Origin of the sequence: Bradyrhizobium sp. 141, from assembly GCF_023074055.1 — a bacterium.
In the GTDB taxonomy this organism is placed as follows: Bacteria; Pseudomonadota; Alphaproteobacteria; order Rhizobiales; family Xanthobacteraceae; genus Bradyrhizobium.
The window spans coordinates 514,416-627,629 of sequence record NZ_JADPKR010000013.1 but is presented as its reverse complement, the minus strand read 5'-3'; the positions used below and the strand labels follow the sequence as shown (position 1 = coordinate 627,629).

General features: G+C 64.0%; 101 protein-coding genes and 2 pseudogenes (2 of these 103 running past the window's edge). 39 read left to right on the top strand and 64 right to left on the bottom strand.

All coding sequences use genetic code 11. From position 1 onward, the window contains the following. Positions 1-1,062, bottom strand: partial view of an MFS transporter gene (locus IVA81_RS05180; protein WP_247313194.1) — the 5' portion only. The gene continues 159 nt to the left of window position 1, outside the view; the window shows 1,062 of its 1,221 coding nt (coding positions 1-1,062); the start codon lies at positions 1,060-1,062; the stop codon falls past the left edge of the window. Between the two features lie 386 nt (positions 1,063-1,448). On the opposite strand from IVA81_RS05180, the gene IVA81_RS05175 reads away from it, so the two are divergent. Further along, positions 1,449-1,910 carry a cupin domain-containing protein gene (locus tag IVA81_RS05175; protein ID WP_247313340.1) on the top strand — a complete coding sequence of 154 codons (462 nt, stop codon included), beginning with the start codon at positions 1,449-1,451 and terminating at the stop codon, positions 1,908-1,910. 16 nt (positions 1,911-1,926) lie between these two features. Here IVA81_RS05175 and IVA81_RS05170 read toward each other — a convergent pair whose 3' ends face one another. Beyond that, a complete protein-coding gene (locus IVA81_RS05170; protein ID WP_247313191.1) occupies positions 1,927-2,505 on the bottom strand; it encodes a DUF308 domain-containing protein in 579 nt (192 codons plus the stop codon). A gap of 71 nt (positions 2,506-2,576) precedes the next feature. Further along, the gene (locus tag IVA81_RS05165) at positions 2,577-3,161 is read right to left on the bottom strand and encodes a TetR/AcrR family transcriptional regulator (RefSeq protein ID WP_247313188.1); all 585 of its coding nucleotides are present in this window, start codon (positions 3,159-3,161) and stop codon (positions 2,577-2,579) included. A 77-nt stretch (positions 3,162-3,238) separates the two neighbouring features. Here IVA81_RS05165 and IVA81_RS05160 point away from each other — a divergent pair, with 77 nt between their 5' ends. After that, on the top strand, positions 3,239-3,736 hold the full coding sequence (locus IVA81_RS05160) for a peptide deformylase (RefSeq protein ID WP_247313185.1): 498 nt from the start codon (positions 3,239-3,241) through the stop codon (positions 3,734-3,736). 183 nt (positions 3,737-3,919) lie between these two features. Here the strand turns inward: IVA81_RS05160 and IVA81_RS05155 are convergent, their stop codons facing one another. Further along, positions 3,920-4,573 (bottom strand): hydrolase, encoded by a 654-nt coding sequence (locus tag IVA81_RS05155; protein ID WP_247313182.1) that lies wholly within the window; start codon positions 4,571-4,573, stop codon positions 3,920-3,922. 152 nt (positions 4,574-4,725) lie between these two features. Here IVA81_RS05155 and IVA81_RS05150 point away from each other — a divergent pair, with 152 nt between their 5' ends. Beyond that, positions 4,726-5,607, top strand: a complete 882-nt coding sequence (locus IVA81_RS05150) for a LysR family transcriptional regulator (protein ID WP_247313179.1) — start codon at positions 4,726-4,728, stop codon at positions 5,605-5,607. Between the two features lie 33 nt (positions 5,608-5,640). On the opposite strand, the gene IVA81_RS05145 is transcribed toward IVA81_RS05150, so the two are convergent. Both IVA81_RS05145 and IVA81_RS05140 read right to left on the bottom strand, forming a co-directional pair. Beyond that, on the bottom strand, positions 5,641-6,003 hold the full coding sequence (locus IVA81_RS05145; protein WP_247313177.1) for a metalloregulator ArsR/SmtB family transcription factor: 363 nt from the start codon (positions 6,001-6,003) through the stop codon (positions 5,641-5,643). Then, entirely contained in the window at positions 6,003-6,665 is a 663-nt protein-coding gene (locus IVA81_RS05140; RefSeq protein WP_247313175.1) for an SRPBCC family protein, read from the bottom strand. The genes IVA81_RS05145 and IVA81_RS05140 overlap by 1 nt, the downstream gene beginning before the upstream one ends. 179 nt (positions 6,666-6,844) lie before the next feature. Between IVA81_RS05140 and IVA81_RS05135 the strand changes: the two genes are divergently transcribed. Continuing rightward, a complete protein-coding gene (locus tag IVA81_RS05135) occupies positions 6,845-7,192 on the top strand; it encodes a cupin domain-containing protein (protein ID WP_247313172.1) in 348 nt (115 codons plus the stop codon). A 181-nt stretch (positions 7,193-7,373) separates the two neighbouring features. Here the strand turns inward: IVA81_RS05135 and IVA81_RS05130 are convergent. Both IVA81_RS05130 and IVA81_RS05125 read right to left on the bottom strand, forming a co-directional pair. Beyond that, positions 7,374-8,633 (bottom strand): annotated as a pseudogene (locus IVA81_RS05130) (serine hydrolase). A gap of 93 nt (positions 8,634-8,726) precedes the next feature. Next, the gene (locus IVA81_RS05125; RefSeq protein ID WP_247313169.1) at positions 8,727-10,793 is read right to left on the bottom strand and encodes a TonB-dependent siderophore receptor; all 2,067 of its coding nucleotides are present in this window, start codon (positions 10,791-10,793) and stop codon (positions 8,727-8,729) included. Between the two features lie 620 nt (positions 10,794-11,413). Between IVA81_RS05125 and IVA81_RS05120 the strand changes: the two genes are divergently transcribed. Continuing rightward, the gene (locus IVA81_RS05120) at positions 11,414-11,761 is read left to right on the top strand and encodes a hypothetical protein (protein ID WP_247313166.1); all 348 of its coding nucleotides are present in this window, start codon (positions 11,414-11,416) and stop codon (positions 11,759-11,761) included. Positions 11,762-12,012: 251 nt separating this feature from the next. On the opposite strand, the gene IVA81_RS05115 is transcribed toward IVA81_RS05120, so the two are convergent. Continuing rightward, positions 12,013-12,912 carry an HNH endonuclease gene (locus IVA81_RS05115; RefSeq protein WP_247313163.1) on the bottom strand — a complete coding sequence of 300 codons (900 nt, stop codon included), beginning with the start codon at positions 12,910-12,912 and terminating at the stop codon, positions 12,013-12,015. A 53-nt stretch (positions 12,913-12,965) separates the two neighbouring features. After that, positions 12,966-14,564, bottom strand: coding sequence for a glutamine-hydrolyzing GMP synthase (guaA, locus tag IVA81_RS05110; protein WP_247313337.1), 1,599 nt, complete (start codon positions 14,562-14,564; stop codon positions 12,966-12,968). A 150-nt stretch (positions 14,565-14,714) separates the two neighbouring features. On the opposite strand from guaA, the gene IVA81_RS05105 reads away from it, so the two are divergent. From IVA81_RS05105 to IVA81_RS05095, 3 genes are all read left to right on the top strand, one after another. After that, on the top strand, positions 14,715-15,086 hold the full coding sequence (locus IVA81_RS05105; protein ID WP_247313160.1) for a nuclear transport factor 2 family protein: 372 nt from the start codon (positions 14,715-14,717) through the stop codon (positions 15,084-15,086). Between the two features lie 190 nt (positions 15,087-15,276). Then, entirely contained in the window at positions 15,277-15,609 is a 333-nt protein-coding gene (locus tag IVA81_RS05100; protein ID WP_247313157.1) for a DHCW motif cupin fold protein, read from the top strand. A gap of 265 nt (positions 15,610-15,874) precedes the next feature. Then, complete coding sequence (locus tag IVA81_RS05095) at positions 15,875-16,084, top strand: cold-shock protein (RefSeq protein ID WP_008141931.1); 210 nt, start codon at positions 15,875-15,877, stop codon at positions 16,082-16,084. Between the two features lie 219 nt (positions 16,085-16,303). Here the strand turns inward: IVA81_RS05095 and IVA81_RS05090 are convergent, their stop codons facing one another. Both IVA81_RS05090 and IVA81_RS05085 read right to left on the bottom strand, forming a co-directional pair. After that, on the bottom strand, positions 16,304-17,602 hold the full coding sequence (locus IVA81_RS05090) for an RsmB/NOP family class I SAM-dependent RNA methyltransferase (RefSeq protein WP_247313154.1): 1,299 nt from the start codon (positions 17,600-17,602) through the stop codon (positions 16,304-16,306). A gap of 36 nt (positions 17,603-17,638) precedes the next feature. Beyond that, positions 17,639-18,061 (bottom strand): MAPEG family protein, encoded by a 423-nt coding sequence (locus IVA81_RS05085; protein ID WP_247313151.1) that lies wholly within the window; start codon positions 18,059-18,061, stop codon positions 17,639-17,641. A 161-nt stretch (positions 18,062-18,222) separates the two neighbouring features. Between IVA81_RS05085 and IVA81_RS05080 the strand changes: the two genes are divergently transcribed. Continuing rightward, positions 18,223-18,837 carry an acriflavin resistance protein gene (locus tag IVA81_RS05080; RefSeq protein WP_247313145.1) on the top strand — a complete coding sequence of 205 codons (615 nt, stop codon included), beginning with the start codon at positions 18,223-18,225 and terminating at the stop codon, positions 18,835-18,837. A 69-nt stretch (positions 18,838-18,906) separates the two neighbouring features. After that, positions 18,907-19,749 (top strand): metallophosphoesterase, encoded by an 843-nt coding sequence (locus IVA81_RS05075; RefSeq protein WP_247313141.1) that lies wholly within the window; start codon positions 18,907-18,909, stop codon positions 19,747-19,749. A gap of 13 nt (positions 19,750-19,762) precedes the next feature. Here IVA81_RS05075 and IVA81_RS05070 read toward each other — a convergent pair whose 3' ends face one another. The 3 genes from IVA81_RS05070 to guaB form a co-directional block, all read right to left on the bottom strand. Continuing rightward, positions 19,763-20,062: a hypothetical protein gene (locus IVA81_RS05070; RefSeq protein ID WP_247313138.1), complete on the bottom strand. Its 300-nt coding sequence runs from the start codon at positions 20,060-20,062 to the stop codon at positions 19,763-19,765. Positions 20,063-20,215: 153 nt separating this feature from the next. Beyond that, the gene (locus tag IVA81_RS05065; protein ID WP_247313136.1) at positions 20,216-21,238 is read right to left on the bottom strand and encodes an NADP-dependent oxidoreductase; all 1,023 of its coding nucleotides are present in this window, start codon (positions 21,236-21,238) and stop codon (positions 20,216-20,218) included. 273 nt (positions 21,239-21,511) lie between these two features. Next, a complete protein-coding gene (guaB, locus tag IVA81_RS05060; protein WP_247313133.1) occupies positions 21,512-23,005 on the bottom strand; it encodes an IMP dehydrogenase in 1,494 nt (497 codons plus the stop codon). A gap of 426 nt (positions 23,006-23,431) precedes the next feature. Between guaB and IVA81_RS05055 the strand changes: the two genes are divergently transcribed. Beyond that, the gene (locus IVA81_RS05055; protein ID WP_247313129.1) at positions 23,432-24,922 is read left to right on the top strand and encodes an MFS transporter; all 1,491 of its coding nucleotides are present in this window, start codon (positions 23,432-23,434) and stop codon (positions 24,920-24,922) included. 94 nt (positions 24,923-25,016) lie between these two features. On the opposite strand, the gene IVA81_RS05050 is transcribed toward IVA81_RS05055, so the two are convergent. Together IVA81_RS05050 and IVA81_RS05045 are read right to left on the bottom strand one after the other, a co-directional pair. Beyond that, positions 25,017-25,703: an RlmE family RNA methyltransferase gene (locus IVA81_RS05050; protein WP_247313126.1), complete on the bottom strand. Its 687-nt coding sequence runs from the start codon at positions 25,701-25,703 to the stop codon at positions 25,017-25,019. Between the two features lies 1 nt (position 25,704). Then, positions 25,705-26,775: a Ppx/GppA phosphatase family protein gene (locus tag IVA81_RS05045; protein ID WP_247313125.1), complete on the bottom strand. Its 1,071-nt coding sequence runs from the start codon at positions 26,773-26,775 to the stop codon at positions 25,705-25,707. Between the two features lie 209 nt (positions 26,776-26,984). Between IVA81_RS05045 and IVA81_RS05040 the strand changes: the two genes are divergently transcribed. After that, positions 26,985-29,357 (top strand): xanthine dehydrogenase family protein molybdopterin-binding subunit, encoded by a 2,373-nt coding sequence (locus IVA81_RS05040; protein ID WP_247313122.1) that lies wholly within the window; start codon positions 26,985-26,987, stop codon positions 29,355-29,357. Positions 29,358-29,479: 122 nt separating this feature from the next. Here IVA81_RS05040 and IVA81_RS05035 read toward each other — a convergent pair whose 3' ends face one another. Next, on the bottom strand, positions 29,480-30,280 hold the full coding sequence (locus IVA81_RS05035; protein ID WP_247313119.1) for a hypothetical protein: 801 nt from the start codon (positions 30,278-30,280) through the stop codon (positions 29,480-29,482). Positions 30,281-30,385: 105 nt separating this feature from the next. Between IVA81_RS05035 and IVA81_RS05030 the strand changes: the two genes are divergently transcribed. From IVA81_RS05030 to IVA81_RS05020, 3 genes are all read left to right on the top strand, one after another. Then, entirely contained in the window at positions 30,386-30,877 is a 492-nt protein-coding gene (locus IVA81_RS05030; protein ID WP_247313116.1) for a YaiI/YqxD family protein, read from the top strand. A gap of 2 nt (positions 30,878-30,879) precedes the next feature. Next, a complete protein-coding gene (locus tag IVA81_RS05025) occupies positions 30,880-32,691 on the top strand; it encodes an ATP-binding cassette domain-containing protein (RefSeq protein ID WP_247313113.1) in 1,812 nt (603 codons plus the stop codon). A 64-nt stretch (positions 32,692-32,755) separates the two neighbouring features. Next, positions 32,756-33,835 carry a D-TA family PLP-dependent enzyme gene (locus IVA81_RS05020; protein WP_247313110.1) on the top strand — a complete coding sequence of 360 codons (1,080 nt, stop codon included), beginning with the start codon at positions 32,756-32,758 and terminating at the stop codon, positions 33,833-33,835. Between the two features lie 96 nt (positions 33,836-33,931). Here IVA81_RS05020 and IVA81_RS05015 read toward each other — a convergent pair whose 3' ends face one another. Next, positions 33,932-34,834 carry a LysR family transcriptional regulator gene (locus tag IVA81_RS05015; protein WP_247313107.1) on the bottom strand — a complete coding sequence of 301 codons (903 nt, stop codon included), beginning with the start codon at positions 34,832-34,834 and terminating at the stop codon, positions 33,932-33,934. A gap of 93 nt (positions 34,835-34,927) precedes the next feature. Here IVA81_RS05015 and IVA81_RS05010 point away from each other — a divergent pair, with 93 nt between their 5' ends. Further along, positions 34,928-36,145 (top strand): MFS transporter, encoded by a 1,218-nt coding sequence (locus tag IVA81_RS05010; protein ID WP_247313104.1) that lies wholly within the window; start codon positions 34,928-34,930, stop codon positions 36,143-36,145. Here the strand turns inward: IVA81_RS05010 and IVA81_RS05005 are convergent, their stop codons facing one another. The 8 genes and pseudogenes from IVA81_RS05005 to IVA81_RS04970 all read right to left on the bottom strand — a co-directional run bounded on the left by IVA81_RS05005 (position 36,146) and on the right by IVA81_RS04970 (position 45,570). Further along, positions 36,146-37,366, bottom strand: coding sequence for a TIGR03862 family flavoprotein (locus tag IVA81_RS05005; protein WP_256469309.1), 1,221 nt, complete (start codon positions 37,364-37,366; stop codon positions 36,146-36,148). It abuts the gene before it with no gap. After that, positions 37,363-38,280: an SDR family NAD(P)-dependent oxidoreductase gene (locus IVA81_RS05000; RefSeq protein ID WP_247313099.1), complete on the bottom strand. Its 918-nt coding sequence runs from the start codon at positions 38,278-38,280 to the stop codon at positions 37,363-37,365. Before IVA81_RS05000 ends, IVA81_RS05005 begins: the two co-directional genes overlap by 4 nt. 222 nt (positions 38,281-38,502) lie before the next feature. Next, complete coding sequence (locus IVA81_RS04995; RefSeq protein ID WP_247313096.1) at positions 38,503-38,982, bottom strand: MaoC family dehydratase; 480 nt, start codon at positions 38,980-38,982, stop codon at positions 38,503-38,505. Next, positions 38,983-40,701, bottom strand: a complete 1,719-nt coding sequence (locus tag IVA81_RS04990; RefSeq protein ID WP_247313093.1) for an AMP-binding protein — start codon at positions 40,699-40,701, stop codon at positions 38,983-38,985. Between the two features lie 128 nt (positions 40,702-40,829). Next, positions 40,830-41,729 (bottom strand): annotated as a pseudogene (gene mmsB, locus IVA81_RS04985) (3-hydroxyisobutyrate dehydrogenase); the annotation flags it as partial. A 13-nt stretch (positions 41,730-41,742) separates the two neighbouring features. Beyond that, a complete protein-coding gene (locus IVA81_RS04980; protein WP_247313088.1) occupies positions 41,743-42,810 on the bottom strand; it encodes an enoyl-CoA hydratase/isomerase family protein in 1,068 nt (355 codons plus the stop codon). Continuing rightward, positions 42,807-43,952: an isobutyryl-CoA dehydrogenase gene (locus IVA81_RS04975; RefSeq protein WP_247313085.1), complete on the bottom strand. Its 1,146-nt coding sequence runs from the start codon at positions 43,950-43,952 to the stop codon at positions 42,807-42,809. Before IVA81_RS04975 ends, IVA81_RS04980 begins: the two co-directional genes overlap by 4 nt. A gap of 121 nt (positions 43,953-44,073) precedes the next feature. Continuing rightward, entirely contained in the window at positions 44,074-45,570 is a 1,497-nt protein-coding gene (locus IVA81_RS04970) for a CoA-acylating methylmalonate-semialdehyde dehydrogenase (RefSeq protein ID WP_247313083.1), read from the bottom strand. Between the two features lie 102 nt (positions 45,571-45,672). On the opposite strand from IVA81_RS04970, the gene IVA81_RS04965 reads away from it, so the two are divergent. Further along, on the top strand, positions 45,673-46,581 hold the full coding sequence (locus IVA81_RS04965) for a LysR family transcriptional regulator (protein WP_247313080.1): 909 nt from the start codon (positions 45,673-45,675) through the stop codon (positions 46,579-46,581). A gap of 110 nt (positions 46,582-46,691) precedes the next feature. On the opposite strand, the gene IVA81_RS04960 is transcribed toward IVA81_RS04965, so the two are convergent. Together IVA81_RS04960 and IVA81_RS04955 are read right to left on the bottom strand one after the other, a co-directional pair. Beyond that, complete coding sequence (locus IVA81_RS04960; protein WP_247313077.1) at positions 46,692-47,312, bottom strand: TetR/AcrR family transcriptional regulator; 621 nt, start codon at positions 47,310-47,312, stop codon at positions 46,692-46,694. Between the two features lie 64 nt (positions 47,313-47,376). Next, complete coding sequence (locus IVA81_RS04955; RefSeq protein WP_247313074.1) at positions 47,377-47,910, bottom strand: PaaI family thioesterase; 534 nt, start codon at positions 47,908-47,910, stop codon at positions 47,377-47,379. 152 nt (positions 47,911-48,062) lie between these two features. Here IVA81_RS04955 and IVA81_RS04950 point away from each other — a divergent pair, with 152 nt between their 5' ends. The 3 genes from IVA81_RS04950 (at position 48,063) to IVA81_RS04940 (ending at position 51,765) form a co-directional block, all read left to right on the top strand. Then, complete coding sequence (locus tag IVA81_RS04950; protein WP_247313070.1) at positions 48,063-48,833, top strand: enoyl-CoA hydratase; 771 nt, start codon at positions 48,063-48,065, stop codon at positions 48,831-48,833. A gap of 326 nt (positions 48,834-49,159) precedes the next feature. Continuing rightward, positions 49,160-50,356: an acetyl-CoA C-acyltransferase gene (locus IVA81_RS04945; RefSeq protein ID WP_247313067.1), complete on the top strand. Its 1,197-nt coding sequence runs from the start codon at positions 49,160-49,162 to the stop codon at positions 50,354-50,356. Positions 50,357-50,469: 113 nt separating this feature from the next. After that, complete coding sequence (locus IVA81_RS04940) at positions 50,470-51,765, top strand: MFS transporter (RefSeq protein ID WP_247313064.1); 1,296 nt, start codon at positions 50,470-50,472, stop codon at positions 51,763-51,765. On the opposite strand, the gene IVA81_RS04935 is transcribed toward IVA81_RS04940, so the two are convergent. The 3 genes from IVA81_RS04935 to IVA81_RS04925 form a co-directional block, all read right to left on the bottom strand. Next, positions 51,762-53,138 carry a carbohydrate porin gene (locus IVA81_RS04935; RefSeq protein WP_247313061.1) on the bottom strand — a complete coding sequence of 459 codons (1,377 nt, stop codon included), beginning with the start codon at positions 53,136-53,138 and terminating at the stop codon, positions 51,762-51,764. The genes IVA81_RS04940 and IVA81_RS04935 overlap by 4 nt on opposite strands. A 37-nt stretch (positions 53,139-53,175) precedes the next feature. Beyond that, entirely contained in the window at positions 53,176-54,192 is a 1,017-nt protein-coding gene (locus IVA81_RS04930) for a transporter (RefSeq protein WP_247313057.1), read from the bottom strand. Between the two features lie 109 nt (positions 54,193-54,301). Continuing rightward, positions 54,302-55,081: an acetoacetate decarboxylase gene (locus IVA81_RS04925; protein WP_247313055.1), complete on the bottom strand. Its 780-nt coding sequence runs from the start codon at positions 55,079-55,081 to the stop codon at positions 54,302-54,304. Between the two features lie 231 nt (positions 55,082-55,312). On the opposite strand from IVA81_RS04925, the gene IVA81_RS04920 reads away from it, so the two are divergent. From IVA81_RS04920 to bcsS, 4 genes are all read left to right on the top strand, one after another. Continuing rightward, entirely contained in the window at positions 55,313-56,488 is a 1,176-nt protein-coding gene (locus tag IVA81_RS04920) for a patatin-like phospholipase family protein (protein WP_247313052.1), read from the top strand. Positions 56,489-57,900: 1,412 nt separating this feature from the next. Beyond that, positions 57,901-58,686 (top strand): transglycosylase SLT domain-containing protein, encoded by a 786-nt coding sequence (locus tag IVA81_RS04915; RefSeq protein WP_247313049.1) that lies wholly within the window; start codon positions 57,901-57,903, stop codon positions 58,684-58,686. 570 nt (positions 58,687-59,256) lie between these two features. Continuing rightward, positions 59,257-61,344 (top strand): glycosyltransferase family 2 protein, encoded by a 2,088-nt coding sequence (locus IVA81_RS04910; protein WP_247313046.1) that lies wholly within the window; start codon positions 59,257-59,259, stop codon positions 61,342-61,344. Positions 61,345-61,386: 42 nt separating this feature from the next. Then, positions 61,387-62,088 carry a cellulose biosynthesis protein BcsS gene (gene bcsS / locus IVA81_RS04905; protein ID WP_247313043.1) on the top strand — a complete coding sequence of 234 codons (702 nt, stop codon included), beginning with the start codon at positions 61,387-61,389 and terminating at the stop codon, positions 62,086-62,088. A 207-nt stretch (positions 62,089-62,295) separates the two neighbouring features. Here the strand turns inward: bcsS and IVA81_RS04900 are convergent, their stop codons facing one another. The 9 genes from IVA81_RS04900 to IVA81_RS04860 all read right to left on the bottom strand — a co-directional run bounded on the left by IVA81_RS04900 (position 62,296) and on the right by IVA81_RS04860 (position 70,532). Further along, positions 62,296-62,715, bottom strand: a complete 420-nt coding sequence (locus IVA81_RS04900; protein WP_247313040.1) for a Rid family hydrolase — start codon at positions 62,713-62,715, stop codon at positions 62,296-62,298. Between the two features lie 549 nt (positions 62,716-63,264). Further along, positions 63,265-64,011 carry a CoA-transferase gene (locus IVA81_RS04895; RefSeq protein ID WP_247313037.1) on the bottom strand — a complete coding sequence of 249 codons (747 nt, stop codon included), beginning with the start codon at positions 64,009-64,011 and terminating at the stop codon, positions 63,265-63,267. Continuing rightward, positions 64,008-64,814, bottom strand: coding sequence for a CoA-transferase (locus IVA81_RS04890; protein WP_247313035.1), 807 nt, complete (start codon positions 64,812-64,814; stop codon positions 64,008-64,010). Before IVA81_RS04890 ends, IVA81_RS04895 begins: the two co-directional genes overlap by 4 nt. Positions 64,815-64,871: 57 nt before the next feature. After that, positions 64,872-66,086: a 3-sulfinopropanoyl-CoA desulfinase gene (gene acdA, locus IVA81_RS04885; protein WP_247313032.1), complete on the bottom strand. Its 1,215-nt coding sequence runs from the start codon at positions 66,084-66,086 to the stop codon at positions 64,872-64,874. Between the two features lie 57 nt (positions 66,087-66,143). After that, a complete protein-coding gene (locus IVA81_RS04880) occupies positions 66,144-66,719 on the bottom strand; it encodes a peroxidase-related enzyme (RefSeq protein WP_247313029.1) in 576 nt (191 codons plus the stop codon). Positions 66,720-66,850: 131 nt separating this feature from the next. Further along, complete coding sequence (locus IVA81_RS04875) at positions 66,851-67,513, bottom strand: TetR/AcrR family transcriptional regulator (RefSeq protein WP_247313026.1); 663 nt, start codon at positions 67,511-67,513, stop codon at positions 66,851-66,853. A gap of 373 nt (positions 67,514-67,886) precedes the next feature. Further along, a complete protein-coding gene (locus tag IVA81_RS04870) occupies positions 67,887-68,543 on the bottom strand; it encodes a TadE/TadG family type IV pilus assembly protein (RefSeq protein ID WP_247313023.1) in 657 nt (218 codons plus the stop codon). Continuing rightward, positions 68,543-69,100 carry a TadE/TadG family type IV pilus assembly protein gene (locus IVA81_RS04865; RefSeq protein ID WP_247313020.1) on the bottom strand — a complete coding sequence of 186 codons (558 nt, stop codon included), beginning with the start codon at positions 69,098-69,100 and terminating at the stop codon, positions 68,543-68,545. The genes IVA81_RS04870 and IVA81_RS04865 overlap by 1 nt, the downstream gene beginning before the upstream one ends. 10 nt (positions 69,101-69,110) lie before the next feature. Then, the gene (locus tag IVA81_RS04860; protein WP_247313335.1) at positions 69,111-70,532 is read right to left on the bottom strand and encodes a pilus assembly protein TadG-related protein; all 1,422 of its coding nucleotides are present in this window, start codon (positions 70,530-70,532) and stop codon (positions 69,111-69,113) included. Positions 70,533-71,024: 492 nt separating this feature from the next. Between IVA81_RS04860 and IVA81_RS04855 the strand changes: the two genes are divergently transcribed. Beyond that, entirely contained in the window at positions 71,025-72,500 is a 1,476-nt protein-coding gene (locus IVA81_RS04855) for an FAD-binding oxidoreductase (protein WP_247313018.1), read from the top strand. A 41-nt stretch (positions 72,501-72,541) separates the two neighbouring features. Here IVA81_RS04855 and IVA81_RS04850 read toward each other — a convergent pair whose 3' ends face one another. From IVA81_RS04850 to IVA81_RS04840, 3 genes are all read right to left on the bottom strand, one after another. Next, positions 72,542-74,239, bottom strand: a complete 1,698-nt coding sequence (locus tag IVA81_RS04850; protein WP_247313015.1) for a GMC oxidoreductase — start codon at positions 74,237-74,239, stop codon at positions 72,542-72,544. Positions 74,240-74,493: 254 nt separating this feature from the next. After that, positions 74,494-76,053, bottom strand: coding sequence for a carboxyl transferase domain-containing protein (locus IVA81_RS04845; protein WP_247313013.1), 1,560 nt, complete (start codon positions 76,051-76,053; stop codon positions 74,494-74,496). Then, positions 75,983-76,957, bottom strand: coding sequence for a helix-turn-helix domain-containing protein (locus IVA81_RS04840; RefSeq protein WP_247005232.1), 975 nt, complete (start codon positions 76,955-76,957; stop codon positions 75,983-75,985). The genes IVA81_RS04845 and IVA81_RS04840 overlap by 71 nt, the downstream gene beginning before the upstream one ends. Positions 76,958-77,053: 96 nt before the next feature. Between IVA81_RS04840 and IVA81_RS04835 the strand changes: the two genes are divergently transcribed. The 4 genes from IVA81_RS04835 to glsA all read left to right on the top strand — a co-directional run bounded on the left by IVA81_RS04835 (position 77,054) and on the right by glsA (position 82,783). Next, positions 77,054-77,275: an acetyl-CoA carboxylase biotin carboxyl carrier protein subunit gene (locus IVA81_RS04835; protein WP_247313010.1), complete on the top strand. Its 222-nt coding sequence runs from the start codon at positions 77,054-77,056 to the stop codon at positions 77,273-77,275. Between the two features lie 166 nt (positions 77,276-77,441). After that, positions 77,442-78,608 (top strand): TAXI family TRAP transporter solute-binding subunit, encoded by a 1,167-nt coding sequence (locus IVA81_RS04830; RefSeq protein WP_247313007.1) that lies wholly within the window; start codon positions 77,442-77,444, stop codon positions 78,606-78,608. 233 nt (positions 78,609-78,841) lie between these two features. Then, a complete protein-coding gene (locus IVA81_RS04825; protein WP_247313004.1) occupies positions 78,842-80,914 on the top strand; it encodes a TRAP transporter permease in 2,073 nt (690 codons plus the stop codon). A 21-nt stretch (positions 80,915-80,935) separates the two neighbouring features. Further along, positions 80,936-82,783, top strand: coding sequence for a glutaminase A (glsA, locus tag IVA81_RS04820; protein WP_247313001.1), 1,848 nt, complete (start codon positions 80,936-80,938; stop codon positions 82,781-82,783). Positions 82,784-82,934: 151 nt separating this feature from the next. On the opposite strand, the gene IVA81_RS04815 is transcribed toward glsA, so the two are convergent. The 14 genes from IVA81_RS04815 to ugpC all read right to left on the bottom strand — a co-directional run bounded on the left by IVA81_RS04815 (position 82,935) and on the right by ugpC (position 95,876). Next, positions 82,935-83,237, bottom strand: coding sequence for a nucleoside triphosphate pyrophosphohydrolase family protein (locus IVA81_RS04815; protein ID WP_247312999.1), 303 nt, complete (start codon positions 83,235-83,237; stop codon positions 82,935-82,937). 26 nt (positions 83,238-83,263) lie between these two features. Continuing rightward, on the bottom strand, positions 83,264-83,791 hold the full coding sequence (locus IVA81_RS04810; protein ID WP_247312997.1) for a carboxymuconolactone decarboxylase family protein: 528 nt from the start codon (positions 83,789-83,791) through the stop codon (positions 83,264-83,266). A 591-nt stretch (positions 83,792-84,382) separates the two neighbouring features. After that, positions 84,383-84,742: an OB-fold domain-containing protein gene (locus tag IVA81_RS04805; RefSeq protein WP_247312994.1), complete on the bottom strand. Its 360-nt coding sequence runs from the start codon at positions 84,740-84,742 to the stop codon at positions 84,383-84,385. Then, entirely contained in the window at positions 84,739-85,875 is a 1,137-nt protein-coding gene (locus IVA81_RS04800) for a thiolase family protein (protein ID WP_247312992.1), read from the bottom strand. The genes IVA81_RS04805 and IVA81_RS04800 overlap by 4 nt, the downstream gene beginning before the upstream one ends. Then, complete coding sequence (locus IVA81_RS04795; protein WP_247312989.1) at positions 85,872-87,086, bottom strand: CoA transferase; 1,215 nt, start codon at positions 87,084-87,086, stop codon at positions 85,872-85,874. The genes IVA81_RS04800 and IVA81_RS04795 overlap by 4 nt, the downstream gene beginning before the upstream one ends. Before the next feature lie 129 nt (positions 87,087-87,215). Continuing rightward, a complete protein-coding gene (locus IVA81_RS04790; RefSeq protein ID WP_247312986.1) occupies positions 87,216-87,422 on the bottom strand; it encodes a hypothetical protein in 207 nt (68 codons plus the stop codon). Positions 87,423-87,549: 127 nt separating this feature from the next. After that, positions 87,550-88,719, bottom strand: a complete 1,170-nt coding sequence (locus tag IVA81_RS04785; protein WP_247312983.1) for an acetyl-CoA acetyltransferase — start codon at positions 88,717-88,719, stop codon at positions 87,550-87,552. 59 nt (positions 88,720-88,778) lie between these two features. Then, positions 88,779-89,429, bottom strand: a complete 651-nt coding sequence (gene eda, locus IVA81_RS04780) for a bifunctional 4-hydroxy-2-oxoglutarate aldolase/2-dehydro-3-deoxy-phosphogluconate aldolase (protein ID WP_247312980.1) — start codon at positions 89,427-89,429, stop codon at positions 88,779-88,781. Positions 89,430-89,447: 18 nt separating this feature from the next. Then, a complete protein-coding gene (locus IVA81_RS04775; RefSeq protein ID WP_247313334.1) occupies positions 89,448-90,428 on the bottom strand; it encodes a sugar kinase in 981 nt (326 codons plus the stop codon). A 23-nt stretch (positions 90,429-90,451) separates the two neighbouring features. Further along, a complete protein-coding gene (gene denD / locus IVA81_RS04770) occupies positions 90,452-91,438 on the bottom strand; it encodes a D-erythronate dehydrogenase (RefSeq protein ID WP_247312977.1) in 987 nt (328 codons plus the stop codon). Between the two features lie 69 nt (positions 91,439-91,507). Beyond that, positions 91,508-92,431 carry a carbohydrate ABC transporter permease gene (locus tag IVA81_RS04765; protein ID WP_246923204.1) on the bottom strand — a complete coding sequence of 308 codons (924 nt, stop codon included), beginning with the start codon at positions 92,429-92,431 and terminating at the stop codon, positions 91,508-91,510. Then, complete coding sequence (locus tag IVA81_RS04760; RefSeq protein WP_247312974.1) at positions 92,424-93,377, bottom strand: sugar ABC transporter permease; 954 nt, start codon at positions 93,375-93,377, stop codon at positions 92,424-92,426. The genes IVA81_RS04765 and IVA81_RS04760 overlap by 8 nt, the downstream gene beginning before the upstream one ends. Before the next feature lie 64 nt (positions 93,378-93,441). Continuing rightward, positions 93,442-94,761, bottom strand: a complete 1,320-nt coding sequence (locus tag IVA81_RS04755; RefSeq protein WP_247312971.1) for an ABC transporter substrate-binding protein — start codon at positions 94,759-94,761, stop codon at positions 93,442-93,444. A gap of 47 nt (positions 94,762-94,808) precedes the next feature. After that, a complete protein-coding gene (gene ugpC, locus IVA81_RS04750; RefSeq protein WP_246923191.1) occupies positions 94,809-95,876 on the bottom strand; it encodes a sn-glycerol-3-phosphate ABC transporter ATP-binding protein UgpC in 1,068 nt (355 codons plus the stop codon). 203 nt (positions 95,877-96,079) lie between these two features. On the opposite strand from ugpC, the gene IVA81_RS04745 reads away from it, so the two are divergent. From IVA81_RS04745 to IVA81_RS04715, 7 genes are all read left to right on the top strand, one after another. Continuing rightward, a complete protein-coding gene (locus IVA81_RS04745) occupies positions 96,080-97,180 on the top strand; it encodes a LacI family DNA-binding transcriptional regulator (RefSeq protein WP_247312968.1) in 1,101 nt (366 codons plus the stop codon). A 122-nt stretch (positions 97,181-97,302) separates the two neighbouring features. Further along, on the top strand, positions 97,303-99,132 hold the full coding sequence (locus IVA81_RS04740; protein ID WP_247312965.1) for an IlvD/Edd family dehydratase: 1,830 nt from the start codon (positions 97,303-97,305) through the stop codon (positions 99,130-99,132). Between the two features lie 125 nt (positions 99,133-99,257). Next, positions 99,258-99,989, top strand: coding sequence for an SDR family oxidoreductase (locus IVA81_RS04735; protein ID WP_247312962.1), 732 nt, complete (start codon positions 99,258-99,260; stop codon positions 99,987-99,989). Between the two features lie 19 nt (positions 99,990-100,008). Further along, complete coding sequence (locus tag IVA81_RS04730; protein WP_247312931.1) at positions 100,009-100,755, top strand: SDR family NAD(P)-dependent oxidoreductase; 747 nt, start codon at positions 100,009-100,011, stop codon at positions 100,753-100,755. Between the two features lie 7 nt (positions 100,756-100,762). Further along, the gene (locus tag IVA81_RS04725; RefSeq protein ID WP_247312928.1) at positions 100,763-101,155 is read left to right on the top strand and encodes a GFA family protein; all 393 of its coding nucleotides are present in this window, start codon (positions 100,763-100,765) and stop codon (positions 101,153-101,155) included. A 141-nt stretch (positions 101,156-101,296) separates the two neighbouring features. Continuing rightward, positions 101,297-101,977, top strand: coding sequence for a site-2 protease family protein (locus tag IVA81_RS04720; RefSeq protein ID WP_247312925.1), 681 nt, complete (start codon positions 101,297-101,299; stop codon positions 101,975-101,977). A 62-nt stretch (positions 101,978-102,039) separates the two neighbouring features. After that, positions 102,040-102,462: a hypothetical protein gene (locus tag IVA81_RS04715; protein ID WP_247313332.1), complete on the top strand. Its 423-nt coding sequence runs from the start codon at positions 102,040-102,042 to the stop codon at positions 102,460-102,462. On the opposite strand, the gene IVA81_RS04710 is transcribed toward IVA81_RS04715, so the two are convergent. From IVA81_RS04710 to IVA81_RS04685, 6 genes are all read right to left on the bottom strand, one after another. Next, entirely contained in the window at positions 102,450-103,268 is an 819-nt protein-coding gene (locus IVA81_RS04710) for a TonB family protein (protein WP_247312922.1), read from the bottom strand. The genes IVA81_RS04715 and IVA81_RS04710 overlap by 13 nt on opposite strands. Positions 103,269-103,279: 11 nt before the next feature. After that, the gene (exbD, locus tag IVA81_RS04705; protein WP_247312919.1) at positions 103,280-103,735 is read right to left on the bottom strand and encodes a TonB system transport protein ExbD; all 456 of its coding nucleotides are present in this window, start codon (positions 103,733-103,735) and stop codon (positions 103,280-103,282) included. A gap of 3 nt (positions 103,736-103,738) precedes the next feature. After that, complete coding sequence (exbB, locus tag IVA81_RS04700) at positions 103,739-104,707, bottom strand: tonB-system energizer ExbB (RefSeq protein WP_247312916.1); 969 nt, start codon at positions 104,705-104,707, stop codon at positions 103,739-103,741. Next, positions 104,704-105,393, bottom strand: a complete 690-nt coding sequence (locus tag IVA81_RS04695) for a Fe2+-dependent dioxygenase (RefSeq protein WP_247312913.1) — start codon at positions 105,391-105,393, stop codon at positions 104,704-104,706. The genes exbB and IVA81_RS04695 overlap by 4 nt, the downstream gene beginning before the upstream one ends. Before the next feature lie 2 nt (positions 105,394-105,395). Next, positions 105,396-107,795 carry a TonB-dependent receptor gene (locus IVA81_RS04690; RefSeq protein ID WP_247313331.1) on the bottom strand — a complete coding sequence of 800 codons (2,400 nt, stop codon included), beginning with the start codon at positions 107,793-107,795 and terminating at the stop codon, positions 105,396-105,398. Between the two features lie 222 nt (positions 107,796-108,017). Then, complete coding sequence (locus tag IVA81_RS04685; protein ID WP_025035676.1) at positions 108,018-108,257, bottom strand: hypothetical protein; 240 nt, start codon at positions 108,255-108,257, stop codon at positions 108,018-108,020. 376 nt (positions 108,258-108,633) lie between these two features. Here IVA81_RS04685 and IVA81_RS04680 point away from each other — a divergent pair, with 376 nt between their 5' ends. The 3 genes from IVA81_RS04680 to IVA81_RS04670 all read left to right on the top strand — a co-directional run. Beyond that, a complete protein-coding gene (locus IVA81_RS04680) occupies positions 108,634-109,803 on the top strand; it encodes an efflux RND transporter periplasmic adaptor subunit (protein WP_247312911.1) in 1,170 nt (389 codons plus the stop codon). Beyond that, positions 109,800-112,946, top strand: coding sequence for a multidrug efflux RND transporter permease subunit (locus IVA81_RS04675; RefSeq protein ID WP_247312908.1), 3,147 nt, complete (start codon positions 109,800-109,802; stop codon positions 112,944-112,946). The genes IVA81_RS04680 and IVA81_RS04675 overlap by 4 nt, the downstream gene beginning before the upstream one ends. Positions 112,947-113,010: 64 nt before the next feature. Beyond that, positions 113,011-113,214: the 5' portion of an invasion associated locus B family protein gene (locus tag IVA81_RS04670; protein WP_247312905.1), read on the top strand. Its footprint extends 369 nt past the window's final position; the window shows 204 of its 573 coding nt (coding positions 1-204); its start codon is at positions 113,011-113,013; the stop codon falls past the right edge of the window.

Below are 113,214 nucleotides of genomic sequence, written 5' to 3'. Positions count from 1 at the left end.
GGCCATGCCGAGGCTGCCGGCCATCGCGGTGCCGCCGATCACCGTGCCCATCATCTTGAGCGGGAAATTCTCGCGGATGAGAACGGCGTAGAGCGGCATGGTGCCTGCATAGATGAAGCCGAAGACGGCCCCGACCGCGTAGAAGGTCGTAAGCTGATGCGCGAAGACGTAGGCCAGCGCGCCGAACGCCTGCAAGAACAGGCCCGAGACCAGCACGCGCTTGGCGCCGAAGCGGTCGCCCATAAGGCCGAAGGCAATGCGACCGCCGAGGCCGGCAAACCCCTCGATGCTGTAGATCGTCACCGCCGCGACCAGCGGAATGCCGCAGCTGATCGCATAGCTGACGGTGTGGATGATCGGACCGGAATGGGTGGCGCAGCAGAAGAAATTGGTCGCGAGCAGGATCAGGAATTGCGGCGAGCGCAGCGCCTCGCTTGTCGACATCTCGCCCTGCCCGGCCCCCGCGCCCATCGGCGCGGCCGCGGCCTGCACCAGCGCCGGCGGACGGCGCACCAGGAACGAGACCGGGATCATGATGGCGCCGACCACCAGCGCCATGATCTGCATCGAGGTGCGCCAATCGTGGCCGGAGACGAGCCAGGCCGCGAGCGGCGCCATCGTCATCGGCGCCATGCCCATGCCGGCCGACACCAGCGACACGGCGAGGCTGCGCTGAGTCTCGAACCAGCCGGTGACGGCCGCCATCATCGGCGCGAAGATCGCCGCGCAGGACGCGCCGACCAGGAGGCCGAACACGACCTGGAACGCCAGAAGCGAGGTCGCATGGCTCGCGGCGAACAGGCTGAGCGCCAGCACGGTCGATCCCGTCAGCACCACCGGCAGCGGCCCGAACCGGTCCGACAGCGTACCCCAGGCCATGCTCGTGAACGCCATCGCCAGAAAGCCGATCGTCATCGCGCTGGAAATGCCGGTCACCGACCAGCCAGTGTCCTTGGCGATCGGCTGCAGGAACACCGGCAGCGAAAACATGCCGCCGATGGCGACGCAGCCGAGCAGGCCTCCGGCGGCGACGATCACCCAGCGATAAGGGGATTGAGTCATTTTGGTCTCCCGTTAGATCTGTCTGGGGAGAAGACGAATGGGAACTGCGCCGGCCGACAATGCAACGGCATTTTTGCCGCAGGCTTTTGTGACCTGCCAACAAAACTCGAAAAACAACCCCATGCACAGTAGCCGGCCCCTGCGGGATCAATGACTTACCGACCAAGGAACGGCCGGCTCAGCGGTTCACGCCTTGCCGATGGCCGACATCACCACAGACTGGTTTGACACGCCGGGCAAAAACACCTGCAGAATATCATCATCCTGCAGATTATGATCTCGTCCACATGTCCGATCGTGACGATCCGTCCCGTCGCCGCGATAAGGCCGTGACTGCGTCCAACGATGCGCCGCATGCGCTCCGCCAATTGCAGGGAAATCCCTTCATGCCGAAGATCGATGTCGCCACTGTGCCGGCTCGCAAGGGCTCCGGCTATCCGGCACCCTTCAACGCTCCCTGCGCCGACCGCATCCGCAAGCGGCTCGGCGATGCCGGCGGCCTCACGGATTTCGGCATCAACCTGATGCGCCTGCCGCCGGGCGGCTGGTCGAGCCAGCGGCACTGGCATTCGCACGAGGACGAGTTCGTCTACATCCTCGAAGGCGAGGTGATGCTGATCGAGGACGGCGGCGAAACCGTGCTGCGCGCGGGCGATTGCGCCGCCTTCCCGAAAGGCACCGGCGATGGCCATCACATGATCAATCGATCGGACGTGACGGCGGTCTATCTCGAAGTCGGCTCGCGCTCGCAAGACGACCTCATCACCTGCTCCGACATCGACATGATGAGCCCGGTGTCCGACGGCCGGTTCCTGCACAAGGACGGCACGCCCTATCCGGACGCGTGAACGCCCGCAGCAAGCCTCACATGGCTGCGCTGCGGCGCCACGTGCTGACCGTGAGCCAGAGCGCCGAGACCAGGAAGTAGAGCGCCCCGACCGCAGCATAGCCCGCGACGTTCGCGATCGACGGAGCCGCAGGCATCGTGGCCTGAAAGACGAAGAAGCCGCCTGCGAGCGCTGATTGGCCGCCGCTGAGCACCATGGCCCATTGTGCACCGAAAAGCTTCCAGCGCCGCACGGCCGTGCCGAGCTGGAGCACCCCGGACAGGATCGCCCAGACCCCGAAGATTCCGAGCACCCAGTTCATGCTCACCTGCAGGGCCAGGATGACCGCGATAGTGGTCGCAAGGCTGACCAGCACGTTCAGGCCCTGCGTGCGGCTCTGGTTCAATCCGCCGCTGCAGAGCGCGTCGAGATAATTGGCCGCGGCGTCCCATGCCGGATACGCGACCAGCAGCGTTGCCGCGACGACCGCCGACGACGGCGCGATCGCAAAGGCCGCAATGACCCAGGCGACGGAAAACGCGGCCCGCAGGAAATAATACTGCTTCAGCCATTGCGGATGGTCGGCGATGTCCGAAGTCATCTCACGATTTATCATTGTCTTCTCCTTACCTACTAGTTGGTAGATTATACAGGACGCTTTGCAGCCTGTGTCACGCCTTCTTCGTGTCAGTGCCTGGTGGACAGCCGATCGAGCAGCGGCCGGGTGATGGTCCCGAACATCCTGGGATCGCCATAAGCGCGCGCCGACAGCATCGCGCCGTGAACGGTCGCCATGAATCCTTCAGCCTCGACCTTCGCGGTGCTGGAAAGATGCAGCCGTCCCTTCCGCTTGCCGCGCTCCAGCACCGAGGTCAGCCACGACGACAGGAAACGGAAATGCGCGCGGACTTCCAGCGCCACCTCTTCGGGGAGGATCGGAAGCTCGCTGGCAAGCAGCGCGCAGACGCAGAAGGGAGCGGTCGCGTCGGTGATGCAGGCCTCCCAATAGGCCACATAATTTTCGAGCTGGTCGCGGGGGTCCGGGATGTTGCGCTCGAGTGCCGCCAATCCCGCCTGCGCCTCCTCGCGATAGCGCGACACCAGGGTGCGGACCAGGTCGACCTTGCTGGCGAAATGATGGTGGATGCTCGGCTTGCGAATGCCGACCACCTCGGCGATGTCGGCATAACTGAAGCCGTTGTAGCCGCCCGCAATGATCAGCGAGCGCGCGCAGGCCAGGATATCGTCGGCGGTCGTGGAAACGTTGCTCATAGCGGATTAGCTACCTTCCAGTTGGTAGGTCGTCAAGACGGGATGCTTCAACGATCCGTGAATGCTAGGAGCCTGACATGACCATTCGCCCCATCGTCCGCTATCCCGACCGCCGGCTCGCGATTCCGGCCCGCCCCGTCACCGCGTTCGACGACGACTTGCGCGAGCTTGCGGCGGACCTGCTGGAGACGATGCGCGCTGCGCCCGGGATCGGCATCACCGCGCCGCATATCGGCCTGCCCTTGCGTGTCGTCGTGCTCGAGCTCGACGCCAAGGAGGGCCCCCTCACCTACGTCAATCCGGTCATTGAATGGGCGTCCCCCGAGATGATCATGCACCGCGAAGGCAGCGTCTCGATGCCCGGGGTCAACGACGAGGTGCAGCGCCACGCGCGCGTGCGGATCAGCTACCATGATCTCGGCGGCAACACGCGAACCGAGGAGTCGGACGCCTTGCGCGCCGTGTGTCACCAGCACGAGATCGACCAGCTCGACGGCATGTTCTGGATCCAGCGGCTGTCGCGGCTCAAGCGCGAGCGGCTGGTGAAGAAGTACGAGAAGATGTCGCGACCTTAAGCGGATCAGCGAAGCGCATCCGCTATCCGCCCGCGCCGGAGCAAGACGGATGGACTACGCCAGCGGCCTGCGCTTTCGCGCGGCCGCTGGCAACCCATGCGTTTTCTTTGAGAGGGTGTGACGAGCTTTCCAGATGCAACTGCTCTTTCAGAGCGAGGCGATCGGACCCTTCACACGCTCAGATCATCGGGCCTTGCCGGGGACAGGCGTGTTGAGCAGCTGCTGCTCCCACAGATACGCGATGCCGCTCCCGCCGGCATGCTGGGTGATCACCTCCGTCAGCGCGGCAGCTTGATCGGTCCGAGCCCAGTCGCGCTGCCATTCGGCGGCCAGCGCCAGCCAGGTCATCATATTCGCGCCCGCCGCGATCATGCGCTGGATCGCGACCTCGTGGGCCTCCACCGAAACGGCGCCAGAGGCGTCGGTGATAACAGTTACATCCCAGCCTTCGCCGAGAGCCTGAATCGCCGGCATCGCAACGCAAATTTCGGTCCACAGGCCCGCAATGACGAGCTGCTTGCGGCCCGTTGCCTTGACCGCGTTCACCACCTTTCGATCCTCCCAGGTGTTGATGAACGTCCGGTCGATCACTTCCTGGCCGGGGAAAACGTCCGTGATCTGAGGGAAAAGGAGACCACCCCGCTCAGCGACCACGGTGGTCAGGATCGTGGGAACGCCGAAGGCCTTGGCGGCCTTGGCCAGACCGGTCGTATTGTTGATCACCATCTGAGGTTCGTGGCTGTTCACGTTCGCGAGCTGGTACGGCTGGTGGTCGATCAGAACGAGCACCGAGTCTTCGGGACGAAGAAGCGAAGCAAGGCCGTTACGAAAAGTCATCGTTGCATCCTTTACTGCCGTTGTGAGCGGCACTGGTTTTTCTGAGACGTACGCCAGCAGCGACGTAGCCCGGCACCGAGATTGGTGTTCCCGGATGCGATACGGTAGTGTCGTGCCGCGGCACGCTGTGTCGCGGGAAGAGGAACGCTGAGTTGGATATCGAAGACATACGGACGTTCGTCGAAATCGCCGACGCCGGGGGAATTTCGGCCGCCGCGCTCCGGCTGGGCGTCGCCAAATCGATCGTCAGTCGTCGGCTTCTCCGGCTTGAAGCGGAACTTGGCGTCCAACTTCTTGCGAGAACGACCCGCGGGGCCGCGCTCACGGAGGCCGGCGTCACGTTTCGAGACCATGCAGCCAGAGTCTGCGCCGAGATCGATGCCGCGAGGGAGGCAGTTCTACCCGCCGGAGAGTTGCGCGGACGTTTGCGAGTTGCGGTGCCCTTTACTTTCGGCCCGACCCACTTCGCTCCCATCCTTGCGGAAATGGCCCGGCGCCATCCCCATCTTCAGATCCATACCTGTTACAGCGATCGCTTCGTCGATCTCATCGCAGAAGGATATGATTGCGCGATACGGCTTGGCTATCTTCCGGACTCCAATCTGATCGCAAGACGCGTTGGACCCATACATGGGAAGCTTGTCGCGAGCCCGGACTACATCAAGACCCATGGGTCGCCCGAATCGCCGGAGGATCTCGTCGCCCATGAGGCCCTCATGCAGGGCAACGAAGTGTGGCAACTCATGGATGGCGACAAGATCCTCACGGTGCGTCCGCAGGGTCGCTTCAAGGCCGACAACGGCACAGCTCTGGTTTTCGCTGCAACGGCAGGACTCGGGATCGCCTATCTTCCCGACAGCCTCACCCATGAATACGTAGCCTCCGGCGCGCTTTTGCCGGTCATGACACGATATCCCCCGTCTCCGGCGGGTGCCTATGTGGTCCGCCCGCCGGGCCAGCATCCCGCGCGGAAGATACGGGTCCTCACCGAATTGCTGATTGAGTATTGCGAGCCGGCTCTGCAGCCCGCGTAACCTCGCTCCCTCACCGTCAAGTTCGCGATTTCATCAAGCCCTCTTCCCGCTCCGCTTGGTAATGGGGGCGTTGCGACGCTCGCGCTTGCCGCGCGCGATCTCGGTTGCCAGCGCGTCCAGCTTGGGCTCCCAGAAATTACGGAACTGACCGATCCACGCATCCACCGCGCGAAGGCCCGCGACGTCGACCGAATAGAGCCGCCTTTGTGCCTCCGCCCGAACGTTTGCAAAGCCGCTCTCGCGCAGCACCTTGAGGTGCTGCGAGACGGCCGCCTGGGTGATCCCGAACTCGGCCCCGATCATTTCGACGACCTCACCGGACGCCATTTCGTTCCGGCCGAGCAGCTCGAGGATGCGGCGGCGCACGGGATCGGCGAGGACCTCGAAGACGTGCATCAGCTTCCTGTGCCGGGATGAGCGATGTCGGGCAGCATCTCGCCGCGATAGAACGCGATGGTGCGGTCCGAGCGCTGCTTCGCCGTGTCAGGATCGACCCCGCTCGCGACGTGCGCCGCCCGCCAAGACTCGCCGCTGGTCGTCATGAATTCCTTGCCCTCAGGCGAGCCCATCCAAGCCTCGGCCGTCTCGTGATCGACCGACGCTCCCGTCGCAACATATCGCTCCAGTCCCGCAAGTGCGAGGTCCCAACCGATCCCCACCGCACCCGGGCCGAACTGATTCCAATGATCCTCGATGATCGCGGTGTGCTCAAGCGTCAAACGCGCCTGGCTTCGTTCGGCTGCCAGCTTGACGTCGATCCAGCTCACCGCCCCTGCAAACTCCCACGTTGCGGCAAAATGGGTCGGCGGCATACATGCGGTGATGGTGCCGCCCGCATTGCCCTTGAGCTGATACCTTCCGCCTAGCTGGAGGTCTCCCTCGACCGGCAAGAACCAGCGCGGAATGCGCTCGCTGCTGGTCACGGCGTCCCAGAGATCCTCGACGCTGGTGTCGTAGAGCCGCGTCAGTGTCACTGCGCTCGCAGGTTTGCCGTCTTTCTCGAAGGTCTTCACCGAGCGCGTCACAAGCCCCAGGACCCTGGCGACATCGATCTGCATTGCGTTCCTCCCTATCTTTTTGCGCGAAGGAGGAATATCGAGCAACACTAATATAAGTCAACACTTATATTAAGCGCTATCGCTGCGTCAAACCGCCTCGCAGGCGGCGTGAACAAAACACCCGCTCACGCGTCTATCCGTCCCCACCCCGCCATGGCTGGTCTCAACGGAAGGCTTTCATGAAAGTTCGCAGAATCGCCATCGCCGACGCATCGTTCGAACGCTCGCCGGGACAGGACGGCGAGATCTTCGCCGCCAATGTGATCGACCAGCGTCACGGCGGACCGATCACCATCGGCTTCGGCCGCTACGCGCCGAATCAAAGCCTGGACGAAAAGCTCACCGTCGACGACGTCATGCTCGTCCTGGAAGGAAAACTCTCGGTATCAAGCGACGGCACCACCGTCACCGCGGGTCCCGGCGAGATCGTCTACATGCCGAAGGGCGAAACAGTCACCATCCGCTCGCACGAGCAAGGCGCCGTCACCGCCTACGTCACCTGTCCGCATTGGCAGGAGGCGCATTGACGGCGCCGCTTAGCAGTGATGGCCATCGACCGATCTTGCGGTTTTGGCTGACCTTGTAGCCCGGATGGAGCGCAGCGCAATCCGGGGTTCGTTCTGCACGGGCCGTCGCGCGATGCGGTTGGTCTGTCCCGGATTACGCTTTCGCTCCATCCGGGCTACGACGACGCCGGCTTCCGCGCGCCTACCCGCCCGCCATCAGCGCCTTCGCCAGCGCCATATACGCCGGCAGCGTCACCGGATTCGTTGGCGGCGTTGCCCGCCATGGGATGCGAGGCGTAGCGCGCGATCACCATCTCGGCTTTGGGATCGATGTAGATGCCCTGGCCGTGAACGCCGCGCGCCATGTAGGCGCCGTGGGCGTTATGGCTGATCCACCATTGATTGCGATACGACGCGCCCGGCAGCGTGGTGTAGCCGGCCGGCTTGAATTTCGCAGGATCGCCGCCGCGCGCGATGTCCTCGATCACCCGGGACGGCACGATCTGGCGGCCGTTGAAGCGGCCGTGGTTGCGCATGGTCTCGCCGAAGCGGGCGAGATCGCGCAAGGTGGTGGAGAGCCCGCCGCCGCCGCTCTCGGTGCCGATGCGGTCGACGTGATAGTGCGCGTCCTCCTCCGCACCCATCGGCTGCCAGATGCGCTCGGACAGAAGATCGGACAGCGTCATGCCGCTGGCGCGCCTGATGATCCAGGCCAGCACGTCGGTGTTGACGGTCTTGTAGGCAAACGCCCTGCCGTGCTCGCCCTGCTTCTTCTGCGCCATCAGAAACTCGAAGATGGTGGTCGCGCCTTCATAACCCGGCGGGATCGGCGCCATGCCGTTCGCCCGCCGCAGGCCCCACACATCCGAATTCTTGTCGGTATAGACCTCGGTGTATGCGAGCCCCGTGGTCATATCCATGACCTCGTGCACGCGCGCGTCCCCGAACGCGCTCGCCTTCAGCTCCGGCACATAATCCGTCACCAGTGCATGCGGATCGATCCTGCCCTCGGCAACCAGAAGCCCTGCGAGCACGCCGGTGAACGACTTCGTCACCGACATCGCGATATGCGGCTTGTGCGGCTTCAACGCGCCGAAATAGCGCTCATAGATCAGCTTGCCCCGATGCAGCACCACGATGCCGTCGGCATAGGTCTCCTCCAGCATCTTTTCAAACGTCATGGGCCGGCCGTCCAAAGTGGTCGAGGCGACCGCGCCGATGTCATGATCCTCCCGCGGCAGCACCGAAGCCGGCCCGCCCCGCGCCAGACGTTCACCGTCGGCACCAGCTGACGGATGTTGCTCCAGGCCCAGCGGAGCTCCGGGAAGCTGCGGAACGAGCCGTCCTGGAAGGTGATGGTGCGGCCCGGCGCCGGCGGGAAGCCCTGCATCCAACCGAGGGTTTCGGGATCGGATTCGGCCGCCGTGGCAGGCGGCTGGCTTGGCGCGATTGCAGTGGACATGCGAGCTGGCTCCGGAGAGGACGACGCGGATGGCGTATCACGGCAGAGCGTGACGGACATCCGACGTTTGCGCTGGGTGCCTGCGCGCGCCGTTCACCACCGCGCTGTCGCACTCCCGAGCACGGTCCGTCCCTGCGTGAAAGAGCAGGTCCCGCCATTACAGATTGGAACGCGCTCATCCGACAGATTGCGCGCGTTCACGGCCAACCGCATGCCGCGATAGTCGTAATGCGCACCCGCATCAAACGCCATGACGGCGGGATTTCTGATCGTGTTGACCTCATCCGCCCAGGTCTGCCCGATCCAGCGCGCACCGGCACCGATGCCAAAGCCTGCAAGCGGGCCGCTTTGCCAGGTGTAGTCGAGGAAGATCGCGGCCTGCTGCAACGGCACGCCGATCGGGACCTTACCGAGATCGAGGCCGTTGCTGCGCGTGACGGTGGCATCGGTATAGCTGTAGGAGGCGATGCCTTTCAGACCCTCGGCCAATGACAGCACCGCTTCGAGCTCCGCGCCACGCGAACGGACCTGGCCGGTCTGCACCGAGAAGGCGGGAAACGCCGGATCGATGGTCAGCACGTTGTCCTTGGTGAGATTGAACCAGGTCGCGGTGAAGTAACTGTTCCAGCCAAGCGGCTGATATTTGATGCCGGCTTCGAACGATTCACCCGTTGTCGGCGCAAATGGCGTGCCGCCGCGCTGGGGGGCCGTCGTGCCGGTCAGCGGCAAAAACGACGTCGCATAGTTGACATAAGGGGCAAGGCCGGACTCGAACAGGTACAACAATCCGGCGCGGCCCGTGAACTTGCTGGGCGCGCTATCGCTCGTCAGACCCGACAGGTCGTTGCGGTTCGAGAGCTCGGCAAAATCCTGACGGCCGCCGATGGTCAGCCGCCAGCCGCCCCACGCCATCTGATCTTGTGCGTAAAGCCCGACTTGCCCGAGCGTTTGGCTGTTGGTGCTCATCAGCCCCAGAGGCGTCGTCGGCGCCGAGCTGCCGTAGACCGGATTCGTCAGATCGAGCGACGGCGCCAGGCCCGCATAATAGTCCAGCGTCGTGCCTTGCCGGAAATAGTCGACGCCGGCGAGCACCGTATGCTTGACCGGACCGGTGACCAGCTTGGCCTCGATTTGATTATCGACGTTGAAAGTGTTCAGCCATTCCCGGAACGTCGCGCCATAGCGGTTGAGCGTGCGTCCGTCGGGCGAGAGGCTGAGTGCATCGACCATGTTGCCCTCGAACGAGACGTGCCCGATCCGGACATGCTGCCGGAAGGCCAGCGCCTCATTGACGCGATGGTCGAGCCTGTACCCGATCGAGGCCTGCCATTGCGTGAGCGCGTCGAATGCGGGGTCGCCGAGACGAATATTGGTGACCACGCCCGTCACCGGGTTGCGCAGATAATACGGCCACATCGACGTCTTGCTGCGCTCATAGTCGGCCAGCACGGTGAGCGTCGTATCCTCGCCCAGCTTGGCGGTAAAGCTCGGAGCAAGGAACACGCGGTCATCCCAGGTCCCGGGGATTTGCGTGCCGCTGTCACGTACCAGGCCGGTGAAGCGGTAAAGCAGCTTGTCGTTGTCGAGGGTTGGCCCGCTGAAGTCGAACCTGCCCTGATAGCGATCGAAATTTCCGATATCGAGGCCGACCTCATTGAACCGCTTGTCGAGCGGCATCTTGCTCACATAGTTCACCATGCCGCCGGCTTCGTTGGCGCCGTACAGCACCGATGACGGACCGCGCATCACCTCGATTCGCTCGGCGCCATAAGGTTCGTTGCGGAAATAGGCGAACGAACCATTGCCCTGCCGCAAGCCGTCACGATAATTGCCGTACACGTTGGCCGCAAATCCCCGGATCAGAAACTGATCATAGCGGGGATCGAAGCCGTAGGGCTGCGTCTGCACACCGGCGGTGTAGGCCAACGCCTCGCCGACCGTTCGCGCGCCGGTGTCGCGGATCTGATCTTGGGTCACGACCGAGATGGACTGCGGCGTCTCGATCAGCGCCGTGTTCGTCTTGGTGCCGGTGGCGCTGCGCGTAGCGACGAAGCCCTGGACGGGACCGATCGCGCTCTGCAGCGTCGGGGCCGACGCCGGAGCTCCCGCCGCAAGCTGTGCTGCCCTTGGCGGATTCGCGCGTTGTAACGGTCGCCGCACGTTGCTTGCGGCTCCAGCCCGCGCGGCTTGCGCGCGGCGGGCCTGCGCCGGAGCTTCAACGGTCACTGGAGGTAGCTGAGCTTGAGCGTAACTCTTGCCGTCAAAGCCTGCATCCAACACAAACAAACTGCAGGTCGCGAGAAAACCACGCCTCACGGCATTCAAACCCAGCATTCCAATCCCCGGTTAGAGAACAACCTCAGCTGCGGACTTATGTGCACACGGCAACGGGGAAACGAAATTGAATGGGTCTAAACAATGCTCTCTCGTCGCGACTGTGGCATTGTTGCGACTCTGGTCCTGTAAGCGCAGCATGCGACAAGTTGGACGTCGCGCCTGCCTCGGGACAAATCCCGAGCGCCACGCGGAATAGTCCTTCGCACATCCGGATTCCCAGGCTTTGACGCGCGATGCATCACCTCATGCTCCTGAGATCGAATGCACCGGCGGCCCATCTTTCAGTTTAGCCGCACGGGCAGCAAAGCGCGAGCACGTCACGCCGATTGCGACACGCATCACCACGATTGCAGCGCCGGGGTCGAGGCGCTAAACCGCCAGATGCCCCTGCCAGCATCCGCCCTGCGGCCTCAAGGAAATCCCACGCTCAACGGAATCCAAGCATGAATACAGTTCTTTCGATCGTCGTCCTGGCTACCGAGATTCTCGCCAGCGCATTGAGCGCCTTCGTTTCGTTGGCTGCACTCGGCTTCGCGGGAGAAGCCACGCGATCCAAGGATTTGACTGCCCTTGGCTGGGCCCTTGGGGCGCTTTACCTCATCGTCGCTTTCACGCCACTCGTCGCAACTGGATGGGTCGCGTACAGAAGATTCTTTTCAGAACAGGCTTTTCCTGTGCTCGAAATCGTTTCGTCGCCATACCTGGTCCCGGTGGTGCTATGGGTCGGCGCCGCGATTTTCTGCATTGGACTTTTGGCGCTTCAGAACGGCGCGGGGTTGGCTCCGCGGTAGATTGAGCCCATTGACTCGCAGGATGGCTGCCTGCGCAACGGTCAGAACGGCGGCCGCGCGCCGAATGAAGCAGGCACGCCCAGCGGCTCTAGGCGATCTCAAGAAGATGCGGATGGCGCGACGTGCTCCGCGACTCTCGCCTGCCCTTCATTGAGCGCAATGAAGTTGTGTGCGCTGTCAGCGTAATTTCCGAAATTCAAGAGAATCGCTGCCGAGTGCCCAAGCGCAACCGAACAACAAGCCCGCTTCGCTTATTGCTTGAAGCAATACTCGCGGTGCCACTTTAAGAAATGCGGATGTGGGCGATCTGATAGCCGCCGCGGGGGAAGTGCCTGGCCAGTCTTGTTGATAATTGACCGCACGTCATCGGGATCGTTCGTCTGGCGCGAGATTAATATCTCCAAATTATCCGAAAGGCTGATGAGACCGCGATCGAACATCCAATGCGCGGTGCCAGAAAGAGCGATGCCATTGCTGATGATGTCTGGCCCGTTTGCCTCAACCGGTCGTATGTGAGCGGCAGCAACTTCCGCACGCCCCATCCCGTTGATGAGTTTTAGGCCGGTGATAGCGCAACGCTCATCGTAGGCGCGGAGCACGATACGACGAAAGACCCGATCGCGGATAACTCTCGACACGGTCAGACTGACACGGTCGCGCTCCTGGTCTAACCTGAACGGCGCCTGCTCCTCGTTGAGATCGAGCGATCGAACATCGTCATCGCGCCGGGGTAGCAGCGGCACATTCTCCGCCAAACCAAGTTCGCATATCCTAGTGAAATCGTCGCGAGAGATTGGACGGACTGCCGACTGAGCGCGGCCCGAAATTCGTCCCTGCTCATTCAGGACCCCGCGCTCCACGGGACCTGTCGGACCGTTGAACGGGACCGGATTGGCGAAGTCTAGGTAGCTTCCAGGCTCGATCAGAGCGAGATACATGCCCGAAGTACCGGGGTCAGGAATTACCTGCTGAACCCGGGCGATCGCAAAGTAGCCGCGCGTCTCGGCGACCTTGCTTGGTTCGTAATAGATTATCCAATCGCCGACACAGGCTTCAACGCGACGCAAATACTGACCGGGAAACTGATACCGTTCAGCAGGGCTGTCATCATAGATCGAGTCCGATCGATGGATGAATACCCCAAATCCCATGATCTATGCGACGCCGCCTCTTCGGAGCGATACTCCACATTGAATAGCCGCCCCTACTCCCACTCGATCGTCCCAGGCGGCTTGCTCGTCACGTCATACACCACCCGGTTCACGCCCTTCACCTCGTTGATGATGCGCGTCGCCGTCTCGCCCAGGAACTTCATGTCGAACTGATAGAAGTCCGCGGTCATGCCGTCGGTTGACGTGACGGCGCGCAGGCCGACGACGTAGTCGTAGGTGCGGCCGTCGCCCATGACGCCCACCGTCTTCACCGGGAGCAGCACGGCGAAGGCCTGCCAGATCTCGTCGTAGAGGCCGTGCTTGCGGATCTGGTCGATGTAGACGGCGTCGGCCTTGCGCAGGATGTCGAGCTTGTCGCGGGTGATGTCGCCGGGGCAACGGATGGCGAGGCCCGGGCCCGGGAACGGGTGGCGGCCGACGAAGATCTCGGGAAGGCCGAGCTCGCGCCCTAACTTGCGCACCTCGTCCTTGAACAGCTCGCGCAGGGGCTCGACGAGCTTCATGTTCATGCGGTCAGGCAGGCCGCCGACATTGTGGTGCGACTTGATCGTCACCGAGGGGCCGCCGGTGAAGGAGACGCTCTCGATCACATCAGGATAGAGCGTGCCTTGCGCGAGGAAGTCGGCGCCGCCGATCTTCTTGGCTTCCGCTTCGAACACCTCGATGAAGAGGCGGCCGATGGTCTTGCGCTTGGTTTCCGGATCGGTGACGCCTTCGAGCTCGCCCAAAAACTGTTTTGAGGCATCCACGTGGACGAGCGGGATGTTGTAGTGGTGGCGGAACAGGTCGACCACCGTCTTGGCTTCATCGAGGCGCAAGAGACCATGATCGACGAAGACGCAGGTGAGCTGGTCGCCGATGGCCTCGTGAATCAAGACGGCCGCGACGGCGGAATCGACGCCGCCGGAGAGGCCGCAGATCACCTTGCCCTTGCCGACCTGGCCGCGGATCTTCGCGATCTCCTCCTCGCGGAAGGCGCGCATGGTCCAGTCGCCGGACAGGCCTGCGATCTTGCGCACGAAGTTACGGATCAGCTTGGCGCCGTCGGGCGTGTGCACGACTTCGGGGTGGAACATCAGGCCGTAATATTTGCGCTTCTCGTCCTGGATGATGGCGAACGGCGCGTTAGGCGAAGTGCCTGCGACGGAGAAGCCCGGCGGCATCTTCGTGATGCGGTCGCCATGGCTCATCCAGACCTGGTTCTTGCCGCCCGGCGACCAGACGTCCTCGAACAGCTTGCTCGGCGCCTTGACCTCGACATCGGCACGGCCGAATTCGCGGTGATGGCCGCCCTCGACCTCGCCGCCGAGTTGCGCTGCCATGGTCATCTGGCCGTAGCAGATGCCCATCACGGGCACGCCGGAATCGAAGATGGCCTGGGGGGCGCGGGGCGAGCCGGCCTCATGCACCGATTCAGGGCCGCCGGAGAGGATCACCGCTTTCGGCTTCATCTCGTCGAAGGCGGCTTCGGCCTTGTTGAACGGGACGATCTCGCAATAGACCCCGTCCTCGCGCACGCGACGCGCGATCAGCTGCGTCACCTGGCTGCCGAAGTCGACGATGAGAATCTTGTCGTGCGCCGAGGCCACCGAGGGCGTCGACGCGGAGCGGTCGTTCTGTGCTGCTGTCATGGCCAGCAAATACGCTGGCAGCGCGCGCGCCGCAACCGCGGGGCGCGCGCGCCCACATTCTTCTTTGGGCATGGACAAAGCCAATATAGGTAAGTATTATTGACCTAATTTGCCCCACTGCTCAACCAGGGGCCGATCGGGAGGATCATCATGCCACAGCACCACCAGCCATCATCGCTCGCCGCGCTCGGCCGCACCTGGATCGAGGCCTGGAATTCGCGCGACCTCGAGCGCGTGCTCGCCCTCTATGACGAGGCGGCCGTTATGACCTCGGATCGCATCCCGATCCTGGGGTTCGACGCCAGCGGCACTGTGCGCGGCAAGGACGCCTTGCGCGCCTATTGGGGCAAGGCGCTTGGGCTGTTGCCGGAGCTGCACTTCTCGCTGCTCGATCTGTTCGTCAGCCCCGACAGCGTCGTGGTGTTTTACGCGAACGAGCGGGGCAAGCGCATCTGCGAGTATCTGCGGGTGAATGATGCGGGGCTGATCGTCCAGGGATCGGCGAACCATTTGGCGGGGTGATTTTCTGCCCATTGCACAGCGCCCCCGTTGTTCCGTCATCCTGAGGCGTGAGCTCTGCGGCGCGCAGCGACGCAGGGCGAGCCTCGAAGGATGACGGTCCAACATTGGGTGCGCGGCTTCCATGTGACGGAGACTGCGGCCCAAGCACGCGCTAACAACAACACTGCTCGCACTGATAAAGGACTCCCCCATGAAACTCCCCGCTTCCCCCTTCACCGTCACCGACTGGAGCAAAGTCGAGGCGACCACGCATCCTGGCGAGAGCGGCCAGGCGTTGTGGCGCACGCTCAATATCGGCGATCTCCGGGTGCGGGTGGTGGAGTATTCGCCGGGCTACCGGGCCGACCATTGGTGCGATCGCGGCCACGTGCTCTACGTGCTGAAGGGCGAGATCGACAGCGAGCTGCGTGACGGGCGCACATTCAAGCTCACGGCGGGCATGAGCTACCAGGTCTCGGATTTCGGCGACCCCGCGCACCGGTCCTCGACCGCGACCGGCGCCACGCTCTTCATCGTGGACTGACATGCGCCGGACGGTTACTTTGCACCGCAAAATAGAAAAGTCGCGTGAGGTCCCGGGCCACGGGTGGTGCCTTGAACTGGCCCCAAATTCTCGCTATATTGTGATCATCGATACTTGGCCGAACGACTGGGCCGCTTCGCTTCGTTGCTGACGGGCGCGCACGCTTCAGATGACTTCTCCAAACATCGACTGAACAGGGCTATGGGCGCAATGCTGCGTACCGGTCCACGTGCGTACTCTCTCTAACTAACTAAAGGAAATTCCCATGGCTATGGGCACCGTGAAGTGGTTCAACACCCAAAAGGGTTATGGTTTCATCCAGCCGGACGACGGCCAGAAGGACGTGTTCGTGCACATCAGCGCCGTCGAGCGCGCTGGCCTCTCCTCCCTCAACGAGGGTCAGAAGGTCTCGTTCGACATCGTCGCCGATCGTCGCAGCGGCAAGTCGTCGGCTGACAATCTCCGCGTCGGCTAACGCCCGCTCAGCGTTCTGACCACGGACGTACCGGCAGAACGTTAGAAAAAGAAAGCCCCGCGAGCTTCGGTTCGCGGGGCTTTTGTTTTTGGGGAGTGTGGAACGGGCCGTCGCGTCAGGCGCGGTGCCGTAGGGTGGGCAAAGCGAAGCGTGCCCACGCCTTTCAACATCGGGCAAATGGTGGGCATGGCGCTTCGCGCCTTTGCCCACCCTACGAACTTACGCCTTCCGCAGCACCGAAACGAAGAACCCATCCGTTCCGGTTCGCCGCGGCGTCAACAGCCAGCCCTCGTCCGACCGCAGCGCGGCCTCGCCAAAATCCTCCGCCTTGTCCCACAGCACGCTCGCGGTCTGCTCGGGCGGGACGACCGCGAACTCGGGATGGCGCGCGACGAAGGCCCTCACCTGCTCGCCGTTCTCCTCTGATAGCACCGAGCAGGTGATGTAGGCGATGCGGCCGCCCGCCTTCACCAGCGGCACCGCGCGCTCCAGCACCTCGGCCTGATCGCGCAGGCGGATCTCCAGCGCACCCGGGCGCATGCGCCATTTGGCGTCGGGATTGCGGCGCCATGTTCCGGTTCCCGTGCAGGGCGCATCGATCACGACGAGGTCGGCGGTGCCGCGGATGTCGGCCAGCGGATCGGCCTCGCCCTTGGGCGTGCGGACATCGGCGTTGTGGACGCCGGCGCGCGACAGCCGTTCGTGGATCGGCGCGAGCTGGCGTTTGTCGCTGTCGGTCGCGATCAACCGGCCCTTGCCCTGCATCAAGGCGGCGAGCGCCAGCGTCTTGCCGCCCGCGCCCGCGCAGAGGTCGATCACCTGCTCGCCGGGTTTTGCCGCGGTGAGTTGGGCCGCGAGCTGCGATCCCTCATCCTGCACTTCAATTCCGCCCTTGATGAAATCCTCCTCGGCCTGGATGCCGGGGTTGCGCGCGTCGGCCGAAAGCTCGATGCGCAGGCCCGTTGCGGACCAAGGCGTCGGTTTCGCATGAAGATGAGCAAGCGACTGCATTGCCTTGTCGCGATTGAATTTTAGCGTGTTGACGCGCAGGTCGAGCGGCGCCCGGCTCGCCATCGCGGCCGCTTCCGCCGCACGGTCCTCGCCGAACACTTTTGCAAGGTGCGGATCCAGCCATTCGGGATAGTCGCCGGCGATCGCGGCAGGCGCATCCGCGAGGGAGCGCGAGGCGAGCGCGCCCTCCTCGGCCTCGCTCAGCGGCGCCGGCGCAAAGCGGCTGCCGTCGAACAACGCGCCCATCGTCGCCGTGTCCATGTTGCGCTCCAGCCGGAGCATGCCGATCAGCCTGGCACGCGCGGTGTCGGAATCCATCAGGAACGCGCTCGAGGCGTAGCGGCGCAGCACGTCCCAGACGAGGCCGGCGATGGCGGCGCGGTCGCCGGAACCGGCAAAGCGGTGCGCGGTGCCCCACTCCTTCAGCGCCTTGGCCGCGGGCACGCGGTCTTTCTCGATGGTATCGATGAGTTCCATGGCTGCGGACAGCCGGGCAGCGGGGGTCATTCTCAATCTTTCAGATCAGCATTGGCGGGCAAGCGCCTAGATCAGCAACAAGAGCTTCAAGGCGAAGTAGATCCACATCGCCAGCAGCACGAGCACGCCGGCGAGCCAGACCATGGAGCGCCGGCCGAGATCGTTCGAGGAGACGAAGACCCCGGCATGGGCAAAGCGCGTCACCACGAACACCCAGGACATCAGCACGATGAAGAGATCGGCGCGGCGCAAGGGCAAGGCCAGCGCGATCAGGACGTAGAACAGCACCGGCAGCTCGAACTGGTTGCGGTAGCAATTGGCGATTTGTGTGGCGCCCTTGGGCCAGTTGGGCTCGCCGAGCGCGATGTCGCGGATTTTCGTCTCGCCCGCGACCAGCGTCTTGCGGCGCGCGAAGACCATGCCGATCAGAAGCGCGAAGGTGAGCCCGATCTGGACGAAGACCGGCAGCAAGACCATTTGAACGGACATCTGAGCTTTCCCATCCGGCGGAGGCCGCCGGACCGTCCATTAGCCGCCGCTCCTCGTCCTGACAATCAACCAGTTGAACCGGCCTTCCCGGTCTTGCGACCAACCACCGATAGTTAAAGCGATTTCGCCCCCTTTCGGGGGCCCCGAGGCGAGATGGCGCCATGACCACCCTGACCAGCCTTTGGACCGAATCCGCCGACGGCCGGCTCGGTATCCTGATGTCGGCGCTATCAGGTATCGCGGTGGCGCTCGCGGTCGCGCTGGCGATGACGGTGTACTTCCGCCTGAGCTACCGGACCTGGCGGGACGTTGCCAGGCATGGCCTTGCGACGCTCGCCGCGGTCGCCCTGTTCGCCTTTGCTGCCTACGACATGCGCCACGCCGCCCTCGCCTATCTCGGCCTCAATCCCTCCAAGCCCGCGGTCGAGTTCGAGATCCGCATGCCCCGGGAGATGCTGACGGCGGCGACCGACACCCAGATCGAACTGCACACCGACCGCAACCAGACGCTGGCGCTGGTCGACGGCGTGCGCGACCTCTCCGACGGCCGCACGATGCTGCGCGGCGCGGTCGCGCTCAACCACCGCACCGCGGACCGCGTGCTGGTCGTGAACCTGCCCGGCAAGGGCATTTTCGAGTTCCGTCTCCGTCTGCCTGCCGAGCCGCATCGCTCCGTTGAGTTCGGTCCCTGGCACCTCGCCGACCGCATCGCCTCGCCGCGCGCCGGCTCCGTGGCGCCGCAGGACGCCTACACGATCCGCTACCGCGTGCTTTAAACTTTGTTCGTTGCGATCCATGCCCGCGCCGTCATCGTTCCGACGCGCGACAACGGGTACGATGATCGCATGTCCGAATTTCGCCTGACTCAGATTTCCGACACCCATCTCGGCCGGCGCTTCCCCGGCCTGGTCGCCAACTTCCATCGCGTTTGCGAGCACATCGATGCTGACAGGCCCGACCTTGTCATCAATAGCGGCGACGTCTCCTTCGACGGGCCGACCGGCCGCGATGACGTCGTCTTTGCAAAGGGCCTGCACGACGCTCTGCCCGTCGCGTGCCGCTACCTCCCCGGCAATCACGACATCGGCGACAATCCGACCGCGATCGGGCCGGCACCAAAGCCGCCGGTCACCGAAGCGCATCGCCGGCAATTCTGCGACATCATCGGCGAAGATCATTGGGCGTTCGAGGCCGCCGGCTGGCGCTTCATCGGCCTCAATACGCTGGTGATGAATTCAGGGCTTGCCTTCGAGGCCGAACAGTTCGACTGGCTGGCTTCCGAGATTGCGCATACGAACGGCAGGCCGGTCGCGCTGTTCCTGCACAAGCCTGTGTTTCTCAACCTGCCCAACGACCCCGAGACGCCGGAGACCTCGATCCGCTACGTGCCGCAGCCGGCGCGGGCCCGGCTGATCGAGATGTTCGCGCATGTCGATCTGCGGCTCATCGCCAGCGGCCACGTGCACCAGCGGCGCGATTTCACCTGGCGCCGCACCCGCCATGTCTGGGCGCCATCGGCCGGCTTCGTCATCAACGATCAGCGCCAAGACCGGATCGCGATCAAGGAAGTCGGCCTGGTCGAATATCGCTTCCGACCCGACAGTTTCGAGGTTCGCCACGTCAGGGCGGCGGGCCAGGTCGATGTCGACGTCGAGGAACTCCTCGCCCAGATGGGCGGCGAGCACTAACGCACCTGGCGGCTCAGGCGACGCTCTTGAGGTCCTGCTGGATTGCGGCGAGCAAGGATTGCAGCGCCTCGCTGTTCACCGGCTTGGCCGCCAGATTATTCGCAGGCGGATGCCTGGCAGGCTGCGCGGCCTTGACCGGGCGCTTTGGGAACGGCGGGGGCGGTGCCGGCATCGAGGGACGGGTCAAATCGCCCTGCTCATCGACATGGACGAACTTGCCATGGATGACGTCGTCATGGCGGCCCATGACGAACATGGCCAGCCAATAGCCAGCGGCAAGCAGGATAACGCAGAAAACACTGATCTCTAACATCGCAACACCTGAAATATGCGCGATGATTCAACGTCTTCGGCTTGGGGTCAATGAACCGACGGTCACACCTGCGGTTTTTGCGGAACAGGTGTGGCCGATCGGTCACTCTTTGTTAACCATGCCCGCCCCCTCCCTTGGGGCGGACGCGGCAGGTCAGGCCTTGTCCTGCCCGACCCGGACCAGCTGCTTGCCGAAATTAGCGCCCTTCAGCAGCCCCATGAAGGCGCCGGGTGCGCTCTCCAGGCCCTCGGTGACGAACTCCTTGTACTTGACCTTGCCGTCGCGGACCCAGGTGGACATGTCGCGCAGGAAGTCGCCGTGGCGGCTGGCGAAATCAGAGACGATGAAGCCGCGGAAGGTCAGCCGCTTGGTCAGCGTCGCGCGCATCATGCTGGCGGCCCATTTCGGCGGCTTGGCCTCGGTGTCGTTGTAGTGCGCGATCAGGCCGCAGACCGGCACGCGGGCAAACGGGTTGAGCAGCGGGAACACCGCCTCGAACACGGCGCCGCCGACATTCTCGAAATAGACGTCGATGCCCTTCGGGCAGGCATCTTTCAGCTTCGCGGCGAGATCAGGGTCGCGATGATCGATACAGGCATCGAAGCCGAGCTCCCGCACCACGTAGTTGCACTTGTCCTTGCCGCCGGCGATTCCAACTGCACGCGCGCCCTTGATCCTCGCGATCTGGCCGACGGCCGAGCCGACCGCGCCGGAGGCACCGGCAACGACGACGGTCTCGCCGGCTTGCGGCTTGCCGATGTCGAGCAGGCCCGTATACGCGGTCATGCCGGGCATGCCGAGCACGCCGACCGAGGTCGAGATCGGCCCGAGCTTGGGATCGACCTTGGCCAGGCCCTTGCCGTTCGAGATCGCGTGCGTCTGCCAGCCGGAGCGGATGCGCACGATGTCGCCCTTGGCGAAGTCGGGATTGTTGGACGCCGCGACCTCGCTGACCGCCTCGCCTTCCATCACCCCGCCGATCGGCACCGGAGCCGCGTAGGACGGGCCATCGCTCATGCGCCCGCGCATATAGGGATCGAGCGACAGCCAGATCGTGCGCAGCAGGACTTCATCTGCCGCAGGCGTCGGCACTGCGAATTCCTCGATACGGAAATCGGATGGCTTGGGTTCGCCGACGGGACGCGCGGCGAGAACGATGCGTTTTGCTTGGGACATGATGGCTTCCTCCTGATTGTCTTTCGACGTGGACGGAAGCGGAGGGAGGTAGCTGCGTCAATACAAAAGCGGAGGAGCGTGATGGCGTTTCGTCATGCGCATCTCCCGTGTCCCGGACGCGCTGCAGCGCTCTTGCGCTGCTGCGCAGAGCCGGGACCCAGAAAGCAACACGCACTCCAGTCGAGCGATGGGCCCCGGCTCTGCAGCGCACCGCTGAAGAAGCGCTGCGCTGCGTCCGGGGCACGAGACCGGCGCTGAAAGCGCGACCGGCGACTAACCCCCGCCCGGATAGTTCGGGCTCTCGCGCGTGATGGTGACGTCGTGGACGTGGCTTTCACGCAGGCCGGCGCCGGTGATGCGAACGAACTGCGCCTTGTCGTGCAGCTCCTTCATGTCGCGTGCGCCGACATAACCCATTGCGGCGCGCAGGCCGCCGGCGAGCTGGTGCATGACGTTGCCGACCGGGCCTTTATACGGCACCTGGCCCTCGATGCCCTCAGGCACGAGCTTCAGCGTGTCCTTGATGTCCTGCTGGAAGTAGCGGTCGGCAGATCCGCGCGCCATCGCGCCGACCGAGCCCATGCCGCGATAGGCCTTGTAGGAACGGCCCTGCCACAGGAACACTTCGCCTGGCGTCTCGTCGGTGCCGGCCAGCAGCGAGCCGACCATGGCGATGTCGGCGCCGGCGGCGAGCGCCTTGGCAAGGTCGCCGGAGAACTTGATGCCGCCGTCGGCGATGACGGGGATGTCGGCCTTCTTCGCCGCCTCCACCGCATCCATGATCGCGGTGAGCTGGGGAACGCCGACGCCGGCGACGATGCGCGTGGTGCAGATCGAGCCCGGGCCGATGCCGACCTTGATGCAATCCGCGCCCGCGTCGATCAGCGCCTGCGTGCCCTCGGTGGTGGCGACGTTGCCGGCCACCACCTGCACCGAATTGGACAGACGCTTGATGCGGTTCACAGCGTGCAGCACGTGGCGGGAATGGCCGTGCGCGGTGTCGACGACGACGAGGTCGACGCCGGCATCGATCAGCCGCTCGGTGCGCTCGAAGCCGGTGTCGCCGACGGTGGTGGCGGCGGCGACGCGCAGGCGCCCCTGCGCGTCCTTGCAGGCGAGCGGATGGGCGACTGCCTTCTCCATGTCCTTCACGGTGATGAGGCCGACGCAGCGATATTGCTCGTCAACCACGAGCAGCTTCTCGATGCGATGCTGGTGCAGCATCCGCCGCGCCTCGTCCTGGCTGACATTCTCGCGCACCGTGACGAGGTTTTCGTGCGTCATAAGCTCGGAGATTTTTTGCTGGCGATTGGTCGCAAACCGGACGTCGCGGTTGGTGAGGATGCCGACCAGCTTGCCCGGTGTGTTCTTGCCGGCGCCGGTGACGACGGGAATGCCAGAGATGCCGTGATCGCTCATCAGCTTGAGCGCGTCGTCGAGCGTGGCCTCCGGGCTGATGGTGAGCGGGTTCACCACCATGCCCGACTCGTAGCGCTTGACCTGCCGCACCTGGGCGGCCTGCCCTTCGGGATCGAAATTGCGGTGGATGACGCCGAGGCCGCCGGCCTGCGCCATGGCGATGGCCATGCGGGCTTCGGTGACGGTGTCCATGGCCGAGGCCATGATCGGGATGTTGAGCGGAATGGCGCGGGTGACGCGGGAGCGGATATCGACCTCACCCGGCATGACGTCCGACAGGCCCGGCTTCAGCAGCACGTCGTCGAACGTAAAGGCTTCGCGGATGCCCTGAAGTTGCACCGTGGCCATTTGCCAACTCCTTCCTGCGGCCCTGCCGCAAATGCTAATGGATGAGCGCCGCCCTCGGCGTACCTTGCGGCAACGCCGGAGAATCGGAGCCCATCGGTGGGGTTGACGCGGGTCGATAGCACGGCCGCGTGACGAATCAAAGCAATTCGGACCGCCGGCCAGCCATGCACAGGCTTTTTTGGCCGAATTGAGCAGGGATAGGCTCGGTACGCCCTCCCCTCCGCTGTCATTCCGGGGCGCGACGAAGTCGCGAACCCTTAGTGACGAGAGAGCGCCAAGCGCGCCCCGGAATGACGGAAGCGGGGCGAGTCACACCTGAGGTCACGCAGGATTTAGGTGCTATGCGTCGATCCACAATGGTCGCGGGCCGGCGGCGGTGATAAGCCGCAAGCACCCCTTCCTTCCGATTTTCATTACCAATCCGTCATGGTCGACAAGCAACGCATCATTCCGCTGATCGTGGCCACTGCTCTCTTCATGGAGAACATGGACTCGACGGTGATCGCCACCTCGCTGCCGGCGATCGCGGCTGACATCGGCACAAGTCCGCTGACCCTCAAGCTCGCGATCACCTCCTATCTGCTGTCGCTCGCGGTGTTCATCCCGGCGAGCGGCTGGACCGCCGACCGGTTCGGCGCGCGGATGGTGTTTGCGATTGCGGTCGGGGTGTTCATGGTCGGCTCGGTTGGCTGTGCGCTGTCGTCCTCGGTTACCGATTTCGTGTTCGCGCGCATCCTGCAGGGCATGGGCGGCGCCATGATGACGCCGGTCGGGCGCCTCGTGCTGCTGCGCTCGGTCGACAAGAGCGCGTTGGTCAATGCGATGGCCTGGGTGACGGTCCCTGCCCTGATCGGCCCGGTGATCGGCCCGCCGCTCGGCGGCTTCATCACCACCTACGCCTCCTGGCACTGGATCTTCCTGATCAACATCCCGATCGGGCTGCTCGGCATCTTCATGGCGCTGCGCTTCATCGATCCCATCAAGAGCGAGACTCAGGAGCCGTTCGATCTCTACGGCATGGTGCTCGCGGGGATCGGGCTTGCCGGCATCGCATTCGGACTCTCTGTTGCCGGACTGAACCTGCTGCCGTGGAGCACGGTCGCCGCCCTGGTCGTGGGTGGCGCGATTGCGATGACGCTGTATGTCCTGCACGCCCGGCGCACGGGCTCGCCAGTGCTCGACTTCTCGCTCCTGAACCTGCCGACACTGCGCGCAGCCGTGTTTGGCGGCTTCATGTTCCGGCTCGGCATCGGCGCGCTGCCGTTCCTGCTTCCGCTCCTGATGCAGATCGGCTTCGGGCTGTCGCCGTTCCATTCCGGCCTCGTCACCTTCGCCTCCTCGCTCGGCGCGATGGGCATGAAGACGCTGGCCGCGCGCATCATCCGCACCTTCGGCTTCCGCAACCTGATGACGGTGAACGCGATCGTCAGCGCGTTCTTCCTCGGCGTCTGCGCGCTGTTCACGGTGACGACGCCGCTGCTCATCATCATGGTGATCCTGGTGGTCGGCGGCTTCTTCCGCTCGCTGGAATTCACCGCGATCAACACGGTCGCCTATGCCGACGTCGAGACCGCGCAGATGAGCCGCGCCACCACCCTCGTGAGCGTCAACCAGCAGCTGGCGGTCTCGGCCGGCGTGGCGGTCGGCGCGGCCTGCGTGGAAACGACCATGTGGTTCAACCATGTCGGCGAGATCGACGCCACCGTGTTCGCACCGGCCTTTGTCGTGATCGCGCTGACCTCGGCGGCATCGAGCTGGTTCTTCTGGCAGATGCCCGCTGATGCCGGCCACGAGATCTCCGGCCGCAAGGCCGTGGAGATCGCGAGCCGCAAAGGCGCCGGCAAGGGCGCCGAGAAGGCGGCGGTCAAGGCGGCGAGCGAGGATACGCAGGACGTGCGGGATCAAAGGCTGGGGTAGCGATTTCCTGTAGCCCGGATCGAGCGCAGCGAAATCCGGGAGCGGCCCCGCATTCTGCTTCGCTTCATGCGGGCTACGATGACGGAGTTTGTAGCTACTCCTGCGCCCCGCCCCGAAATCCCGTCGCCAGCACGTAGCGCTCCGAAGAATCCTGCCGGCTCGCGGCGGGCTTGACGTGGCGCACGGTGGCGAAGTCGCGCTTGAGCTGGGCGAGCAGATCGGCATCGGCGCCGCTCTGGAACGTTTTTGCCAAAAACGTGCCGCCGGGCTTGAGCACGTCGCAGGCAAAGGCTGCCGCCGTTTCGACCAGGCCGACGATGCGGAGCTGGTCGGTCTTGCGGTGGCCGGTGGTGTTGGCGGCCATGTCGGACATCACGATGTCGGCGCCGCCGCCGAGCATCGCGGTCAGCTTCGCGGGCGCGTCATTCTCCATGAAATCCAGCTGCGCGAAATCGACGCCGGGAATCTCGGGCATCTCGAGCAGATCGATCGCGACGACCTTGCCCTTGCCCTCCGCGGAGCCGACGCGCTTGGCGGCGATCTGGCTCCAGCCGCCGGGAGCCGCGCCGAGGTCGACCACGGCCATGCCGGACTTCAGAAACCGGAACTTGTCGTCGATCTCGAGCAGCTTGAACGCCGCGCGCGAGCGATAGCCGGCCGCCTTGGCTTTGGCGACATAGGGATCGTTGAGCTGGCGCTCCAGCCAGAGCTTTGACGACAATTTGCGCTTGCCGCCGGTCTTGACCTGGACGTGCAAGCGGCCGGTGGTGTCCTTGGCCATCTCACCAGCTCCTGAGCGCGCCGTCCTCGCGCATCATCTCGACCAGCATGCCTTCGCGCAGGCCGCGGTCGGCGACGCGCAGGCGCGGCAGCGGAAAGGCGCGCCTGATGGCATCGAGGATGGCGCAGCCGGCGAGCACGAGATCGGCGCGCTCGACGCTGATGCAGTTGTTGCCGGCGCGCTCCTCGTAGCTCATGCCGAGCAGCTTGTTGATGGTCGCGGTGATGTCGGAATCGTTCATCCAGATGCTGTCGATGCGGCGGCGGTCGTAGCGCGCGAGGTTGAGATGGATACCGGCGAGCGTCGTCACCGTGCCTGATGTGCCCAGCAGGTGCATGTCGGCGAGATCGCCGCCATGCTCTTCCGCGAACGGCGCGACGTGGTTCGCGACCACCTGCTCCATCGCAGCATAAATCTCCGGCGTCACGTCGCGGCCGCCGAACTGCTCGGCGAGCGTCACCACACCATAGGGGATCGACATCCAGGCCTTGATGCGCGGCTCCGGATTTTCCGGGTCGCGCTCGATCCGCACCAGCTCGGTCGAGCCGCCGCCGATGTCGAACAGGATCGCGCCACGCCCCCTCGGGTCGACCAGCGGCGAGCAGCCGAGCACGGCGAGCGCGGCCTCGGTCTCGCGGTCGATCACCTCGAGCTCGATGCCGGTCTCGGCCGCGACACGGCTGCGGAAACCCTCCGCATTCGAGGCCGCGCGGCAGGCCTCGGTTGCGATCAGCCGCAACCGCCGCGCTTTCCGTAAGTTGATCTTGTCGCGACAGATGCTGAGCGCGGCGATGGCGCGCTCGATGGCGGCATCGCTGATGCAGCCGGTCGCCGAGACACCCTCCCCGAGCCGGATGATGCGCGAGAAGGAATCGACGACGCGAAAGCCATCCTGGGTCGGACAGGCGATCAGCAGCCTGCAATTGTTGGTGCCGAGGTCCAGCGCCGCATAGACGCCGGTTCCCGACGCGTGCGCGCCAACGGCCGGTTCGGTGGCCAACGCCACCGCCGCCATCGACCCCAGCTCACCGTGCGGCGCATGGCCGTCGCGGAGCCGCGTGTGGTCATTCATACAAACTGTCTTTCCGCGGCCGGTCGGGCCGGTCTGGAATTGCTTTTTCGCCTGAAACATTAGCAGCGCGGCGGGTATGCGCAACAACGCATCACATGGGACCATGCCCATTCGTGCGTTGTCGTGAACAGGGTGGTGGGTTATCTCAGTGGAGTCCGGTCCCCCGCTGCCGCGAAAATGCGCAAATGCCGGCTTTTCAGGTCAATTCCATGCAAGAACACACCAAATCGTCCACGCTCGAAAACGCTATTGCACTGCAAAAATATGGCGTCGGGCAGCCCGTCCGCCGCAAGGAGGACGACACGCTGGTGCGCGGCAAGGGCCGCTATACCGACGATTTCAACCTGCCCGGCCAGGCCTATGCCGTGGTCGTCCGTTCCACCCACGCCCATGGCATCATCCGCGGTCTCGGCATTGACGCCGCCAAGGCGTTGCCGGGCGTGCTGGGGGTTTGGACCGGCAAGGATCTCGATGCCGCCGGCTACGGCCCCTTCACCTGCGGCCTGCCGCTGAAGAGCCGCGACGGCTCGCCCCTGCTTCAGACCAACCGCCAGCCGCTCGCGACCGACAAGGTCCGCTTCGTCGGCGATCCCGTCGCCTTCGTGGTGGCCGAGACGCTGGCGCAGGCCCGCGATGCGGCCGAGGCGGTCGAGCTCGACGTCGAGCCGCTCCCGGCCGTGACCGACCCCGAGGAAGCTTCCAGGCCCGGCGCGCCGCAGCTCTATGAGCACATCCCTGATAACGTGGCGCTCGACTACCATTATGGCGACATCGACAAGGTGAACGCGGCCTTTGCCAGCGCCGCCCATGTCACCAGGATCGACATCGAGAACACCCGTGTCGCCGTAGTCTCGATGGAGCCGCGCGTCGGCCTTGCCTCCTACGACAAGACAACCGAGCGCTATACGCTTCAGGTGCCGACCCAGGGAGTCGCGGGCAACCGCGCCAACCTCGCCAAGAACCTGAAAGTGCCGAACGAGAAGGTGCGCATCCTCACCGCCAATGTCGGCGGCTCCTTCGGCATGAAGAACATCAACTATCCCGAATACATGTGCATCCTGTACGCGGCGAAGGCACTGGGACGGCCGGTGAAATGGCTCGACGAACGCTCGACCGCCTTCCTCTCCGACAGCCACGGCCGCGCGCAAAAAATCCACGCCGAGCTCGCGCTCGATGCCGAGGGGCATTTCCTCGCGGCCAAGCTCGAAGGCTACGGCAATCTCGGCGCCTACATCACCGGCGTCGCGCCGGGGCCGCTCTCGCTCAACACCGGCAAGAATTTTTCCAGCGTCTACCGCACGCCCTTGATGGCGGTCGACATCAAGGTGGTGCTGACCAACACCACGCTGATGGGCGCCTATCGCGGTGCCGGCCGGCCCGAGGCGAACTATTACATGGAGCGACTGATCGACCGCGCCGCCGACGAGATGGGCATCAACCGGCTGACCTTGCGCAAGCGCAACTTCATCAAGCCGAACCAGATGCCGTTCGCGGCGTCCTCCGGCGTCACCTATGACAGCGGCGACTTCCAGGCCGTGTTCAACAAGGCGCTTGAAATCTCCGACCACGAGAATTTTGCGAAGCGCAAGAAGGAGAGCAAAAAGGCCGGCAAGCTACGCGGCATCGCCGTCGGCTCCTATCTCGAAGTCACCGCGCCGCCCGGCGTCGAGCTCGGCAAGATCGTGTTCGATCCCGACGGCACGGTGCAGCTCATCACCGGCACGCTCGATTACGGCCAGGGCCATGCGACGCCGTTCGCGCAGGTGTTGTCCGAGCAACTCGGCGTCCCCTTCGAGAGCGTGAAACTGGTGCAGGGCGACAGCGACATCGTCCATACCGGCAACGGCACCGGCGGCTCGCGCTCGATCACCGCGAGCGGCATGGCGATCGTGGGCGCCGCAAAGCTCGTCATCGAGAAGGGCAAGCGCGCCGCGGCGCACATGCTGGAGGCCTCCGAGGCCGACATCGAGTTCGAAGGCGGCAGCTTCACCATCGCCGGCACCGACCGCAGCATCGACATCATGGAGCTCGCTAAGAAGCTGCACGACGGCAAGACGCCGGACGGCGTGCCCGACAGCCTCGACGTCGACCACACCAGCGAGCCGGTGCCCTCGGCCTTCCCGAACGGCTGCCACGTCGCGGAAGTCGAGATCGATCCGGAGACCGGCGTGGTGCAGATCGTGCGCTACAGCGCGGTCAACGATTTCGGCACGGTGATCAACCCGCTGCTGGTCGCAGGCCAGCTCCATGGCGGCGTCGTCCAGGGCATCGGACAAGCGCTGATGGAGCACATCCGCTACGACGAAAGCGGCCAGCCGATCACGGGCTCGCTGATGGACTACGCGCTGCCCCGCGCCGAGGACGTGCCGAACATGACGGTCGGCGATCACCCGGTGCCGGCCACGACCAATCCGCTCGGCAGCAAGGGCTGCGGCGAAGCCGGCTGCGCCGGCAGCCTGTCGACGGTGGTGAACGCGGTACTCGACGCGTTGTCGGACTACGGCATCAAGCACATCGACATGCCGCTGACCCCGGAGCGGGTGTGGCGCGCGATCCAGGACGCGAAGGTGAAGGCGGCCTGAGCCTGCGCTCTTTCCGCCGTCATGGCCGGGCTTGACCCGGCCATCCACGCCTTGACACGTAAAGAACGTGGATGCCCGGGACAAGCCCGGGCATGACGGTGTGGTGACGACATGCCCCTTGCCTAGGCCACCGCGTGCTCGCGCGGCTGGTAGATCGCGGTGTGCTGGCAGTGCGCAACCGGCGTCGTGCCGTTGGCGACGACGAGCGCGTCGAGCTCGACGAAGCGGTGGCCTTTCTTCTCGTAGTTTGCGGTGACTTTCGCCCGCGCGGTGATCTCATCACCGGCGCGCGCGGCCGACAACAGCTGCATGCGGCTGCCGACGTGGATCCACGGACCAAGAATGGTGTTGTCGACCAGCACGCGGTTCATCACGCGCTGGATCAGGCCGGGATGGCCGAGCCCCTCGCGCGCGAAGATTGGGTCGGTCTCCCTGATGTCAACGAGATAATCGGCCGCGTGCTGCCCGGCCCAGCGGCGCGGCGTCGTGCCGAGCCACTTGCCTGTTACGAACGTCGCGGGACTGACGGGCTTGCGCTCGGCGACCACGGGCGCCGCGACATAGTCGCTCAGCAACACCGCCGGCGCCGCGGCCGGCAGCGAGGCCGTTCCGGTCGCGCAGAGCTCGGTGCGGCTGAACACCTCTATCGTCAGCAACTCGTTGTGCTCGGTTGCATCGACATCGGCGATCTCGCCATCATAGACCGGCTTGATGAAGCGCGCCTCGACCAGCCCGCGGCTGAGGAAATCGCGGCCCCAGCGGGCAATCGGCACGTGCATCATGTAGGCGAAGACATCGACGCCCGGGACCAGCCCGCCGGAAAAGCCGAAGCGGCGCGCCACATTGTCGTCATTCATCTTGTTTTCGGATTGCCTGGCGGTGTTGTAGGCCTCGACGCGGTGGGTTTCGAGCCGGTTCGGCATGATGGGCGTTCCCTGCATTCTTGTTGTTTCAGGCCAATCGTAGGCCTAGGGGAACACCGGTCAATCCCCTCGCCTTTGCGGCCCGAATGGGGTACCACGCGGCCAATGACCGACACCCCCACGCGCATCTATGTCGACGCCGACGCCTGTCCGGTGAAGGACGAGATCTATCGCGTCGCGAACCGGCACGGCGTGCCCGTGAGCGTCGTCGCAGGCAATTTCATTCGCGTGCCGCACGATCCGCTGATCGAGCGGATCGCGGCCGGCGCCGGCATGGACGCGGCCGACGACTGGATCGCCGAGCGCGCCAAGCCCGGCGACGTCGTCGTGACATCGGACATTCCGCTGGCGAGCCGCTGCGTGAAGGCGGGCGCCGATGTGATCGCGCCGAACGGAAAACCGTTCACGGAAGAGTCGATCGGGATGACGCTGGCGGTGCGCAACCTCATGACTGATTTGCGTTCGGCCGGCGAAGTCACCGGCGGCCCCCGATCGTTCGCGCCGCGCGATCGCTCCACCTTCCTCTCGGCGCTCGACCAAACCCTGCGCCGGATCCAGCGCAGGCGCGCGGATACAGCCGCAACCAGCCAGAGCTGACCATGGCGCCGCCGCTGATCCAACTCAAGGACATCAGGCTGACCTTTGGCGGCACGCCGCTGCTGTCAGGCGTCGAGCTCAACGTCGCACCAAGCGAGCGCGTCTGCCTGATCGGCCGCAACGGCTCGGGCAAGTCGACGCTGCTGAAGATCGCGGCCGGTCTCGCCGAGCCCGACGGCGGCATGCGCTTCGTGCAGCCCGGCGCGACCGTGCGCTATTTGCCGCAGGAACCTGACTTCGGCGAGCACAAGACCACGCTCGCCTATGTCGAGTCCGGCCTCGCGCCCGGCGACGATCAGCATCAGGCACGCTATCTCTTGGAGCAGCTCGGGCTCACGGGCGATGAGAACCCGCACAATGTCTCCGGGGGTGAAGCCCGTCGCGCGGCGCTGGCGTATGTGCTGGCGCCTTCGCCCGACATTTTGCTGCTGGACGAGCCGACCAACCATCTCGATCTCGCCACCATCGAGTGGCTGGAACAGGAGCTGGACAGCCGCCGCAGCGCGCTGGTGATCATCAGCCACGACCGCCGCTTCCTGACCAATCTGTCGCGCTCCACGGCGTGGCTCGACCGCGGCAAGATCAAGCAGATCGACCGCGGCTTTGCCTCGTTCGAGACCTGGCGCGACGAGGTGCTGGCGGAGGAAGAGCGCGACCAGCACAAGCTCGACCGCAAGATCGTCGACGAAGAGCACTGGCTGCGCCACGGCGTCTCCGGCCGGCGCAAGCGCAACGTCAAGCGCCTCGCCAATCTGCACACGCTGCGCGACCAGCGCCGCAATTATCGCGGCACCGCCGGCACCGCCAGTCTCGCGGCGGCCGAAGCGGAGCAGTCGGGCAAGCTCGTGATCGAGGCCAAGGGCGTCACCAAGGCCTATGGCGAGCGCAAGATCGTCGAGAGTTTTTCGACCCGCATCCAGCGCGGCGACCGGCTCGGCATCATCGGACCGAACGGCGCCGGCAAGACCACGCTGGTCAATCTGCTCACCGGCGGCATGCAGCCGGATTCCGGCACGATACGTCTCGGCGCCAATCTGGAGACGGCCACGCTCGACCAGCACCGCGAAAGCCTCGATCCCAAATCGACGCTGGCGGAAGCCCTGACCGGCGGGCGCGGCGATCAAATCATGGTCGGCGGCAAGCCGAAGCACGTCGTCGGCTACATGAAGGACTTCCTGTTCGCGCAGGAGCAGCGCGGCACTCCGGTGGAGGTGCTCTCGGGCGGCGAGCGCGGCCGGCTGATGCTCGCGCGTGCGCTGGCAAAGCCGTCGAATCTCCTGGTCCTGGACGAGCCGACCAACGATCTCGATCTCGAAACGCTCGACGTGCTCGAGGAGATGCTCGGCGACTACGAGGGCACCGTCATCCTGATCAGCCACGACCGCGACTTCCTCGACCGCGTCGTCACCTCGGTGATCGCGCCCGAGGGCAACGGCAAATGGATCGAATATGCCGGCGGCTACACAGACATGCTGACGCAGCGCGGTGCGGACCTGAAGCGCGAGACGGCGAAGGCGCAAGCCCCGGCCGAAAAGAAAGAGGAGCGGCCGGCCGCTCCCGCCTCCTCGCCAAAGCGCAAGCTCAGCTTCAACGAGAAGCACGCGCTGGAAACGCTACCGAAGAGGATGGAAACGCTGCAGGCCGACATCGCCAAGCTGCAGCGCGTGCTCGACGATCCCAACCTCTATGCCAAGGATCGCAAGGGATTCGACGATACATCCGCCGCCATCGCCAAGGCGCATGAAGATTTGTCCGCCGCCGAAGAGCGCTGGCTCGAACTTGAAATGCTGCGTGAAGAGATAGAACAGGCATAGCGCGTATTCCGCAAAAGTGGAGACCGGTTTTGCGATCAGAATACGCGCCAACTAAAGGACTTCCATGACAACTGCTCTCGCCGCCAAGATCGCCCGCGAATACGGCACGCCCTGCGCCGTCATCGACATGGACAGGGTCGAGCGCAACATTGCGCGGATCCAGAAAGCCTGCGACGAGGCCGGAATCGCCAACCGCCCCCACATCAAGACGCACAAGAACCCGACGATCGCCAAGATGCAGGTCGCGGCCGGCGCGAAGGGCATCACCTGTCAGAAGCTGGGCGAAGCCGAGATCATGGCCAACGCGGGCATCGACGACATCCTGATCAGCTACAACCTGCTCGGCGAAGAGAAGATGGCGCGGCTCGGCGCGCTCCAGGCCAAGGCCAACATGACGGTCGCCGCCGACAATTCGACGGTCGTGGCCGGCCTGCCCAAGGCAGCCGCGGCGTCGGGCCGTCCGCTGTCGGTCGTGGTCGAATGCGATACGGGCCGCAAGCGCGCCGGCGTCGAGACGCCGGCTGAAGCCATTGCGCTGGCGCGCGAGATCGCCGCGTCCAAGGGACTGCAGTTCGCCGGCTTCATGATGTATCCGACCGAGACCGGCTGGGCGGACGCGCAGAAATTCTACGACGAGGCGCTTGCCGGCGTGCGCGTGCATGGGCTGGATGCGAAAATCGTCTCGACCGGCGGCACGCCGAACCTGAAGAACCTCGGCAAGCTCAAGGGCGGCACCGAGCACCGCTTCGGCACCTATATCTACAACGACCGCATGCAGGTCGCGGCCGGTTCGGCCACCTGGGACGACTGCGCGCTGCACATCTATTCGACGGTGGTGAGCCGCGCCGCGCCCGAGCGCGGCATCCTCGATGCCGGCTCGAAGACGCTGACCACGGACACCGGCGGCCTCGACGGCCACGGCCTGATCCTGGAGCACCCCGAAGCAAAGATCGCGCGCTTCGCCGAGGAGCACGGCTTCCTCGACCTGTCCCGCAGCAACACGCGGCCCAATGTCGGCGACGTCGTCCGCATCGTACCGAACCACGTCTGCGTCGTCGTCAACATGATGGACGAGGTCGTGATGGTCCGCGGCGAGGAGATCATCGGTACGCTGCCGGTGGCCGCACGCGGGAAGCTGCGCTAAAGCATGATCCGGAAAAGTGCGCAGCGGTTTTCCGAAAAGATCATGCTTAAACAACAACCTAAAGCGCGATGGCGATTTTCCTAATCGCATCGCGCTTTAGGCGCGACATAGAGCCTGTAGCTCCCGATCCAGGCCTTCGCGGAACAGGTTGATCGGGCGGGCCAGTCGCCCGGCGGGCGGGCGATGCACCAGCCATGCGCGCACGGCGGGATTGAAGTCTCGCGCAGCGACCGGCTTGAGCTTGTCGCGAAACGCGCTGCGCTTCAATGCGAGCGGCGTCACCAGGCCGACGCCAAGGCCCCGCGCCACGAGCGACAGGCGAAGCTCGCTGTCAAGCGCCTCCACGGCGACCGTGAACGGCAAATGCTCGGCATCGAAGCTCCGCTTGAGTGCGTCGCGAAATCCGCAGCCGTCCTGGTTGATGACCCATGAGAGTTGCGACAGGCGCTCGAGGTCAACGGTGCGCGGGATCTTCGTGTCGCGCGCGACGACGAACACCACGGGCTGCGAACCGAGATCGTCAGCGACCAGATCGGCGGGCGGTGCGGCCCCGTCGGGCAGGCAGACCGCGGCGGCATCCAGCTCGTTGCGGCTGACCCGCTCGACCTGGTTGGGCGACCAGCCCGAGACGACGCGCACGCTCAGCGCCGGAAATTCGGCACGCACCGCATCGAGCGGCGCGCTGAGCCCGGCCTCGGAGAGAAACGGCGTGAGGCCGAGCCTGAACTCGCCTCGCACCACGCCATCATTGGCAACGCCAGCCTTGAGATCATCCAGCATTCTGAGCAGACGGCGGCCCTGCTCATAGGCTTCATGCCCTGCGGCCGTCGGTTTCAGTGGTTTCGACATGCGGTCCAATAACTGCGCGCCCAGCATCTCCTCGAGATTCTGGATGCGCCGCGTCACGCCGGGCTGGGTGAGATTGAGGCGCATCGATGCCGCCACGATCGATCCGGTCTCGACCACCGCGACGAAAGCGACAAGGTCATGGGTATTCATAAGAAACTCGCATATTCTTTATAGACTTATTTGAATTGTAGCATATTAGACGTCCCGCTTAAAGGGGACCACGCATCCAGTCCGCGAGGTCCCATGACCATCTCCGAAATCAGCAGGCTTGCATCCCCCAAGCAGCTCGCCGAGCGATCCCTGATCTGGCTCGGCGCCGTCACGACCGGCGTCGTCGTCACCAATTTGTTCGCGCCGCAGATTCTGGTTGGCCTGATCGGCCGATCCCTGGCCATGACCACCTTTCAGGCCGGTCTCGTCAGCACGTTGACCCTGCTCGGCTACGCGCTCGGCTTGTTGTTGCTGGTGCCACTTGTCGACCTTCTCGAGAACCGGCGCCTGATCCTGCGCACGCTCGGCTGCGCCATCCTCGCGGCCCTGGCAACGGCATTGGCGCCGACACCCTCGCTGCTATTGCTCGCCACCTTCGTGCTCGGAGCGTCCTGCGCGGCCATCCAGATGATGGTTCCACTTGTGGCCTCGATGGTCGCACCGGAGCGTCGCGGCCAGGCTATCGGCGAGGTGATGAGCGGATTGATGGTCGGCATCTTGCTGTCGCGGCCCGCGGCAAGCCTGATCGCCGATCTCTGGAGCTGGCGCGCCTATTATCTCGCCTCAGCTATCCTGATGACGCTGCTTGCCGGCGCGCTCGGTCGCTATCTGCCAACGCTGCAGCCAGCGGCCCGCGTCGGATACGTCGATTTGCTCCGCTCGTTCCCAAAACTGCTGCAGGAAGAGCCTGTGCTGCGCGTGCGCGCCTGGACCGCCTCGCTGGTCATGGCCTCTTTCACCGCATTCTGGTCCGCGATCGCGCTGCGCCTTCCGGAAGCACCATTCGCCCTGGACGCCAAGGGAATCGCCGCTTTCGCTTTGATCGGCGTAGTTGGCGCCGCTGCGACACCGCTCGCGGGCCGCTGGGGTGACAAGGGCTGGGCACGGCCGATGTTCTTCGCGGCTCACCTGTGCATCATCGGCTCACTCGCCATTTGCGCCTGGGCGGGCGTGATCGAGTCCCGCGGCGCGGCCCTCTTGGTGTTGAGCTTCGGCACCATCCTGCTGGACGTCGGCATCACCGCCGACCAGACGCTCCGGCGCCGTGCCATCAATTTGCTGCGGCCAGAGGCGCGCGGCCGCATCAACGGTCTGTTCGTTGCGCTGTTCTTCATCGGCGGAGGCGTCGGCTCCGCGGCGGCTTCACTGGCCTGGAGCTATGCCGGCTGGACCGCGGTCTGCGCCGTCGCGGCGGGTTTCGGTATGCTCGGCCTCCTCACCGATGTTCTGACCAGGACCGGCACGACTTGATCAGGAGGACCCCAGCCAACGCAGCACGCCCTTGGCCGCAGCAGCACCCGTCGCGAACGATGCCTGCAGCAGATAGCCGCCCGTTGGTGCTTCCCAGTCCAGCATCTCGCCGGCAGCGAACACGCCCGGCTGCTTGCGCAGCATGAAGTTGTCGTCGAGCTCGTCGAACTTAATCCCACCCGCGGTCGAGATCGCGCGCTCGATCGGCGCCACGCCCGTGAGCTGAACGGGGATTGCGTTCACCAGATGCGCAAGCTCGGCCGGCAAGAACGTGGCCAGCGGCCGGCCGGAGGCGATGGCGGCCTCCTGCATCAGGCCGATGCCGACCGGCGACAATTGCGCTGCCTTGCGCAGGAAGTTCGCCAGCGATTGCTTGCCGCGCGTGCCTGATAGCCGCGTCGTCAGAGCGGCGGCGTCGAGGTCGGGCCGCAATGCGATCATCAGCGTGGCCTGCCCGAGACCCAGCACCGCCTCCCGCAACTCCGCCGACAGCGCGTAGATCGCGCCGCCTTCGATGCCGCCCCGCGTGATCATCGCTTCGCCGCGCACCGTGTGTGCACCAACCGTCAGCGCCACGCCCTTGAGCGGCTGCCCCTCGAAGCGATCACGGAAGACGTCGGACCACGCGACGATGAAACCGGAATTGGCTGGCCGCAGTTTTGAGATGACGACGCCTCTTGCCGCGAGGCGTTCGACCCAGCCGCCATCCGACCCGAGCCGCGGCCAGCTCGCGCCGCCGAGCGCGAGGACCGTGGCGTTGGCGACGACGGCCGCCTCGCCATCCGGTGTTCGAAACAGCAGCCGCCCCTCGCCGTCCCATCCGGTCCAGCGATGCCGGAAGGCAAATCGCACACCGCTGGCGTCGAGGCGCCGCAGCCAGGCCCGCAGCAAGGGCGAGGCCTTGAACGCTTTCGGAAACACCCGGCCGCTGGTGCCGACGAAGGTCGGCTCGCCCAGCGCTTCGCTCCACGCACGCAACGCCTCAGGCGAAAACGCCTCAATCGCGGCTTGCAGCCTCAGTGCGGCCTCGCGATATCGCGCCATGAATAGCGGCAGCGGCTCGCTGTGGGTGAGATTGAGCCCGCCCCGGCCCGCCATCAGGAATTTGCGGCCGGCGGACGGCATCGCGTCATAGACGGTGACGCGGGCGCCACCCCGCGCCAGCACCTCCGCCGCCATCAACCCGGCCGGACCTGCGCCGATGACGGCGACGGCTGTCAGAGCTTGATCCCCGCCCGCGCCGCGGCCTGCGCCACGTATTTCTGCGTCTGCTCGAACGCACCCGTGAGCGCCTTGGCCTTCGACATGTCGCTGATCTCAGTGAAATGCGCGGCGATCGCGTCCGGCGTCCAATCGGACTCCGGCAGGTTGATGCCTTCGCTCTCCATGATCTTGATCACGGCGAAGGAGCCGGCGCCGGCGCCCATGATGGTGCGGGTCGGCGCGTCCTCGCTCAGCATGTACTCGACCGCGGGCGTGATCGCGTTCGGCTTCATTAGCTGCAGCGCCTGCGGCGGCAGCAGCTCTTCGGTCATGCGGGTCGCCGCCGTCGGCGAGATGATGTTGACGCGGATGTCGGTCTTGCGGCCTTCCTCGGCGAGCACGTTCATCAGGCCGACCATGCCGGATTTCGCCGCACCGTAATTGGCCTGGCCGAAATTGCCGTAGAGGCCGGAGGACGACGTAGTCAGCACGATGCGGCCGTAATTCCGGTCGCGCATGCCGGCCCAGGCCGCCTTGCAGCAATAGAAGGTGCCGACGAGATGCACGTCGAGCACCTTCTGGAAATCGGCCGCTTCCATCTTGCCGAACGACTTGTCGCGCAGGATGCCGGCATTGGCGCACAAGAGGTCGACACTGCCCCACTCCTTGGTGGCGCGCTCGACCATGGCGGTGACCTGCTCGAAATTCGAGACGTCGGCGCCGTCGGCCATCGCGGTACCGCCCGCTTTGCGGATCTCCTCGACCACCGCTTCGGCCGGCGACAGCGAGCCACCGCTGCCGTCACGCGCGCCGCCGAAATCATTGACCACGACTTTCGCGCCGCGGCTGGCCAGTCCCAGCGCATGCGCTTTACCGAGACCATTGCCCGCGCCGGTGACGATGGCGACGCGTCCGTCGAACCTGATTGCCATTGTGCAGTTCCTGCTCTTCTTCCTTCTCCCCTTGCGGGAGAAGGTGGCGCGAAGCGCCGGATGAGGGGTCTCTCGCAACAGATGCGCTCGCGGAAAGAGACCCCTCACCCGCCTCGCTTCGCGAGGCACCCTCTCCCGCAAGGGGAGAGGGAAGCCCCGACTTTTGTCAGCTTTTGACCAGCGATGGATGGCCGGGTCAAGCCCGGCAACGACGCCTCGGGCCTACGCGAAATAGATCAGCCCCAGCCATTCCGCGACCAGCGCCGGCTTGTCCTCGCCTTCGATCTCCACGGTCACGTTGGTGCGGGACTGCAATTCATTCGGCTTGCGCAGCTTGGCTTCCGCCAGCACGAAGCGGCCGCGGACGCGCTTGCCCGAGCGCACCGGCGAGATGAAGCGCAGTTTGTCGAAACCGTAATTGACGCCCATCGTGGTACCCGCAATCGCCGGCATCACTTCGTAGGACATCACTGACAACATCGACATCGTCAGGAAGCCATGCGCGATGGTGGTGCCGAAGGCGGTTTCCTTCTTGGCGCGCTCGGGATCGACATGGATGAACTGATGATCCTCGGTCACGTCGGCATAGGTGTCGATGCGGGGCTGGTCGATCAGGTGCCAGGACGATACGCCGATCTCCTTGCCGACCAGGGCTTGATAGGCCTCCAGCGTGATCGGCGGCGACTTCCAGATTTGGTTCACTTAGGTCTCACTCCGTGTTTTCGGCAGCTCGGGAAAATCCTCCTCGCGGAATTCCCGGCCGCGTAGCGGATCATTGCGATCATCGTCGCGTTCGAGCCTGCGTAGCTGGACCCGGCGGATTTTGCCAGAGATCGTCTTCGGCAGTTCCGTGACGATTTCGAGGCGGCGGATCCGCTTGAACGGCGCAAGGCGGGCGTGCAGATGCTTGAAGATCGACAGCGCCGTCTCCGGCGAGCGCTCGGCGCCCGACGTCAGCAGCACGAACGCTTTGGGGACAGCGAGGCGGATCGGGTCCGGGCTCGGCACGACCGCGGCTTCCGCGACGAGCTCGTGCTCTAGCAACACGCTCTCGAGCTCGAACGGGCTGATGCGATAATCCGACGATTTGAACACGTCGTCGGAACGGCCGACGAAGGTGAGATAGCCCTCCTCGTCCTCGAACACGACATCGCCACTGCGATACAGCTCGCCTTCGGCGCCAGACAGCTTGCCGTCCTCACCCTGATAGCCCTGCATCAGGCCGGCGGGCCGCTCGGAGCCGAGCACCAGGGAGACCTCGCCTTCCCGCGCGGGGTTGCCGTCGGCGTCGCTGATCTGCACGCGATAGCCCGGCAGCGGCCGGCCCATCGAGCCGATTTTGATCTTCTGGCCCGGCGAATTGCCGGCCAGCGCGGTGGTTTCGGTCTGGCCATATCCGTCGCGGATGGTCAGGCCCCAGGCCGCCCGCACCTGGTCGATCACTTCAGGGTTCAGCGGCTCGCCGGCACCGCAGACCTCGCGCAAGACCACCTTGAACGATGCGAGATTCTCCTGGATGAACAGCCGCCACACCGTCGGCGGCGCGCACAGCGTGGTGACGCCACAGCGGCCGATGGTGGCAAGCAGCCCCTTGGCGTCGAAGCGCGGCTGGTTGACGACGAACACGGTGGCGCCCGCATTCCACGGCGCGAAGAAGCAGCTCCAGGCATGCTTGGCCCAGCCGGGCGAGGAGATGTTGAGATGGACGTCGCCGGGTTTCAGCCCGATCCAGTACATGGTCGACAGGTGCCCGACGGGATAGCTGCGCTGGCTGTGCCGGACGAGCTTCGGTTTCGCCGTCGTCCCCGAGGTAAAATAGAGCAGCATGGGGTCGTCGGCGTTGGTCGGGCCGTCGGCGCTAAAACTCTCCGAAGCCTTCGTTGCATCGTCGTATGAAAGCCATCCGTCGGAGGCGGTGCCGACCACGATGCGAACGACGTTCTCCGCGCCAAGGCTTGCGAATTTCGCGACCTGATCTTGCGCGGCAACCACCGCCTTCGCCTTGCCGCGATCGAGCCGGTCGCGCAGCTCGTCCGCCGTGAGCAGCGTGGTCGCGGGGATCACGACGACGCCGAGCTTCATCGCCGCCAGCATCGTCTCCCACAGCGGAACCACGTTGCCGAGCAGCAGCAGAAGATGGTCGCCGCGCTTCAGGCCCTGCGCGCGGAGGAAGTTGGCAACCTGATTGGAGCGCTTCGCGAGCGCCGCGAAAGAGAGTTTTGTCTGTTTGTCCTGTGCGGCATCGACAATCCAGAGCGCGGGGCGGTCCTTGCTGTCTGGATTCGCCGCCAGTTCGGCATCAAACCAGTCGCGCGCCCAGTTGAACGGACCAGGATCGGGCCAGCGGAAATCCCTAACCGCCGTCTCGTAATCCGTGCGGTGCTTCAGCAGAAACGCGCGCGCATCCTGAAATGTCGTCATGGTCCGAGCCCCTCGAATTGATCTTCGAGCGTAGCCCGGATGGAGCGAAGCGCAATCCGGGGCCCGTCGCGCCAAACGAGGGAGCTATCCCGGATTTCGCTTCGCTCCATCCGGGCTACGAAGCCTCGCTATTTTCCAGCGAGGCTGCGAACGTGCTTGATAATTCCGGAAAAATCCACCCCACCCTGGCCGGCTGCGTCGAAAGACTGATAAATCTCCTGCGCATGCTTGCCGAGCGGCGTCGCAGCGCCGGCAGCCTTCGCCGCGTCCTGAGCCAGCGTCAAATCCTTCACCATCAGCGCCGAGGCGAAGCCCGGCTTGTAGTCGTTGTTCGCCGGCGAAGTTGGCACCGGGCCCGGCACCGGGCAATAGGTCGTCAGCGACCAGCACTGGCCCGACGAGGTCGAGGCGACGTCGAACAGTGCCTGATGCGAAAGACCGAGCTTCTCGCCAAGCGCAAACGCCTCGCTGACCGCAATCATGGAGATGCCGAGGATCATGTTGTTGCAGATCTTGGCCGCCTGGCCCGCGCCGCCGCCGCCGCAATGCACGATCTTCTTGCCCATGTTCTCCAGCACCGCCTTGGCCGCGGCAAATGCCTTCTCCTCGCCGCCGCACATGAAGGTGAGCGTCGCGCCCTTGGCACCGCCGGTGCCGCCGGAGACCGGTGCGTCGATCGAAAGCACGCCGTGCTTCGCCGCCAGCGCATGCGCCTGCCGCGAGCTCTCGACGTCGATGGTGGAGCTATCGATGATCAGCGCGCCCTTGGCCATCGCGGGCACGACCTCGTTCCAGACGCCGAGCACATGCTTGCCAGCCGGCAGCATGGTGACGACGACATCGGCGCCCTTCACCGCGCCGGGCGCGCTGTCGGCGATGCCGGCACCGTCGGCCTTGGCTTGCGCGCGCGAGGCCTCGACGAGATCGAACGCCACCACCTTGTGGCCGGCCTTGACCAGATTGGCGGCCATCGGGCCGCCCATGTTGCCCAGACCAATGAATGCGATCGTGGCCATTGTCGTTTCCTCCGCTGTCGCGTTGTTAGTTGAACTTCAGCTCGTCGGCGCCGATCTCGGCGAGATACGGTGCAAGCATCTGCGGCGTCACATCCTCGATACCTCGTGGCGACCAGGTCGGGTTGCGGTCCTTGTCGATCACGGCCGCGCGCACGCCCTCGCGAAAATCATCGCTGCGGAAGACCTCGAGTGCGGCGCGGTATTCGCGCACCAGACACTCTTTCAGGCTCGACGCGGTCCGCGCCAGTCGCAGCAGTTTCAGCGTCACCACCATGCCGCGCGGCGATTTTTCGTTCAGCGTCTTCAGCGTGGCCAGCGCGAACTCGGAGCCGTCGCGCTTCAGCGCAGCGAAGATGTCTTCCATGCGGTCGAAGCCGAACAGCGCATCGATGATCGGCTCCTTGGCGGCGACCGGCCCGGCGGTTTCGCCGGTCGCAACACCGTTGATGAGCTTGCTGACCTCGGCCGCGGTCACGCCTTGGCGAACCCTGGTCAACGCCTCGCGCAGCTCCGGCCATTTGGCCACCGGCACCACGGCATCGGCGAATTTCGCGTGGATCGCGTCGGGCCCGTTCATGGTCTGGCCGGTCAGGCCAAAGTAAGTACCGATCTCGCCAGGCGAGCGCGACAGCAGGAAGGTGCCACCGACATCGGGGAAGAAGCCGAGCCCGACCTCAGGCATTGCGAGCTTGGTGCGTTCGGTGACGACGCGATGGCTGGCATGGGCGGAGAGCCCGACGCCGCCGCCCATCACGATGCCGTCCATGAACGCGACATACGGCTTCGGAAACGTCTTGATGCGGGCGTTGAGGATGTATTCTTCCCGCCAGAGGGTTTTGCCGAGGTCGCCATTGACCTTCGAGCTTTCCCAGAGCGCGCGGATGTCGCCACCCGCGCAAAGCCCACGCTCGCCGGCGCCCTCCAGCAGGATCACGGCGACATCAGGATCAGCCTCGAAGCGATCGAGCGCCTTCTCGATGTCGCGAAACATCTCCAGCGTGACGGCGTTGATCGCCTTGGGACGGTTGAGCCTGATGATGCCGGCGCCGCCCTCGATTCGGGCGACCAGATCGCCCTCTTCCACTGAACTCATCGCGCGCCCTCGATCAGTTTGCGCGCCACGATGAGCCGCATGATTTCATTGGTGCCTTCGAGGATCTGGTGCACGCGCAGATCGCGCACGATCTTCTCGATGCCGTATTCGCTGAGATAGCCATAGCCGCCATGAAGCTGCAGCGCGTGGTTGGCGACCTCGAAGCCGACGTCGGTGCCGAACCGCTTGGCCATCGCACACAGCATGGTGGCATCAGGATCCTTCCGATCCAGCGCCGCCGCAGCGCGCCATAGAAAGGTGCGAGCAGCCTCCAGTTCGATCGCCATGTCGGCAAGGCGGAATTGCAGCGCCTGGAATTCGTCGAGCCGCTTTCCGAACGCCTTGCGCTCCTTCATGTAGCTGCGCGCCTTGTCGAGCGCGGTCTGCGCACCACCGAGCGAGCACGCCGTGATGTTGAGGCGGCCGCCGTCGAGACCGGCCATCGCGATCTTGAAGCCGATGCCCTCCTCGCCGAGGCGATTGGCGACCGGCACGCGCGCGTTCTCGAACATGACGGCGCGGGTCGGCTGCGCGTTCCAGCCCATCTTGCGCTCATTGGCGCCGAAGGAGACACCGGGCGTCTTGCCGTCGATGACCAGGGTCGAGATGCCGCCGGGACCGTCGCCTCCGGTCCTGACCATCGCGACCAGCAGATCCGTGCCGCCGGCGCCCGAAATAAACTGCTTCTGGCCGTTGAGGACGTAATGATCGCCATCACGCACCGCACGGGTGCGCAGCGCCGCCGCGTCCGAGCCGGCGCCCGGCTCGGTCAGGCAATAGCTCGCGATCAGCTCCATGGTGCAGAGCTTTGGCAGCCATGTGTGACGCTGGGTGTCGCTGCCGAAGGCATCGATCATCCAGCTCGCCATGTTGTGGATGGAGATGAAGGCCGAGGTGGTCGGGCAGCCCGTTGCCAGCGCCTCAAAGATCAGCGCCGCGTCGAACCGTGTCATGGCGGAGCCGCCGACATCCTCGCGGATGTAGATGCCGCCCATGCCGAGCGTTGCCGCCTCGCGCATCACGTCGACGGGAAAATGCTTCTCCTCGTCCCAGCGCAGCGCGTGCGGCGCGATCTTCTCGGCCGCAAACGCCAACGCCATGTCGCGAACCGCAACCTGATCCTCGTTCAGAGCGAACTGCATGCTGCCGCCTACCCTTTCACCCCACCGTCATTGCGAGCGCAGCGAAGCAATCCAGCATCCCCGCGGAGATAGTCTGGATTGCTTCGCCGCAAGAGCTCCCCGCAATGACCGCTGAGGGAGTTTACTTCATCAGCGGGATCGAGAACTCCGCACCTTCCTTGACACCGGACGGCCAGCGCGAGGTCACCGTCTTGGTCTTGGTGTAGAAGCGGACCGAGTCCGGGCCATGCTGGTTGAGATCGCCGAAGCCAGACTTCTTCCAGCCGCCGAAGGTGTAGTACGCGATCGGCACCGGGATCGGCACGTTGATGCCGACCATGCCGACGTTGACCTTGGCCGCGAAATCGCGCGCAGCGTCACCGTCGCGGGTGAAGATGGCAACGCCGTTGCCGTAGTCATGATCCGACGGCAGCGCCAGCGCTTCCTTGTAGTCGTGCGCACGCACGACCGAGAGCACCGGGCCAAAGATCTCTTCCTTGTAGATCCGCATGTCCTTGGTGACGTTGTCGAACAGCGAACCGCCGAGATAAAAGCCCTTCTCGTAGCCCTGCATCTTGAAGCCGCGGCCGTCGACGGCGAGCGTCGCGCCTTCCTTGAGGCCGATATCGATATAGCTCTTGACCTTCTCGACCGCCTCGCGCGTCACCAGCGGACCGTAATCGGCCGACGGATCGATCGAGGTGCCGATCTTGAGGCTCTCGACGCGCGGGATCAGCTTTTCCATCAGGCGGTCGGCGGTGGACTTGCCGACGGGGACCGCGACCGAAACGGCCATGCAGCGCTCGCCGGCCGAGCCGTAGCCGGCGCCGATCAGCGCGTCCACGGCCTGGTCCATGTCGGCATCGGGCATGATGATGGCGTGGTTCTTGGCGCCGCCGAAACACTGGCAGCGCTTGCCGGTTTGCGCGGCGCGCTCGTAGATGTATTGCGCGATCGGCGTCGAGCCGACGAAGCCGACGGCCTTGATATCGGGATCGTCGAGGATGGCGTCGACTGCCTCCTTGTCGCCGTTGACGACGTTGAGGATGCCGGCCGGCAGGCCCGCCTCGATCATGAGTTCAGCGAGCAGCATCGGCACGCCGGGATCGCGCTCCGACGGCTTCAGGATGAAGGCGTTGCCGCAGGCGATCGCAGGCGCGAACTTCCACATCGGGATCATCGCCGGGAAATTGAACGGCGTGATGCCGGCAACGACGCCGAGCGCCTGCCGCATCGAATAGATGTCGATGCCGGGGCCGGCGCCTTCGGTGTATTCGCCCTTCATCAGATGCGGGATGCCGCAGGCGAACTCGGCGACTTCGAGGCCACGCTGGATGTCACCCTTGGCGTCCGGCACGGTCTTGCCGTGCTCGCGGGCCAGCAGCTCGGCGAGCTTGTCGTAGTCGCGCTGCACCAGCTCGACGAATTTCATCATAACGCGGGCGCGGCGCTGCGGGTTGGTGGCGGCCCATTCCGGCTGCGCGGCACGGGCGTTCTCGACGGCGGCGCGGACCTCGGCCTTGGACGCCAGCGCGACCTTGGCCTGGACGTCACCGGTCATCGGCTCAAAGACGTCTGCCGTCCGGCCCGACGTGCCCTTCACTTCCTTGCCACCGATGAAATGTCCGACTGAACGCATGGAATGATCTCCTTGAGGTCGAGCTTGAACGCTTTGACAAATCCTATCGACCTGCATTTATTGGGATTCAAGTCTGAGATAATGCACCATAGATGTGCGAAAATGCTGGATCAAGGCGCTATCGATTGGGACGACTTCCGCTTCGTGCTGGCCATCGTGAGGGGCGGCTCGGTGTCGGCTGCGGCAAAACAGCTCGGCGTGGACCATGCGACCGTCATCCGCCGCGTGGACCGGCTGGAAAAGCACCTTTCGGCCAAGCTGTTCGACCGGCGCAAGACCGGCTACCTGCTCACCGAGGCCGGCCAGCGCGTCGCCGACAGCGCGGAGGCGATGGAATCAACCATTGTCGCCAACCAGGAGCAGGTCGGCGGCTCGGTGGCCCGGCTGACCGGCACGGTGCGGATTGGCGCTCCCGACGGATTCGGCACCGCTTTCCTGGCTCCACGGCTCGCGCCCTTCGCCGACCGGTATCCCGATCTCGATTTGCAACTTGTGGCCACCGCACGGCTATTCAGCCTCTCCAAGCGCGAGGCCGATATCGCCATCAGCCTGACCATGCCGAAGGAAGGCCGCATCGTCGGCCGCAAGCTGCTCGACTACCGCCTCGGGCTCTATGCCGCGCCGGCCTATCTCGACCGTTTTCCGACGATCACCTCGCGCGAGGTGCTGCCGCAGCACCGCTTCGTCGGCTACATCGAGGAGCTGCTGTTCACGCCGGAGCTCGACTACCTGCCGCAGGTCTCGCCAAAGATTTCCGCGCGCTTCCGCAGCGCCAATCTGATCGCACAGCTCAATGCCACGCTCTCAGGCTTCGGCATCGCGGTGCTGCCCCACTTCATGGCGAGCGATTATCCGCAGCTGGTGGCCGTGCTGCCGGAGGAGATCTCGATCACGCGGACGTTCTGGATGCTGATGCACGCCGACAGCAAGGATCTGGCACGGATCAGGGCGGTGGCGGATTACGTCAGTGAGATCGTGGAGCGCGAACGAGCGCTGTTTGCGGGAAGGTGAGCGCAGGTGTGGTAGGGTGGGCAAAGCGAAGCGTGCCCACCACCTATCGCAACCGTGAGAAATGGTGGGCACGGCGCTGACGCGCCTTTGCCCACCCTACGGCATCTCGCCTAGTTCTGCTTCGCCTTCTTCGCCGCCGTCACCTTCGGCTCGCGCTTCGCGCCGTCGAGCGCGCTGTCCCTGCCCGCCTTCAACACCTCGTCCGAGAGCTCGCTCGACCCGGCAACGCGCGCCAGCAGCATGGTGCCGGCCATCGTCGCCAATGTCGCGATCGCTTGTTTGCGCGCGGCTTTGCGCGGCATGTTCGGGATGTAGTCCGCCAGCAGCTCGATCATCTCGTCGAGCTTGCCGGCGAAGGCCTTTCGCGTCTTCGGGCTCTCGCGGGCGATCTCGGCGCCGAGGGCGGGGATCGAGCAGCCACTGCCCGGATTGTCGCGATGCAGCGTGGAGAGATAGCTCTCGGCGACCAGCGCCAAGCGCTTTTCAGGAGCGGCCTCATCGGTGAGCTTGCGCCAATGGTCCATGGAACGATCCATGGCGTAGGCGAAGGCTTCCATCACCAGCGCCTCGCGCGAATCAAAATGCGCATAGAAGCCGCCATGGGTCAGGCCCGCCTCTTTCATGAGATCGGCGACACCGATGCCGTGGGCCCCCTTCTCGCGCAGCCGCACCGAAGCTTTCTTCACGATGCGGCCGTGAGTTTCCTGCTTGTGTTCCCGGGAATAGCGCATGTGGATCTCATTGGATGTCGATGGTCATCTCATAACACGCAAACGACGAAATGGGTGCATTAATTCATGTTAAGTTGCTTGCGATCATGGAGAACGTTGCAGTTGCGTGCACCGCAAGGGCGCCCTTGCCGTCGCGGACGAAGCCCTCGGCGTAGCTGGTCTGCCGCCCCAGCTTGATCACCTTGCCTTCGGCCGAGATCAGCCCGGAACGAACCGAGAGCGGGCGCAGGAAGGCCAGCTTCAGGTCGAGAGTCACCGAGCTCTGGCCGGCTTCCAGCCGGGTCGAAATGGCGCAGCCCATGGCGGTATCGAGCAGCCCGGCGGCGGTCGCTCCGTGGATGAGACCGATGGTGTTTTCGAGATCCTCGCGCGGCTCCAGTTCCACGACGACCCGACCCGGCTCGACCGTCCCCACCGTGAAACCGATCAGTTTCGCGAAAGGCGGCGGCGGCAGCCGGCCGTCGCGAATGCCCAGCATGGCGTCCATGCCGGATAGGCCCATCGCCACTTTCGCGACCGGCGCGGGCACCTGCCACTCCACCACACGCTCGCGCCGCTGCGCCGGCGAAAACAGGTCGAGTTGATCGCTACAGGTCATGTCAGCCTCATTATATTACATAAATCATACTATGGTGCGGACTTCGCGCTGGCAACTCCACCCCGCCCCGCTTGACAAGCCGGGCGTTTCGGCCCGGAAGTGATCCTGACCGGCGCGCCCCGCGCATGTCCACGAAACCTTCGAGTGCCACGATGGAAATGCTCAACACCCACTGCGGCGTGACGCGCGATGCGCGCGGCGTCGTTCATGTCGCGATCTGCAACGCCGGCTTGCTCAACATTCTCGGCTCGCACGTGACCGACGCCGTGCGCGAAGGCTTGCAACAGCTGGCGTCCGACCGCAGCATCCGCGTCGTGGTGCTGCGCGGCCAGAGCGAGAAGAGCATGATCGGCGGCGCCGACATCAAGGAGATGGCCAAGCTCGACCAGACATCGGCCGAAACCTTCATCGGCCGCCTGCGCGATCTCTGCGAAGCCGTGCGCGCCTTCCCTGCTCCGGTGATCGCGCGCATGCCCGGCTGGTGCCTCGGGGGCGGGCTCGAAGTGGCCGCGGCCTGCGATTTCCGCATCGCCGCGCATGATGCGCATTTCGGCATGCCGGAGGTCCGCGTCGGCATCCCCTCGGTGATCCACGCCGCGCTGCTGCCACGCCTGATCGGTTGGGCCCGCGCGCGCTGGCTGGTGATGACGGCGGAGAACATCGACGCGCCGACGGCGCTCTCCTGGGGACTGGTCGACAAGGTCGCAGCCGAAGGCGGGCTCGATGCCGAGGTCGAGCACGTCGTCAAGGCGCTGCTCGAATGCGGCCCCGAAGCGCTGCGGTCGCAGAAGGCGCTGCTGCGGCAATGGGAGGAACTGCCGCTGACGGAGTCGGTGAATTTGAGCGTGAAAGTGTTCGGCGAGTCGTTCCTGACCGACGAGCCGACGCGGCTGATGCAGGCGTTCGTGAACCGGAAGCGGTAGGCGCGTCAAACACGGTGTCATGCCCCGCGAAGGCGAGGCCTCCAGTACGCCGCTGCGCCAGTTGCAAGAGCGAGTTCGCCAACGTTGGCCTCTGGAATACTGGATCGCCCGCCCCAGTGCGCAATTGCGCACAAGGCGGGCGATGACCGCGTCATTTTGGGGGGCCACTGCGCCAACGTCGGAGCGCCAGCGTCAACCACCACCCCAACCCGACCGACCAAATCTCATCCGAACCCGGACATTTTCTCATCCCTGCCGCGGTTGCATTTTTTGCGCCGCATCATATGATGCTCATAATCTCAATCATCACCGCAGGGAATTTTGTCATGGCCGAAGTCGCCGATCCCGTCGTCATCGTCTCCGCCGCCCGCACCCCGCTTGGCCGCTTCATGGGCGAGCTGTCGCCGCTCCCCGCGCACAAGCTCGGATCGCATGTGATCGGCGCGGCGCTGGAGCGCGCGAAGCTTGCGCCCGAGAAGGTCGACGAGGTCTTCATGGGCTGCGTGCTGCCGGCCGGCCAGGGCCAGGCGCCCGCACGCCAGGCCGCGCGCGCGGCGGGGCTGCCCGACGCCACGGGCGCGACCACCGTCAACAAGGTCTGCGGCTCCGGCATGAAGGCGACCATGCTGGCGCACGACATCATCCGCGCCGGCTCGGCCGAGATCGTCGTCTCCGGCGGCATGGAGAGCATGAGCAACGCGCCGTATCTCCTCGCCAGGGCACGCGGCGGCTATCGCGCCGGCCACGACCGCATCATCGACCACATGATGATGGACGGCCTCGAGGACGCCTACGAGACCGGCCGCTCCATGGGCGATTTCGGCGAGGCCACGGCCGAAGCCTACCAATTCACCCGCAAGGACCAGGATGCCTATGCGATGGAAACGCTCAGCCGCGCCCGCAAGGCGGTCGAGGGCGGCGCATTCAAGGCCGAGATCGCGCCGATCACGCTGACCGAGAAGGCCGGCCCTCGCGTGATCGCCAATGACGAACATCCGCTGAAGGTTGATCCTGCCAAGATTCCCGGCCTGAAGCCGGCGTTCCGTGCCAACGGCACCATCACGCCGGCCGCCTCCTCCGCGAATGCCGACGGCGCCGCCGCGCTGGTGCTGACGAAGCGCTCGCTCGCCGATCGAGGCGGCCTGCCTGCTCTCGCCGAGATCAAGGGCCACGCCACCCACAGCCAGGAGCCGCAATGGTTCACCACGGCACCGATCCCGGCGATCCGCAAGCTGCTCGACAAGGTCGGCTGGGCTGCTTCCGATGTCGACCTGTTCGAGATCAACGAGGCGTTTGCCGTCGTGGCGATGGCGGCACAGCGCGACCTCGGCATTCCCCGCGAGAAGCTGAACGTTAATGGCGGCGCCTGCGCGCTCGGCCATCCCATCGGGGCGACCGGCGCACGGTTGATCGTGACGCTGCTGCATGCGCTCGAGGCGCAGAATCTCAAACGCGGTGTCGCGGCGCTGTGCATCGGCGGCGGCGAAGCCACGGCAATCGCCATCGAGCGGTCGGCGCACTGACTGTACATGTCCGGAATAGAGGGAAGTCTGACATTTCAGACTTCCCTTTTTTGTGCCAGATTGCAACGATCATGCGGGTCTCTTTGGGGCTCGCCAACCACGATTGAGGCCCAATGATCTCGAACTGGCTCGCGGCAGCATTGTCCCGCCGCAACATCCACTACGGCTGGATGATGGTCGGTGTGACCTTCCTCGCCGCGCTGATCAGCGCCGGCACGGTCGGCGCGCCCGGCGTGTTCATTGTTCCGCTGCAGAAGGAGTTCGGCTGGAGCACGGCGGAGATCTCCTCCGCGCTGTCGATCCGCTTCATCCTGTTCGGACTGATGGCGCCGTTCGCGGCTGCCCTGCTCAACCGCTATGGCCTGCGCAACGTCACACTGGTCGCGCAGTTGGTCGTCGTTTCCGCGCTGGTACTCTCGCTCGGCATGACCGAAGTCTGGCAGCTCATCGCGCTGTGGGGCGTGGTGATCGGCATTGGCACCGGCATGACCGCGATGGTGCTGGGCGCCACCATCGCGACGCGCTGGTTCGCTGCGCGGCGCGGGCTCGTTATCGGCATCCTGACCGCGAGTGTCGCCACCGGCCAGCTCGTGTTCCTCCCGCTGCTGGCGAGCCTCACCGAACGCTACGGCTGGCGCCTCGCCCTCGGCTTCGTCTGCATCATGCTCGGCGTTTCGGCGCTGGCGATCCTGCTCGTGATGCGCGACCGTCCGAGCGATTTGGGCCTGCGCCCGTTCGGCGACGAAGGCACCGAGCCCCTGCCCGCCCCGCCCGTCAGCCACGGCTCGATCACGGGCGTTGCCCTCGGCACGCTGCGCGACGCTTCGAAGTCGACTACGTTCTGGATCCTGTTTGCGACCTTCTTCGTCTGCGGCGGCTCGACCAACGGCCTTGTCCAGGTGCACCTGATCCCGATGTGCCTCGATTTCGGCATCCCGCAGGTGCAGGCGGCGAGCCTGCTGGCGGCAATGGGCATCTTCGACTTCTTCGGCACCATCATGTCCGGCTGGTTGTCGGACCGCTACGACAACCGCTACCTCCTGTTCTGGTACTACGGGCTGCGCGGGCTCTCGCTGATCTTCCTGCCCTTCAGCGATTTCTCGTTCTACGGCCTCTCGATCTTCGCGATGTTCTACGGGCTCGACTGGATCGCGACCGTGCCGCCGACGGTGCGGCTCACTGCGCAGAAGTTCGGACCCGAGCGCGCCAATCTGGTGTTCGGCTGGATCTTTGCCGGCCACCAGCTCGGCGCCGGCACCGCCGCCTTCGGCGCCGGCCTGTCTCGGACGGTCTATCAGAGCTATTTGCCTGCGTTCTTCATCGCCGGCGCGCTCTGCGTGTTCGCCTCGCTGATCGTGCTGGCATTGTCGCGGCAAACCAAGCCGAAGCCGCAAGCCGCGATGGCCTAGTACCTGATCGTGCTGGTGACGCCGAACACCGCGGCGTCACCAATCCGCGAGACGCCGTTCGGATCGTTCGGGTTCGGAATGCCGCCCGAGGGACGGAACACGTATTGGAAATATGGCGCCACCAGCCAGCCCGGCTTGACGTGCGCCTCGTAGATCATCTCGATCAGCGTCTCGTTGCTGCGCACCGGACTCTGGACGCCGGTGAAGGCCTGCGTGTCGAGATCGAGATTGCGGGCGGTGTTCGAAATCCGCATGTAGGCCATCGCCACGCCGAACCGGTCGAGCGGACGGCCCGGCGTGAAGCCGACAAAGCCGATGCCGCCGTCCATGTACAGGTCGATCAGATTGCGATCCGGCGGGCTGTAGGCGATGCGGCCGAACGCCGTGATGCCGGGGAGCGAGGCCGAGGTGCTGTTCTCCTTCACCTCCGGCGGCCGATAGAGCACCTGCTCGATGACGGCGAAGATTCCGTAATTGCCGCCAAGTTTCGCGGGGATGCCGCTTCCGCCGGGGTCGGCGATCGAGCGGCCCTCCGCCGTAAAACGCTGGCTGTCGAATGAGCCGTAATGCTTCCAGGCACCCGGCGTGAAATTGCCGGCGAGCGGACGGGTGCCGATATCGAGGACGTAGCTGAAGCGGACCTGCCCGATCACCCACGGCGGATCGTTGACGCGGAATGCGAGACCGTGATGGTCGCGCAGCTGCGGATCGATCTCGCCCGGCCCTGCCGGATCGCCGTTGAACACCGCGCCATAGGCGGTGATCCTGTCGGTCAGCGTGGCCTTGATGCGGATGCCGGGCACCGCGATCGGCGGCGCCGGACCGCCAGCGGGTAAGTTGGAGGCTTTGATCGCGGGCCAGCCGAAGGTGCCGTTGATGAAGAGGTCGTCGGTCTGGCTGTCGAAAAACTCGACGTCGGCGGCTTGCTGACCTGCCCTGATGTTCAGGCGGTCATTGAAGAGGCTCTGCTCGAAATACGCATTGTAGAGCCGCTGATCCGGCAGCGCCTCGATTTCGCTGATGGTTGCGAGGTTCATCACGTAGTTGCGGCTGAGTCCCTGGCCGTAGATGACGAAGGCATTGGCGTAGAATCGCCCGCCGGTCCAGCCGACGAGCTTGTCGAGGTCGGCATCGACCGACAGATCGAGGCGGCCGAAATGGATGGCGCCGCGCTTCACGCCGCCGGAGACGTTGGCGATATTGTCGGCGATGTAGGTCGCGCCGAAATTCAGGCCCTTGCCTGCGAGACCGTCATGCCACTCGTTGAACCATTTCGGAAACAACCATGGGGCCGCGCTCTCATCCTTGGCGCCGCCAAACGCACTGGTGTTCCCCGCCGTGCACGCCAGCGCAATCGTGGCCGCGCATCGCAACGGAGATCTCTGGGCACGCCAACTCACGATCAATACGCTACTTGAAGATGCCCGTGCGCCGCATGAAGAGATAGGCCGTGGCAACCGAGCAGGCCATCAGCACCGCCGCCCAGAGGAATCCACTCTCGACCTCGGTCAGCGGCAGGCCCTTGGTGTTCATGCCGAAGATGCCGGTGATCAGCGTCGGCGGCAGCAACAGCGAGGTCACGATCGAGAGCGTATGGAGATGACGGTTGCTCTCTTCCTCGTTCTTGAAGCGCAGCTCCTCCTCGAGCAGGCGACTGCGCTCCCTGAGCTCGACGATGTCGTGGTCGAGGCCATCGAGCCGCTGCGCGAGCTTGCCGGCCTGGATCCGCAAGGCGGGCGAGAGGTGATCGGTGTTCTTCTGGTCGAGCCGGTGAAACAGCACGCGCAGGCCGGTGAGCTGCCGGTGCAATCTCACACAGGTCCGGCGCAGGCGGCCAAGATTGCGGCGCATCTCCGGTTTTGCATCGTCGGCTAGGATGCGCTCCTCGATGTCGTCGATCTCCTGGCCCAGCTTGTCGGCCATCCTGTCCAGCGTGTCGGCGACCTCGTCGACGATCTTCTCCAGGAGATGGGCGACATTGTCGACGCGGTAACCGCCTTCGAGGACGCGGCGCGTCGCATCCGCCGAGCAGAGCGTCTGATGGCGGCCGCTGACCAGGAGGCGCTCGGTCATGGCAAAGCGCAGGAACGCGGTCTCCTCCGTCGGGCTGTCGATCTCGCGCACGAGGTCGGAGAACACGCCGTAGACGCAGTGATCGATGACGTGAAGCTGCTGGAACGTATCGTTCGACAGCAAGAGCTCGCGCGCGAGCGGCGGCAACTGCGATGCGGCGATCCACGGTCGCACGCGCGCGTCGGTCAGGTTGAAATGCAGCCAGAGCCGGCCGTCATGGCTGAACTCGATCGGCTGGTCGATCGGCAGCGCCTCGGCACCGCCGTCGCTGTGCAGGCGAAACGCCCAGACCAGCCCGGGAATGGCCGGTTCGGCATTCGTTGTCGCGCTGACCAGCTTTGCCGGCTCCGCCATGGCCAACTCCAACCGTCAACAATGCCCCGGATTCGGAAGATGGCTAACGGCATCTTCCGAACCCACGCGGGTACTCAATTACGCCAGTGTTACAGTTTGATGATGGCGCCTATTCGGCCGCGAGCCCCGTCGCCGCCGCCTCGGCTTCCCTGATGTAGTCATGCACGACACGGCCGAACGGCAGCGTCAGGTCGGCGATGTAGTGATGCGCGCCGATACAGCGACGGACCGGGAAATCCGCAACGGGGGCGTTGACGTGCGGCACCAGATGCAGCCGGCCGGGTCCCATCCAGGAGCCTTTCGGCACGATGTCGGTGAGATTGATCGCGACAAGCTGGCAGACTTCGAGACGACCATCCACGCCCGGGATCATCTTCAGATTGATCTGCGTCTTCGACAGCGTGGCGCGGGTCAGATCGCCGTTGCCGGCCATGCTTTCGTGCTTGTAACCCATGGTGCCCATGGCGACGAGCTGGCCGGCATATTCCAGCGTGCCCGTCAGCGTGTCCTTGACGATCTCGAGTTTTGGGTGGGCGTATTTCTTGGGAAAGCCCCAGATCTCGCGGCCGGCCGCGATCGGCGGATCATCGTCCAGGTACATCTGCGAGACGAAATTGACCTCCTCGCCATTGAGGCGCGCGGGGATGACGAGGCCGGACTCGGTGTAGCTGCCGAAGCCGGAGGAGTCGGGCATCCTGATCCATTCGTAATGCACGATCGGCTGGCTGATCGGCTCCAGCGGCTCAGGCAGTCCGGCCCGGATCAAGTCGGGATCGGTCTCGTAGGTGATGACGAGGAATTCGCGATTGACGAAGCGGTACGGCCCAGCCGGATAGCTCGGCCCGGCGGCCGGCATGGACGGAAGTTTCAGCAAATCTTCCCTGCGCATCGCTGGTCTCCTCGCGTGATGCCTTCTGTGATGCCCGCCCCGGCCGCGACAGGCTTGGCGCGAATTGCTAGCGGCCCTCGTTGACTGCGATGTGATGGATTTCCGTCAGGGGCGTGACCTCTCATCATTTCCGGTGCAGCTGCCTTGCATGCAGACGATGCAGGCGAGCCGCAATTGTCATCAGCGCGTCACGGCGGGACGTAATCGTTCGGCGCACGCAGGAGGCACGCCATGGACGCCCGCACGCCGCAACCGACCCATCAGACGCATCAGCCTCCCGCGCACGGCTGGCGGCCTGAGCGCTGCGATCGGGTCGCGCTGGTGCTGCAGGGCGGCGGTGCGCTCGGTGCCTACCAGGCCGGCGTCTATCAGGCGCTGCACGAGGCCGGCATCGAGCCCGACTGGGTTTGCGGCGTCTCGATCGGCGCGATCAACTCCGCCATCATCGCCGGCAACAGGCCGGAGAAGCGTCTTGAGGCGCTGCGCACCTTCTGGGAGCGCATCACCAACCGCAAGATCTGGCACTACACGCCCGACGGCGACGTCTTCCGCCAGTGGCGCAACTTCACCAGCGCGTGGATGACCTCGGCGATGGGCCAGCCCGGATTCTTCACCCCGCACCAGGTCAATCCCTGGCTCAGCCCGGTCGGCGCACGCACCGCCACCAGCTATTACGACACGATGCCGTTGAAGGAGAGCCTGCTCGAGCTCGTCGACTTCGACCTCATCAACGAGAAGAAGGTCCGCTTCGCGGTCGGCGCGGTGAACGTGCTCTCGGGCAATTTCATCTATTTCGACAACGCCCATGACGAGATCGAGCCGGAGCACATCATGGCCTCCGGCGCCCTGCCGCCGGCGCTGCCGATGGTGCGGATCGGCACCGATCATTTCTGGGATGGCGGCATCGTCTCCAACACCCCGCTGCAGCACCTGCTCGACCAGGAGGACGCGCTCAATTCGCTGGTGTTCCAGGTCGACCTGTTCAGCGCGAGGGGTGTGCTGCCGCGCTCGATCCAGGACGTGATGGCCCGCCACAAGGACATCATGTATTCCTCCCGCACCCGCCACAACACCGACGTCTACCGCCGCACCCACAATCTCAAGGTCCTGCTCTACAAGGCGCTGGCGAAGCTGCCGGACGAGCAGCTCTCCGAGGAGGAGCGCAAGCTCAAGTCGAGCCTGCGCAACATGCCGGAGATCGCGATCCTGCATCTGATCTATCAGCAGAAGGCCTATGAGGGCGACGCCAAGGACCACGAATTCTCGGGCACCTCGATGCGCGAGCACTGGGGAAGCGGCTACGAAGACACCAAGCGGACGCTTAAGCGGCGCGACTGGATCAAGATGCCGGACGAAGGCATGGGCCTCGTCGTGCACGACGTGCACCGGGAGACGGAGAGCGCGTGAGGCGGGCGCTGCGCTCGCAATGACGGAGTGTGTGGGGGCGGCGTCGCTCTTTCCAATCGCATCGTCATCGTAGACGCACTTTCGCGTTCCCGCGGCTCATTTCGCCCGAGCTTTGCTCTCTTCGGTGCTCCCTTTCTTAAGAAAGGGCGCAGGGAAGGCCGGGCGCCGGCTGGCACCCGCGGTCCCGTGTGCGAACAAGACGCGCACGGGGTGGACTACAGGTGACGCCGCAACGACCGGCCTTCCCTGCGCGGATGGTTTTACGGCTTATGTCGTGCTCTCCTCGGGGAGCGATGCACTATTGCCCCCGTCGCCTTGCGGATGGCTGATGCGCGAACCCGGTTGGGCCGCCGCATCACCGCAACACTTGACGCACAGACCCCGGGCGTCAGGACCACACGATTTTGCCGTCCGCGCACATCCCCGCTCCTGTCCGCGACGGCTGGCGTGCGCTCGCCATCGCGGCCGAACGAGGACGCTGTCAGCGCCGTGTCGTATCGCGCGTGCCGCTGCTCACGGGAAATCCCGCCCTGCAGCCTGCCCAGCGCGCCGACGCCGTCGCGGCCACCGCCTCCCAGCCCGCGTCCCGTGACGATCGCGAAACGCCCCTTGTGGCGGGCGGGATGCGCGAAACATACGGTATATCCGAATTCTTGTAAAGCGAATTTTGAACAGGCTATCGACGGCAGACGGAAGCACCCGCGGGGAGCGGTCGACCAAAAGCGAGGAAACACCCCATGCACAGTAGCCGAGATACGGGGGATCGTGGACTTAGATCGAGGACCCGGGCCACGAAGATACCAGGACGCGGATTCATTACGGCGTTCCAAGTTTGGGAGTTTGAATCATGAGGGGCCGTCCGACCGCAACGCTCCCGGCCCAGCCCCGGTCGCCGCTTATGGGCAAAAGCGAACATCGACCAGCCAATGATCCCGGTGCGTCCGCCGAAAAAGGACCCATGGCCGCGCCTCACGAGCGCCTCCCGCCGGGGCCGCTTGTGACCCAAATCGGGACACATCGGATGATGGCGCGGCAGAAGGCCTGCCTCGTTCACCACATTTAAACCTTAAGATTCTACGAAGAACCCTCACCCACAGGCGCAAGGACATGCGAACAGCCTTTGTACAGAAGCCATCCCTGGACTTCGGGTAATGAAGGTTTGGCAGACCAGCTGCATCGTGGCGGCTCTCGCATCCGTGGGACTTTGTCTGGCCGCGGGTAACAGACTGGCCGGGACGGTACCGGATGTCATGCCGGAAGCTGCAGCGAACATAGCGGCTCCTGCGAACATCACAGCTCCTGCGAACATGGTGACACCTGCGTTGTACGAAGAGGCATCCGCCAGACTTGCGGCAGCGCTTCGGGCAGAAAGAGCAGAGCCTGGGTCGGTGACGTCAGCAGGTTCCGGGCCGTTGAGCACCGGGGCCGAGCTCGTCGATGAGCCCGTCGCGCCAAAATTGGCGTCGTTGGGACAGGATATCGTCCAACCGCTGCCGGCAGCGCGCGATGCGTCAAGCGATGCTCCGAAAGCGGCGTCGACGCAGGATTTCCGCTATCTGGTCTACTACGTCTGGTCCGAACTGCCGCCTGCCGAGAAACCGGCGGAGATCGTCTTGCGTGCGTTCAAGGACATTCCGGTCGGAACGCCGGCCGAAGAGATCAAGCGCGCTTCCGACGCGTTTGGTCTCGATTTCAATTTCATGATGGCGGTTGCAAAGATCGAATCCGGTTTCAACCCCAATCAACGCACCGGGTCGTATATTGGTCTGTTTCAGCTGAGCCACTACGAGTTCGGGAAGTTCGGCTTCGGGCAGATTCGCAATCCGCGGGACAACGCCGTTGCGGCCGCCTACAAAATCATTACCGAAGGCGTCCAGTTCGGGTGGATCACGCACCGGACGCCGGACATGAGCGATCTTTACCTGATCCATCAGCAGGGCTGGGAAGGCGCCGCTCAGCACATTAGCCGGCCCGCTCGCACCGCCTGGAAATCCATGTGCGCCACCAGCGAGGGCAAGGAGAAGGGTGAGAGGTGGTGCAAACGCGCGATTTGGGGCAATGCACTTCCCGCCTTCAAGCGCACCTGGAAATCGGTGGACAACGTGACGTCCGAGGCGTTCGTCGGCATGTGGCGCGGCCGGGTCGCCGAATTCTACACGAAATATGTGGCGACCGCCGCTGCGGCGGCAAGCCAGTAATTCCGTCGTCGGCAGGGCCTTGCCACGCTCGCATTGCCTTTAGCCGCCGTGGAAAAGCCGACCCACCTGGGTAGACCCAGTCCGCTCATGGCCCGATGGCAACGTTCAGCTGAAGCTCTGGCTTGTCCGCTTTGGGAGGCAGAGCAGATCGTGTCTTGAGCAGCTCCAATATTCCGCTTTTGACCCAATGCGGAAATCGCCGAATGACGTCGCTAGCAGTCGATCCAAACTTGGCAGATGCTTTGTTAGAGGCGGCTGGTTGCGCGAGCAGCTCAGCCTCGTAAGGATCCCAAACTTCAAGTGGCTGATAGATGTCCACACGCCGCTTTGCCCGTTCTTCCTGATGCCGATGCAGATCTCGGGTTAGCTGCACGGCCTCCTCCAGCAACTTGAGCGCTCGCGATGCGGCCGCCAAACGTTGGTTTTAGAAGATGCGGATGCCGTAAAATGCACGCGGATTGCCACCTTTTCCCACGATCCGGGTCGCATTTGCGTCACCTTTCACCTCGCATTTGGCGCCCGCAAATCCGTCATCACCGCACTTCCGCAACACTGGGGCATCATTCCTAAATGAAGCACGAGATCCTGTTGACCCGCGTCGCCGCGGGCGTGAGCACGCTCGCGTTTGCGCTTGGCCTCACCACCGTCCTTTCTGGTTTAGAACCGGCCTTCAATGGCCCTTTCCTGCAGAAAGCCTTCCTGACGTTGGTTTTCTGTGCTGCCGTGATCAGCCTGTTTTACGGGAACATCGTTTATCAGTTGACGCGACTTGGCGAGATCAGACGGCATGCCGCCCACCGCGAGGAGGCAAACCACTGCCGCCCGGCCAAAGATACGGAAGCGCCACGGATCAGCATCCTCATACCGTCCTACAAAGAGCAGATCCCGGTTATAATGCAGACGGTTTTGTCGGCGGCTCTTTCCGAGCATCCAAATCGGCGAATCACACTGCTCCTTGACGATCCACCGACGAGCAAAGGGACCGATTTGACGGGACTTGAGGCCGCGCGCGCGCTGGTCTCTGAACTGCATGATCTTTTCCGCGGAGTGTCGCAGCGATTTCACACGGCCGCCGATGACTTCAACGTTCGCCGTACCTCGACCGGCTTCTCCCTGGAGAAAGAGGGCATCGTCCTCGCCGGACTTTACGTAGAAGCCGCTGATTTCGTGAGCGGGCTGGGGCTGCTTTACGCGGAGCGTTCTCAGCCGGTGTTTGCTCATGGAGACGAAGTTTTCGCTCGCGAAGTCATCGGTCAGCTCGATGCCGAATATCGGAGGCTTGCCGACGCTCTTCGCAATCCAGCGGACCTCGATCTTGAGCGCATTCGCTCCGAGTACAGACGTTTGGTCAGCCTTTTCGAGGTGCCGATCGGCTGCTTTGAGCGCAAGCGATTTGGAAACCTCTCTCATGCGCCGAATAAGGCCATGAACCTCAACAGCTATATTGGCCTGATTGGACGCGCCTTTCAGGTATCCAAGGGATCTGATGGCAGGTTGGTTCTCAAAGACTGTCCCGAAGGCGAGGCAGACCTCATTGTGCCAGCGGCAGATTACGTCCTCACCATTGATGCCGACAGTATCATCCTGCCCAACTATATCGGCAAGCTCGTCTCTATCATGCAGGCAGATCCAGCAATTGCCATTGCACAGACGCCGTACTCCGCCTATCCGAATTCACCTTCAAGGCTGGAGCGAGTTGCAGCTGCAACTACCGATATTCAATACCTCGTCCATCAAGGATTTACTGCCTACAACGCAACCTTCTGGGTAGGCGCCAACGCGGTGCTACGCCATTCGGCTTTGCACGACATCAAAGCCATGACGACGGAACGTGGTCATGCCGTGCCCGTTTTTATCCAAGACAAAACGCTTATTGAAGACACGGGCTCGACGATCGACCTCGTCGCAAAGGGATGGCGCCTGCACAATCATCCCGAACGGCTCGCATATAGCGCCACGCCTCCTGACTTCGGCGCGCTTGTCATTCAGCGGCGTCGCTGGGCAAATGGCGGCCTGATCATATTGCCGAGCCTTCTTGCGCATTGGCGTGGTCGCGGCTCGGCCCGCGCGGGCGGCCTCGAAACATTCGTTCGGTCTCACTACCTAATCTCTCCCGCGCTCGCCAATGTCGGCTTGTTGTTACTTCTCGTGGTTCCCTTCGGCGAGGGATTCTCGAACATTTGGTTTCCGTTGGCTGCGGCGCCGTATTACCTCTTGTATGGACGAGACCTTATCCGGTGCGGATACAAATGGTCGGATGCGGTGCGGATCTATGCGCTGACGCTGTTGCTCGTGCCTGTTAATCTCGCTGGAGTCTACCGATCCCTGGAGCAATTAGTTACTGGGCGTAAGAGTGCGTTCGCCCGCACTCCCAAGATCGAGGGCCGGACCGCAGCGCCGCCGTCCCATCTGATCTTCTTGGTCGGTCTTCTGACTACTTCCCTTGTTTCGGCCGCAGCCAATCTGTGGGGAGGTAGCGTGCTCTTCTCTAGCTTCTCTGCAGCAAATGCCGTGTTTCTTTTGTATGGAATCTGGAGCCTGATTGGATGGCGCGATGCCGTCGAAGATATCAGAGCTGGTATCTGGGTACGAAAACCCGGCCATTACGCGCGCGGAGAAGCGACGACGCTTGCTAGGCAGTCGAACCTCCAGGTGTAATGACATGGCATTTCACCGATTACATGCCGTCGGAGGGAGCCGGTGAAGTTGCTAAAGGGCTTCGCTTCGGTCTTGACGGCTAGTTTGGCAGGCGTCGCAGCCGCAGAGGAGCCGCCGCGCCTTTCACTGCAGAGTACTAGCGATTTTGCATCCTACGGCGCTTTTTACACTGACCTTACGGCCTTGTATTCTCCGTTCGGGACCTTGTGGGAGCCTGGCTGGCGCGTGGAAGGCATTGCCTCAGCCCGCCGCTACAGCTTTGTGGAAAACGGCCAGAAACGGGTCGGGCTCGATGCAACGCTGGATCTGCTCGCGGGATACCAATTCACCCCGCATGGCTGGTCATGGCTTGTCGCCGCCGGCGTGACGGGCGTGAACAGTCACGTCTATGCCGCGCCTGGCTTGCCGCGATCCGACGCACAGCTGTACGGACTGAAGGTGCTCACTTCGCTGTACGGCAAGCCAACTGACCAAACGATGGTCTATGTCCAAGCACACTACAATACTGCATCCGAGTTCTATTACGCGCAGGGCAAGACAGGCATTGCAATCGCCCCAAATATTTTTGTGGGACCTGAAGCGGCCTATTCAGGCAGCTGGACCTACAACCAGCTTCGTCTTGGAGGACACATTACGGGGTTTACCGTCGGCAGCATGAATACGGGCGTTTCGCTCGGCTATGTCCGCGATAGCAACTACGGCAAAGGCGTCTATGGCGGCTTGAACTTTCAGATCAATTTTTGACCGGAGACCGCACTGGTGATGATCGGTCATACGTACATTTTTGCGTCGTCATGCAGAAAACCCAAGTCGTCCAGTCGAGCCAGTCCGAACGCCGTGATGCCACCTCTAACAAGCCCGACTGACGGACGGCGGACGTCTGCAATTGGCCCATAGTTGACCTTGCCGCACTGCCCGCCACGCGTCAGCTTGTGACCCCAAAGCGGACGTTCACACGACGCGCGCAAGGAAAACGCTGGAAGGCTCCACCTCAATCAGGAACGCGTCGTTGGCGAGGCTCGGCAACCCCATCCACGTTGCGCAAGGCGGATTGTCTCCGAATGTTGCCCTGAGCGCGCCACTGATCGCCTCGCTTTCGTGCAGATATTCCTGCTTGATGTAGAGGCGAAGTGCGCCGACGTCATTGAGCGTCGCGCCAACCGAAGCCAGTGCGACAGCTAGATTTTCGAGGCTCTTTTCAAGTTGACGCGCGATGTCACCGACACCAATGATTTTTCGATCGGCATCCCAAGCGACTTGGCCAGAAACATTTGCAACGTCGCCGAACGGCGTCCGGACGACTGCGACCTCAGCAAAGCCATACGGTCGACTATCAAACAATCCTGCAGCGACCTTTATGGATCGGCTCATTGCAGCTCCCTATTTGGTGCGGGCTGACGGCGCCAGAACGGAATAGCACACGACCGCGATAACGGACACTTCAGCTTCTGGCCCTTCGCGACAAACTCGATCCGAAGTCTTTCCTGTCGGCAATGAGGGGCAGAGCAGCCGGGATACTCGTTCTGAGTTCTTCGATGCCTGACCCAAAGGAGACAGGGGCGTTCGGCTCCCGTCTAAAGGCGCTTCCACTCCCGAACTACGATCTGGAAGTCGTCCTCATAGATAATCTTTCCCGGGTTCTTCGATCTGAGAAGGCGCACTGCGGTGCCATGCTCTTCGAGCAGAACCGCGATTTCCCACATCTTTTTAATCGAGGGTTCGGCCGTGTCCTTAAACCAAGAAACTGCTTCTGGTCCCCAGTTGCTCGTTGAGAATGGCGGACAAGGTAGATGGGCGTTCAGCCACGCATAGGCATCCTCAAGCCAAGCGCTTTGATAAGGGGCGAGTTGCCCCCCATCGCGAAGCAGGCGAGTACGCGCCCTAAATTGACATAAGTCGCAAAATGCCAGACGCGAGATCCTAACACGGACCCGGCATATTGCCCGCGAACTGCGGATAGCATTCGCGCAGTTCCTCGCGAATCCGTCCCCGGATCAATGCCAGTGTCGCCTCGTCCGGCGACGGCGTCGTGGCCTCGCATTGCTCGTTATCGTACGCGAAGCCCGTCGTGCCGCGAATGTCGCGCCAATCGTGGCCGGGATGCGTGCTTTCGAGACGGAAACGTCCCGCCTCTCGTTCGAAGGAAAACAGCGCCGCATTGGTCAGCAGCGCATGAGGCCCGCCGCGCCGATAGACCGTCTCGTCGGTAACACCAGGCGCAGACACGAAGTCGACGCGCTCGACCAGGGATCGCAAGCTATGCTCTTCACGGAACAGTATGACCCGCGGAACCAGGAAATACAGGTAGGCCGAGCCGAACGAGCCGGGCCATCGGACGGGATTGTTCGGATAGTCGCCGGTGCCGACGAGATTGACATTGCCCTGGCCGTCGATCTGGCCTCCGCCGAGAAAGAAGGCGTCGAGGCGTCCCTGCGCGGCACAATCGAACAACTCCTCGGCACCGCCGGTGAAGGAATTGTGCTTGACCGAGCCGAGGATCGAGACCTGCACGTGCTCCAGTCCGTCACGCTGGTTAATCGCCCGCAACAGCATCGCTCCAGCCGCCGGCATCGGCGACGATTGACCAACCGCAACATGCCGCACGCCCTTCAGCAGCCGCGAGATCGTGTAGATCATCAACTCACGGCTGGTGCACGCCTCGCTCATGCGGCGCTCCTGGAGTCCCGGACGTAGGCCAAAAATCCTTCCGGGGAGCGCGCCGCTCGGGCGTATTTCTCGATCTCCTGCCCGTCCCTGGGATACTCCGCGTAAAGCCCCGTGGGCCATCCACCGTTCTGAAGCTGTGCCACCGCACTCACGTAGATCGCGGGCAAGACGCCCGCGGCCATTTTCTCATCCTCGAGCAGCGACACATCAGAGATGCGCTCGACGGTCACGAACGCCTTCTTCGACGCATGGGCCAGCAACATCACCTCGCGCCGACGCCCCAGCCGAACGTTGCCAAACCGGTCCGCTTCAGGCGCATGAAACAAGGCGATGTCGGGCTGAATCGCCGAGACAACGACGATCTGCTCACCATCGTCGAACGGGTTGGACGTCACCTTCCAGTCGTCCCGTTTCTCTAGGACGTCGCTACCGATGATGCCGCGGATCGGCATGAACGGAACCCCCTTCTCCGCGGCGGTCAGGCCCGCGAACACCGCGGGACAAGTGGCATCACGAAGGCGAATGGATCCGTCGCGGACAGCCCGGCTGAAACAGGGCGCACCGCCCGCTTCGCCGAGACTGACGGCGCTCGTCTCCAGCGTAGCCACAGCGCCGGCGCCGATCAACATATCGACCTGCATGCCGCCAATCGGCGCACAGACCACATGGAGATCACGAATGCCGCGATCGATCAGCATCCGAACCAATCTGGGCGACGCGCCGTAGTCATCCGGCGCCAAACCAAGCTTGCACCCCGACGGAATCATCTCCGCCATCTTCTGCGGCGTTACGAACTCTGTCATCTCTGCACCTCTCCCTCGAGTCCCAATCCGGACGCCGCAGTCACTCACGACGGCGCCCTAGTTCTTTTCCGTAAGGTCCCTCGACGCGACGTAGCCATCGCGCGTCTGCGGCAGCTTCCAGCCCAGGACCTTGCCAGCTACCAAAGTGCGCAGCACCTGAGCCGTGCCGCCGCCGATCGTGAACATGCGGACATCGCGCGCCATGCGTTCGAGCGGAAAGTCGCGCGAATAGCCGCGCGCTCCGAACACCTGCAGGGCGTCATTGACGATCTTGATCGCGGCTTCCGAGGCGAAGATCTTCGCCTGGGCGGCAAGCATTGGATCCGGGAACGAGCTGCCGCCCGGTCCGCGTGAAGCAGCAGCCGCGTGCAGCATCAGGCGCGATGCGGTCAGTTGCGTCTGCATGTCGGCGAGCATCCAGTGCAGACCTTGAAACTCGCCGATCGGCCGGCCGAACTGCTCGCGCGTCTTCGCCCATGCGATGGCGTGCTCCAGTGCGCCGGCCGCAATCCCCATGGCGACCGTGCCGGCGCCGACGCGCTGACTGTTGTAGGCATTGATGAGGTCGGCAAAGCCGCGCTTGAAGCCCGATGGAGGCAGCAGCACCATGTCCGGCGTGATCTCGAGGTCCTCGAAGACGAGCTCGCCCTCGGGCATGCCGCACAGCCCCATCGTCGTTTCGCGCTTGCTGACGCGGAGGCCTTGCACCTCGCCGCGTATGGCCAGGAAGCCACCGACGCCCAGCTCCTCGCCACTCTCATCGAACACACGGGCAAAGATCAGGTGAAGGCGGGACACCCCGGCGCCGGTGATCCAATGCTTCCTGCCGTTGAGCACGTAGCGGTTGCCACGTTTGTCGGCTCGCGTGGTCATTCCGCTCGCATCGCTCCCCGCATCGGGCTCCGTGATGCAAATGGCCGGCTTGTCGCCCCCGAGGACGAGATCGGCAGCGCGCTTCTTCTGCGCCTCGGTCCCATAGGCCATGACGGTCGAGATGGCGCCCATATTGGCCTCGACCACGATGCGCGCGGAGACGGTACAGGACCGGGCGATTTCCTCGATGACCAACACCGTGTCGAGGAAGCTCCGACCCTCGCCGCCATATTCCGGCGGAATGGTCATTCCCATGAAGCGCTCGGCCTTCAGCGCCTCGACGACGTCCCATGGATATTCACGCGACTGATCGATGTCGGCAGCACGCGTCCGTATCATCCCGTTCGAGAGCGCCGCAGCCTTTTCCTTCAAGGCCAGTTGCTGGGATGAGAGTTCCATGACCGTTCTCCATTCCGCACGGGCGAGCGTGTTTGCCGAAGATGTCAGTCAGCCCCGTCAGCCGCGTCCCATGCTGTAGAATTCCGGGTTCGGACGCATGCTGGTGACGTTGGCAAGCCGGTTGGAGAGGCCGAAGAAGGCCGAGATCGCGGCAATGTCCCAGATGTCGTCTTCCGTGAACCCGTGCGATTTCAGAGTGGCGAAATCGGATTCGGAAACCTTGTAGGCCTCGGTCGACACGCATACGGCGAAGTCGAGCATCGCCTTCTGCCGGTCGGTGATATCAGCCTTGCGGTAGTTGACCGCGACCTGATCGGCGATCAGCGGATCCTTGGCCCGGATGCGCAGGATCGCGCCATGCGCGATGACGCAATATTGGCATTGATTGAGGTTGCTGGTCGCAACCACGATCATTTCCCGCTCTGCCTTGGTGAGGTTGCCGGGCTTGTCCATCAGCGCATCGTGATAGGCAAAAAACGCGCGAAATTCGTCCGGCCGGTGCGCCAGCACGAGAAACACGTTCGGAATGAAGCCGGACTTCTCCTGGACAGCCAGGATACGGGCGCGGATGTCGTCTGGCATGTCGGCCAGATCAGGGACGGGGAAGCGACTGACTGCAAGTGCCTTGGTCATGGCCTGAATATCCTCAGTGTTAGTCGATGGAAATCGGTACGATCACACGCCCCCTCGGGCAACCTGTCCAGCGGAAGCTCTGCCAGTTCAACGGACTGTTTGCCCGCGTTCATTCTCGATGAAACTATTGCTCACCGTCGTGGCCCCATGTCGTTGGCCTGGATCATCGCGAGAAATCCGCGCGCGAAGACGTCGAGCGCATCGGGACGTCTTTCCAGCTTCGCCCGCAGCACCGCCCCCTCCCAGCCGATCCAGAAGAAATGCGCGAGGCTGTCGCAATCGATGCCCTTGGGGATGTCACCCGCCGCCTGCGCCGCGCGGAGGCAGCGTGAGGTCCGCATCTCCCAATCCCTGAAAACGGCGGCGAGGCGCATTCGGAACGGCTCCGGCAGGGCCCCCATCTCCTGTCCGAGATTGCCGACGAGACAGCCACGTCGATAGCCGTGGCGGGCCATGCCCGACCGGGCGTCTGCGATGAAATCGCGCAGGCGCTCCAGCGGAGCCCGCTCTGCATCGTCGAACCATCGATTCAGCTTGCGCGCGAAATAGGCCGCATAGGCATCGATCAGCGCGAGACCAAACGCCTCCTTGCTGCCGAAGTAGTGATAGAACGACCCCTTCGGCACGTCCGCGGAGGCCAGGATCTCGTCCACGCCTACGGCGCTGAATCCCTTCTCGGTCAGGATCGCAACACCGGTACGCAGCAGACGCGCGCGCGGCGCATTCGGATGCGACTGGTCCCTGGGAGGACGACCTCGTCGACGCGGCTCTGAAACCGAGGCTTCGCTGCTCATGAGGATTTATTAGACCGATCGGCTTGGAAAATCAACCCGTCGATTGAATGTGCTGCCAAGCCTGTTTGCAGCGACAGTGTACCGGCGCTGCTGGCGCGTGAATGCGAGCCTTGGCGGGCCATACTTCGATGTGCGAAGAAATGCCGCTCCCGCAGGGCAATCGCAGATGGGCGATTTGGCCTGTGGCCATCCTTCGAGACGCCCGCCGTTGGCGGGCCCTCAGGATGAGGATCGGGTGCGCGGCACCGGTTTCAACAGGAACCGGTGCTGCTTAGCCTCATCCTGAGGAGACCGCGGAGCGGTCGTCCCGAAGGACGAGGCGCGCGTCAGCTCGCGCGAATTGCCGTAATGCGATCGCCCGGCCCCGCGCGACTTAACAGCTCTTCTGCTGCAAATGCTGGACACAGGTGCAGGTGGACGTCGCCGGATATTTCACGTCGTAATAAGGAAAGCTCGAGGAGCCGCCCGGGCCGTTGGTCGAGCAGCGCGGGAACAGATAGTAGCTGTCGGACAGCTTGATGGTGCCCGCGATGGTGAAGCCGAGGTTCGGCGTGTAGTCATAGGACACCTCGCTCAGGATGAGGGAGATGTTGGCATTGGTGGTGCCGCCGGGCGCGGTAAAGGACGACAAGGTCATCTGCTGACCGACGGTTCGTGCGCCCGAGGAGCTTGTCGACTTGCTCCATCGCACCGTCGCATTGCCGTTGCTGTCCGTCGAGACCTCCGAGACGGTGATCGTCATCAAGGAGGTGCTGCCACTCTTGGTGGGATATGGAGCCATGATGGCACTCGCGGCCGCGAGAATGCCGTCCATCTGGGTCGTGCTAACGGCGGTGTTCTGCGTGATCATGTCGGCGACACTGTGCGCGGTCGCGCTGACCTTGACGTTCATGGCGAGCCCATTGCCGAGCTCGACGCCACCGATATAGAGCACCAGCATGAACGGCGTCACGATGGCGAACTCCGTCGCTGCAACGGCGCGGACATCGGTCAACAGGTGCCGGGCGCGAGACGACAGGGCGGAGATCATCAGGTAGCTCCTGGCTCGTTCTGGAACGCGGCAGACGACATGATCAGCCGATTGCCGTTGCTGAGATTCGAGAGGTTGAAACCGAGCGGGCCGAGGACGACCGGCCACTCGTACATCACGCGGAGCACGACGATATCGCCGGCGTCGCCCGGATCGTACAGCCAGACATTGGAGACCTTGCCCGATGCATCGTAGGTCAGGGTCGGCAACGCCGTGTTCGCGGAATTCCACGAGGTTGCGACCTGCATGTCGATCATCAGGCCGTTGCAAGTGAACAGGATCACGATCTGGTCGCAGACCTTCTGCTTGAAAACCGCCTGCGTCATGTTCGCGGACTGAACCTGTCCAGTCATGACAAGCCGCGCCGATTGGCGCACGACGGATTCGAGCATCTGCTGGGCGAAGAAGACCAGAAACGTCTGAATGAGTGCGATGACGAGGGCGAGAAACGGCGCGGCGACGAGCGCGAACTCGACGGCCGTGGCGCCCCTGCTGTCCTGCGCGAATGCGGCGCAGCGATTGCGGCGTCTGATGATGGTCGAACCGTATCCGAACATGGCCCTTTCCCTACTTCACGAGGCTGGCCGTGCTGGACGCGACCTTGATGAACAGGTCCGTCAGAGCCTTGTTGATGTCGCCACCATTCTTGACATTTGCGTACAGGCCCGGTGACGCACAGGATTGCAGCCGTTGCGCGATCGTGCCCGTCGATGAGGACGGATTGTTGAACTGCGAGATACGGCTGGTGTACCAGCTGTCGCTCGGCAGTTCCAGGTACTCGGTGTAGAGGATCGCGATACGAATGTTTCGATTCTTAATGGTATCGCATATCGCCGTATTAAGCGGTTGCTGGCATCGCGCAGTCGTGGAGTTGGCTGACGGAAGCGGATAGGTAGCGTTGGGGTCGCAGCTGCCCCCCGACTTCGGGATGAGCTTGTCCTCGACGCCGTCGGTGACGAGGAAGACCACTTCCTGCGGTGTACCGGTCGCGCTACCGTCGCCGGGATTGGGCATGATGGTGTTGAGGTCCGTCAGCCCCTTCGAGATATCGGTGCCGTAGTCGGTGGTGTAGATGCAGCCGCCCGAACCGTTGAGAACGGGGCAGTTCTGGTGGTCGACCGTCAGGAGCTGAATGTTGCCGATCTTCGTGCCGGCCGTGCTCGGGGTGGTCAGCGTCTGGATCGTGTTCAGGGCGTAGTCGAAGGTGTAGATGGCCGCCTTGTAGGTCGTATTGTTGAGCGCCGACATGCACTGCATGACGCCGCCCGACGTGCCCGACTGAGGGCACGACCAGGGTCCGACCATCAACTGCTTGACGGCATTGGTCACGAGATCGATCCGCAGCGTGATGTTGTTCGCGCGCGCGACCGTGAGGTTGTCCTTGTTCGTCGAGCTGGGGGCCGCGTTGTTGGGATGCGCCTCATGACAGGCGAATGCACAATTCCTCGCGTAGGCTGGTTGGGTCTTCGTGGCGAGAACCATGTTGTCGATGTCGCCCTGGGTCGCGGCCAGCGCCATTGACGGGGAATCATCCAGCAACAGGTAGAAATTCATGTTGGGCGCGCTCGACGCCTTCGCGATCGCCGAACCGGCCACCTGCCAAGTCTGCTTGCCGAGAACGCCCGGGAAATTGTTGACGGACTCCGCGGTGTAGGAAACCGTGATGGTCCGCGCGAGACCAGAATCGGTGACCGTGACCGTCGGAGTCGGCGTGGCCGCCAGCCCGGGAAGATTCGCCTTGGCGGCAAAGACGGCCTTCGCGGTCTCCTTGATGGTATCGCTATTGGTCTGCGTCAGCATCGCCGGCCGCACGGCCGCGATCGCGGCCGCGTCGGCGGCCGCGTTCAACTGCTCCCGCTTGCGCAGGGCCAGCGTATAGTCGAGCGTCATCCCCAGCAGAAAGATGATAGGAACCAGCGTCAGCGCAAAAATGATGGCGACGTTGGCCTTCCGGTCTGTCGCGAAACGGAGCACTGCGCGGCGGAGCATGAGGTTCATCCTTACTGCCGTCGCTGCGGCAGCGGCCCTTTCCCTGAAATCGACGGAAGAGATCGCCGGGGTTCGATCCCGGCACTCGCCCATCATGGGCGGAATATGTCGAGCGCCCCGTTAATCAACACTTACGGGTCATCCGCAAACAGGAACCGCACGGGATCGAGATGTCTCATATCGAGAAAGCATCATTAATGTCGCTTAAATGCGATCGCAGAGATTGGCGGTAAACGGTAAGAACACCCGTAAAATACCGGAGGAAACACGATCTGCGCCCGCCGACAGAGCGCGCGTCCGGCATCCGGTGCGGCACGGCTCAAACAGGAAATCCGAAAACGCCCCCCTGCACGGTCGCCGGCGCAAGGCGCCCTGCTTCCGGGCTTTGCGGGCCAGAGCCATCTTGCCGTTAGACTCGACGGCGCAAACGTGGACAATACCCCGACGCACGTTACGTGCGCAGTGCACACCAAGATGCGCCAGGGGAAACAAATGCCGGCTGCCGGTCCGTCGTCCGAACCCATCATTCCAACCGCTCCGCTGACGGCCCAGATGCGCGATTCGCTGCGCGCGATCGTGGGTGAGAAGGGCCTCATCGAGGACGAGCACGGCAAGCAGCCGTTCGTGACGGACTGGCGCGGACTGCTGGTTGGAGGGGCCGGAGCCGTCGTTCGTCCCGGCAGTACCGAAGAGGTCGCGAAGGTGGTCAGGCTCTGCCATGAACACGGGGTCGCGATCGTGCCGCAGGGTGGAAACACCGGTCTGATGGGCGGAGCCACGCCCTGGCCCGCGCACACCGGCATCGTGTTGTCGCTTGGCCGCATGGACCGCGTGCTGGACGTCGATGCCACCGGTTACACCATGACGGTCGAGGCCGGCTGCGTGCTGCAGGCTCTTCAGGAGACTGCAGTCAGGCACGACAGGTTCCTGCCGCTCAGCCTTGGCGCCCAGGGCTCGTGCATGATCGGCGGCAATCTGTCGACCAACGCCGGCGGCGTGCAGGTGCTCCGCTACGGCAATGCCCGCAATCTCGTTCTGGGCCTGGAGGTCGTGCTGGCCAATGGCGAGGTCTGGGACGGCTTGCGTGCGCTCAAGAAGGACAATACCGGCTACGACCTCAAGCATCTCTTCATGGGCGCCGAAGGAACGCTCGGCATCATCACGAAGGCCGTGCTCAAGCTGTGGCCGGCTCCCAAGGACGTCTGCACCGCGTGGCTGGCGATCCGGGATCCGCGCGCGGCGCTTGAGATCCTGTCGGAAGCCCATGGCGCATCCGAGGACAATGTCGGCTCCTGCGAGCTGATGAGCCGCGCCGCCGTCGACATGGTGCTCCGCCACATTCCCGGCACGCAGGATCCGCTTCGGGCGGACACGCCATGGTATCTGCTGCTCGAATGGTCCTCCTCGCGGGCGCGCGAGGACGGGGCTGAGGGCATCGCGGCGAAGATGGAGCAATTTCTCGCCGATCAGCTCGAGGCCGGACGCGTGATCGACGCGGCGATCGCCCAGACCGGAAGCCAATCGCAGAACATGTGGCGCATCCGGGAAAGCGTCGCCGAGGCCTCCCGGGCCGAGGGGCCGGGACTCAGCTTCGATGTGTCGGTGGCCATCTCCAGGATTCCGGAGTTCATCGACCTCGGGCTCAAGGCCGTGTGCGACATTCTCCCGGCCATTCGCCCCTATCCTTTGGGGCACATTGGCGATGGCAATCTGCATTTCTCGTTCATGGGGCCGCTCGGCATGGATCAGCAGACGCTGACCCAATACAAGGCCGCGATCACGCGAGCCGTGAACGATCTCATCACGTCCATGGGCGGCTCGATCTCGGCGGAACACGGCATCGGCATCGACAAGCTCGACGAGCTCAGCCACTACCGCTCGAAGACCGAGCTCGACATCATGCGAACCATCAAGCGCGCGCTCGATCCGCAGAACATCATGAATCCCGGCAAGGTGCTGCGGCTATGATCTGACTGGACGGCCTCGCCAAGCGAAGCAACGCCGGAAGCCTACTGCATGATCGCAGCCGCGATCTTCTCCGCCGACATCAGGACCGGGAAGTTGGTGTTGGCGCATGGCACCACCGGGAAGATCGAGGCGTCGACGACGCGCAGGCCCTGAATGCCCTTGACGCGGCCTTCTGTATCGACCACTGCCATCGGATCGTCGGCCCGGCCCATGCGGCATGAGCAGGAGGCGTGCCACACGCCGATGGTCGCCTTGCGCACGAAAGCTTCCAGCGCCTCGTCGTCATTGATGACGTCCTCGAAGCTGAAACCTTCGACGACGAAATTGTCGATCATGTAGTGGCGCAGCGCCGCCGGCCCGTCCATCAGGGCCGCGGCGATCGTGGTCAAGATCCTGTTCGTCGTATTGACCACACCAATTTTGCGCACGCGGTCGGTGTAGGAGGCGGGGAACGGCTTGTCCGTCACCGCCCTGACCGCCTCGCTCATTTGCACGGCCGCCATCTTGCGGAAGCCGCTCATCAGGCGATCGAGGTCGCGCCGGTCGGACAACAGGTTGAACTCGACGATCGGCTCTGCGGCGGGATCGCGCGAGGCAAGCTTGACCTGCCCGGTCTCGGAATAGGTCTTGTTGACGAAGGTGAGCAGCGAGCCGATCTGCCCACCGACCGCGTGCCAGGCCGATTTGCTGAGCACGACGACGAACATGTCGCCCTTCGGCACGCCGGACAGCCCGGACGAATAGCGCAAGCCCACCTGCATGTGGCGCCGCGTATGCTCGTTCATGCGCGCGCCCCGGCGGATGTAGGACGACAGTGAAATCGAGGGATGATCCATCAGGCGCTGGCCGACGCCCGCCAGGCCCATCCGGACCGGAATTCCCAAGTCCTTGAGATGGCCGACCGGACCGATGCCGGCGCGCAAGAGGTGCGCCGGCGAGTGGATCGCACCGCTGGAGAGGATGATCTCGCGGCCGCGGAACTCCTGCTCGCGCCCGCCGACAATGGCCTTCACGCCAACGCATTGCGTGCCTTCGAACAGCAGCTCCCGGACCTGGGTGTCGGTGGAAATCGTCAGGTTCGCACGCTTGCGGGTGTCGCGATCGAGATAGCCCATCGCGGCCGAGACGCGCTGCTCAGCCTGATTGGAATGCGTCACCGGGAAAAAGCCGTCGACGAATTCGCCGTTCTGGTCCGGCAAATATTGATGGCCGGCCTGCTGGAACGCCTCGCCGAGCGCCTGCGAATGCTTGGTCCAGTGCTCGCGCGGAATCCGTCGGACCGGGATCTTGCCGTCCTTGCCGTGGAAGGGACCGTCGAAATCGAGGTCGCGCTCGATCTTCTTGAAGAAGGGCAGCACGTCGTTCCAGCTCCAGCCCGCAGCGCCCCGCGCGTCCCATTCGTCGTAATCGGTCGGTGCGCCGCGGTTGGCCATCTGGCCGTTGATCGACGAGCCGCCGCCGAGCACGCGCGCCTGCTCGTATTTGCGTAAAGGAGGACGCGCTTCATTCGGATTGTTGTGGCTGACGACCTGGGTCGTGACCTTCAGTTCGGTCCAGTGGAAGCGCGGATCGAAATAGGCGGTGCCGGGATAGCTGTCTCGGATTTCGGCCGGCTCGTTTCCGGGCGGCGTGTCCTGCCCCGCTTCGCACAGCAGGACCTTGTTGGCGCTCTTTGCCGAGAGCCGGTGGGCCAGCACGGACCCCGCCGAGCCGCCGCCCACGATGATGAAGTCGTACACGATTGGCGCTTCCTCTTGTTCTTGTTGGGAGAGCTTAGCGCGTTATTGTTTTGCCGTGAAAGGCTTTTGGATTGCGTCAACGCCACCATCTCTCGTGTCCCGGACGCGCTGCAACGCTTCAGGCGTTGCAGCGCTGAGCCGGGACCCAGGAGGCCGCGAGCTCGCTCTTGCATGGGCCCCGGCTCTGCAGCGCACCGCTGAAGAAGCGCTGCGCTGCGTCCGGGGCACGAGCGTCATGCCTTGGCACAAGAATGCTACGGCCTGATCGAAAAATTCTCTGGCGGTCCCGGCTTGCGCAAGGGCTCGGCCAGCCGGGCGAACTCGCACAACAGCGCGCGCGTCTTGCGGGGATCGATGATCTCCTCGACCCAGAATTTTTCGGCGGAGCGGAACGGCGAGCGCAGCTTGTTGAGGCGGTCCTGGATTTCCTCCAGCTTGCCCGCCTTGTCCTCGGCCGCGTCGATGTCGGCGCGGTAGGCGGCCTCGATGCCGCCTTCGAGCGGGAGCGAGCCCCAATAGGCCGACGGCCAGGCGTAGCGGATCGAAAAGCGATCGGCCGGCTGATGCACGACGCCCGCGACACCGAAGGCGTTTCTCAGGATCACGGTGCACCAGGGCACGGTGGTCTGGTTGACCGCGGCCATGGCGCGCACGCCGTGACGGATGGTGGCGGCTTTCTCGGCGTCGAGGCCGATCATGAAGCCGGGGCAGTCCATGAGATAGACGACCGGCAGATGGAAGGTCTCGGCGAAGTCGACCCAACGCACCACTTTCTGGCAGGCATCCGCGGTCCAGGAGCCGCCATAGTGGAAGCTGTCGCTGGCGAGCAGCAGCACCGCCCTGCCCTCGAGCCGGGCGAGGCCGACGATGACAGGCTTGCCGAAGTTCTTGGCAACTTCGAAGAACGAGCCCTTGTCGACGACGGACTCGATGATCGGCCGCATCTTGTAGACCTGCTTGCGGTTGCGCGGCACCACATTCAGCAGCGCTTCGTCGCTGCGCTCCGGATTGTCAGCGCAGGGCAAGGTCGGCGGCAGCTCGTAAACCGACGGCGGCAGGTAAGAGAGGAAACGCCGCGCGCAGGCGAACGCCTCTTCTTCCGTATCGACGGCATGATCGACCGCGCCGGCGCGGGTCTGGATGTCGGCGCCGCCTAATTCTTCCTTGGAGAGGTCCTGCCCCAGCGCCTTCACCACCGGCGGCCCCGCGACGAACATCGCGGACTTCCTGGTCATGATGGAATAGTGGCTGGACGCGAGACGCGCGGCACCGAGCCCTGCGACCGAACCGAGGCCGAGTGCGACCACCGGCACGCGCGACAAATTCTCCGTCGTGAAGCGATACCAGCGCGTGCCGCCGATGCCGCCCGGCAGATTGGCCGCGCCCTTGGTCTCGATGGTCTTGACCGAGCCGCCGCCGCCGGAGCCCTCGATGATGCGGACGATCGGCAGACGGAAGTCGTGCGCCATCTCCTCCGCCATCAGCGGTTTTGCGGAGATCGACGCATCGGCCGAGCCGCCGCGCACGGTAAAGTCGTCGCCGACCACGACCACGGTGCGGCCGTCGACGCGCGCGCGGCCGAATACGCAGTTCGCCGGCGTCAGTTTCTGCAGCTCGCCGCTGGTATCGTACTCACCGATGCCGGAGACGGCACCGATCTCGTGAAAGCTGCCTTCGTCGATCAGCTTGTCGATACGCTCCCGAACAGTCAGCCGGCCCTGGTCATGCTGTCGCTTGACCTTGTCAACGCCGCCCATCTCCCGCGCGAAGGCTTCGCGCCGGGCGAGCTCGTCGAGTTCCGGCTTCCAGTTCATTCACTCCCTCCGAATTGATCGGCTTGTTATTGTTGTGCACGGCCATGGCGACCGGCTTACGCGAGATGCGGTTGTTGAAGGCATCGCCCTCCGCGCCTTCCACCAGGCTGCCGAGCGAGCGGCCAAGCTGCAGCATCAGCGGGGCGACTTCGTCATGCAGACGCTGCTCGTCATACATCGCCGAGAGCAGACCAATCGTGATGACCACGAAGGTCTGATATTGCGGTGACCAGATCGGCACCGCGAGGCCATTGATGTGCGGGCTCCACAGGCCGCAGGCCACGACATAGCCGCGCTCGCGCAGCATCTGCCGGTTGGCCTCGATGCGGGGCCTGAGGATCTTCGCAGCCTCGGGCGCTTCGCGCTCCATCTCCGCGATGAAGGCATCGCCGACTTCCGGCGACAACGCCGCCGTGTAGGCCGCGCCTGCTGCGGTGGAGGCCATCGAGATGCGGCTGCCGGTGCCCTCGTGCAGGCCGAGCGCAGAGGCCGAGCGCGCGAACTGGAGATAGACGAGATTGAAGCGATCGGGCACGACTAAGCCGACCGTGCCGGGAAGCTGCTCGGCAACTTCCTGCAGCCGCTGGCGGATCATGCTGCGCAGCTGTGCGCCCTTCATCATCGAAGCGCTCATCGCCACCGCGCTCGGGCCGATGCGATATTTTTGATCACGCGGCAGATAGACCAGTTGTCCCATCCGCGTCAGCGTGTGCGTGAGCCGCGACACCGTCGAGCGCGGCAGGCCGCAGCGATTCGAAATCTCGAGATTGCCGAGCCTCGCGTCGTGGCCCTCGAAGCATCGCAACACGTCGAACGCGCGCGAGACCACCTGGATGACATCACCCTCACCGGCATCGCCAGCGAGCATGCCTTGCCTACTCAACCGCTCCGATCGTCGTCCCATTTGTTCCCTACCGTCTGTTCCGCTCTGCGGAATTAAATTCCACTTGCAGACGACGCTACCTCAGGCATTTTGCAACGACAACAAAAAGGCGATGGCATGCCAGAAATTAAGATCGTCACCGAGGTCGCGGGACGCATCTGCGCAACTCCCGTGCAAGTTGGAGGAACCGTCGCGGATGGAGATGAAATTGTGGTGGTCGAAGCGATGAAGATGGAGATACCGGTGCCTTCGCCTGCGAACGGCACGATCACGTCGCTTCTGGTGAAACTCGACGACATCGTTGCCGAGGGACAGGCGATCGCGATCGTCGCGAATTAACGGCGCATCCGTCGTTCCCGCGACAATCTGTCTGTCCTTGTTTCCACGTTCGCGGTCGGCGTTGCCATCGCTTGATCGCGGTGACATGATCTGTTTCAAACAAAACTGTGTTTCAAACAAAGAAAGAAAATCTTCGCGACAAACGCGAAGATGGAGGGAGGGAAACATGCTTCGTGGGCTGCTCATACTCGCGCCTGCCTTGGTGGCGGGTATTTCTATTGCGTCTACACGCTACTCGTTCGCCGAGGACGTCAAGCTGCCGGCGACCTTGACCTTCACGGCCTACGACACCGGAACCGCCGGCTTCAACATCGCGGTCGGCGTCGGCAAGATGATGAAGGACAAATACGGCACCGACGTGCGCGTGCTCCCCGCAGGCAACGACGTCGCACGCCTCGCGCCGCTGCGCGCCAAACGCGCGGTTTCATCTGCGATGGGATCGGGCACCTATTTCGCACAGGAAGGCGTGTTCGAGTTCGGGTCGAAGGAATGGGGCCCGCAGCCGCTCCAGATCCTGCTCTCGTCCGTCGACTGCAATTGCGGCTCGCTGGGCGTTGCCGCCGACACCGGCGTGAAGGAGTTGAAGGACCTCAAGGGCAAGCGCGTCGGCTTCGTGGTCGGCTCGCCCGCGCTGAACCAGAATTCGCTCGCGGTGCTCGCCTTCGCGGGGCTGACGCAGAAGGACATCAAGGCCGTCGAGTTCGCGAGCTACGGCGCGATGTGGAAAGGACTGATCAACAACGACGTCGATGCCGCCTTCGGCACCACCATCACCGGCCCCGCCAAAGAGGCCGAGACCTCGCCGCGTGGCCTGATCTGGCCGCCGCTGCCAGCCAAGGACAAGGAAGGCTGGGCGCGGATGCAGAAGGTCGGATCGTTCTTCTTCCCGCAGACCGCGACCTGCGGCGCCGGCATTTCGCCGGACAAGCCGGTCGAGCTCGGCAATTACCCCTACCCGATCTTCGTCGCCTACGCTTCGCAGCCGGCCGACCAGGTCTATGCGATGACCAAGGCGATGATCGTGAACTACGACGCCTACAAGGATTCCGCGCCCGGCGCCGGCGGTCTCGCCGCCGACCGCCAGACCAAGAACTGGGTGGTGCCGGTGCATCCCGGCGCGGTGAAGGCGCTGAAGGAAGCCGGGCATTGGAGCGATGCGCAGGAGGCGCACAACAACAAGCTGATCAAGCGGCAGGAGGTGCTCGGCGCGGCGTGGGCGGAGTACGGCAAATCCAATCCGCCATCGGATGACAAGGCCTTCCTCGACGGCTGGATGAAGGCGCGGGCAGCCGCGCTTGCGAAAGCCGACATGCCGAGCGGGTTCGACGAATAGTCTGGCAATGGAATTGACGGTTGCCAGGACGGCAGTGCGCTCCCTCTCCCGCTTGCGGGAGAGGGTTGGGGAGAGGGTGTCTCCGCGGTGGGATTCCCCCAGAGGAGAAAACCCTCACCCGGCGCTGCGCGCCAACCTCTCCCGCAAGCGGGAGAGGTTGAGCCCGCGGCCCGAGCGATTCAAACAACTGCCATTCGCCTAGTTAGCAATTTCCAGTCGACGCTTCGGGATCAATGATGTCTTCCACCTCCACCGCCCCGCAAGACGAGCCCAAGCGGGTCGTGTTCGACGATCCGCACGGCGCCGCCGGCAACATGCAGGAAGCTGAGGTGACGCGCGTGCGCACCTTGCGCGGCGGCTGGCGCTGGACGCTGGTGGTCGCGACCGCGGCGACGATCCTGCTCTGCATCAACCAGCAATTCTCGCTGCGCTTCTTCATCGGCTACACTCAGCTCAACACGGAGTATTTCTACCTCCTGATCGCCTTGATGCTGCCGTTCACCTTCCTGATCTTCCCGGGCACGGAACGCGCACCGCTCGATCGGATTCCCTGGTACGACCTGTTGCTCTTCGTCGCGACTTTTGCCGCATCGCTGCTGCTGATGTCGAGCGTGCGCAAGGCGGCCGAGGCCGGCTGGGAGTTCGGCGGCGCGCCGACCAGCGTGATCGCCGCCGGCCTCGTGATGTGGGTGATGCTGTTGGAGGCGCTGCGCCGCACCGGCGGCTGGAGCCTGCTCTTGAGCGTGCTCCCCTTCACCGTCTATCCGCTGTTTGCCGAGGCCCGCTGGCTCGGCCCCTTCCGCGGCACCCAATCGACGCTGGAGCAGGCGACCGCCTATCACGTGCTCTCGGGCGAAAGCCTGCTCGGCATTCCCATCCAGGCCTTCGCCGACACCGTGATCGGCTTCCTCGTGTTCGGCACCGCGCTGATGATGACCGGCGCGGGCAAATTCTTCATCAATCTTTCTTTCGCGATGTGCGGCACGTTCCGCGGCGGCGCGGCGAAGGTCTGCATCTTTGCGAGCGGCCTGCTCGGCATGATGTCGGGCTCGATCATCTCCAACGTTTTGACCGCCGGCACCATGACTATCCCCGTCATGAAGAAGAGCGGCTTTCGTGCCTCCTATGCCGCCGCGATCGAGGCCTGCGCCTCGACCGGCGCGGTGCTGGCGCCGCCGGTGATGGGCGCCACCGCCTTCGTGATCGCGCAATTCCTCAACGTCAGCTACGCCGACGTCGCGCTCGCCGCGATCATTCCCGCCGTGCTCTATTACGTCGGCCTGTTCATGCAGGTCGACGCCTATGCGGCGCGGCACGGGCTGAAAGGCATTCCGCGCGCCGATCTGCCGCGCGTCATGGATACGATCAAGGACGGCTGGTACTACGTCTTCGTCATCGCGCTGCTGATCGTGATGCTGCTCTATTTCAAGCGCGAGAGCCACGCGCCGTTCTACGCCACCGCGCTGCTGCTGGTCCTCAACCAGTTGTTCTCCAAGGAGACGCGCTGGACGCCTGCGACGATCGGCAAATTCCTGGAGGTCAACGGACGCACCTTCGTCGAGCTCGTCGGCATCCTCGCCGGCTGCGGCCTCCTGATCGGCGCGTTCTCGATGACCGGCGTTGTGTCGAGCCTTGCCAATGACCTCCTGCATATTGCCGGCGACAATCCCTTCCTGCTGCTCGGGATGTGCGCCCTCACCAGCCTCATCCTCGGCCTCGGCCTGACGACGACGGCCTGCTACATCTTCCTCGCCATCCTGGTCGCGCCTGCGCTGGAGAAGCTCGGGCTGAACCGCATGGCGGTGCACATGTTCATTTTCTACTGGGGCATGCTGTCGTCGATCACCCCGCCGGTCGCGATTGCTTCGTTCGCCGCAGCCGGCATCGCCGGCTCGCCGGCGATGAAGACGGGCTGGGAATCGATGTGGGTCGGCAGCATCATCTATTTCCTGCCGTTCTTCTTCGTGCTCAATCCGGCGCTGGTATTGCAGGGGCCGAGCCCGTATCTGGCCGGCCTCGGCCTGATGGGTCTTGCCGCGTTCGGCACGCTGTTCATCTGTGCCGGCATCCAGGGTTACCAGGCCTTCGTCGGCGACTTGCGCGGTACTGGTGCGCTGGAGTGGCCGATCCGCGTGCTGCTGGTGATCGGCGGCTTCGTGGTGGCCACGCCCGGCGGCGGGATCATGCCGCTGTCGCAGCTGCAGGTGACGCTGCTGGGCCTTGCCATCCTCGCGCCTACGGTCTTGCTGGCGCTTGTCCTGGTCCGGCGGCAGACCGTGGTGCCGGACGGGTTGCGCGCCCCCTGATTGCGTTGCACAAGTGAGGCGATGACACCGCTCTCGCCTCCCGCCTCCGCCTGGACCCGCTCGAAGCCGCCTTTGCTGCGGTTTCTGGACAATTGCCTCAACGAATTCTCCGCGGAAACCTCGGGCCATGTCGCCGATTACATTCCCGAGCTGAGCAAGGCCGATCCTGCCTATTTCGGCATCAGCCTCGCGACACTGGATGGCCACGTCTACGAGGTCGGCGACTCCAGGGTGCCCTTCACCATCCAGTCGATGTCGAAGCCGTTCGTGTTCGCGCTGGCGCTGGACCTTTTGGGCGCAGGCAAGGTCGAGAGCGCGATCGGTGTCGAGCCCTCGGGTGACCCTTTCAACTCGATCCGGCTCAATTCGGAGAACCATCCGTTCAACCCGATGGTCAATGCCGGCGCAATCGCCTGCACCGGACTGATCTACGACAGCAAGGGCGCCGACGCTTTCGAGCAGATTCGCCTGGCGCTCGGCCGCTTTGCCGGACGCGAGCTCGCCGTGGACGAGGCCGTCTATGCCTCCGAAAGCCAGACCGGCGACCGCAACCGCGCCATCGGCTATCTGCTCAAGACCAACGCCGTGATCTCGGACAACGTCGCCGCCGTGCTCGACGTCTATTTCCGGCAATGCGCCGTGCTGGTGACCGCGCGCGACATCGCGGTGATGGCGGCAACGCTTGCCAACCGTGGCATCAATCCGGTCACAGGCGAGCAGGTGCTGAGCGCTTACGCGATCTCGCGCACGCTCTCGGTGATGACCTCGTCGGGCATGTACGACTATGCCGGCGAATGGATCTACCGCATCGGCATCCCCGCCAAGAGCGGCGTCGGCGGCGGCATTCTGGCCGCGCTCCCTGCCCGCCTCGGCCTCGGCAGCTATTCGCCAAAGCTCGACAAGCACGGCAACAGCGTGCGCGGCATCAAGGTCTGCGAGGCGCTGTCCTCGCATTACGATCTGCACATGCTCAACCGCAGCGACGATGCCCGCAACGCCGTCATCGCCGACTACGATATCGGCAGGAGCCCGTCACGACGCGTGCGCCGGCCGCAGGAGCGCGAAATCCTGGCTGCACATGAGCAGGAGGTGCGGGTCATCGAGCTGGTCGGCACGCTGTCGCTGTCGGCCGTCGACTACGTCTCGCGCCGGCTGGCGGGAAGACCGCGGCCGCAAATCGTCGTGTTCGACCTGCACCGCGTCACCTCGACCACGCGCGCCGGTGCGCGGCTTGTCGCCGAAACTTTCGAGGAGCTCGCCGCACTGAACGTGACCGTGGTGCTGTCAGGCGTCCGGCGCGCCTCCAAGGAATGGGACAGCTTGCGGGAATGGACCGCCGAGCTGAAGAACGTCCGCGACTTCTACCTGCTCGACACCGCGATCGAATGGGCCGAGGACCAGATCGTCTACCGCTACGGCGGCTCGATCGACTTCCACGAGACCACCGAGCTTGCCGAACAGCCGCTGCTATCAGGTATGAGCGAGGAAGAGCTGGCGGATCTCGCTTCGATCTGCACGATCCGAACCTTTCAGGCCGGCGCCAAGATCATCACCACGGGCGATCCGGCCTCCTCCCTGTTCTTCCTGCGCAGCGGTGCGGTGCATGTCACGCTGCCCGACGGCGTGCGGCTGGCGACGCTGACTGCCGGCATGGCCTTCGGAGAGATGGCGCTGCTCGAGACGACGCGCTCCGCCGACGTCTTTGCCGACATGGCGGCGACCGCGTTCGAAGTACCGCTGAAGGATTTCGAACGCTTCCGCAAGCAGCACCCACGCGCCAGCGAGCGCGTCATGCGCAATCTGTCCCAGCTCCTCGCCGACCGCCTGATCGTCGCCAACGCGAGGGTGGATATCTTGACAGCGACGTGAGTGACGGTGGTTCATTCACAGCAGGTCGTCGTGCCCGGGCTTGTCCCGGGCATCCACGTTCTCCGTGCTGCGTGGCAAGGCGTGGATGGCCGGGACAAGAGCGGCCATGACGCTGTGGAGGCTGTCGGTACCTTAGCCTAGGCCTTTTGCTCTAGCGGCTCGCGGCCTCGCTCAGGCGCCGCTTGATCTTCGCCGCACTCTTCTCCAGTAGCTCGGACGGCTGCTGGCCTGTCGCCGCGCACAGACAAGCCCAGTAGTAGATGACATCGCCCAGCTCATCGACCAGACCCGCCTTGTCGAGCCAGTCGTCGCGCAGCAACTTCTTGATATGGTCGGCGACCTCGCCGGCTTCGCCGGCAAGGCCAAGACCGAGATAGGACAGCCGCTCGTTGGACGGATGCTCTTCGACTTTCGCAAGGCTCGCGGCCCAAACCGCATATTCATCGATCGTCATCGGCATCCCTCGCCGCTGCTATCGGATCAACCCACCACTTCCGTCACGGGCTGGAGGTCGATCTCGAATGTCTCCAAGAACTTTGACGTCATGATGTAGAAGCCGACCGAAAGCTGCAGCTCGACCAGCGCGGCCGGCGTCAGCTTCGCTGCGATCGCCTTGAAGGTCACATCCGTCGGCTTCTTCAGCGTCACGATCTCGTCGGTGAAGGCGAGCGCTGCGCGCTGCACCTCGTTGAAGCATGTCGCCGCCTCCCAGTTCTCGAGCGCCTCGTTCTGCTCGTCGGTGACGCCGACATTCTTGCCGATGCGCTTGTGCGCGACGATCTCGTAGGGCGCCTCGCACAAGATGCCGGTGCGGGTGATTGCGAGCTCGCGCACGATGGGGTCGAGCTCGCCCTTGTGGCGGATGGCGCCCCCTAAGCGGCAGTACTGCTCGAAATAGCTTGGCGAGTGCGCCATCATGCGGAAGATGTTGGCGTTGCGGTTCTTGTCGAGAATTTCGCGGGTGCGGTCGGATGCCTTGGACGGGTCGCTATAGTTGATGCGGGCCATGATTTTCCTGAAGTTTTCCCTAAATTTTTGATGCTCTTTGTCGTTGTCGGCGAGAGTTCTCTGAAACTCTATTCTTGCGCCGACGCAGGAGCAACATCATCGAGTCAAATTGCCGCCGCATTGCTGATCGACCCTGACACAGTCGATATTCGCCGCGTGGGGACAAATCGCGGTGAGTACTCGCAAATGGGGTGTTCCGAGTAAAACAATTGGCCGTCGGGTGCGCTAGCCGCACAACGATGAGTCACGCCCAAGTCTAGGGAGAAAAGGCATGAAGGAAGCCACCAAGGGGGCGGCCTCGGGAGCGCTCGCGCATATGCTGGCGGTGACGGCGATGCTCGTCATCGCCAGCATCTTGTTCTACGGGCGCTAGCTGGAGTTTTAGAGTTTTCGTCATTCCGGGGTGGCTCTCGCACAGGCCAGGCCCAGAATCCCGTTCCAGGCTCGGTCCTTCGGACCGCCCCCGAATGACGAATCCCACCACTCGCTCTCGGCGGTAGCCTGGATGGAGCGCAGCGCAATCCGGGAAAGTCTATTGCGGGGTGAGAATCCCGCATTTCGCTGCGCTCCATCCGGGCTACAGCATCCCCACTATCTGCTCTTTGCAAAAAACGGCACGAGCCTGCCGGCAAACGGCTTGAAGCTCGCAACGACCGAATCGCCAATGGCAAGGTCATTCTCGCCGTGGGCCATCATGCGAAAACCCTCGGCGCAATCGACCAGCAGGATGTTGTAGGGCACGTGCGCGCGCGTCTCTGATGTGGCGGCACGGCAGACCAGCGAGGTCGCGTAGACCCTGCCCTTGCCGCTGGCGCGCTGCTCACGCGGATCGGACGCGCCGCACGCCGCGCAGAAGCCGCGGTGGAAATACTGCACGTGACCGCACGCGGCGCAGGTCTGAAAAATGATGGCCTGTTCGCCCTTGGTCCAATCGGCCAGACGCTCGCTCATCGCACCTGCTCCAGGAACATGCTGACATGGGACGACAGCACGCCGCCGTCGCCGTGCAACAGCGCGATCGAAGCGTCACGCACCTGGCGATTGGCCGCCCGTCCCGTCATCTGCAAATGCGCTTCGACCAGATGCGCCATGGCGCCGCCGACGCCGCAATGGCCGTAGCTGAGCAGGCCGCCATGGGTGTTGAGCGGCATCGCGCCGTCGCGGCCGAAATGACCTGATCGCACGCGGGCAGCCGCCTCGCCGCGCCCGGCAAGGCCGAGGTCTTCCAGCAGCATTGCGAGCGTGATGGTGAAACTGTCGTAGATCGCGGCGTAGCGCACGTCGGAGATCGCAAGGCCAGTGGCCTCCTTGGTGCGCGCGATGGAGATCTCGGCGCCGAGCTCACTGAGCGCGGGCGCGGCCGTGACATGCTGGTGTGTATGCGCCTGGGCGCAGCCGCGGATGCGCACGCCCGCTTCCCCTGTCCGCTCGCGGCTGATGACGAAGGCGGCGCCACCGTCGGACACCGGGCAGCAGTCGAGCAGTTTTAAGGGCATCGCCACCGGCTTGGAGGCCATGACGTCGGCGACGGTGATGGGATCGTGGAATTGCGCGCCGGGATGGGTGCAGGCGTGGGCCCGCATCAGCACCGCGAACTCGGCGAGATCTTCTTCAGTCACGCCGTATTCGTGCATGTACCTGCTGGCGACGAGGCCGTAATAGGCCGGAATGGTCGGGCCTAGCGGCACGTCGTAGTCGGGATGGCCGACCTGCGCCAGCGCCTGGATCGAGGCGTCGCGGCTCTGCCCGGTGAGGCGGTTCTCGCCGGCGACGACGAGCACGTGGCGCGCAACGCCTGCGTCGACGAGGTGATGCGCCAGCATCGTCATCGCGAGCCCGGTGGCGCCGCCGACCTGCACGGCATGGGCGTAAGATGGGCGGATGCCAAAATGCTCGGCGAAGACGGTCGCCAGCATGATGTGCGGCGAGACGGTGGAATAGCCGCAGAGAACCCCGTCGATGTCGGATCGCTTCAGCCCGGCATCGTCGAGCGCGGCTTGCGCGGCCTTGCTCATCAGGTCGAGCGAGGACGAGCCTTCATGCTTGCCGAACGGCGTGAGGCCGACGCCGGTGATGAAGCTCATGGCGCCCCTCCCTGCTCCGGCGGTGACCGCGTGACGCCATCGCGAACCATGGCGGCGACTTCATCGGCGGAATAACCAACCTCGCGAAGAATCTCCGCGCCGTGCTCGTTGAGCTGCGGCGCCAGCCGCACCGGCTCGGCCTCGGTCTCGGACCAGGTCGCCGTCACCTTCATGCTGCGGATCGGCCCTTCCGTGGGATGGGTCACGACGGGGAAGAAATTCGTCGCCTCCAGATGCTCATCGTGCAGGATCGAGGCAAGGTCGTGCATCGGCATGACCGGGACGTCGGCCTTGGTCAGCAGGTCGATCCATTCGGCCGTGGTACGCGTCTCGAAGATGCGGGCGAGCTCGGCATAGACCACGTCGATATTGGCGGCGCGTCCCGCGAAGGTTGCGAATTTGGGATCGGCGCGCAAATCGTCGCGGGCGGTCGCCTTGAAGAAATTCTCCCACTGCTTGTCGTTGTAGACGATGACGCTGAGATAGCCGTCCGACGTCTTGTAGGGCCTCCGATCCCGCGAGAGGTGGCGGGCATAGCCGCCCTTGTCGAGCGGCGGCTCATAGGTGAGCCCGCCCATATGGTCGCCCATGACGAATCCGGCCATGGTCTCGAACATCGGGATGTCGACGCGCTGGCCGCGGCCGGTGCGGTCGCGGTGTACGAGGCTGGCGCAGATCGCACCGACCGCGGTGAGGCCGACGATGCGATCGACCAGCGCGTTCGGCACGTAGCGCGGCACGCCGTCGCCAGTCTGCGCCATCAACGCCGGCAGCGCGGTGGCGCCCTGGATCAGATCGTCATAGGCGGGTTTTGCAGCGTAAGGCCCGTCCTGGCCGAAGCCGAACACGCCGGCATAGACCAGACGCGGATTGATCGCGGAGACGACATCGTAGCCGAGCTGAAGCCGCGCCATGGCTTGCGGGCGGACGTTGTAGACCAATACGTCGGCGTCCTTGATTAACCGCAGCACGGCGTCGCGGCCCGCGGGTTTCTTCAGGTCGAGGCAGATCGAGCGCTTGCTGCGGTTGGTGTTGAGAAACACCGGGCCCATGCCGGCGTGACGCATCGGGCCGATCAGGCGGGTGACGTCGCCGTCGAGCGATTCCACCTTGATGACATCGGCACCGTAGTCGCCGAGCATCTGGGTCGCATAGGGCCCCATCAGCACGGTGGTCATGTCGATGACCTTGATGCCCTTCAGCGGCCCCATCGTTCGCTCCCGATTGCGCGGGGGGCTCAAGGCGCGGCCCCGCAATTTCGGTCCAGCTAAAGGCAGCGCGGCCGCGCGCGCAAGGGCGGCCGGCGTATGGCCGCATGCGCCGCGCGGCGATATCGACCGCTATTTCTTTTGGCGGGATTCGCGGATCTTGAGGAGCCGGTCGAGCTCGTCGTTCTGCTGGCTGATCCGGTCGGCGATGCGCGACTCGTTCTGCTCGCCCGAGGCGGCCGCGGCCTGCTCGATGAGCTGGCGGATATTGTCCTCGATGATCGCGATACGATCGTTGAGTGCGTCCATCGATAGTGAGGTTTCGTAGTCAGTGCTCATGATGCATTTCCCGCAAATCAATCAGGAGCGTTAAGGTGGGCAAAGCGAAGCGCGCCCACCATGATCTAGCGCAAGGAAGAAGGTGGGCACGGCGCATGGCGCCTTTGCCCACCCTACAGGACTGAGCCTACTTCAGCGGCTCCAGCACGGAGACGTAGTTGGCGACCGCGGCACCGCCCATGTTGAAGATGCCGCCGAGCTTGGCATTCTTCAACTGCATGCCCTCGGGCGCCTGGCCTGCGAGCTGCATCGCGGTCATCACGTGCATGGAGACACCGGTGGCGCCGATCGGATGGCCCTTGGCCTTCAGGCCGCCGGACGGATTGACCGGCAGCTTGCCGTCCTTCAGCGTCCAGCCTTCCTTGATGGCGCGGGCGCCCTGCCCCCTCGGCGTCAGGCCCATCGCTTCGTACTCGATCAGCTCGGCGACGGTGAAGCAATCATGGGTCTCGACGAAGGAGAGATCGCTGAGCGCAACGCCCGCCTTTTCCAGCGCGCGCTGCCAGGCGACCGTGCAGCCCTCGAACTGCAGGATGTCGCGCTTGGACATCGGCAGAAAATCCTGGGCGTGCGCGGTGGCGCGGAAGCCGATCGACTTGGTCAAGGCCTTGGCGGTCTCGGCATCGGCCAAAACCAGCGCGGCGGCGCCGTCGGAGACCAGCGAGCAGTCGGTGCGCTTCAAGGGACCTGCGACGTAAGGGTTCTTCTCGCTCTCGGCGCGGCAGAAGTCGAAGCCAAAATCCTTGCGCATCTGGGCGAAGGGGTTGGCGACGCCGTTCTTGTGGTTCTTGGCCGCGATCAGCGCCAGTGCGTCGGACTGATCGCCGTATTTCTGAAAATAGGAGCTGGCGATCTTACCGAACACGCCGGCAAAGCCGCCGACGGTGTCGCCGTCCTCGGGCAGGTAGGACGCCTTGAGCAGGTACTTGCCGATCTCCGGACCGGGCGTGCGCGTCATCTGCTCGACGCCGACGACCAGCACGATCTTGGCCGCGCCTGCGGCAATCGCGCGCAGGCCCTGGTGAACGGCCGCCGAGCCCGTGGCGCAGGCATTCTCGACGCGGGTTGCCGGCTTGAAGCGCAGCTTCGGGTCGGCCTGGAGCACCAGGGAGGCGGTAAAATCCTGCGGCGAGAAGCCGGCGTTGAAATGGCCGAGCACGATCTCGTCGACATCGCCGGCCGAAATGCCGGCATCGGCCAGCGCCTCGTTGGCAACGCGGGTGACGAGGCTTTCGACGGTTTCGGTGTCGAACTTGCCGAACGGCGTATGCGCCCATCCGACGATGCTGGCGGTCATGATCTTCTCTCCCTGGGGTCTCTTCCTGAGCTAAGTCTTAGCCCAGGGATGGCAAGACTTCACGCGGCTTTCAGGGCCTTGAGGGTGCGCTGGCAGATGGCAGTTATGCCGGCCCAGTTCCCGGCCCTGATCTCCGCCGTCGGACACAGCCAGGAACCGCCGACCGCGACCACGTTGGGCTCGGCCAGCCAGCTCGCCGCATTGGCCTCGCCCACCCCGCCGGTCGGGCAGAACCGCACGTTCGGGAATGGGCCGCCGAGGGCGCGCAGGCCCTTGATGCCGCCGGCCTGCTCGGCCGGAAAGAACTTTGCGACATCGAGGCCGTAGGACAGCGCCATCATCAGCTCGGACGCGGTCGCGATGCCCGGCGCGAACGGCAAGGAGCTGTGCGCTGCGGCCTTCAGGAGATCGGGTGTCAGGCCCGGGCTGATGCCGAACGCGACGCCAAGCTTCTCGACACGGGTGAAGTCGGCCGGATTGAGAATCGTGCCGATACCGACGACCGCCTCGGGCACTTCGGCCATCATCGCCCGCGCGGCCTCGATCGCAACGGGGGTGCGCAGTGTCACCTCCAGCGTGCGGACGCCGCCGGCGACCAGCGCACGCGCCAGCGGCACGGCGTCCTGGATGCGCTCGATGGTGAGGACCGGAATGACGGTCGCATCCCTGAACAGCGCGACGAGGTGGTTCTGTTGGGCAGACGTGGGCATTTCGTGGATCTTTTCGTTTTACTTGGTCGCTTGGCGCGTGGCCGCCGGCCGGTGCCGCTTCTTCGGCGGCATGGCATAGCCCGGAATGATGGCGCCGGGATAGCAGATCACGAGGCTGGCGAGGCGATGCCCGGCCTGGGCCGCCTCGACCGGATCGGAACCGGCGAGCCGGGCCGCAATGTAGGCCGCAGCAAAGCTGTCGCCGGCCGCCGTGGTGTCGACGACGGGGTTTGTCATGGGTTCGGCGCGGACTTCGCTCGTGCCGCCGGGGAAGCGCAAGAGGCTCACCGGCTCGGTCAGCCGGAACACCAGCTCCGGCGTGGGGATCCGCGCCATCAATTGCTCGTTGCTCTCGCCGGGATAGAGCGCGAGCAGATCCTCGGTCGAGGTCAGCACGATGTCGGCGGCCGCAAACGCCGCAGCAAACACCTCGCGCGCGACGTCGCGGTCGGGCCACCCCCGCGCGCGGAAATTGGTGTCGAACACGAAGCGGGTGCCGAGCAGGCGCGCGCGCTTGATCGCCGCGAACAGGCGATCGCGTCCGCCCGCATCGTAGATCGAGAGCGTGATCGCGGAGAGATAGACGATGTCGTAGCTCATCAGCGAGTTGAGGAGCTCATCCGTCTCCGGCAGATTCATCAGTTGGCGCGCCGCCGCGCTGTCGCGCCAGTGAAAGAACTGGCGCTCGCCCTTCGCATCGAGCTGGATCATGTACAGGCCGGGCAGCTTGCCCGCCAGCCGCACGACCCGCCTCGTGCCGACGCCCTCCGCATTCCAGGCCGCGATCATCTCGTCGCTGAGACCGTCATCGCCGAGCGCCGTGAGATAGTCGACCTTGACCTCGAGCCGCGCGAGGTACACCGCGGTGTTGAGAGTGTCACCGCCGAAGCCGCGCGAATACAGGCCGCCGCCCTGCCCGCTGGACTGCCCGGCAGGTTGCCCGCCCTGGGCCTGCCTGAGCTCGACCATGCACTCGCCGATGCAAGCAACGCTCGCCATCATGTGACCCGCTCAGTCAGAGGTCAGGCGACGAAATTGCCGCCGAGCTCGTCTTCGATGTGAATACGGATGATGTCGTCGAAGCTCTTCTCGGCGGTGGTGAAGCCGAACTCGAGCGACCGCTTTGCGTTGAAATTGCGCGGCCAGCCGCCGACGATGCCGACGATGAAGGGATCCGGCTCGCGCTTGATCCGGGCAGCGACCTTCTCACCCGCAACCCGCTTCAACGCGGCGATCTGCTCGCCGACCGTCGCCGACAGGCCCGGCATGGTCAGATTGCGGCGCGGGCCGACCGCGGCGAGGTCCATGGTGCCGGCGTGGAGCAGGAAGCCGACCGCGGAGCGCGGTGTGGCGTGCCAGTGACGAACGTCCTCGGAAACGGGAAGTACCACTTCCTTGCCCGCCAGGGGCTCGCGCAGGATATTGGAGAAGAAGCCCGATGCCGCCTTGTTGGGCAGGCCGGGCCGGATGCAGATGGTCGGCAGGCGGATGCCGATGCCGTCGAGGAAGCCGCGGCGCGAATAGTCGGCCAGCAGGAGTTCGCCGATCGCCTTCTGGGTGCCGTAGCTGAGCAGCGGCGTGTGGAAGAATTCGTCGCCGATCGCATCCGGGAACGGCGCGCCGAACACGGCGATCGAGGACGTGAAGACCACCCGCGGCTTGTAGCCGCCGCCGACGAGCCTGACGGCGTCGAGCAGCATCCGGGTGCCGTCGAGATTGATGCGGTAGCCTTTGTCGAAATCGAGCTCGGCTTCACCGGAGACGATGGCCGCGAGATGGAAGATCACGTCCGGGCGGCCGGCGATCAGCTTTTCGGCAGCGCCTGGCACGGCGAAATCACCCGACACCGTCTCGACGGGGAAACCAGCCTTCTCCGGCTTTTTCGGCTCCACCACGTCATGCATGGTCAGTTTCGTGATGTCGCTCTTGCCGAGCCGGCCGTCGCGGAGCAGCCGTTCACACAATTTGCGGCCGACCATGCCGGCGGCGCCGAGAACCAGAATGTGCAAGAGCTTAACTCCTTGTTATTGGCCGGAACGCGCAGCCCCTCGCGCGCTCCCGTGGCAGACCCCCCGCGATCACTCCTTCACGGCGCCGGTCATCGCGGACACATAATGCTCCACGAAGAAGGCGTAAAGGATGACGAGCGGCAGCGAGCCGGCCAGGGCTCCCGCCATCAGCGAACCCCAGCGGTAGATGTCACCGTCCACGAACTCGTTGACGATCGCGACCGGCACCGTCTTGTTGCTGGTCGACTGCAGGAACGTCAACGCGTAGATGAACTCGTTCCAGCACAGCGTGAAGCAGAAGATGAAGGCCGAGATCAGGCCGGGAATGGCGAGCGGCAGCACGATCTTGATCAGGATCTGCCAGCGGCTCGCTCCGTCGATCAGCGCGCATTCCTCGAGCTCGAACGGGATGGTCTTGAAGTAGCCCATCAGGAGCCAGGTCGAGAACGGAATCAGGATGGTCGGATAGGTCAGGATCAGCGCCAGCGGCGAGTCGAACAGGCCGTATTGAAACACGACGGTGGCGAGCGGAATGAACAGGATCGAGGGCGGCACCAGATAGGCAAGGAAGATCAGCCCGCCGACGAGATTGGCGCCCTTGTAGCGCAGGCGCACGATGGCGTAGGCAGCTAACACCGATGCGATGATCGAGAGCACCGTGGCGCAGACCGCCACGTACATCGTGTTCCAGAGCCAGTACGGATAGTAGCTCTCGAACAGCAGCTTGTGGAAATGCTTGAAGGTCGGATTCCAGGTCCAGAACGGGTTGAACCTGTCGAGATCGAGCAACTGATCGTCCGGCTTCACCGAAGTCAGCGCCATCCAGTAGAACGGAAACAAGAGCACCACGACGATGATCGCGAGCGGCAGGTACAGCGTCACCATCCGGCGCGGCACCGACTGCAGATAGCTCATGCCCTCGCTGTTATCGACGCGCGCGGGCGCCGATATGACGGCCTTGAGATCTACTTTCGAGGCAGGAAGATCAGTCATTGTTCTCTCCCTGTTGCCACTTGCGACGCTGCAGGCCGAACCAGGACACCATGATCGCCGCGAGCAGGAATGGAATCATGGCACTGGATATCGCCGCGCCCTCCCCGAGCTGCCCGGCGATGATCGCGCGCTGGTAGGACAGCGTCGCCATCAGATGGGTTGCGTTGACGGGGCCGCCGCGCGTCATCGCCCAGATCAGCTGGAAGTCGGTGAAGGTGAACAGCACCGAGAAGGTCATCACGACGGCGATGATCGGCGTCAGCAGCGGATAGGTGATGAACCGGAAATTCTGCCAGCGCGTGGCCCCGTCGAGCGTTGCGGCTTCATAGAGCGACGGCGACACCGTCTGCAGGCCTGCGAGCAGCGTGATCGCCACGAACGGCACGCCGCGCCAGATATTGGCGAAGATCACGCAAATGCGTGCCCAGGTCGTGTCGCCGAGGAAGTTGATATTTTGATTGATCACACCGAGATGCTTCAGCGACCAGGAGATGATGGAGAATTGCGAGTCGAAGATCCACCAGAACGCCAATGCCGAGAGCACCGTCGGCACGATGAAGGGGATGAGCACCATCGCGCGGAGCATCGCCTTGAACGGCATATTCTCGTTCAGCAGCAGCGCGAGATAGAGTCCGATCGCAAATTTGAGGGCGCTTGCGACGAAGGTGTAGAGCAGCGTGTTGAACACCGACAGCCAGAAGATGGAGTCGTCCCACAACCACTCATAGTTCTCGGTGGCGACGAAGTGCCCGACCCTGCCGATGCGGGTATCCGTGAAGGACAGCCAGATCCCGAGCCCCAGCGGATAGGCCAGGAAGAAGATCAGGAACGCCATGGCCGGCACCATGAACCAGAAGCCGAGCCAGTTGCGATTGTGTTTGAGCTGGGTCCAGGCGTTGTCCTCGCTCATCTGAGGCTTGGCCCGGGGAATTGCGACATCAGCCATGCCCGATATCCCTGATCGAAATGTTGACGAGCGGGCGGCACAACTGCCGCCCGCTCCGTGACGCTTAGCGATAGATGCGCTTCAGCTGGCGCTCGGCTTCCGCCATCGCGCCCTTCGCATCCTTGGTGCCGGTGCAGTAGTTGGCGAACATGTCGACGACGATGAAGTCGGCGATTGCCGTTGCCGCCTTCTCGCCGACCGTACCGATACCGGCTGCCGGTAGAGTGCGCTTGGACGCCTGCGAGAACACGGCATTCTTGGGATCCGCGGTCCAGATCGGCGCCGATTCATAGCCGTTCAAGGTCTGCGTCAGATAGCCCTGCGCGCCATCCAGCCACTTCTCGTAGTTTTCCTTCTCCAGCATGAAGGCGACAAAGGCCTTCGCCGCGTTCGGATATTTGGTGAAGTTGAAGGCGAGGATTGGCAGCGCAAGCTGCAGCTCGGTCGGCTTGCCGACCGGTCCGACCGGCCAGAGCGCGTGATAGGTATCCTGGGTGAGTTCCTTCTTGCTCGCATCGGTCTTGGCGGCGACGTAGATCGAGATGCCGTTCGCCGTGCAATAGAGCTCGCCGGCGAGGAACGCCTTGTTGTTGGAGGAATCGTTCCAGGACGCCGTGCCCGGGATGAAGCTCTCATACAGCGCCTTGCAATATTCCAGCGCCTTCGCGGTCTCCGGCGAATTGATGACGATCTTGTCGTTCTGGTCCACCGTGTAGGCCCCGTGTCCCCACAGCACCCAGTGCAGCCAGGAATTGCCGTCGCCCGACGCGTGCCCGAGAGCGAAGCCGGCCGGCGTGTTGTTCGCCTTCAGCGCCTTGCACATCTCGAGGAAGCTGGGGAAATCCTTCGGAAATTCCTTGAACCCCGCCTTGTCGAGCGCCGACTTGCGGTACGTCATGTAGCCGCCGTTGGTTGCGACGGGAATGCCGAGCCAGTCGTTGCCTTGCTTGCAGGTCTTGGCGGCGGCATCGGTCCAGCCGCCATATTTGTTGCCGAGATAATCGGCGACGTCGTTCATCTTCAGCACTTTGGTGGGGAACAGCTGCGGCAGCGTATGCAAGCCCCAGGCGAGATCGAGGCCGGAGCCGGTGTTGGCCGCAACCGAGGCCTTCGGCTGCACGTCCTCGAAGGATTCGCTGAACACGTTCATCTCGGTGCCGGTGGCAGCCTTGAACGCCGCGACCATTGCGTTGAACGCATCGTCTTCCGCCGGCACGAAGCGCTTCCACCGCATCACGGTCAGCTTGGCGCCGGGCTCAGCCTTCCAGGGCGCGCTCTGCGCCCAGGCCTTGGCGAAATCGAACAGTGCCGGCCCGGTGAGCATGCCGGTTGCAGCCAGTGCCGTTCCGCCCTGAAGCAGAGTCCGGCGGGTAAAGTCTTGCATGTCGTCCTCCCTGTGATGCTTTTTTATTGTCTTAAGTAAAACTTACGCTACGCGTTCAGGCGCTTTCCCGTCGCTTCGTCGAACAAGTGCACCAGTGACGGGTCGGGCTTCAGCCGGACCTTGTCGCCCGGGTTGAACTGGTGGCGTTCGCGGAAGACCGCGACGACCTGCTCGCCGCCGATCTTGGCGAACACTTGCGTCTCCGAGCCGGTCGGCTCGACCACGACGATCTCGGCCTCGGCGCCGTCGTCGGCGATGGTGAAATGCTCGGGCCGCACGCCGTAGACTGCGGGAAGGCCGTCGGACGCCGCGGGCGCGGTCTTGAGCGGCAGCTTGACGCCGTTCGGCCCTTCGAAGGTGGCAACGCCGTTGACGCGCACATGGCCCTTCAGGAAGTTCATCGCGGGTGAGCCGATGAAGCCGGCGACGAACTGGTTGTCGGGCTTGTCGTAGAGCTCGAGCGGCGTGCCCATCTGCTCGACGATGCCGTCATGCATGACGACGATCTTGTCGGCCATGGTCATGGCTTCGATCTGGTCGTGGGTGACGTAGACGGTCGTCGTCTTCAGCCGCTGGTGCAGCTCCTTGATCTCGGTGCGCATGGCGACGCGCAGCTTGGCGTCGAGGTTGGACAAGGGCTCGTCGAACAGGAAGACCTGCGGATCGCGCACGATGGCGCGGCCCATCGCGACGCGCTGGCGCTGGCCGCCGGAGAGCTGACGCGGATAGCGATCGAGCAGCGGCGACAGAGCGAGAATTTCGGCAGCCCGCTTGACGCGCTTGTTGATCTCGTCGGAGCCGGCATTCCGCAGCTTCAGCGAGAAGCCCATGTTGTCGGCCACCGTCATGTGCGGATAGAGCGCGTAGTTTTGGAATACCATTGCAATGTCCCGCTCCTTCGGCTGGACATTGTTGACGACGCGGTCGCCGATCGAGATCGTGCCGGAGGTGATGTTCTCGAGACCGGCGAGCATGCGCAGAAGCGTCGACTTGCCGCAGCCGGAGGGGCCAACCAGGACGACGAATTGGCCGTCCTCGATCGGTACAGTCACGCCGTGCAGGACTTCAAAATTGCCAAACGATTTCCGCACGTCGCGGATTTGCACAGACGACATCTAGCTCCCTCCTCGAAAGTCCACGACACATCTTAGCGCCGCGACCGTCTTGTTTTTCAGACTTCGCCGAACCAAGGCCCGACCTTAGCGGGCTATATTGTCGGCAGTTTGTGCGGTTTTGGCAATTTGTCTTTGGTTAGTCGCTGCTGGTAGCGCTGTCAACGTTCCTTTGTTTGCGGGACCGACTGTGTTATGAGCAGCAAATGGGTCGAAAACGCACCAAGTCAGGCAAAATCCGGCTGGCGGAAGTCGCCGAGCTTGCCGGCGTCAGCCCCATTACAGCGTCCCGCTTCTTTCGTAATCCGGAGGCCCTGTCGATCGCCAAGCGGACGCGGGTCGAGAGCGCGGCCAAGGAGCTCGGCTATGTCCCGAACCTTGCGGCACGCGCGTTGGCCTCGCAACGCACCGAGGTCATCGGTGTCCTGATTCCCTCTCTCACCAACAACGTGTTCTCGGACGTGCTGCGCGGCATCTACGATGCGTCCGAAGGCAACCGTTACTCGATCCAGTTGTCCAACACACGCTACAGCATTCTCCAGGAGGAGAAGCTGCTGCGTCTGTTTCTGGCGCAGAAGCCGGCCGGACTGATCGTCACCGGCATCGACCAGACCGCGGAATCGCGCGCGATGCTGGAGGCCGCCGACTGCCCGATCGTGCAGATCATGGAGATCGGCCCCGATCCGGTCGACATGATGATCGGCTTTTCGCACTATGATGCAGCCCGCGCAGCGGTTGCGCACCTGTTCGAACAAGGGCACCGCAGGATCGGCTTCGTCGGCGCCCGCATGGATCCGCGGGTGCAGCGGCGGCTGGACGGATATGTCTCGGCCATGAAGGACGCCGCAATGTTCGAGCAGCGTCTCGTCGTCACGACCGCGACGCCGACCTCGGTGACGCTCGGCGGCGCCCTATTCACCGATCTCCTGGCGCGAGAGCCCGACCTCGATGCAGTGTTCTGCGCCAATGACGACCTCGCGCTCGGCGTTCTGTTCGAATGCCGGCGCCGCGAGATCGCGGTCCCCGACCAGATCGCGATCGTCGGCTTCAACGACCTCGAATTCATGGCGTCTGCCGTCCCTACCCTCACCAGCGTGCGCACCAACCGCTACGAGATGGGCAAGACGGCCGCCAACATGCTGATCGAGGCGATCGAGGGGCGGCGTCCGGAGCAGCCGGTGCTCGATCTCGGCTTCAAGGTGATCGAGCGGCAAAGCTCGTCGTCGCGCCATTCGGAGAGCAGGCCAGCCGGTTCAGGCGCGGGTGCGGCGAACAAAATGGTAGCGTTACCAAGTGGCCACGACTAGTATTGCATTCATGAGGAAACGCCCCGCCAGCGGGCCAGCGATCCATCATTCGCGCCGTTGGGCATCGCACAAGCCGACACCCTAGGACGGACGCCAGTGCGTTTGCATTGCAGGAGAAGCCAATGACAAAAAAACCAACCAATGGGCAAGCGCCCGCCGGCAACGGCTCACGACGCCACCTTCGCTCGCAGGAATGGTTCAACAACCCGCACAATCCGGGCATGACCGCGCTCTATATGGAGCGTTACCTCAATTACGGCCTCACCCGCGCCGAGCTGCAGTCCGGCAAGCCGATCATCGGCATCGCCCAGACCGGCAACGACCTTTCCCCCTGCAACCGCCACCATATCGAACTTGCCCACCGCGTCCGCGAGGGCATCCGCGAGGCCGGCGGCATTGCGATGGAATTCCCGACCCATCCGATCCAGGAGACCGGCAAGCGCCCGACCGCAGCGCTCGACCGCAACCTCGCCTATCTTGGCCTGGTCGAGATCCTCTACGGCTATCCGCTCGACGGCGTCGTGCTCACCACCGGCTGCGACAAGACCACGCCGGCCTGCATGATGGCGGCGGCGACCGTGAACCTGCCCGCGATCGTGCTGTCGGGCGGCCCGATGCTGAACGGCTGGCATGCCGGCGAGCGCACCGGCTCCGGCACCATCGTCTGGAAGTCGCGCGAGCGGCTCGCCGCCGGCGAGATCGACTATGAAGAGTTCATGGAGATCGTGGCCTCCTCCGCGCCCTCGGTCGGCCATTGCAACACCATGGGCACCGCTTCGACCATGAACGGGCTTGCCGAAGCACTCGGCTTCTCGCTGCCGGGCTGCGCGGCGATCCCCGCACCTTATCGCGAGCGCGGCCAGATCGCCTATGAGACCGGCAAGCGCGCCGTCGAGATGGTCTGGGAAGACCTCAAGCCGTCGGACATCCTGACCCGCAAGGCGTTCGAGAACTGCATCGTGATCAATTCGGCGATCGGCGGCTCGACCAACGCGCCGATCCACATCAACGCGCTGGCCCGTCACATTGGCGTCGAGCTCACGATCGAGGACTGGCAGAAGGTAGGCCACGACGTGCCGCTGCTGGTCAACATGCAGCCGGCCGGCTTCTATCTCGGCGAGGAATTCCACCGCGCTGGCGGCGTACCCGCCGTGGTGCGCGAGTTGATGAAGCACAAGCGCATCCATGAAGACGCGGTCACCGTCAACGGCCGCGGCATCGGCGAGAACTGCAAGGATGCGCCAAAGCCCGACAACGACGTGATCTGGGCTTACGACAAGCCGCTGGTCAAGGACGCCGGCTTCCTGGTGTTGAAGGGCAATCTGTTCGATTCCGCGATCATGAAGACCAGCGTGATCTCCAAGGAATTCCGCGATCGCTATCTCAGCAATCCGAAGGACCTCAACGCATTCGAGGGCCGCGCCATCGTGTTCGAGGGACCGGAGGACTATCACGAGCGGATCGACGATGCCTCGCTCGACATCGACGAGCGCTGCGTGCTGTTCATCCGCGGCACCGGCCCGATCGGCTACCCTGGTGGCGCCGAGGTCGTGAACATGCAGCCGCCCGCGGCGCTGATCAAACGCGGCATCCTGTCCCTGCCCTGCATCGGCGACGGCCGCCAGTCCGGCACCTCGGGATCGCCCTCGATCCTGAACGCCTCGCCGGAAGCTGCCGCCAATGGGGGCCTCGCGATCCTCAAGACCGGCGACAAGGTCCGCGTCGACCTCAACAAGGGCAGCGCCAACATCCTGATCTCGGACGAGGAGCTGAAGAAGCGTCACGCCGAGCTGAAGGCCAATGGCGGCTTCAAGCATCCCGAAAACCAGACGCCGTGGCAGGAAATCTATCGCAACACCGTCGGCCAGCAATCGACCGGCGCCTGCATGGAGCTCGCCACGCGCTACCAGAACGTCGCCGGCACGTTTGGCGTGGCGCGGGATAATCACTGAGCTAGGCACACGTAGCCCGGGTGAGCGAAGCGACACCCGGGACATTCCGTTCCCGGATGTCGCGCTTGCGCGCTCATCCGGGCTACGGCATTGGCAATCAGATTCAAGGTGAGGAGAACAACAACATGGCAGACCGCCTCAAGGGAAAGCGCGCCGTCGTCACGGCTGCAGCCGCTGGCATCGGCCGCGCCTGCGCCATCGCATTCGCGCGTGAGGGCGCAACCGTCATTGCCACCGACATCAATGAAGCCGGCATCGCTGGCTTGACCAAGGAAGGCATCGCCGAGGTCGCAAAGCTCGACGTCCGCAACACCGCCGACGTCAATGCCTTTGCCAAGCGTGTCGGCAAGATCGACATCCTGCTCAATGCGGCGGGTTTCGTGCACCACGGCACCATCCTGGAATGCTCGGAAGAGGACTTTGATTTCTCGTTCGACCTCAACGTCAAGTCGATGCACCGGACCATCAGGGCGTTCCTGCCCGACATGATCGCGGGCGGCGGCGGCAGCATCGTCAACATTTCGTCCTGCGCAGCCTTGAGGCCGCCGGCCAACCGTTACGTCTACAGCTCGTCCAAGGCTGCGGTGTCGCTGCTGTCGCGCGCGGTCGCGCTCGACTTCATCACCAAGGGCATCCGCTGCAACTCGATCTGCCCCGGCACCATCGAGACGCCTTCGATGCTCGATCGCGCCGCCGCGCAAGGCCCGCAAGGCAAGGAGATGTTCGTCTCCCGCCAGAAGATGGGCCGGCTCGGTACCGCCGAGGAAATCGCCAACATGGCGGTCTATCTCGGCAGCGACGAGAGCGCCTTCACCACCGGCGTCGACCTCGTCGTCGACGGCGGTTACATGCTCTGACGCCAGGAGATCAAATCTCATGAACAAGATCGATCTCACCGGCCGCATCGCCATCGTCACCGGCGGCGCGCAGGGTTTTGGCCGCGCGATCGCCGAGCGTTTTGTCGCCTCCGGCGCCAAGGTCGCGATCTGGGATTTTGATGCGGCTCTGGCTGAGAAAACCGCAAAGGAAATCGGCGATAGCGTCCGCGTGTTCAAGGTCGACGTCACCGATACCGCGGCCGTCGAGCAGGCCCGCGATGCGACGCTGGCCGCCTTCGGCAAGATCGACATCCTCGTCAACAATGCCGGCATCGCCGGCATCAACAAGCCGGTCTGGGAGACCGACCTCGAGGAATGGCGCAAGGTTCTGCGCATCAACCTTGACGGCCCCTTCATCGTCTGCAAGGCCATCGTGCCCGCGATGCTCAAGCAGAAATACGGGCGCATCGTCAACATCGCCTCGATCGCCGGCAAGGAAGGCAATCCGAACGCCTCGCATTATTCGGCGTCCAAGGCCGGCCTGATCGCGCTGACGAAATCGCTCGGCAAGGAGCTCGCCGCCCACGACATTCTCGTCAACGCGGTAACGCCGGCGGCCGCGAAGACGGCGATCTTCGACCAGATGACGCAGCAGCATATCGACTTCATGCTGTCGAAGATCCCGAAGGGGCGCTTCGTGCTGGTCGAAGAGCTGGCCGCGATGGTGAGCTGGCTCGCGTCCGAGGACTGCGCCTTCTCGACCGGTGCGGTGTTCGACATCTCGGGCGGACGCGCAACCTATTGAGGACATCATGCTCCGGGAAGGTGGATGCCTGTGCGGCGCGGTTCGGTTCAAGGCGGAGGGCGAGCCGCTCAACGTTCGCGTCTGCCATTGCCGCACCTGCCAGAAAGCGATGGGCTCGCCCTTCTTCGCCCGCGCGCAGTTCGACCAGCGCGCGCTGACCGTGGAGGGTGACACCGCCCGCTACGCCTCCTCCGAGAACATCGACCGCGTGTTCTGCAAGCATTGCGGCACGCGGCTGTTCGCCTGGCGGCGCAATGGCACGCTCGCAGGCGTGTCCCTCTCCGTTTTCGACGATCGCAACGCCTTTGCGCCGACCGAGCACATCTGGGTCTCGGAAAAGCCCGACTGGCTGAAGCTCGACGACGGTCTGACGCAACATCCGGGGACGATCCCGGCCTGATTTGCACGACGCCGCGCCGAGCGGATCATTTGCGGCGTGGCATTTCGGAACCGGCCACCCTATGTTGGGCTGAAGCGTCGCTGCACCGCCGGTTTGGCTGGAACGGCTGCCAGGCCGCGAGCGAACCGGGACGGACGAGCCGTGAACATTTCCTTTTATGACCTGTCGGTGTGGGTGCTCCCCCTCGTGCTCGCCATCACCTTCCACGAGGCCGCGCATGCCTTCGTCGCGGACCGGCTCGGGGACAACACGGCCTCGCAGCTGGGCCGCGTCAGCTTCAATCCGCTCAGGCACATTGATCCGTTCGGCACGCTGATCCTGCCGGCGATGCTGCTGTTTGCGCATTCGCCGTTCCTGTTCGGCTACGCCAAGCCGGTGCCGGTGAATTTCCGCAAGCTCAACAACCCCAGGCTCGACATGGTCTGGGTGGCGCTGGCCGGACCCGTCACCAACGTCGTGCTGGCGCTGGCCGCGGCCCTCGCCTTCCATGCGCTGCCCCTGGTCCCCGCGAGTTCGGCGAAATGGGTCGCGGACAACCTCAAGAATGCCCTCGTGATCAACGCGATCCTCGCGGTGTTCAACATGATGCCGATTCCGCCGCTCGACGGCGGGCGCGTCGCGGTCGGGCTGTTGCCGCGGCCCCTCGCCGTACCGCTGGCCCGGCTCGAGCCGTTCGGGATGCTGGTCCTGATCGCGCTCCTGATCCTGCTACCGCTTGCGGGGTCCCGGTTCGGTCTAAATCTTGATGTTATTTCAGCAATACTGCGAACGTTGACCGGTTATGTGATTCAGGCTGTTCTCTTCCTGACCGGCAACGCTTAGTTGAACAGCGACACCGAACACAAGCCGAAGGGCCAGAGGCCGACTTGGTCAAAGCTGCCGATATGCTGATCGCGCGACGCGCGGACACCCGCGCCCGCGCCGATTTCGCCACCTGGAAAATGATGGCCAAGCTGAACGGATCGTCCGCGCTGCCGCCGGAGGCCCAGGAGTTCCTGGCGAGCTACCAGAACCTGCTGGCGCAAATGAGCGAGGGTGAAGCCACCGAGGCGACCATCGGCGCGATCTACAAGGCCTATTATGCCGAGATGGGTGGCGCGGGAACCCCGCCCGACGTTCGCCCACGCGCGGCTGAGCCGGCCGCGGACAATGTTACCGCCTTCCGCCGCCCGGCACCGAAGCCGAAGACCACCAGCTTCTTCGGGGGTGGCACGGCCGCCGGTGCCCAAAGACGGCCGCTCCCGGTGGCGCTGATCTTCGCCTGCCTGGTCGTGGTCTATGTCGGCATCAGGCTCTACTGGCGCTGAGCAGATTTCTTCGTTTTCTTCTCTTCCCGCGGCTTGAACTTGATCTCGACGGTGCGCTCGAACCGGTCATCGGCCAGCTCGGTCGGCGGTATCGGGAAAGGATCGGATTTGTGGACCATGGAGATCGCAGCGGCATCGTAAGCCGCGTCTCCGGACGATTCCACGACATCGACCGAAACCACGTTCCCTCTGCGGTTGAGTGCGAAGCTCACCTTGGCAGTCTGGTCCTTGGGCTCCTTGCCCTCTGGATTGACCTTATGCGCTGCGAGATGCGCACTGATCTTGCGGTTCCAATCGGCCGTTAGCTTCAGCAGGTCTTTACCGATGCCGAGCACCGGCGCCATGGCCTTCTCGGCCTCGCGCGTTGCGTCTTCGAAAGTCTGCCGATCCGCTGCAACCGACTTCTGGGATGCCTCCATGGCCGGCGTTTCAATCGCAGCCACCTTCGGATCGTCGTCCTGTTCCTTCTTCGGCTTGTTCTCGGTGACGATACGATCGGCATCCTCGACTTGTTGCGGCCGATCCTGAGGAAGGTCGGTCTCCTTCGTCTCGGTCTTTTGCTCAGGCAGTGCCGGGCGCTCTTCCGACTCGTCCGATTCCGTCGGCGCGACGGGCAGATTGGACTCTTGAACCGGAGGCGAAGTCATCTCCACCGCGAACTCCGCGCCGGCTGCCCCCAGACCGTCGCCGTCATCATCGGCTTGCAGGTGGGCCAGCGCGAGCGCGGCGCCCCCCAGATGAAGCACGAGCGCCGCCACCGCGGCCAGGATCCAGAGCTTCCGGGATGGTCTGAGTTCGTCCGACATTGCGGGCCTTCTTAAGGCTGAGCGGCGCCTGCCGCAGGCGCGCCAGGAGCGCCTTCCAGCGCCACCAGTTTCACCCGCGTATAGCCGCCTGAGCGCAAGAGCTCCATGATGCCCATCAACTCCCCATACGGCACCGACTTGTCGGCGCGCAGGAAGACGTACTTGTCCTTGCTCATGTCGGACAATCCGTCGAGCGTCCCGATCAACTCGGCCCGGTGGACCGTGTTTTCCCCGATGGCAAGCGTCAGATCGGGCTTGATGCTGAGATAGGTCGGCTTGTCCGGCTTCTTCTGCGGCGTCGCGCTCGACGTCGGCAGATCGATCGGCAGGTCGACCGTGGAGAGCGGAGCTGCGACCATGAAGATGATCAGCAGGACCAGGATGACGTCGATGAACGGCGTGACGTTGATGTCATGCGTTTCCGAGAAATCGTCGTCGTCATCGTTGTCTGCGAGCGAAACGGCCATGGTTCACTCCGCTGCGCGCGAATGCACGCTGCCGTGGCTGCGGTCGAGATCACGCGAGAGCAGCCGGCCCGCGGCGCCCGAGGCGCGGCTGACAAGCTCGAGATAGCCCTTCGTCACGCGCGAGAAGTGGTTGTAGATGATGACGGCGGGGATCGCGGCGACGAGGCCGATCGCGGTGGCGAGCAGCGCCTCGGCGATGCCGGGCGCAACGACGGCGAGATTCGTGGTCTGCGACTTCGAGATGCCGATGAAGCTGTTCATGATACCCCAGACCGTGCCGAACAGGCCGACGAAGGGGGACGTCGAGCCGATGGTCGCGAGCACGCCCATGCCGATCCGGATGCGCCGTGCCTCGGCGCGCACGATCTCGGAAAAGCTGGAGGCCGCGCGCTCCTTGATGCCGGCATCGCTGGACAGGCCGGCCGACATCCGCGCCTCGCGCAGGGCCGCCGCCAGGAAGGACGGCAGAATCCCCTCCTTGGCTCCGAGCGCCATCTGCGCTTCCGCAAGCGAGCGCGTCTCCGAAATCTTCTTCAGCGCCGAACGAAGCTTGGTGGATGCAACCGACAGTTCGACCGATTTGGCGATGAAGACGGTCCAGGTCATCAGCGATGCGAAGGCGAGCCCGATCATCACCGCCTTCACGATGACGTCTGCCGACATGAACATGACCCAGGGCGACAGTTCCTTCATCGCCGGCGCGACGGCGGCCGCCGCATCGGGCTTGGCGGTGGTCGAAACGGTGGCCGCGAGGGACGCCGTCGGAGCAGTCGGGGCGGTTGCCGTCGAAGCCGAAGGCGCCGGGGCGGCAGGTGCAGTCACGGCCGGAGCCGGACCGGCCGGGACCGGCTGAGCCGCCGATTGCGCCGGTGCCGCCGGGGTTTGCGTCTGGGCGGAAACAGGAGATGCGAACCAGGCGGCCGCCAGCATCGCGGCTGCGGCAAGGCTTGCTTTTGAGGTCATGGTCTTCATACTTCGGCCCAGTAGCGAATGAGGTTGTGATAGATACCCGTCAATTTGACCGTTTCGGGATCGTCACGCCCGAGCCGTTCCACCAGCGCCTGTATCGCGGTGTCGAGGTCAAAGATCATGCTCCGGGCTTGATCGTCCCGTATCATGCTCTGAAGCCAGAAGAAAGACGCAACCCGCGTTCCCCTCGTCACGGGGGTGACGAGATGGAGGCTGGTCGAGGGATAGAGCACGCAGTCGCCGGCTGGCAACTTCACTTCGTGCGAGCCGTAAGTGTCCTCGATCACAAGTTCGCCACCGTCGTACTCTTCCGGCTCGGCGAGGAACAGTGTGACCGACAGGTCTGTGCGGATGCGAAGGCCGGTCAGACGGTCACCGCGGATCGCATTGTCGACATGCAGGCCGAAATGATGGTCGCTGCTCGCCGCATAGCGGTTGAACAACGGCGGGAAGATCTGGAGCGGGATTGCCGCCGCGATGAAACGCGGATTCGACGTCAGCGCCGAGATGATGCGGTTGCCGAGTTTTCTCGCGACTTCGCTATCGGGCGGCAGTTGCTCGTTGCGTTTGACCATCGCCGACTGCGCGCCGGCGGTGGAGCGGCCGTCCTCCCATTCGCTGGCGTCCATGATGCGGCGGAAATCCGCCACATCATCCTTGCTGAGAACGCCCGGCAGGCACGTCAACATGATCAGAACTTCGCCGTGGTCACGACGTAGAATGCCCGGCCCGGCGCCACCGCCACGAACGGCACCGCGCTGCGATAGAACGAGTCGTAATAGAGCTTGTTGGTCAGGTTCTGCGCGTAGAACTTCATGGTCCAGTTCTGGTCGATCTTCTTCTCGACGAACGCATCGAAGCGCCAATAGCTCGGCAGCTCGTTGGTGTTGGCCGCAAAGGTACCGCCGTAAACCTTCGAGCGGTACACCGCCTGCCCGCCGAGCTCCCAGCCGCCGTCGAACTTGTACTTGGTCAGCATGCTGAACGACTGGTGGGCAACGTTGGCAAGCTGCAGGCCGAGATTCGAGGCAACGCCGCTCTGCGTGACCTTCGACTGCATCAACACCAGGCCGCCAAAGATGCTCCAGCGATCGGTGATCTTGCCCTCGGCTTCGATGTCGATGCCCTGGATCCTATAGGCCGCGCCCGATGTCAGCAGGCCGGCGACGGTCTCGCGCGCGTTGTCCTTGGTGGTCTGGAACAGCGCACCGGTGACCAGCAGGTGGCGATCGGCGAGCTCCCATTTGGTGCCGAGCTCGATTGCCTTGTTGCGCTCGGGCCCGAGCAAGAGGGTCGAGTTGGGAGGAACACCGCCGTAGTCGGTGGCGGTCGCGTCTAGTTCAGAACCGAACGGATTGGCCGAGGTCGCGTAGGCTGCATAGATGCTGCCGATCGACATCGGCTTGTAGACCAGGCCGACATTGTAGTTCACCAGATCGGCGTTCTGTTTCACATAGCTCGCATTGTTCGACGCGCTCTGGCTATAGCCGTCGTAGCGCACGCCGCCGTTGACGATGATGGTGTCCTGCCAGTTCGCGGTGTCCATGACGTAGACGCTGCTGGTGTTGACACCGTAGCGCGTTGGATTTCCGAGGAGCGACGGAATGCCGAAGGGAATGTTGGTGTACTGGGGGGAGTAGAGATTGACCCCTGAGACGGCGCCGCTGCTCGTGAAGGCGGAGCCGGACAGCTCCGACGCGAGGCCGGCGTAGCGGTCGATCGAGATGTTCTCGTTCGCATACTCGACGCCGAACACGGCGGTGTGCTTGACCCCGCCGGTGTCGAGCTTGAACGTGGCCTCGTTCTGGTTGGCCCACACGTCCACGTTCTGATACCGGCTCTGCGCGCTCGCCGTCGTGGTCCAGAGCAGCGGATTGGGGCTGGTCGTAATCGGGTTCTGCGGCAGCGTGCCGATATAGTTGAGCACCGAATGCTCGCCGCGCACCTTGCTGGTCAGCGTAATGGCCTCGTTGACCTTGTACTCGATGATGCCGGTGCCGAAATCCTGTCGCGCGGTCTGGAAGTCGCGATTGAGGAAGCCGTACCAGTTTCCGCGCGGAATGCCGGCCGACGTCACCGGCACGTTACCCTGCCTGTAAAAGGGCACGCCGAAATCCGGCAGACCGCTGAGGTCGGTGTGGACATAGTTCGTGGTGATCTTGATATCGCTGGTCGGGGTGTATTTGGTCGAGATGAAGGTACCCCAGCGATTGTCGGTCACATAGTTGCGGCCGGCCACGTTGGCGTCCTGGAACAGGCCGCCGGTGCGCACCGAGAAGGTCGGGTCGATGACCTGGTTGACGTCGAGCGTGACACGCTTGGTCTGGTCGGTGCCGAACTCGGAATCCACGCGCTGGAAGTTGCGATCACCGGCCTGCTTGGTGACGATGTTGATGGCGCCGCCGGCCGTGCCGCGGCCGGCGTAGGAGGATGCCGGCCCGCGCAGAATCTCGATCTGCTCGGTGAAGAAGTTCTCGCGGATGGAAACGGCGGGATCGCGGATGCCGTCGATGAACACGTCGTTGCGCGCGTCGAAGCCGCGGATGAAGAAGCGGTCGCCGAACGCGTTGCCGCCTTCGCCCGAGCCCAGCGTCACGCCTGCGGTCGAGCGCCCAATCTCCTTCAGCGTCGTCGCGTTCTTGTCCTCGAGCACTTCCTTGCTGAGCACCGTGATGGACTTGGGCGTGTTCAGCATCTTCTCGGGAAACTTGCCCGAGGCCTGGACGTGGTCGACCTTGTAGGGCGCGGCCGGATCGGCATATGGATTGCCATCGGGAGCGCCTGACGGCGCAGTCGGCGCCGCCTGCTGGGCCGCCTGCTCGCGTTGCGCGGCACGACGAAGCGCGTTGCGGGCGCGGATTTGCTCCGGCGAAGGCTTCGAAGCTGTCGGACGCGGGCGCGCGACAGGAGCGTCGACCGTCACCGGCGGCAGGTTCGACTGCTGCGCCTGCGCCCCGCTCGACACGGATGCCGCTGCGATCAAGCTCGCAACCGCGGAGACCTTCTTGCCGGAAACGCCCGCGAACTTTTCATTCCCCAGATCGAATGCTGCGACCGAACGCAACGACTTCGGTGCGACCACCTGCCCCATTACCAAACGCCCCATCTTCCTGTTCGCTCACTCACTTCGACGAACGATGGGTTGTTGGTATCGGCCGCAAAATAGTGGGTCAATGCGAGCGCCTCGCAAGAACCCTTGAATCAATCCAGATCAAAACAATTCTAAACTGCAGTTTGAAATCGTTCTAAACTAAGGCTGGACTCATTCTAAAGATGACGCCAATTGCGTGCAATTGACGGTTTGCTTTCAGCATCAATCGCTGCTCGGCGGCTTCATCAGCGAGAACAATTCATCGACGGTCTTCTGCGCGACCGCGCGCACGCGATCGGTGTTGTCCATCCCCGCGATGTTGACGCCATTCACGACGGCCTTGATCTCGTCTCGGAAGTCGGTGAGGAAGCGCAAGGGATCGCGCTGCTCGTTGGCCACACGCGCGATCAATCCCGTGATCAGAATCTGACACGCGATCAGCTTGCCGTTCAATTCGTCCATGCTGCGCTCCCTTGTGGCGGCGCCGATATGGACGATGCCGAAATTCCTGACAACCGAAACAGCTTCCGCGGTATTTAGAACCGTTCTTGTCGCCGGCACCGAGCTGCGGCTCGGCGCGGCGCCATCGAGGTTGAGCACACCGTCTGCGAGTGCCGCACAAGACTTGCCCGCCGATCGACCCGACCGGGAAAATGCAGCACTGCACACCGCCGCGCCAGACCACTGCCCAGGTGGTGCAAAGCTTTCCAATTGTTTAGGATTCTCAACTGATAGTGCTGTTTACACTGGAACTTGGCGTGTATTATACAAACGCGCTGGAACCCTGCGATTGCCCCGTAATTCGTAGCTGAGGGCATACGAGCCGACACGAGACGACATGAAAAAGTCCCGGCCGATCCTCTGGCTTCTGATCGTCGCGGCCGTGGCCTCCGCGGGTTACTATGGTTGGCAGAAATTCGGGCCTGGAGTCGGAAAAACCCAGACCGCCCAGAAGGGTCCACCCCGCCCGTCCGCCGTCCCCGTGAGCGTCGCGCCGGTTCAGAAGGTCGACTTCCCGGTCTACCTGACCGGTCTCGGCACGGTTCAGGGCTTCAACACCGTCCAGGTCCGCAGCCGGGTGGATGGTCAGATCGACAAACTCGCCTTCAAGGAAGGCCAGATTGTCCAGCAGGGCGAGCTTCTGGTCGCGATCGATCCCCGCCCCTATCAAGCCGCGCTCGACCAGGCCAAGGCCAAGAAGGCGCAGGACGAGGCGAGCCTCGCCAACGCCAATCTCGAACTTCAGCGCGCCATGAAGCTCGGCGAATTCGCGACCGCGCAGCGGGTCGATACCCAGCGCTCCACCGTCGCCCAGCTCACCGCCCAGATCGCCGCCGACGAAGCCGCGATCGCCAACGCCCAGACCCAGCTCGACTACACGCAGATCAAGGCGCCGATCACGGGGGTCGCAGGGCTCCGCCAGGTCGACATCGGCAACATCGTCAACGCCTCGACGCAGACGGGCATCGTCACGATCTCGCAGGTCGAGCCGATCACCGTGATCTTCACGGCACCGGAAGACCAGCTCCCCTATATCAGCGAAGGCCAGCAGGCTGGTGCGCTCAAAGTGATCGCCTTCACGACCGACGGCAAGAAGACGCTGGCCGAGGGCAAGCTCGCGGTCATCAACAACCAGGTCGACACCACCAGCGGGACCATTCGGCTCAAGGCGGTTTTCGACAATAAGGACCACACGTTGTGGCCGGGCCAGTCGGTTTCGACGCGGCTTCTGGTGCGGACGCTGAAAGATGCGACCGTGGTTCCCGATGATGCGGTCCAGCATTCGACCAACGGCCTGTACGCTTATACCGTCAATCAGGACAACAAGGCCGAAGTGCACAAGATCAAGGTCAGCTACAGCATCGACGGACGCTCGGTCGTCGATGAAGGCCTGATCCCCGGGCAGCAGGTCATCACCGGCGGTCAGTTCAAGGTGCAGCCCGGAAGCCTCGTCTCGACAGCGGTGGCGAGCTCGGATCCGGCCCAGAACAAGGTTCGACAGGAATGACCGAGGGCGGGATTTCGGCACCTTTCATCCGTTATCCCATCGGCACCTCGCTGCTGATGGCCGGCATCCTGTTCGTCGGCCTCGTCGCCTACCCGCTGCTGCCGGTCGCGCCGCTGCCGCAGGTGGACTTTCCGACCATCCAGATCACGGCCAACCTGCCCGGCGGCAGCCCCGAGACGATGGCCTCGTCAGTGGCGCAGCCGCTCGAACGGCAATTCGCCCAGATCCCCGGCATCGCCCAGATGACCTCGACGAGCTACCTGGGCACGGCGTCAATCACCATCCAGTTCGACCTCAATCGCAGCATCGACGGCGCCGCCAACGACGTCCAGGGTGCCATCAACGCCGCCAGCGGCCAACTGCCGAAGAATCTGCCCTCGCCGCCGACCTACCGCAAGGTCAACCCTGCGGACGCCCCGATCCTGCTGCTGTCGGCAACCTCCGAGACGCTGCCCTTGACCAGCGTCAGCGACGCCGTCGACGCCCAGCTCGCCCAGCAGATCAGCCAGCTTTCGGGCGTCGCGCAGGTCTTCATCGGCGGCCAGCAGAAACCTTCGATCCGCATTCAGGTCGATCCCGGCAAGCTCGTGGCAAAGGGCCTGTCGCTGGAAGACGTGCGCAGTGCGATCGCGATCACCACGGTCGACAGCCCCAAGGGCAATATCGACGGCGAGAAGCGCGCCTATACGATCTACGCCAACGACCAGCTCACGCACGCGAAGGACTGGAACGACGTCATCATCGCCTATCGCAACGGCGGTCCGTTGCGCATCCGTGACATCGGCCAGGCGGTCAGCGCCGCCGAAGACGCCAAGCAGGCAGCCTGGGCCAACGGCAAGCGCGGCGTGTTCCTGGTGATATTCAAGCAGCCCGGTGCCAACGTCATCGAGACGGTCGACCGCATCAAGGCCACCCTGCCCCGGCTGGTGGCTGCTATTCCGCCCGCAATCAAGATCGAGCTGATCAGCGACCGCACCACGACAATCCGTGCCGCGGTCGAAGACGTCCAGTTCACCCTGCTCCTGACCATCGCGCTCGTGGTCATGGTCATCTTCATCTTCCTGCGCAGCTTCTGGGCCACCGTCATTCCCACGGTGACGGTGCCATTGGCGTTGTTGGGCGCGTGCGCCTTGATGTGGGTGGTCGGCTATTCGCTCGACAATTTGTCGCTGATGGCGCTCACCATTGCGGTCGGATTCGTGGTCGACGACGCCATCGTGATGCTCGAGAACATCACCCGCTACATCGAGGAAGGCGACTCGCCCATGGTGGCCGCCTTCAAGGGCTCCAAGGAAATCGGCTTCACGATCGTTTCGATCAGCATCTCGCTGGTGGCGGTGCTGATTCCCCTGCTGCTGATGGGCGGCATCATCGGGCGCCTGTTCCGCGAGTTCGCCGTGGTGCTGGCGATGACCATCTTCGTCTCGATGTTCGTGTCGCTGACGCTGACGCCGATGATGGCCTCGCGCTTCCTGCGCGCGCATGGCGAGGTGACCCACGGCAGGTTCTACCAATGGAGCGAGCGCGCCTTCGACGGGATGCTGCGCGGCTACGAATACGTGCTCGACCACGCCTTGGCCTGGCGCCGCACCACGCTGGCGATCTTCTTCGCCACGCTCGGGTTGTCGATTTACCTGTTCGTCCTGATTCCGAAGGGCTTCTTCCCGCAACAGGACGTCGGCCTCATCACGGCCACATCCGAGGCCTCGCAGGACATTTCGTTCAAGGAGATGGTCAGACGCCAGGAGCAGCTCGGCAAGATCATCATGGCCGATCCCGACATTGCCAGCATTGCCATGGCAATCGGCGGCAGCGGCCGCGCCGGCAACAACGGCAATTTGTTCATCACGCTGAAGCCGCGCGACCAGCGCCAGGCCTCGGCGCAGGAGATCATCGCGCGGCTGCGTCCGCAGTTCGACAAGGTGCCCGGCGCCCGCCTCTACATGCAGGCGGCCCAGGACGTCCGGCTCGGCGGTCGGCCGACCCGTACGCAGTTCGAATTCACGCTGCAGGACGCCAATCTGGAGGAGCTCAACGAATGGGCGCCAAAAATCCTCTCCAAGATGCAGACGCTGCCGCAGCTGCGCGACGTCGCGACCGACCAGCAGACGCAGGGCACCACCGTCCAGCTCAAGATCAACCGCGACACCGCTTCGCGCTACGGCATCCAGCCGCAGATGATCGACGACACGCTGTATGACGCCTTCGGACAGCGGCAGGTTACGCAGTATTTCACTCAGCTCAACACCTACAAGGTGATCCTCGAAGTCCTGCCGGAAATGCAGGGCAGTCTCGAGACATTGAACAAGCTCTATCTGAAATCGCCGCTGACCGGCGAACAGGTGCCGCTGTCGACCTTCGCGACCTGGACCACCGATCCGGTCCGCCCACTCTCGATCAGCCATCAAGGCCAGTTTCCGGCGATCACGATCAGCTTCAACCTCGCCCAGGGCATCGCCCTCGGCCAGGCGACCGAGGCCGTGCAGAAGGCGATGGCCGATCTCGGAACGCCGCCGACACTCAATTCCAGCTTCCAGGGCACCGCACAGGCCTTCCAGCAGTCGCTCGGCACCGTGCCGCTGCTGATCCTCGCCGCACTCGTCGTGGTCTATCTGATCCTCGGCATCCTCTACGAGAGCTACATCCATCCGATCACGATTCTGTCGACCCTGCCCTCGGCCGGCGTCGGCGCGCTCGCGATCCTGATGGCGGCCGGCTTCGACTTCAGCCTGATTGCGTTGATCGGAATCATTCTCCTGATCGGCATCGTGAAGAAGAACGGCATCATGATGGTCGACTTTGCGATCGCCGCCGAACGCGACGAGCACAAGACGCCGGAGGAATCGATCCGCCAGGCCGCGCTGCTGCGCTTCCGCCCCATCATGATGACGACGATGGCCGCGCTGCTCGGCGGCGTGCCGCTGATGCTCGGTCACGGCACCGGCGCCGAGATCCGCCAGCCGCTCGGCTACGCCATGGTCGGCGGCCTGATCGTCAGCCAGGCGCTGACGCTGTTCACCACGCCCGTCGTCTATCTCTATCTCGACGAGCTCAACAACTGGTTCTCGGGCTGGGGCCGTCCGGGTGACGGTGACAGCCAAGAGACGGTCGAGCACGGCACCGTCAAGGAAGCCGCCGAGTAAGCTTGCGCCGCGTCTCCCGCGACGCTACAGCGAGACCCCCGGTTCACGCCAACGTGGTTTCGCCATGCCCATGCAATCCCGATTTGTCGCCCTCGCCGCCGCGGTCCTGTTGTCGACGGGGGCCGCCCATGCGCAGCAAGGCGCGAAGAAGAACGCAGCTTCCCCTGTCCCGGCAGCACAGCCCTCGCCAGCTCCGACGCAAGCACAGGCTGACGGTGCGCCGGCGCAGCAGCCCGGCTGGATCGTGCGCTGCACCAGCGTGAGCCGC

What these genes read in the sequence shown, in the direction of transcription:
- IVA81_RS05015 (WP_247313107.1), bottom strand. Translation starts at nt 34,834, where the DNA reads ATGAATACCCATGACCTTGTCGCTTTCGTCGCGGTGGTCGAGACCGGA.
- IVA81_RS04890 (WP_247313035.1), bottom strand. Translation starts at nt 64,814, where the DNA reads ATGACAGAGTTCGTAACGCCGCAGAAGATGGCGGAGATGATTCCGTCG.
- IVA81_RS04745 (WP_247312968.1), top strand. Translation starts at nt 96,080, where the DNA reads ATGGGTCGAAAACGCACCAAGTCAGGCAAAATCCGGCTGGCGGAAGTC.
- IVA81_RS05165 (WP_247313188.1), bottom strand. Translation starts at nt 3,161, where the DNA reads ATGAGCAACGTTTCCACGACCGCCGACGATATCCTGGCCTGCGCGCGC.
- IVA81_RS04965 (WP_247313080.1), top strand. Translation starts at nt 45,673, where the DNA reads ATGCTGGATCAAGGCGCTATCGATTGGGACGACTTCCGCTTCGTGCTG.
- IVA81_RS05170 (WP_247313191.1), bottom strand. Translation starts at nt 2,505, where the DNA reads ATGATAAATCGTGAGATGACTTCGGACATCGCCGACCATCCGCAATGG.
- acdA (WP_247313032.1), bottom strand. Translation starts at nt 66,086, where the DNA reads ATGGAACTCTCATCCCAGCAACTGGCCTTGAAGGAAAAGGCTGCGGCG.
- IVA81_RS05010 (WP_247313104.1), top strand. Translation starts at nt 34,928, where the DNA reads ATGACCATCTCCGAAATCAGCAGGCTTGCATCCCCCAAGCAGCTCGCC.
- IVA81_RS05100 (WP_247313157.1), top strand. Translation starts at nt 15,277, where the DNA reads ATGAAACTCCCCGCTTCCCCCTTCACCGTCACCGACTGGAGCAAAGTC.
- IVA81_RS05030 (WP_247313116.1), top strand. Translation starts at nt 30,386, where the DNA reads ATGACCGACACCCCCACGCGCATCTATGTCGACGCCGACGCCTGTCCG.
- IVA81_RS04870 (WP_247313023.1), bottom strand. Translation starts at nt 68,543, where the DNA reads ATGATCTCCGCCCTGTCGTCTCGCGCCCGGCACCTGTTGACCGATGTC.
- IVA81_RS04925 (WP_247313055.1), bottom strand. Translation starts at nt 55,081, where the DNA reads ATGCGCAGGGAAGATTTGCTGAAACTTCCGTCCATGCCGGCCGCCGGG.
- IVA81_RS05075 (WP_247313141.1), top strand. Translation starts at nt 18,907, where the DNA reads ATGTCCGAATTTCGCCTGACTCAGATTTCCGACACCCATCTCGGCCGG.
- IVA81_RS04825 (WP_247313004.1), top strand. Translation starts at nt 78,842, where the DNA reads ATGATGTCTTCCACCTCCACCGCCCCGCAAGACGAGCCCAAGCGGGTC.
- IVA81_RS04730 (WP_247312931.1), top strand. Translation starts at nt 100,009, where the DNA reads ATGAACAAGATCGATCTCACCGGCCGCATCGCCATCGTCACCGGCGGC.
- IVA81_RS04715 (WP_247313332.1), top strand. Translation starts at nt 102,040, where the DNA reads ATGCTGATCGCGCGACGCGCGGACACCCGCGCCCGCGCCGATTTCGCC.
- IVA81_RS04815 (WP_247312999.1), bottom strand. Translation starts at nt 83,237, where the DNA reads ATGACGATCGATGAATATGCGGTTTGGGCCGCGAGCCTTGCGAAAGTC.
- IVA81_RS04740 (WP_247312965.1), top strand. Translation starts at nt 97,303, where the DNA reads ATGACAAAAAAACCAACCAATGGGCAAGCGCCCGCCGGCAACGGCTCA.
- exbD (WP_247312919.1), bottom strand. Translation starts at nt 103,735, where the DNA reads ATGGCCGTTTCGCTCGCAGACAACGATGACGACGACGATTTCTCGGAA.
- IVA81_RS04860 (WP_247313335.1), bottom strand. Translation starts at nt 70,532, where the DNA reads ATGCTCCGCCGCGCAGTGCTCCGTTTCGCGACAGACCGGAAGGCCAAC.
- IVA81_RS05105 (WP_247313160.1), top strand. Translation starts at nt 14,715, where the DNA reads ATGCCACAGCACCACCAGCCATCATCGCTCGCCGCGCTCGGCCGCACC.
- IVA81_RS04830 (WP_247313007.1), top strand. Translation starts at nt 77,442, where the DNA reads ATGCTTCGTGGGCTGCTCATACTCGCGCCTGCCTTGGTGGCGGGTATT.
- IVA81_RS04855 (WP_247313018.1), top strand. Translation starts at nt 71,025, where the DNA reads ATGCCGGCTGCCGGTCCGTCGTCCGAACCCATCATTCCAACCGCTCCG.
- IVA81_RS05000 (WP_247313099.1), bottom strand. Translation starts at nt 38,280, where the DNA reads ATGGCAATCAGGTTCGACGGACGCGTCGCCATCGTCACCGGCGCGGGC.
- IVA81_RS04920 (WP_247313052.1), top strand. Translation starts at nt 55,313, where the DNA reads ATGGACGCCCGCACGCCGCAACCGACCCATCAGACGCATCAGCCTCCC.
- IVA81_RS05155 (WP_247313182.1), bottom strand. Translation starts at nt 4,573, where the DNA reads ATGACTTTTCGTAACGGCCTTGCTTCGCTTCTTCGTCCCGAAGACTCG.
- IVA81_RS04760 (WP_247312974.1), bottom strand. Translation starts at nt 93,377, where the DNA reads ATGGCTGATGTCGCAATTCCCCGGGCCAAGCCTCAGATGAGCGAGGAC.
- IVA81_RS04810 (WP_247312997.1), bottom strand. Translation starts at nt 83,791, where the DNA reads ATGGCCCGCATCAACTATAGCGACCCGTCCAAGGCATCCGACCGCACC.
- IVA81_RS04680 (WP_247312911.1), top strand. Translation starts at nt 108,634, where the DNA reads ATGAAAAAGTCCCGGCCGATCCTCTGGCTTCTGATCGTCGCGGCCGTG.
- IVA81_RS04805 (WP_247312994.1), bottom strand. Translation starts at nt 84,742, where the DNA reads ATGAGCGAGCGTCTGGCCGATTGGACCAAGGGCGAACAGGCCATCATT.
- IVA81_RS04880 (WP_247313029.1), bottom strand. Translation starts at nt 66,719, where the DNA reads ATGACCAAGGCACTTGCAGTCAGTCGCTTCCCCGTCCCTGATCTGGCC.
- eda (WP_247312980.1), bottom strand. Translation starts at nt 89,429, where the DNA reads ATGCCCACGTCTGCCCAACAGAACCACCTCGTCGCGCTGTTCAGGGAT.
- IVA81_RS05045 (WP_247313125.1), bottom strand. Translation starts at nt 26,775, where the DNA reads ATGAATGACCACACGCGGCTCCGCGACGGCCATGCGCCGCACGGTGAG.
- IVA81_RS05090 (WP_247313154.1), bottom strand. Translation starts at nt 17,602, where the DNA reads ATGACCCCCGCTGCCCGGCTGTCCGCAGCCATGGAACTCATCGATACC.
- IVA81_RS05065 (WP_247313136.1), bottom strand. Translation starts at nt 21,238, where the DNA reads ATGTCCCAAGCAAAACGCATCGTTCTCGCCGCGCGTCCCGTCGGCGAA.
- IVA81_RS04710 (WP_247312922.1), bottom strand. Translation starts at nt 103,268, where the DNA reads ATGTCGGACGAACTCAGACCATCCCGGAAGCTCTGGATCCTGGCCGCG.
- IVA81_RS05175 (WP_247313340.1), top strand. Translation starts at nt 1,449, where the DNA reads ATGCCGAAGATCGATGTCGCCACTGTGCCGGCTCGCAAGGGCTCCGGC.
- IVA81_RS05160 (WP_247313185.1), top strand. Translation starts at nt 3,239, where the DNA reads ATGACCATTCGCCCCATCGTCCGCTATCCCGACCGCCGGCTCGCGATT.
- IVA81_RS04950 (WP_247313070.1), top strand. Translation starts at nt 48,063, where the DNA reads ATGGAAATGCTCAACACCCACTGCGGCGTGACGCGCGATGCGCGCGGC.
- IVA81_RS04940 (WP_247313064.1), top strand. Translation starts at nt 50,470, where the DNA reads ATGATCTCGAACTGGCTCGCGGCAGCATTGTCCCGCCGCAACATCCAC.
- IVA81_RS04725 (WP_247312928.1), top strand. Translation starts at nt 100,763, where the DNA reads ATGCTCCGGGAAGGTGGATGCCTGTGCGGCGCGGTTCGGTTCAAGGCG.
- IVA81_RS05115 (WP_247313163.1), bottom strand. Translation starts at nt 12,912, where the DNA reads ATGGGATTTGGGGTATTCATCCATCGATCGGACTCGATCTATGATGAC.
- IVA81_RS05070 (WP_247313138.1), bottom strand. Translation starts at nt 20,062, where the DNA reads ATGTTAGAGATCAGTGTTTTCTGCGTTATCCTGCTTGCCGCTGGCTAT.
- IVA81_RS04980 (WP_247313088.1), bottom strand. Translation starts at nt 42,810, where the DNA reads ATGAGTTCAGTGGAAGAGGGCGATCTGGTCGCCCGAATCGAGGGCGGC.
- IVA81_RS04785 (WP_247312983.1), bottom strand. Translation starts at nt 88,719, where the DNA reads ATGACCGCCAGCATCGTCGGATGGGCGCATACGCCGTTCGGCAAGTTC.
- IVA81_RS05020 (WP_247313110.1), top strand. Translation starts at nt 32,756, where the DNA reads ATGACAACTGCTCTCGCCGCCAAGATCGCCCGCGAATACGGCACGCCC.
- IVA81_RS04970 (WP_247313083.1), bottom strand. Translation starts at nt 45,570, where the DNA reads ATGCGTTCAGTCGGACATTTCATCGGTGGCAAGGAAGTGAAGGGCACG.
- IVA81_RS05145 (WP_247313177.1), bottom strand. Translation starts at nt 6,003, where the DNA reads ATGCACGTCTTCGAGGTCCTCGCCGATCCCGTGCGCCGCCGCATCCTC.
- IVA81_RS04910 (WP_247313046.1), top strand. Translation starts at nt 59,257, where the DNA reads ATGAAGCACGAGATCCTGTTGACCCGCGTCGCCGCGGGCGTGAGCACG.
- glsA (WP_247313001.1), top strand. Translation starts at nt 80,936, where the DNA reads ATGACACCGCTCTCGCCTCCCGCCTCCGCCTGGACCCGCTCGAAGCCG.
- IVA81_RS05055 (WP_247313129.1), top strand. Translation starts at nt 23,432, where the DNA reads ATGGTCGACAAGCAACGCATCATTCCGCTGATCGTGGCCACTGCTCTC.
- IVA81_RS04685 (WP_025035676.1), bottom strand. Translation starts at nt 108,257, where the DNA reads ATGGACGAATTGAACGGCAAGCTGATCGCGTGTCAGATTCTGATCACG.
- IVA81_RS04960 (WP_247313077.1), bottom strand. Translation starts at nt 47,312, where the DNA reads ATGCGCTATTCCCGGGAACACAAGCAGGAAACTCACGGCCGCATCGTG.
- IVA81_RS05095 (WP_008141931.1), top strand. Translation starts at nt 15,875, where the DNA reads ATGGCTATGGGCACCGTGAAGTGGTTCAACACCCAAAAGGGTTATGGT.
- IVA81_RS04875 (WP_247313026.1), bottom strand. Translation starts at nt 67,513, where the DNA reads ATGAGCAGCGAAGCCTCGGTTTCAGAGCCGCGTCGACGAGGTCGTCCT.
- IVA81_RS04755 (WP_247312971.1), bottom strand. Translation starts at nt 94,761, where the DNA reads ATGCAAGACTTTACCCGCCGGACTCTGCTTCAGGGCGGAACGGCACTG.
- IVA81_RS05120 (WP_247313166.1), top strand. Translation starts at nt 11,414, where the DNA reads ATGAATACAGTTCTTTCGATCGTCGTCCTGGCTACCGAGATTCTCGCC.
- IVA81_RS04790 (WP_247312986.1), bottom strand. Translation starts at nt 87,422, where the DNA reads ATGAGCACTGACTACGAAACCTCACTATCGATGGACGCACTCAACGAT.
- IVA81_RS04955 (WP_247313074.1), bottom strand. Translation starts at nt 47,910, where the DNA reads ATGACCTGTAGCGATCAACTCGACCTGTTTTCGCCGGCGCAGCGGCGC.
- IVA81_RS04865 (WP_247313020.1), bottom strand. Translation starts at nt 69,100, where the DNA reads ATGTTCGGATACGGTTCGACCATCATCAGACGCCGCAATCGCTGCGCC.
- IVA81_RS05050 (WP_247313126.1), bottom strand. Translation starts at nt 25,703, where the DNA reads ATGGCCAAGGACACCACCGGCCGCTTGCACGTCCAGGTCAAGACCGGC.
- IVA81_RS04895 (WP_247313037.1), bottom strand. Translation starts at nt 64,011, where the DNA reads ATGAGCGAGGCGTGCACCAGCCGTGAGTTGATGATCTACACGATCTCG.
- IVA81_RS04765 (WP_246923204.1), bottom strand. Translation starts at nt 92,431, where the DNA reads ATGACTGATCTTCCTGCCTCGAAAGTAGATCTCAAGGCCGTCATATCG.
- IVA81_RS05135 (WP_247313172.1), top strand. Translation starts at nt 6,845, where the DNA reads ATGAAAGTTCGCAGAATCGCCATCGCCGACGCATCGTTCGAACGCTCG.
- IVA81_RS04990 (WP_247313093.1), bottom strand. Translation starts at nt 40,701, where the DNA reads ATGACGACATTTCAGGATGCGCGCGCGTTTCTGCTGAAGCACCGCACG.
- IVA81_RS04675 (WP_247312908.1), top strand. Translation starts at nt 109,800, where the DNA reads ATGACCGAGGGCGGGATTTCGGCACCTTTCATCCGTTATCCCATCGGC.
- IVA81_RS04690 (WP_247313331.1), bottom strand. Translation starts at nt 107,795, where the DNA reads ATGGGGCAGGTGGTCGCACCGAAGTCGTTGCGTTCGGTCGCAGCATTC.
- IVA81_RS05040 (WP_247313122.1), top strand. Translation starts at nt 26,985, where the DNA reads ATGCAAGAACACACCAAATCGTCCACGCTCGAAAACGCTATTGCACTG.
- guaA (WP_247313337.1), bottom strand. Translation starts at nt 14,564, where the DNA reads ATGACAGCAGCACAGAACGACCGCTCCGCGTCGACGCCCTCGGTGGCC.
- exbB (WP_247312916.1), bottom strand. Translation starts at nt 104,707, where the DNA reads ATGAAGACCATGACCTCAAAAGCAAGCCTTGCCGCAGCCGCGATGCTG.
- IVA81_RS05080 (WP_247313145.1), top strand. Translation starts at nt 18,223, where the DNA reads ATGACCACCCTGACCAGCCTTTGGACCGAATCCGCCGACGGCCGGCTC.
- IVA81_RS04695 (WP_247312913.1), bottom strand. Translation starts at nt 105,393, where the DNA reads ATGTTGACGTGCCTGCCGGGCGTTCTCAGCAAGGATGATGTGGCGGAT.
- IVA81_RS04975 (WP_247313085.1), bottom strand. Translation starts at nt 43,952, where the DNA reads ATGCAGTTCGCTCTGAACGAGGATCAGGTTGCGGTTCGCGACATGGCG.
- IVA81_RS04930 (WP_247313057.1), bottom strand. Translation starts at nt 54,192, where the DNA reads ATGGCGGAGCCGGCAAAGCTGGTCAGCGCGACAACGAATGCCGAACCG.
- IVA81_RS05035 (WP_247313119.1), bottom strand. Translation starts at nt 30,280, where the DNA reads ATGCCGAACCGGCTCGAAACCCACCGCGTCGAGGCCTACAACACCGCC.
- IVA81_RS04775 (WP_247313334.1), bottom strand. Translation starts at nt 90,428, where the DNA reads ATGGCGAGCGTTGCTTGCATCGGCGAGTGCATGGTCGAGCTCAGGCAG.
- IVA81_RS05025 (WP_247313113.1), top strand. Translation starts at nt 30,880, where the DNA reads ATGGCGCCGCCGCTGATCCAACTCAAGGACATCAGGCTGACCTTTGGC.
- ugpC (WP_246923191.1), bottom strand. Translation starts at nt 95,876, where the DNA reads ATGTCGTCTGTGCAAATCCGCGACGTGCGGAAATCGTTTGGCAATTTT.
- IVA81_RS05140 (WP_247313175.1), bottom strand. Translation starts at nt 6,665, where the DNA reads ATGCAGATCGATGTCGCCAGGGTCCTGGGGCTTGTGACGCGCTCGGTG.
- IVA81_RS04900 (WP_247313040.1), bottom strand. Translation starts at nt 62,715, where the DNA reads ATGAGCCGATCCATAAAGGTCGCTGCAGGATTGTTTGATAGTCGACCG.
- IVA81_RS04945 (WP_247313067.1), top strand. Translation starts at nt 49,160, where the DNA reads ATGGCCGAAGTCGCCGATCCCGTCGTCATCGTCTCCGCCGCCCGCACC.
- IVA81_RS04840 (WP_247005232.1), bottom strand. Translation starts at nt 76,957, where the DNA reads ATGGGACGACGATCGGAGCGGTTGAGTAGGCAAGGCATGCTCGCTGGC.
- guaB (WP_247313133.1), bottom strand. Translation starts at nt 23,005, where the DNA reads ATGGCCACGGTGCAACTTCAGGGCATCCGCGAAGCCTTTACGTTCGAC.
- IVA81_RS04845 (WP_247313013.1), bottom strand. Translation starts at nt 76,053, where the DNA reads ATGAACTGGAAGCCGGAACTCGACGAGCTCGCCCGGCGCGAAGCCTTC.
- IVA81_RS05085 (WP_247313151.1), bottom strand. Translation starts at nt 18,061, where the DNA reads ATGTCCGTTCAAATGGTCTTGCTGCCGGTCTTCGTCCAGATCGGGCTC.
- IVA81_RS04735 (WP_247312962.1), top strand. Translation starts at nt 99,258, where the DNA reads ATGGCAGACCGCCTCAAGGGAAAGCGCGCCGTCGTCACGGCTGCAGCC.
- IVA81_RS04795 (WP_247312989.1), bottom strand. Translation starts at nt 87,086, where the DNA reads ATGGGGCCGCTGAAGGGCATCAAGGTCATCGACATGACCACCGTGCTG.
- IVA81_RS04835 (WP_247313010.1), top strand. Translation starts at nt 77,054, where the DNA reads ATGCCAGAAATTAAGATCGTCACCGAGGTCGCGGGACGCATCTGCGCA.
- IVA81_RS04800 (WP_247312992.1), bottom strand. Translation starts at nt 85,875, where the DNA reads ATGAGCTTCATCACCGGCGTCGGCCTCACGCCGTTCGGCAAGCATGAA.